This is a genomic window from Terribacillus sp. JSM ZJ617 (genome assembly GCF_044383785.1).
GTDB lineage: Bacteria > Bacillota > Bacilli > Bacillales > Amphibacillaceae > Terribacillus.
Map to the genome: position 1 here is coordinate 346030 of NZ_JBISEQ010000001.1, position 115343 is coordinate 461372.

Below are 115343 nucleotides of genomic sequence, written 5' to 3' on the forward strand. Positions count from 1 at the left end.
CCGAAACGAAGAGGAATCACCAGAGTGAAAGAGCTCCAGGAAGCAGGAATCAACGTCAGCTTTGGCCATGATGATATCTTTGACCCATGGTACCCGCTAGGAACAGGCAACATGCTGCAAGTCCTGCACATGGGCATCCACGTAACGCAGCTGATGGGCTACGACCAAATCGTCAATAGCATCGACATGATCACGGCTAACAGCGCAAGAACACTGCATATCGAAGACAAGTACGGCATTGAAGAAGGAAAGCCAGCCAACTTGATCGTGCTGGAAGCAGAGAATGAATACGAAGCGATTCGCAAGCAAGCTGCAGTGCTTTACTCTGTACGGAATGGTGAGGTTATTGCGGAGACGAAGCCGAGGGAAACAAAGCTGACATTTGGTGAGAAAGTAGAAAATGTCACATTCAAAAAATAAACCTTTCATGTTATGCAGATAATAAGAATAAGAGATTGGATTATTTCCAATCTCTTATTTTTTTAACCTGCTTGGCTTGCTTGCACCGCTGGCTCGCTCTGAATGTATTTCCCAAATACAAAACGAACGATTGGTCCTACGATAAGCAGCTGGAAAGGCAGCGCGAAGATAAAGTTTTTCAGTGCGATTGATCCATAGCTACTAAGCCAAGATACTCCGCTCAAACCATTTGCGGCATATGAAGAAACAAGTCCGAATACGGACATGCAAAGCACCATTCCAACTACCATACAGCAGGAAAGTGCCAAAATTGCAGGCAGTCGCTTTGTTTTATCAAAAGGCAGTGAAAATGCGATTCTATGTGCAAGTGGTCCAACAATAAAAGATTCCAATAGAAAAGCAATTACAAATCCCAAAGCGAATTGCATAAGCATTCCCTGTAGAGAAAGCACACCAATTAGATCATTAATAATCAAATTATACGTAGTCATCCCCACGACCATCCCCACACACATCATCAATCCAAAAATAATATTTTCTTTCTTGGTTGTAGGCAAAATAACTTCATCCCCTTTGTGTAAAAGCACTTGCTAAGTATATCGAGGGAAAGGGGTGTTACATAAGTGAACTTTTTGTGAACAAAAATAAGCTTAAACAATGAATTAATTACAATCCACAACCTTTTTACCAGTACAATTCGGTCGTATTTTGGAAAAACAAGGCAGAAGTCTTACAGATTTTTTTCTGGGAATCCTTTACTGTAGTAGTGATGAAGTTTTGTACGGTGTGACGCAAAGCAAGGAGGATGATTGGAATGTCTTTAGCTTCCATAGATAGTCAAATCCGCAGTATGAATAGTTCAATCAATGGGTTGCGTGGGCAAGTGCTCCAAAAGCAAGAAGAAGTACAGCGCCTTGAACGTGCGATTTCGGAAATCTCAGGTCTGCAAGGAGATTATGAAGAAAGCAGGAAGTATTGGCAGGATATCGATTTGACAGCGCAGACATGGAAGGGAGAGCTTGCAGATAAATTTGATGCTTTCCGTAATGGAGAGCTGTCGGCTAGCTTTAAAGATGTGGCTCAAAATGAGGTGCAGCGAGTTCTGGAAGCGTTAGAGCAGGCGAAGGGCATGCTTATTGCGGAGATCGATTCGTGTCAGATGCAGATGGCGACAAAACAAAATTCATTAGAACGACTTCGTGCAGATCGGAAGAAGGAGCTGCAGTCATGAGTGAAATCAGATTAAAAGCAGATCATGTTCAGCAGAAATTGACGAATCTCCAAAACTCCCTGACTGATTTCCAATCTGGAAAACTAGATAGAGGCAGCGGCCGGGAGATGTTTGATGTCCAGGCGAAAATCAATGATATCAATGTATCGCTGAATAGTCTTATAAAAGAATATCAGCAGATGGCTCTGCAGCATGTAGTGGCAAGCCAAGATGCTGTGGATTCCCTCGAGAAGTTCGAACAGACAGTGGCTAAAGCTATTGATGCTTTTACAATAGGATAGGAGTGATCACTGCATGGCGATTCATGTGAAACGTAATACAGGTATGATGGGTGGATTAGCTAGGGTTGCTTTATATGTAGATGGACAGCATACTGCAAAACTCGGCAATGATGAGGATACGACTATCAGCCTTGATGATGAGGCTGTAAAGCTGAAGGCCAAGCAGTGGTTCTTTGGCAGCAAGGAACTGGAGGTAGTTGACGAGGCTAATGTGGAGGTAAGAATCAATATGACTGCAATGCTTCTCCTCCTGGCTGCGATCGTCTGCTTATTCCTTGGTGTCATGATTGCGCCAATTTTTACTGCAGTGGCAGGCATTCTCTTTCTTGTCTGTATAATCTATAGTACGAAAAATTGGTTCCAATTAATAAAAGTTAAATAGAAAAATACGAATCTCTAAAGCTAGTGAGTACCTTTGAAGTACAAAATCACTGGCTTTTATTATATATCTTTCCTCCTGTATTCCATCAGTTCTTGTATTACCTATGGCATGTTTCTGTATTTTTCTTATTAGTAGCTTTGGCACATTTTGAGAGAAGGTCATTGATACAGGCACAATTCATAATAGAATGAAGAAAGATAAGTGGATATATATGGTTTTTCGGTGGCTTGCTGAAAACAAAGAAGCGAATCCTGAGGCAGAAAGGGCTGATAAAATGGCTTTTCTATGGTTCAAGACAGATACGGAAGCAAAAAGAGACGACTACCTCAAGTTGTATAACGAATTGGAAGAAGCAAAGGCAGAACATGACAAGCTGGTAAGCGAAGCGGAGTCTTATTTTTCTTCCTATAAAGGTAGTGTGCCGTGTATGGCAGAGGATGCTATTCCGAGTAATGACTTCATACCGGCACAGGAGCGGCTTGATAAAAAACTGACGGATTACTTGGATAACGAGAAGGAATATCGCAGTAAGCTCGTTACGGCGAGTGATCGGGCATATGAACGATATCTTCATTATAAGAGTAAGGCAATGGAAGAAGCGAAGGAGGACTAAGCTATGGCGAAGGATGTGATCATCAATCAAGCTGAATTGGAAACAGCCAAATCATCGGCAGCAAAGCTGAAGGAATCACTTGATAATACGTATGCACAAGGAGAAGCTCTGCTTTCTCTCGTGCAAGGATCCAACTGGGAAGGTAAGTCACGTGACAGCTTCCTTGCTTACTTGGAGCTGCTGCTTCAATATCATGCTGATCTTAAGGATGCCGCCTCTTTGCAGAAGAAAGCGCTGGATAATATAGAGAAATATCAATCTGATTTCCAAAATTATAATTTGGTGAAGGAAGTGAAGAGCCTATGACGCAGCCAGATAGGGATACCTTTCATGTGACCGAACTCTATTTACTCGCTGCGGCGTTTGATGCGGAGGCTTTATTTGGCCTGCCGGATAAGAAGATCTATCAGCTGCAGGGAGAAGAACCTTGGAGTCGGGCGCATAAACGCTTGATTCAGAAAGGCGTTTTTACAGAGGAAGGCAAGCTGACGAAATCAGGTGCTGTGATTATTAAAACGTTGTACGAATACTTCTTCAGCCAAAAATATGTGCGGATCAATAACCTTATGTTCGCGTTTCGGGAGAAGCAAGCGGAAGAAGTGACCATTCTTGTGGAGACAGCGGAGAAGGAGTACAAACTCTATGTGATGGCCAAGCCGCTTGTACTGAAATTACTTAGCGAGAAAGTACCGCTTCTGAATCGTGAACCTGCCGAAGAAGAAAAACATTTCCTGCGTCGGGAGCTGCCGGCTGAGGAAAGGGCAGCGATCAACGAGCTTGGTGTCACGAATGATATCGCAAATATAGAACTTTTCCATCCCCGGGTGAAGCCGCAGGTCGCAAGCAACCCGGACCATTATCAGCAATGGCTTGTCCTCTCTGAACATGACAAGCTGATTATGATTGATACGACCGAGAAGCAGTACTATCATGCAAGTCAATATTGGTTTATGAAGGTATTATTTGATGCATTGGACTTCCCATATCGACAGAAAGAGGGGGTAAGATAGATGGCTAGTGGTAATATCGCGGTTGATCCGATAGAGATTACCGATATTTATAAGCAGCTCATGGCTATCATGGAGGATTTACAATCGAACGCAGTTCCTGCAATCGAAAATATTAAAAACACGAAATTCTATCAAGAAGGAAAAGCGATGGAAGCAATCGAAGCTTATCCTGAAGCAAATGAAAAGTTCATGGAACTGCAGGATCACTACGCACGCATCTCCTCCTTGGTGATTGAAACGCTGAACACGATGATTGAGACAGATGAAGCAATTGCCCTGAAAATCATCGATGCATTGGAGGTGTAAAACGTGGATGTAAAATACCGAAGCAGCCAATGGGATAAGACGAAAGATAGTCTGCGTAACTTGATTGGCCTGGGTGTCTGGGGCAAAGGCATGATCGATACGATGAAAGACATCACAGACAACTTGGACGAAGCAAGCGAAAAGGTGGCAAAGTATGATTCCGACGGAGTTGTCTCGTTCTCTTATACAAGCGATAAAGATAAATACCAGCGATTGTTCGAGGACTTTAAAGTCCTGGAGGATTACAGTGGAAGTGTCGGCGATATAGTAGAAGATACAATCGATCAGCCCTTCTATGAAGATATTGATGTCTTTGTCCAGAAAGTGCGAGATTCTTCCATCTCCAACTACACGACCTCGAACCATATTGGTGCAACGGAGACAATACCTATCTCTTATTATGGTTCCTACCAGGAATACGAAACAGAGAAAACAGAAATCACCATCGATGATATACTGAGCGGAGACAACTATTATGCTGATCAAATCAAGGCTTCTTTTGAGGAATGGAAAGTACAGAACCCGGATGAAGACATCAGCTACGAAGATTATCGCACTGCTGCCGTCAACACAAGAGCCTTTGAATATGAGTCCATTGAGGACGGGCAGTTTACAAAAGAGTTTTGGGTAAATATTGCAGCCCTCGTCGTCATTGTTGGCGTAACCGTTGTATGTCCGCCAGCTGGCGCTGTACTAGGAGCGGCTTATGCGACAGTGGAGATGGGAAGTGCTATTTCTGGTCAGGACTGGGCTTCAGGGCGGGAGCTGGATACATCGGAACGATGGATACGGGGAATCTTAGCTCCTATCGATATCATTCCGGCTGGACGTGCTGTAACAAGTTTTAGTGGGGCAACAAGGTCGACAAGTGCAGTAATTGATATAGGACGAATGAAGAGTAAGTCTAGTGTTTCAGTTACTGCGCTAAATGCAGCGACTCCAAATAACGCTTCAAACATAGTGTATTTATCGGATAAAGTCAGCCAAGCAACTGCAACTAGATTAAAGAGTTCAAGGTATGTTTTGGAAGAACAACTTAGAGTGGAGAAGCTAGCCGCTGGCGGAGAAAATGCGGTTTACAGGAATGGCACTGGAGCAAATGCTGCAATTGATAAATCATTAAAAGATCAAGTTAATAATAGTAGCCGAATTGATCAATTCGACTTTAAAACTTGGGAAGAAATGCCTGCTAGAGGTCAACGAAGGGTAGCTCCTAATGGACAAAGAATCATGAACATCAGAGAGCTAAAGCAATTTAGAAAAGAGATGGCTAGTTTAGGGATAAATGTTGTTTTGGATAAAAAAGGGAACATCCTGCCAAGTTTTGCTGCAGCAGGCTTTATGGCTGAAACAGGCCAGATATATCTTAGAAGACAACCTACGTTATTAAGTGCTTTACACGAATCCTACCACGCGCAGCAGTGGAGGGAATTAGGTAAAGAGAATTACCTGAAACAATCCACTCTTGAAAGAGAAGAATATGTTTATAATGAAATTATGAAAAATCGGGATATGTTCTCAAAAGAAGAAATCCTATTTTCACAGAGGTATATCTTTAAACTGAGGCATGGTGATTGGCCGCCGAAAGACTGGGTAGGATTTGAAAATTAAGGAGCGAAAATATGAAAACGAAGTTAACTGCTCAACAAGTATTAGTAATAGCGAACAATTATAAGAGAGACTTCAATTTATCCGGAAGTATTGAAAATGATAACAATAGAACCATAAGGTCATATGACGGTTTCGATGGTGTTCAAGGTGTTGCATGGCTAGTTCTTGTAGGCATAACCCCAACGGGATTTGAGGCTGAAGATGAATATACTATTGTCATATCTGATGAACAGGCGAAAGTTGAATATATCATTGATCCAAATGGTCACTACTATGCACCTCACGATAAAGATAGCAATGAAATGTCAGATGAGGAATTTGATGCGATATGGGATGAGGATACGAATTAATTAAGCTATATATCAATGCACTTTTACGTATTCATCAAGATAATGGAAACGATGTCGAAAGCACTTATTAAATATAATAAGTGCTTTTTGGGGTACTTGAAGTTTAGGATGACTAACGTAAAATTTTCCGAAACCTTTATGAATTAACCTCGTATATAACCTAACACTTTTTTTAGAAACTATAGGAGAGATGAACTTGGAATACGCAATATCCACTCAAAAGACAATCATGCAGAAGGTGCTGCAGACGTTCTTGATGACGCTGCTGTTGGCGACGCTTGGAATCTATGCTGGCCATTTTGTGCCGCCTGTGCTTATTTTGCCATTAATCGTAATTGAATTAGGTATGATAATTGCTGCCTTCTGGCTTAGACGGAAGAAGGCTGTCAGCTATACGTTTATTTATATATTTGCCGTGATTTCAGGTATTACGACATACCCGGCAGTAGCTTATTATGCTTCCATTGGTGGAGCCAATATTGTCCTGTATGCTTTCGCGACAACGTTTGTCATCTTTGGCGTAATGGCGCTGGTAGGGGTTAAATCAAAAAAAGATTTTTCCTTCCTTGGCGGATTCTTGTTTGTGGCCTTGATTGCGCTGATTGTAACAGGTTTGATCGGAATTTTTGTCCCGTATAGTGATGCGACAATGCTCGTTTTCTCGGGTATCGGTTCTGTCGTGTTTTCACTCTATATCCTGTATGATTTTAATCAAATGGCGAGAGACCATGTTACAGAAGAGATGATTCCTCTAATGGCATTGAATCTGTATTTGGACTTTATCAACTTGTTCATGAACTTACTTCGATTCTTGGGGATCATGTCTAAGGACTAATAAAAAACCGGAGAGCTGAACAGCTCTCCGGTTTTGTTTTACTTCTTATTAACAGAAGCGTCATAAATCGTATCCACAGCATCCTTCAATGCTGCATCAAATTCTTCCTGAGACTGACCTGCGTTTAGCTCTGCTGCCAAAGCGCGGGAGAAGCTGGCGATTACGCCTTCGTTTTCTTTGAGCTTTTCGTTTGCTTCGTCGCGGGAGTAGCCGCCGGATAAAGCAACGACGCGGACAACGCGTGGATGCTCGGTGAGTTCTTTATATAGATTTGCTTTCGTTGGGATGGAAAGCTTGAGCATGACATTTTCTTCTTCGGACAAATCGTTTAGATGGCGGAAGATTTCATCCCGAAGGATTTTCTCGCATTTCTCTTTATCCTCGCTGTGAATATTCACTTCTGGTTCTATGATTGGAACGATACCAGCTGCGATGATACTTTTGCCGATTTCGAATTGCTGATCTACGACCGCTTTGATGCCGCTGACGTTAGGCTCTTTGATGACCGAACGCATTTTTGTTCCGAAAATATGTCGTTCGGATGCGCGGCCGAGTGTTTCGTTCAGGTTATCGATCGGTTTCATCAGCTGAACGCCGTCTTTTTCCTCTGCCAAACCTTTATCGACTTTCAAGAATGGCACAATCCCTTTTTCTTCCCAAAGGTAATCAGCTGTGTACTTGCCTTCGATTTCCCTATCCATCGTCTGTTCGAATAGGATAGCTCCTAGAATCTTGTCTTTGTTGAATGCAGGGGAAGTGATGATACGTGTGCGCATGTCGTGGACGAGCTTGAACATCTCGTCTTCGTTTGAATAAGCATCTTCGGATACGCCGTACTCTGCCAATGCTTTCGGTGTGCTGCCGCCGCTTTGATCCAATGCTGCGATGAAGCCTTTGCCGTTTTTGATGATGTCGAATTGCTTTTCGTTCATATCTGCCACTCCTTTAATTCGTTTTATAGCTGAAAAAATGCTCCATGTTCACTGTTCCCTTTTATCCAGTGTTTTAACATTAAATGTTTGATAAGGTTTCCATTTCGGGATTTCCAGGCTGTGGAAGCGTATATGCGGGAGTGAAAACGATGTTTCGCTGTTTATCGGGACCTTTGAGTATAACTTAAGTTGGATTGACGGCTGATTGGGCATGTTATAGGGTAAGTTTGACTATTTCAACGGACGGTATGGAAGGAAGGGCATTCATGAGCATTAGGACTCGGTTATTCATCATGCTGCTCTTATTCATCATTCTGCCTTATTTTCTCTTTGTGATTTTTATTTATGAGAATAGCAAATCGAGTATTGAGGAGCGGGATTTGGCAAGGAGCCGAGAGGAATTAAATGAGAGCGGAGCAGATTTGGAACAGTACGCAGATGAGATGGTCCGGCTCCCTTACAGCTTGTTCAATATGCCAGAGGTCCAACAGGTACTGGAGAATGGCATGCTGGCAGAGACGACAGAGCATGTGCGAGCTTTTGAAAATAGTGTGGAGACATATGCGGCGACACGACCGGATATCCGTCAGCTGCGGTTTTATTTTCAACAAGATCAGCAGTCTTTGACGGTTTACCAATCAAATGTCGGTGCTCCAAAGCCTGCTCCGGATTATCTGGAGCACTCACCTTTCAGGGAGATGAACGATTCGAAGGCAGCTTACATGCTGGAAACTCCTCATGTCCTCGAGAACGAAGACAAAGTAGCGATCGTTCCGGAATCGGACAATACAATCGTGCTGCCGATCCAGCATAGGATAACAGACGTACTGAGTGGAGAATTTCTAGGATTCCTGACGACTGATATAGAAGTATCATCTTTCTCGCGGCTGCTTGAGGCTGTTACAAGAGAAACAGGGACGCAGGTTTTGCTTGTAAATGGAAAGGAAGAGATCGTCTACAGCAAAGATTTTAAACAGATTGGCACAAATATGGACGAGTCTCAATTAGCAGCGGAGGGAGGAAATATCGTCCTTCGGGAGGAGCTGGGCAAGCCCTTGGCTGGCTGGCAGCTGATCAAGGTTACATCAAAGGATGAGCTGTTCCGTGATGCGAGGGAGACGGCCTGGACGAATGTCGTATTAGGCATCGGCGTTGTCCTATTGGGGACCATACTGGTTCTGGTCGTTTCCCGTGTGTTTACAAAACCGATTATTACTCTAAGTGAGAAGGTGCGATCCATAGAAGGCGGTCAGATGAACGTCCAGCTAAAAACAGAGCGTAAGGATGAAATTGGCCACCTGTCTGCACATATGCAGGAGATGCTGAATCGAATCGATTCTCATATCGCACGTGAATATAAGCTTGAGCTGGAGGCGAGGGAGAGTCAGCTTAGAATGCTCAAATCACAGGTGAATCCGCATTTCCTCTTTAATGCATTGCAATCCATCGGAGCTGTTGCCCTGCGGTCAGATGACCGGGAAGTGTACAAGCTGCTCGTATCCTTATCCAAAATGATGCGGTATGCTTTGCAGGCCGATCAGCTCGTACCGGTGCGGGAGGAGCTTGGTTATATTGACTCCTATATCGCATTGCAAAAAGAACGTTTTGGAGCAGATTTGCCAATCGCTATTCAAGTGGAGAAAAGCATACAGGAATATAGAATACCAAGCATGCTGCTGCAGCCGCTTGTTGAAAATTATTTTAAGCATAGCTATGAAACTATGCGGGACAAAAGCAGCTTTATCCTAAAGGGAACGGAAAGAGACGGATTGCTGGTGTTCAGCGCAGCTAGCTACGGTGCAACAGTGAGCGCCGATGAGATTCGTCTGCTGCGCGAGGGAGTTGCTGGCGGAACAGGGCTGCAAAATATCGCGGAGCGTATCCAGCTGCATCATGGCGATAAGGCAGCGTTTCAAATTGATAATATGAACGGAAAAGGGTTTGAGGTCACGATTTGTATTCCGGCACAGGAGCAGGGAGGTCAGTAGCATGAAGGCGTTACTCGTGGATGATGAAAGAAATGGGCGTGAGGTGCTGCGTGCGCTTGGTGAGTGGGAGCAGAATGGAATAACTGTTCTTTTGGAAGCAAGTGACGGGGAAGAGGCGCTAGAGCTTATTGAATCGGAGCAGCCGGAGATCATTTTCACTGATATCAAGATGCCGCGTATGAACGGCATTGAACTGATGGAGCAGTTGCATGCTGCTGACTACCGAGGGAAGTGCATTCTAGTAACTGGTTATGATGATTACCAGTTCATGCGAAAAGCTATTCAATTCAACAGCTTTGATTATTTGCTGAAGCCAATCGATCCGGAAGCTTTTACTAAGGTGCTGGAGAACGTGACGCAAGCCATTGTCGCTGAAAAGCAGTCTTTGGAGAGCGAAGCAGAGGTTCTCGTGGATGCTAGGAGGCTGATTTTGGAGCAGCAGATTTCGGCATTGTGTATGGGAGAGCTGAAGGATTTCTCCATCTTACAAAATGTTTTGCCGCAGGAAGAAAAGATCGATCTTACGTTGCTGTCTTTTTATCATATGCATCAGCCGGACCAAGTAATGGAAGCTCTGACGGGAGAACTGCATCGATATGCAATTGGTGATCTATTCCGTTTCCAGCAAGAGGATAACTTGTACGTTGTTTTGTCTGCGGCTGATCAGTGGCTGCAGATAGAGAATTGGCTGCGTCAGCATTTGGATATACCCGTACGGCTTGTACAAAAGACGCTGCGTTCTCTGGAAGAGATTTCTTCTGTATTCGAGCAGCTTACAGTAGAGTTGGCGGAGCATCGTTATCGCACCATCAGGAGACTCGAAGAACTGGAAAGTGAACAGCGTGGCCAAGACATCGTTGCTTATGTGCAGAGCTACTACATGGAGGATGTAAGCCTGGAGCGATTATCAAAGCTCTTCTTCCTGTCAAAGGAGCATATTTCACGTAAATTCAAGCAAGAGACCGGGATGACATTATCCCGGTACGTGACAGATTGCCGTATGAAGCAGGCGAAGCAATGGCTGGAGACAACCGACAAAACGATGTATGACATAGCCAGGCTGCTTGGCTATCAAGATGAAGTCTATTTCTCGAAGCTATTCAAAAAGGAAACAGGATTAACCCCGACTGCTTATAGAACTGAGCATAATGAGCAGGAGGAAAGATAATTATTATGAAAAAGAAACTGTTATACGGACTTTTTGCTATCCTTTTACTGCTGCTTTCCGCCAGCAATATGCCACCAGAAAAAGAGAAGAAGCAAGCAGAAGAAACAGTCAGCCTTACAATTCGTAATCCAAAAGTGGAGGTTGCCTCCGAGTTCGAGGACATGGTTGGCATGTATGAAAAGATGCATCCCCATGTTCATATCCAGGTAGAAACAGTGGGTGGTATTTCGGATGATTTCTCTGATTTGAAAACACAAATGGCAGTAGGGGAAGGTCCGGATATCTTCACCAATGTCGGCTATACTGCTACAAAAGAGTGGATGCGCTACTTGGAGGACTTGAGCGGGGAATCGTGGGTATCGGATGCTCGGGATGGCACACTCGATCCCATTACTGAAGATGGAAAGGTGTATGGCATGCCGATGAATATTGAAGGATTCGGCATTATTTATAATAAGGTGTTATTCGAGAAAGCGGGTATCAACGAGCTTCCTGATACGTATACAGAGCTTGAGAAAGCAGCGTCCCAGCTAAAAAAGGCAGGTGTGACACCTTTTGCCAATGGCTATTACGAGGAATGGAAGCTTGGGCATCATTTAACAAGTTTAGCTTTCTCAGAGCTACCTGATCCCGAAGCGTTTATGTCGGAACTGGCAGAAGGTAAGGCAAGCTTCACGGATAATGACAGCTTTCATAATATGCTGCGTTTTCTGGATCTGACACTTGCTTACGGAAAACCGCATGCGGCAACGACAGATTATTACGCTGAGATGGAAGCTTTCCAAAAAGGAGAGGCAGCCATGATTGTGCAGGGGAATTGGGTTCAGCCGCTACTGGCAAAACAAGCGCCGGATCTGGATGCAGGAATGTTTCCGATACCACTTGATGACGGAGGGGATGCGCAGCTGGTGACTGGTGTACCTAGTTATTGGGTCGTCAATAAGCAATCCGGGGCAGCTGAGAAAAGGGAGGCGAAGCGATTCCTGAAATGGATGGCAGAATCTGAAGAAGGGCATGCATATCAAACAGAACACCTTCGCTTCATTTCTGCATTCCGCACTGTTCAGCCGCCTGAAACCGGCTTGAGCGGAGATGCGTGGAGACAATATGATCAGCAGGAGCGCCGGAACTTTAATTGGTCCTCCTATTCGCCTTTTATGAAGGATGCCTTTGGCCGAATCCTGAAACAATACGTGAATGAAGAGATGTCGAAGCGGGATGCACTGCAGGACCTGGATCATGCATGGCGCCAAAATGCTTCCTCTCACTAGTGTAGAAGTCCCTTATCAGGAGGGACTTTTTGTATGGATATCAAATTTAGACAAAAATAAGATCAAGATAAGCCATCCCGGTTTTTGTTTTACTGTCCTATACTGAGCTCGTAAGTCAGGTTTGCCAAGGCTTGTCTTACACGGGATTAGCAATCATACATAGGAGGAATACGGGATGAAATTTCGGAAACGGGCGTTAAAAGCAAGTGTCGTTTCACTGAGTGCAGCGTTGGTGCTGGGAAGCAGTTTGACAGTGGCTTCGGCGAACAATGAGGGTGGAAATGTGAAGCCGTACAAAGAAACGTATGGTACCTCACAAATCACACGTCAGGACATGAAGGAAATGATCGGGCAGCACGGGGACGAACGGTATACTGTTCCTAGCTTTGATGCTTCTTCTATCAAAAATATCGAGTCGGCTACAAAGATCGATGAAAATGGTAATGAAATCAAAATGGATGTCTGGGATACATGGCCGCTCCAAAACCCGGACGGTACGGTTGCGGATTACAATGGATACCAAATTGTTTTCGGGTTAGCTGGTGATCCGAAAGATGCAAGTGATACATTCATTTACATGTTTTATAAAAAATCAGGCGATGATTCGGCTGATGCATGGAAGAATGCCGGTCGTGTATTTGATGACAATGATAAATTCAATGGTGATAAAATACTTGCTGGTCAGCAGGAGGAATGGTCTGGCTCTGCTGCCTTCATCGATGGCGAGATCCGCTTGTTCTATACAAACCGCGGCGGCTTTGATGAAAGCCAAGGCATCTTTGGTAAACAAACTTTGACAACTGCGCAGGTGAACGTGTCTGAAAAGGATACAAGCAGCTTGCAAGTTGATGGCGTGGAAGACTATAAGTCCATTTATGATGGCGGCAACGGAAAGACATATGAGAATGTGAATAAAGCATTTGAAGACCGTAATTTTGCAAACAACCACACATTGCGTGATCCGCATTACATTGAAGATAAAGGTAAGAAGTACTTAGTATTCGAAGCTAATACTGGTACAGAGTTCGGCTACTCTGGCGAAGAATCTCTTTATAATCGTGCATACTACGGCAATGGTATGAAGTTCTTCCGTGAAGAATTCAATCAGCTGCAAAACAGCGATAAGAAGTCCACAGCGGAACTGGCTAATGGTGCAATCGGTATTGTAGAGATCAATGATGATTACACATTGAAAAAAGAAATGAAGCCGCTCATCGTTTCCAACACGGTTACAGATGAGATCGAGCGTCCAAACATCTTCAAGAAAGATGGCAAGTTCTACTTGTTCACAAGTACGCGTGGTGCCAAAATGACAATCGATGGCATCGACGATGAGGACATCTATATGCTTGGTTATGTATCGAATAGCTTAACTGGCCCATATAAGCCAATGAACAAATCAGGTATCGTCCTGCATCAGGACTTGGATCCTAATGATTTGACTTGGACATATGCACATTATGTGATTCCGCAAAAGAAATCGGATGACTTCGTCGTAACGAGCTACATGACGAACCGCGGTTTCTTCCAGGATCATAAATCTACATTCGCGCCTTCGTTCCTTCTGGATATCGACGGTAAACGCTCTTCCGTTGTGGAAGATGGTATCCTGGAGCAAGGGCAAATCACGTACGAAGAGGAATAAATCAGAATCAGAAAAGGAAATGTCAGCAATATGGCATTTCCTTTTCCTTCATTTCAAATATAAGTGTGGTGACGATATGTTTAATGGATTTTCGAAAAAGAGGTGGACGATGCTTGGCGTGCTGATTTTACTCGTTGCTGCCGTGGTCGCAGCCTTTGTGCTAAGCAACGAGAAAAAAACTCAAAATCAAAGTCCAGGGAAGGCGCAAACTATCTCTTATCGTCCTGTCTTCCATTTCAGCTCACCTGATAAATGGAAGAATGATCCGCAGCAGCCGATTTATTATCAAGGCAAGTACCACTATTATTATCTCTACAATAAAGATTACCCCGAAGGCAACGGCACCGAATGGCGGCACGCGACATCAGAAGATTTAGTCCATTGGGAGGATCATGGAGTCGCGATTCCGAAATATACAACGGAAAACGGTGATCCGTGGACAGGATCTGTCGTCCACGATAAGCACAATACAGCCGGTTTTGGTGAGGATGCGCTAATTGCGATTATGACCCAGCCGACGGGAGAGACTGGGCAGCAGGAACAGTATCTCTGGTACAGCATAGATGGAGGAAATACTTTTAAGCAGGAGAGCGAGGAACCGGTTCTTACCAATCCGGGTACGCAGGATTTCCGTGATCCCAAAGTGATATGGGATGAGGAAAAAAATAGCTGGATCATGCTTTTGGCAGAAGGAGATAAAATTGGATTTTATAAATCTGCTGACTTGAAAGCCTGGACATACACTGGAGATTTTCAAACAGATGGAATTGGCGTACTCGAATGTCCGGATCTATTCCAGCTGCGCACACCGGATGGTAAGGTTAAGTATGTGCTAGGTATGAGTGCGAATGGAGAGGGGAAAGGTGAGCCGAAAACCTATGCCTACTGGACTGGAGAGTTTGACGGGGCAGCTTTTACACCAGATGAAGAAAATCCAAGATGGCTTGATTATGGTTTTGACTGGTACGGCGGGGTAACCTTTGAAGACGGCATATCAGAAGATAAGCAAGAGAAGCGGTATGCGCTCGCATGGATGAATAACTGGTCGTATGCCGATCAAACACCAGCGATGAAATATGATGGGTTCAATGGTACTGACTCCATTGTCAGGGAAATCACATTGCAGCAGGACCAGGATGGTTTTTATCTTGCTTCCCGGCCGATTGCTGCGCTGGATCAGCATTTTCAATCACCGGACACAGTTGAGAATATAAGTCTTCAAAATGAGACGCAAACCTTGGATGTTTCGGCGGAAACATACCAGTTGGATACTGATATTTCGTGGACAGAGAGTCCGAACGTCGGGCTGCAGTTGCGGGGATCAAATGATCACTCCCGTCATCTCGATGTAGGTATCGCAGTCGCTGGAGGCTATTCATATGTGAATAGAAGCTACATTCACAATCCTGATCAAACTGGAGACTATCAGGAAAGCAGGGCGCCATTTAATACAGATAAGAAGCACGTGCATGTCACAATTCTCGTAGATAAAACAAGTGTGGAAATGTTTGTTGATGATGGCCATGTGGTGCACAGTAATACAGTATTCCCTCATCCGCAGGATCAAGCGATAAGTTTGTATGCGGAAGATGGCAGTGCTAAGTTTGATAATATTTCTATAAAGAGGATAGATAAAACACAATAATTTACTTAAGGAAGGCCTTTTACGGGCCTTTTTTATATTGTGTGAAATGGCTTTTGATAGCTGATTTCTGATGTGAGGTTATTTTACATCTTGTGTAAGCAAATATTTTCGAGTTATAATGATTATTGTTTATTAAATATTTGTGATAATGTATGGAAAGCAGTACATACTACAGATGATTTGAAAGAATCGTTACATAAGGGGGATTTACATGGCGTCAAAAGAAAAAGAATTACAACAGCAGCAGTCTTCCAAAGGAAAATGGGGCGTCCTATTAGGGGCAGCATTCCTGATGGGGTCATCAGCAATCGGACCAGGGTTCCTGACTCAAACAGCTGTTTTCACTGATCAATTATTAGCCAGCTTCGGCTTTGTTATTCTTATGAGTATCATTTTGGATGTTGGTGTACAGATGAATATCTGGCGAATTATTGCCGTTTCCAGAATGCGCGGACAGGATATCGCGAATAAAGTATTGCCGGGGTTAGGATACTTCCTTGCTTTTGCAGTGGCATTGGGCGGTCTTGCATTTAATATCGGGAACGTCGGTGGTGCAGGACTTGGTTTGAACGTATTATTCGGAATCGATACAATTATTGGTGCAATCATTACTGGTATTATCGCTATTGGTATATTCCTTTCCAAAGAAGCAGGAGCGGCAATGGATCAGATTGCGCGTATTCTTGGGTTGATCATGATTTTGCTGACATTGTACGTTGCATTCCGCAGTGAACCGCCAGTCGGAGAAGCTGTTTTGCGAACATTTGCTCCAGAACAAATTGATGTGTTTGCAATCATTACACTCGTTGGTGGTACTGTTGGCGGTTATATCACATTTGCAGGCGGTCACCGTCTTTTGGATGCTGGTATTTCCGGTAAAGAAAGTCTGCGTCAAGTAACACAAAGTTCTATTTCAGGTGTTTTGATTGCGTCAATCATGCGTATCTTCCTGTTCCTTGCTGTGCTTGGAGTCGTGGTGACAGGCTTTAAGTTGGATGCAAGTAACCCCGCTGCCTCTGTTTTCCGGGAAGCTGCTGGTACACTTGGATATAAAATGTTCGGTCTGATTTTATGGGCTGCGGGTATTACATCTGTAATTGGCGCGGCTTATACATCCGTTTCATTCCTGAAGACATTGTCCAAATGGGTTGCGAAGAATGAGAAGCTAGTTACAATTTTGTTCATTGTAGTATCAACAATCATCTTCTCCTTCATCGGCGAACCAGTGACATTGTTAGTCATCGCGGGTGCCATTAACGGTCTTATTTTGCCTATCGGGCTTGGTGTTTTGTTAGTAGCGGCTTATAAGAAATCTATCGTCGGAGACTACAAACATCCGCTATGGCTTACGATCTTTGGGGGTATAGTGCTTTTAGCAACTACTTATTTGGCGGTTGTGACATTGATTAACCAAGCGCAGAAATTGTTCTAAATCGAGAAGGAGGTCCCAAAAATGAAGCTTACCTATCATCCGCTAGGAGATACGGGCATTCAGCTCGTTTTCGGACAGACGATCTCAGAGGAAACAAATCAGAAAATCCGGTTGTTCGCGGAGCTGCTTAAGGCGGAACAGATTGAGGGAATTATTGAATGGGTACCGGCTTATACGACTTTATCCATCTTTTATCGTCCCGATAAGGTCCGCTACCAGGCGCTTCTGGGAAAACTGGAGCGTCTATATGAGAATATTCAAGGAGGAGCGGCCGAGGCTGCTTCTCTTGTTTATGAAATTCCTACCTACTATGGCGGGGAGACAGGCCCTGATTTGAATTTCGTTGCGGATCATAACGGTCTGTCAGTAGAAGATGTCATCCGCATCCATTCGAGTCAGGATTATTTGATTTATATGATGGGATTTGTACCAGGCTTTCCGTACCTGGGCGGTATGTCAGAAGAAATTGCGACACCGCGCCGTTCGGATCCTCGACCGAAAATTGCAGCAGGCTCTGTCGGGATCGCTGGATCACAGACGGGCGTTTATCCACTGGAAACTCCGGGAGGCTGGCAGCTCATCGGTCAGACACCAGTGAAATTATATGATCCGGAAAGAGAGCAGCCGATTTTATTGACTTCCGGGTCTTATCTGCGGTTTGTCCCAATTTCGAAAGAAGAGTACGATTCAATTGCGGAAGCAGTTCGTCTTGGGGAATATAAGATTGTCAGTAAGGAAAAGTAAGGAGGGACTGGTATGAAGACGATTGATTTAAACAGTGATTTAGGAGAGAGTTTTGGCGCCTATACAATTGGTAATGACGAGGAAGTGTTGAAATACATATCATCTGCCAATATTGCATGCGGATTCCATGCAGGTGACCATAATGTCATGCTTGAAACGGTTAAGACAGCAGCCGATCTTGGTGTTGGAATTGGTGCTCATCCAGGATTTCCCGACTTAGCCGGTTTTGGCCGTCGGGAAATGAAGCTGTCTCCGAAGGAAATCTATAACCTTGTTGTTTACCAGGTAGGCGCAATTCAAGGAGCAGCCAAGGCCTGCGGTACATATGTTCAGCATGTGAAGCCGCACGGAGCGCTATATAATATGGCGTCGAAAGACTCCGCTATTGCAGAAGCAATTGCGACAGCAGTGCATGCGGTCGATTCGAAGTTAGTACTGTTCGGTTTGGCCGGAAGTGAACTAGTGCGTGCGGGAGAGAAGGCTGGACTGAACGTTGCGCAGGAGGTCTTTGCTGACAGGACGTATCAGGCAGATGGAACACTGACACCCCGTTCTCAAGCAAATGCTATGATTCATGACGTGACAGTTGCGGTTGATCGTGTCATTCGTATGATTCAAGAAGGTAAAGTAACTGCCGTTGATGGAACGGATATTAACATTCAAGCAGATACAATTTGTGTGCATGGAGATGAACCGGAAGCACTGCAATTCGTCCAGCAGCTTCGTGAAAGACTTCAAGCAGAACAAATCACGATTCAGAATTTCGGAGTCGAGCATCATGGGTAGAAAGCTGTTTCAAGTGATCAAGCCCGGACTGCTGACAACTTTTCAGGATCTCGGCCGTACTGGCTACCAGGAATATGGTGTAGTTGTATCAGGTGCGATGGATGATTTCTCGCTGCAAATTGCCAACCTGCTCGTTGGAAATAAACGTGACGAGGCAGGGCTTGAAGTAACAATGATGGGACCGGCACTCAAGGTGCTGGATAATGCTGTCATTGCGATAACTGGCGGAAATCTGTCGCCAAGAGTGAATGGGCAGCCTGCGCCGATGTGGAAGAGTTTTGCCGTGAAAGAGGGCCAGCTAATCGAATTCGGTCAGCCGTTGGAAGGGATTCGCTCTTATATCAGCGTGGCAGGCGGCTTTGACTTGCCAGCTGTAATGGGCAGCAACTCTACGTATCTGAAGGCAAAAATCGGCGGTCTGAACGGACGTGCTCTTGAGAAGGAAGACATTCTGTACGGTACTGAGAATCCTCATGCAGCAACGGGGCGCTCCCTTCATTACGATGAAATACCTAAGTACCAGAAGGAAGTCACTGCGAGAGTCATCCTAGGGCCGCATCAAGATGCTTTCACAGATGAGGCTATCAAAACATTCCTATCATCGAGCTATGAAATCACTCCTCAGTCAGACCGTATGGGGTATCGTCTGAAAGGTCCGGAACTGTCGCACAAAATAACTGCTGACATAATCTCGGAAGCTATCCCGCTTGGCGGTATTCAAGTGCCTGCCAACGGCCAGCCGATCATTCTGATGGCGGACCGGCAGACAACAGGAGGATATACAAGGATAGCGACAGTAATATCCGCGGATATTCCGTTGTTAGCGCAAGCAGCACCGGGAGCGCACGTTCGCTTCAAAGAAGTCGGAATGGATGAAGCACAGGATCTTTATTTCGAAAAACAAAAAATTGTGAGTGTACTTGAGAAGATAATTGTGTAAAAGAAGAAGATGTTCGCGGACATCTTCTTTTTTCTGTGAAAAATAATGCGGGGAAATATAAATAAACGCCAGGATTGATCAATGATAGCAATGCAGAAAATAAACAGAATGTATCAACTAATCTCTTTTTAATCCGATATATAAGTAATAATGTATTTTAAGGAGAAAATAATGACTATTAAAATAGCCAGTTATGGCTCTTGTATCACTAGAGATAATTTTAACTCCAAATTGAATAAAAACTATAAAGAGAGGTATGAATGCGTAGCAACATCTTTGCATGCATCTTTAATAAGCCTTTTTTCCCGGGAATTTTCTTATGACGAGACTAAAATTGATTATATTGATGAAGAAAACGTGCATAATGAGGCTGATAAACGTAAGACCATAGAAGAATTAAGCAAAAGTTTCTTTCATGATTTAAGAGTAAAGCAGCCGGATTATCTGATTATGGACTTCTATACAGATGTCTTTTTAGGGGTGTTCTTCACGCAAGATCGTTTTGTCACAAACAATGGTTATATTAGCAAGACTTCATTCTTTAATGAACTGCCCGAAAAGTTCCATTTGAAGATTGATAGAAGTCCATCTGACTATTTTGGTTTATTGTTGCCTTCAATAGCTAAATTCATGGATTTCTTAAAAAAGGAAGTACCAAATTGCGAAGTGATCATTAATAAAGGGCGATTCAGCAATCGTTTATTAGATTCAGAGGGTAAGGTTTCCTATCTGCCTTCTTTTCAACAATATAATGATATTTGGGATAAGCTTGATAACTATATGATTTCAAAGTATGACTTGAAATTTATAGAGCTGGATCATGAGCAGTATTATATTTCTCCGAAACCAACTATCGGTTGGGATGTATTTCAATTACACTATCATGATAATTATTATCATGATTTCCTAGAACAATTGAATACAGTTACTCAGATTGATAAAAATGCAGAGATTAATTGAGGTTTGCTGTAAGACAAGTATGTAAATCAAGAAGAAAGCGTGCGGCTGATAACAGCTGCACGCTTTCTTCTAGTAATTAATTCCGAATCAAATAATCAAATGCACCCAACGATGCTGTTGCACCAGATCCCATAGAAACAATGATTTGTTTATAAGCAGTATCTGCACAGTCTCCAGCAGCAAACAGTCCTGGGACATTCGTTTGACCGTGCTTGTCGACAATGATTTCTCCCATCGGCGTGCGCTCAACGACGTCAGCCAGGAATTCTGTGTTCGGTACAAGACCGATTTGGACGAAGACACCTTGCAGTGCAATGTGTTTTTCTTCGTTTGTGTCGCGTTCTACGTAAGTGATACCGTTGACGTTGTCGTCGCCAGTGATCTCCGTAGTTTGCGCGTTTGTAATAATAGTTACGTTCGGCAGGCTGTAAGCACGCTTTTGCAATACTTCGTCTGCTTTTAATGTATCGGCGAATTCAAGAACTGTAACATGGTTTACGATACCAGCCAAATCAATGGCTGCTTCAATGCCGGAGTTACCTCCTCCGATGACAGCTACATCCTTTCCTTCGAATAACGGGCCATCACAGTGTGCGCAGTAGGCAACACCTTTGTTCTTGAATTCCTGCTCGCCAGGAACGTTGACATTACGCCAGCGTGCACCTGTGGAGATGATGACGCTCTTACTTTTCAGTGTAGCGCCGTTTTCCAGCTCAAGCTCGAATAGATCGTTTTTCGCGATTTTCGTTGCTTTCTGCAGGTTCATCACATCGATGTTGTATTCTTTCACATGCTCTTCCAGGCTAGCGACTAGCTTCGGACCTTCAGTTTCCTTGACGGTAATGAAGTTCTCGATGCTCATCGTATCCAATACCTGACCGCCGAAGCGTTCTGCTACGATTCCAGTACGAATTCCTTTGCGGGCAGCATAGATAGCCGCGCTGGAGCCAGCTGGACCACCGCCGACAACAAGAACGTCATAAGGTTCTTTGTTATCGAACTCGGATGCATCCGCACCAGATCCCATTTTGGCTAGCATTTCTTCGAGCGTCATCCGGCCGCTTCCGAAGTTCTCCCCGTTCAGGTAAACAGTCGGAACTGCCATGATGTTCTTGCTTTCTACTTCTTCCTTGAATGCCGCACCATCGATCATCGTGCTTGTGATGTTCGGATTCAATACGCTCATCACATTAAGTGCTTGCACAACATCCGGGCAGTTATGACAAGTCAGGCTGATATAAGCCTCAAAGTGGAATTCACCTTTGATGTTCTTAATCTGATTGATCAGTTTCTCATCGACCTTCGGTGCACGACCGCTTACTTGCAGGAGAGCAAGGACAAGTGAAGTGAACTCATGACCAAGCGGGATACCGGCAAAAGCAATGCCGGTATCTTCGCCAACGCGGTTCACGGTGAAGCTCGGGGTGCGGTTTAGTTCTGCTTTTTCTACTGTGATCTTAGACGACATAGCTGCAAGCTCTTCAACTAGAGCAAGCATTTCCTTGGAAACGTCGTCTGCACCAGCGCTTACTTTGTATCTGTTGCGACAGGTACTAGCTGGGGAACGGTTGGCACGGCTGGTGTAGCTATGATGGGTGTCGGTACAGCACTTGGTATTCCAGTAGGATTAACTGGCGGTGCCATCGTGAGCGGGGCATTCTTCGGAGACAAGATGTCACCATTGTCCGATACAACAAATCTGGCACCTGCTGTCACTGGCGGTGAATTGTTCCGCCATATCAAGCATATGCTTTGGACAACTGTACCGTCTTATATTATTACTGCTGGTATTTTCACCTTCATCGGCATGCGTTATCATGGCGGTGGTTCAGGGACGGACGACGTGGATCAGCTTACATCTTATTTAGCAGATAACTTTAATTTAGGCGTCGTTCCTCTAATCCCGATTGTTGTACTGATTGCTTTGCTGATGCTGAAGAAGCCTGCAATTCCTGCAATTTTTGCAGGTGCTGCGGTTGGTGGCATCATTGCGGTTTTCTATCAGGGGTTCAGCTTTGTGGATACTTTATCTACGTTCTATAGCGGTTATGCAATTGACTCTGGTATTCCTGTTGTGGACGAACTGCTGCAACGCGGGGGATTGACGAGTATGCTTGAGCTGATTGCATTGTTCCTCTTTGCGCTCGGAGTAGGAGGCATGCTGGCTGATGCTGGTGTACTTGAAGCATTGATTGCTTCGTTTGCGATGAAAATTAAGCATACAGGAGTACTGACAGTGGTTACCGTCATCGTCAGTTATGTGATGCTGGCAGTTGGCGGTTCAGTCTACTTCTCCACGGTCATGGGCGGGACGCTGATGCGACCTATCTTTGATCGATTGAATTTGGAGCCAGAGAACCTATCCCGTATCCTGGAGGATACAGGTACGCAGGGAGCACCTCTTGTTCCTTGGACCGGCGGCGGTATTTATACTGCTGGGGCTCTTGGTATCGCAACAGTAACGTATCTGCCATTTTGCTTCCTTGCTTTTATCACACCGATATTCACGCTGTTCTACGGAATTACCGGTTTGACAATGAAGGAAAAGAAAAATGCAAAACAAAATAAGGATTCTAAATTAAAAGTGGCAGAAGCATAACAAGCAGTGAGCACTACCTTGACAGGGTAGTGCTCTTTTTAATGGTTGACTGGAGGAGTGTGCATCTTCGGGTTCTTCAAACTGATATGAAGACGCTTTGAGGGTGAAATAGATGCAAAGAAGACCTGATTCAAACCAATGATGTTTTGTTCAGCTAATTGTTTTCTAAGCCATTCTTCATCCAAATGGAAGTGCGTCAAAGTATCGCGGTGTATGTATCCTTCTGAAATGACAGGAAAGGCAATCGCTGATGTGTGCTGCCGGAGTTGAAGGTCTTCCCTGGTTACAGGCAGTTTGCTAGGCTTTTTTAAGACACTTAACGTGCCGTTTGGTTCGACTATTGCTGTCTCTACGTCACGTATATCGAAAACATCTTTCTGGCGCAGCATAAACAATATATTGTCTATGGAATATTGGATTTTCTGCATATTCTCATGAAGTAAAATGCCGTCTTGAATGACGATTGTAGGACCAAGTGTCAGCAGCTTGCCGATTTTACGATTAGATATTTTCCACTTCACGATTGCTTTTTGAAATAAGCCAATGGCGATTATAGCAACGGCTGTAGGCAAATGCTCAATTTCTGGATCGGCAATATCAGCACCAACGAGTGCTCCTAAGATGACGATGATGAGAAAGTCGAAGACCGGCATTTCACCAATTGCTCGTTTACCCATGTATAAGGTAACAACCAGCATTAACGGAATGATGGTAATAATCCGACCGATAACAATTAAATTATCATGGATAAAATCAGTCATAGTATGCCCCTTTCTACCATTCAGCCTTGCCAGTCAGATAAAATACCAAACAGATAGATTCAATTTAATGAAACGATAATGCTGCTGATTCGTAAAAGCCGGGGAGGTGTTTAGCATGCAAAAGCGAGAAGTATTGTTTGATATGGGGAAATTGCAAAAACAAGCGATGTACCTGACAATTGGATTGATGCTTACAGCGAGTTTTATATATTTTATGATTCATGGATTTGAATTTTATATAAGCTTACCTATGATTGCTGGCGCTTTCTTACTTACGTTGATTGGTATAGTGCTGCACGAGCTCCTGCATGGTATCGGCTTTATTGTATTTGGGAAAGTAAAGTCCCGCCAAGTTAAATACGGCTTTTCCTGGAGAGACGGCGCTGCCTATGCACACTGTATGGAACCTATAAAAGTGAGTGCATATCGTATGTCTTTGCTTTTACCTGTCGTTGTGACAGGGCTGCTCCCATTATTGATTTCGTATATCATCGGAAATGGAGTGCTTTTAACTGTTTCAGTGATCCTGACAGCTGGAGGTATAGGCGATTGGCTTATATTTCGCAGTCTGAGGAAGTATGAAGCAAGCCAGTTTGTGAAGGATCATCCAACAAAGGTCGGCTACTTCATTTATACAGATAACAGCTGATAAGGGGGAGAAAAACACATGGCAGATCTACTGCGTAATTGGCTTTTTAATGATGATTCTATACATAACGTTGTGCTGGCACTGATTTATCTTTGGATTTTAATCCATATTGCCAAGTGGGTAGTTGACATAATCAACCAGAAGAAAAGAACGTTTCGGAAACTCGTGCGCACCCTGCTTGTATATGCACTAATTGGAACGTTGCTACTCTGGCTTTTGGATGGGGATTTCTTCCTTGATTGGACGTTTACCAGCTGGTTTTGGCATGATATGACGCTGTGGATTCTTGTCGGTGTGTTTGTCGTATTATGTATGCTTTTCCTTATACGAAGTATGAAAAGACCGTCTTCTCTTAAGAAAGTTATCGGTATGATTGTACTGCTGCTTGTCGGGGAATTTATCGTTGGTTCCTTTGTGATGACTGTTTTCCATGCAGCTGGCCGTTCGGTAACAATGAGCCTTGATTCACCAACAATCGTAGCTGGTGATCTGGCCATCAATAAGATTCGAATGAGAATACCTAATGGAAGTGAAAACGGCATATCTCTCAGTGTATCTCGATTCCAAATCACAGCTGTGAATCTGAAGACTGGAGAGAAGGAATGGAGCCGGAAAGCAATTTGGCAGGAATATGTGCTCGGACAGACAGAGGAAGGTATCCTTGTTGTGGATATGAAAAATGAAGAGTTTTACTTCCTTGATGCAATATCTGGTGATATCCGGCTAGATGAAAATGAATGGACGCAAAAATATCCTGAGCTTGCCAATAATCTAAGCTATGAGCAGGCAGATTATTATATAGACGATACGGGCGGATTGTACTTGTATGCGCTGGATGGAAAATACTATCGTGTGGCTGATGGAAAACTCACAGAGAACCCTGCTTACGAGAAGGAAGTACAGAAAGGATTCTTTGGTGACGAAGAAAATGGAGAGACGGAACGAGCACAGCAGATTGTTCAGGAGCTGTACCCGGATTTGCTGGAAGCTCAGCCGATTCTTGGTTCAGCTAAAGATGCTAGTATGCTGCTTATGTACAAGGAAAAACGTAATCAAGAACAGGTAACTGTGGCGAGAGTCTCGACGGATGAGTCTGCTATTCGCTGGAAGGTACCGGTCGATTATCAAGAAGAGCCGGGTGTAAGTCCAGTTGATACATTCAAAAAGGGTGATGCAACTTATGTGCTGGCCGCTGGTAAACTATATAAGATTTCTGAGCCGGGTGGTGTGCTGGAGTATGTTTACCACTATCGTTGGAATAAACAGCTGGATTTAGAGACGGATGAAAAGTAAATGGTAAAAATTGAGATGCTGTTCAGGCATAAATTCTTTTGATTCCGGGTATGGAAGAGTACGGATAAAAGAAGCATTGCTTAGGAGGCATTTCATATGACTATACAACCAATTGATACGACTAATATTGCAAAAGGCATCGGGCCGAATGTTTCGCCGGAAGCCTTTACTAATGATAAACGTAAGGTATTCTTATTCGGCTCTCCGAGCTATACAAATATCGGAGACCAGGCAATTGCCTATAGCATTGAGAAATTCATCCAAAGCCGATTCCCTTATTACGAGTACATTGAAATAATGGATTATGCGACAGATGAGGGAATTGAGTTTGTTAAAGGTATCATCCATGAAGATGATATCGTCATGTTCACAGGCGGCGGAAACCTTGGCAGCCTGTACTTGGATATTGAAGAAGATCGCCGCAAGGTATTTGCTGCTTTCAAGGATTATAAATCCATCTCTATGCCGCAGTCAGTGTTCTTTGAGGACAATGAGCATGGGGAGCAGGAGAAAAAGAAAACCCAGGAAGCATATCATCAGAACAAAAACCTGGTCATTGCTGCCAGAGAATCGCAAACCTTGGATGTTGTAAGGAATACATTCGAGTCAGAAGTAATGTATACACCTGATATGGTAATGTCACTCGATGTTGTACCTCGTGAGCAGGAGCGGGAAGGGGTTATGTTCTTCCTGAGAGCTGATAAAGAAAAGGTGATGGAAGAAGACTTTGTTTCCGAGCTAATGGAATGGACAAAGAAATTTGGATCTGTTGATCGTACAGATACAGTTCTTGATGAAAACATCGTACCTAACATTGATTATGCAGACAGAGAAAAGCATTTTATCGAGATGCTTGATCTGATCAGCTCTAAAAAATTGATCATTACTGACCGCTTGCATGCGATGGTATTCTCCATCATCACGAAAACACCTTGTCTTGTCTTCGGAAACAGCTACGGCAAGGCGAAGCACTCCTACCGTGACTGGCTGGACTCTATCAATTTTGTTGAGTATACAGATTCCAAGGACGTGGAGTTGTTGGAAAAGATGGTAGAGAAGCTGATGAAGGCAGAACCAAATGAAGTAGATCTGCGCAAAGACTTCAAACCGTTAGTTGACTTCTTCCGCAGCTAAAAGGAGAGCTAGAATCTTAGGATTCTAGCTTTTTTATGTCTTTGCATAATCAATCTATAAATTTTATTAATATACGGTTGTATTTTTATATGAATCGTTGTATATTTATTAAACAATATACAACGAAGGATCATCCTTGAAGGAGTACAACTAGATGAACAGCTTACAAGATTCGCAGCAGCAAGCTGCTGTCAAAAAGAAACCAAAACATTTCAATGTCTACGTGATGATTTTCGCATTCATCATCGTGGCAGCAATTTTGACATATATCATTCCAGGCGGAGCGTATGACCGTGTGGATCAGGATGGCCGCAGTGTTATCCTCCCAGAAACATTCCATTACATCGATGGAGAAAATGTCGGTCTTCTCGGCATATTCAATAGCATTCACACTGGTATGGTGAATGGAGCTAATATTATTTTCTTCGTCCTGATTGTCGGAGGGGCATTTGGGATTTTCACTGCCACTGGAGCGCTTGATGCCTTTATTTATATGCTGTCCAGAAAGATGGCGAACAAAGAGAAGCTGCTTATCCCTGTATTGATGCTGTTCTTTGCAGCAGCTGGAGCATTAATGGGAATGTCAGATGAAACTATCGTGTATGTAGCTATTTTGGCCCCAATGGCTATAGCACTTGGATTCGATGCATTGACCGGATTTGCCATTGTTGTACTGGGCGCAGGTGTCGGTTTTACAGCAGCAGTCATGAACCCGTTCACAGTCGGAATTGCGCAAGGCATTTCTGAACTGCCAACCTTCTCCGGAATCGGTTTCCGGATTGTACTTTTCGTTATCCTATATCTTGCGGCTGTCTTCTATGTGATGCGCCATGCAAGCAAAGTGAAAAGGAACCCAGAGCTTGGTGAATACGGAAAGTTCGGCAGAAAAGCTGATACTTCCGCTCTTAACAAGACGCAGAAAATGACTACTCGTCACAAGCTTGTTCTATCAGCGTTCTTGATTAATTACGTCGTATTGATTATCGGTGTATTGAAATACGGCTGGTACATTACAGAGATCGCTGGGTTATTCCTGCTGTTCGGTGTGGTGATGGGTATCCTCGGAGGGATTTCTTTCTCTGGTATTGCTGATAACTTCATCCTTGGAGCGAAGGACCTGCTAGGCGGCGCATTGATCATCGGATTTGCGCAGGCAATTCTTGTCATCTTCAACACATCAGGTATGATGGACACGCTGCTGTATCACGCATCTCATGCGCTTGGAATGATTCCTGCTGCTTTATCTGCAGTTGGTATGCTATTCCTACAGATGGGTATCAATTTCTTCGTCCCTTCTGGAAGCGGACAAGCTGCTTTGACAATGCCGCTCATGGCACCATTGTCTGATATGATAGGTGTAACAAGACAGACAGCGGTATTAGCCTATCAGTTTGGAGACGGTATCTCCAACACTATCTTGCCGACTGGCAATATTATCGCTCTGCTTGCAATCGCAGGCATCGGTTATGGGAAATGGGTGAAGTGGTTCCTGCCATTCTTCCTTATCCAAATCGGCATTGCCATTATCGCGCTGATCATAGCCCAATTGATTCAATACGGACCGTTTTAATAGAAGGAGTAATAGATTATGGAATTAGAGAGATTAGTAGAGCAGGCGATTCAGGATCGCCGGCATATTCACCAATACCCGGAATTATCAGGGGAAGAGTACGAAACAGGCAGATACGTACGTAACAGACTGGAAAAACTAGGGATTGAGGTCCTGGATTTCCAGCCGCCGAGTGTCGTCGGGTTTGTGAAAGGCACAAAAGGAGAGAAGACGATTGCGCTTCGAGCGGATATGGATGCACTGCCAATGGTAGAAGAAGGGGATAAACCTTACATCTCCAAGCATCATGGGGTAGCTCATACGTGCGGACATGATGGCCATACAGCTATCCTGCTTGCTGTAGCAGAGTGGATCACACTGCATAAAGAGGAAGTGGAGCCGAATATCGTGCTCATCTTCCAATCCTCTGAAGAAGCATCTCCGAGCGGTGCTGATAAGCTGATCAAAGAAGGTGTATTGAAAGGCGTTGACAGCATCTACGGCATTCATGTTGATGCGGAATTGGAAAAGGGTCAATTTGGTACTCGTCCTGGAGCTATGATGGCATCTGTTGATGACTTCGAAATCAAGATCCAAGGCTCAGGCGGTCATGCATCAACACCGCATTTGACAGTGGATCCGGTTTATATCTCTACACATGTCATCCAAGCATTGCAAAGTATTGTCAGCCGTAAGCTCAACCCGATGGATGCAAGTGTCATCTCTGTGGGGAAAATCGAAGCCGGCAACACATATAACGTCATTCCGGACTCAGCTAAAATCATCGGGACGATGCGCTCCTTCTCTGCAGAAGCAGTACAGACGATCCAAGAACAGATTAGCAAGCTGACAAAAGGGATTTGTGAATCTTTTGGAGCTACAGCGGAAGTTGATTTCATCATCGGTACACCGCCACTGATCAATGACGAAAAAGAAGCAGCCTTTGCAAAAGAGCTGCTGCAAAAAACATTCAGTGCAGAACGCTATGAAGAACTGGAGCCAGTCATGGGTTCAGAAGACTTCTCCTACTACTTGCAGGAAATCCCGGGGGTATTCGTCAAGGTCGGTATGCAAGGAGAGAAGAGTCAATATCCGCACCACCATCCGAAGTTTGATATTGATGAAGATGTGTTTGGGGATGCGATAAAGGTGTTTCAACAGTTTGTATTAAATCAATAAGCAAGAGGAGCATATGGGGTGGCCCATATGCTCCTTTTTTATGCTAGTATTTCAGCTCGTTTCCAGGATGTCGCTGTTTGTTTCAGCACTTCATTTAACTCTTCTACATTAGTTCTGCCTTCTTGCTGCAGCCATTGTTTCCCAGCAGCTTCTCCGTCACGACCAAAGATGGCTACACTATCCTTCCAGGTTGCCCGGCCGCATAAGACACCATTGAAGCTGGAACCTGCTTCTTTTGCAAAACGTAATGTCTCTTGGAAGAGGGAGGCACTGACGCCTGCACTCAGGAAGATGAAAGGCAAATCAGTTGCTTCACTTTGCTCTTTGAAATAGCGCTGAGCTTCTTCGCGTGAGTACACAGGTGTTTCTTCCGAGTATCCTTCCACATAGGCCATGTTTACCGGTACTTCAACTTTCAGCACATCCACTTTATATTGTGGTTTCGAGAACTCTATCATCATATCATTCACTTTATGTGGCTTAACTTTTGCGTATTCTGGTCCCTTTACATCATCATTGTGTACGTCATAGGAGACGAGCTCCAGGAAGAAAAGAATATCCTCTGCCTGACATTCAGATCCGAGACGTTCCACGAAGATATGCTTCTTCTCATTAATGCTAGGATCCTCATCCACATCATAGTACAAAAGGAATTTCACCGCATCTGCGCCCTGAGCCTTGATTCGCTGAACAGACCAGTCATCGAGAATATCCGGCATGCGCCCAGGCTGTGTCGCGTCGTATCCTGTTTTTTCGTAAGCGAGAAGCAGGCCGGCATTTTTGTCGCGTTTCTGAGCTGCTGGCAAGCCATACTCAGGATCCAGCAGGATAGAAGTGGCGTATGGTGTGAGTTCCTCGGAAATCAGTTCTTTAAAAGATACGATTGTATTGTCTCCCTGATTTGTTGTGCTCTCCTGCTGCAGCATCTTTTTCAAGGAGCCTCGCTGATCAATAGCGAGGGCTCCGATGATACCATTTTCGTCTGATAGTCTTTCAAGTGCTTCTCGTTTAGCGGGTGTTAAATTTAGCATGTTAGCAGCTCCCTTAAGCAGATAGTTTAGTAGAAAACAGGGCAAGAATATCTTTTGGGTCGATTGCATGATGCAGCCGATCGATCGTTTCCTGATGTACGAGCATTTTAGAAACCTCTGACAAGTAATACAGATGGTTAGAGGCAGTTCCAGTTGGTATAAGCATGGCGATGACAATTTGAATTGGCTGCCCATCTAATGCTTTCCATTCAACTCCATCGGCTAGCTTGAAGATAATGATTGCTGGCTTCAGGACTTCACTCCGCTCGGTATGGGGGATTGCGATACCTTGTTCCATACCGGTTGTACTTTCTTTTTCTCGCTGGAGAAAGCCATCCACTATAGCGGCTTGGTCCGTAATGATGCCGTGCTGCTTAGCGGTAGCAGCTATTTGCTGAAATACTTCTTTTTGTGTTGCAGCTTTCACATCCACCTTGATTGTGTCGAGAGACATAATCTGACTGACATCCTGTACTGGGAAAGCTGTTTTCTCTGTCACAGCTGCTGTTTCAGCAATTGGTGTTTCCTTCGCTGCGTTTTTAGCAGCTGTACGCTTTTGATCCATACCGATCAAGAATCCACTTACAACTGCACCGGCGAGAATGGCCAGTATCCAAAGGAAAGGATGCGTAACGATGGGCAGGACGATAAATCCGCCGTGGGGAGCTGGCACCTGTACTTTAAATAGGTAAGTCAATATAGCTGCGATAGAGGAACCTATCATTAGAAACGGAATGACCTTCAGCGGTTTTTTCGCTGCGAATGGAATGGCCCCTTCTGTGATATGAGTTGAGCCGAGCAAGAAGTTTACCAGACCAGCACTGCGCTCGCTTGTGCTGTAAGCTTTGCCGGCAAATAGTGTTGCAAAGCCAGTAGCAATCGGCGGAACGATACATGCAGCAGAGACACCTGCCATAAAGAAGTAGTTGCCATCTGACAGCAGGGCAGTTCCTGTTACGTAAGCTGCTTTATTGACTGGACCGCCCATATCGAATGCGCACATGATTCCTACAATAAGTCCTAATACAATTGGATTTGAATTTTGGAAGCTTGCTAGAAAATCCATCATTGCTTGGTTGATCCAGCCCATTGGAGCTGAAATGAACCACATTGCAAAACCTGCGATGAAAATACCGAAGACTGGGAATAAGAAAATTGATTTCAAGCCGTCAAGCTGTTTTGGAAGAGCTTTGAACAGGTATCCAAGTCCGAGAATGATATAACCGGTCATGAAACCGCCGATAATACCGCCCAAGAAACCAGTACCATTGGTGAAAGCGATCATCCCGACGATGAAACCGATAATGAGACCAGGCCGTTTGGCTATCGATTCTGCAATATAAGCACACAGCACTGGTACCATCAGGTTCATGGCGATGCCGCCAATGGTGTTCATATAATAAGCGAACTCGTTGTACTGCGAACTTTCTGGATCGGCAGAGTGGATACCGAACATAAGTGAGATGGCAATCATGACACCGCCAGCAACAACTATCGGCAGCATATGAGAGACACCGTTCATGAGCGATACGTAGATACTGCGAATAATAGAATCTTTTTGCTGCGGTTCGGAACTGCCAGCAGAAGCAGCACGCTGTCCATCTTTATAGATAGGCGCTGTTTGATTGATGATGCTATCAAGCAGTTTATCTGGCTCTTTGATTCCTTTGCTGACAGCCACGTTCACCATCCGTTTACCGATAAAACGATCGCGATTTACATCTTTGTCGGCAGCGATGATTACACCATCAGCTGCATCGATTTCAGCCTGCGTCAATGCATCTTGTATACCGTCCTGTCCATGTGTTTCTACCTTTATGGAGATACCGCGTTTTCGTGCAGCTTCTTCCAAGGCCTCTTTTGCCATAAAGGTATGGGCAATACCGGTCGGACACCCGGTTGCAGCAATTATTCTATACGTCATGCTTTACACCCCATTTTCTTTTTAATTGGATTTGCCCTGCTAAGTAAGGGATATCACTAAGATCAGATAAACCTGATGTGAAAGCTGTGGAAGAGCCAGCAGCTGTTGCATAAACCAATGCTTCTTCTTCGGAATCTCCGAGCATTAATCTGCCGGTAAAAGCAGCCAGCATCGTATCTCCAGCACAGGCAGTGTTCACTATCTTGCCGGAAGGAGCGTTTACAGCCAGCTCCCGTGTGCTGTCACAATATAGTGCCCCCTGCGAACCGCATGATAGGAGGACACGCTGAGCGCCTCGTTCCAGCAGCTGTTCCGCAGCTTTTTGCAGTTCAGTCTGATTCGTATGATCGGAGATGCTGAACCAATTGGCTATTTCCTCATCGTTTGGTTTGATAAGATAAGGTTCATATGCCAGACAGTCCAGAAGTACCGGAGAACTGATATCGAGAACCAGCTTCACTCCTTGCTGTTGGGCAATCCGGGCAATGTCGACATGAATCTGATCGTCAACGCCGCGCGGAAGACTGCCTGAAACGAATAGCCAATCACCGTTTTTAAGATTCCTAACTTGTTCGAGCAGCAGCTCTTGTGCCTGCTGTGAAATGACTGGCCCTCTGTTTACTGCTTTGTATTCCAAGCTTTCTGCACGAACAAAGGTATTGATACGAGTAATGCCCTCCACTTTAATGAATGCGGTTTCAATTCCGGCAGCTTCAAGCTCTTTTTCAATGAAATCCCCGGTAAAACCACCTAGGAATCCGGTCGCCATATTGAAAATGCCTAACTTCTTCAACATAAATGAGATATTGATGGCTTTTCCGTTCGGCTGATACTCTTCAAATATGCTTCTGTTTACGACGAAAGGATCAAAAGAGGTAAACTCAGAGAAAAGATCGATCGCTGGATTCATCGTACATGTATAAATCATCCGTATCACTGCCTATCTGTGTTTTTCTTACAATTTCATTATGGCATGCATTTTTATGTAAATGTTTTCAACATCAGCTGATTTCGCTACAATATTAGTAAACGTTTACACGGGGGAATCGTCATGAATGGAACCTTTCTGACGCGGGTCAGCCAGCATACAGAGAAGATGAGTGAAGCGGAGCTGTATTTAATCCGCTATATACGGGAAAACCTCAACACAATTCCTAAGTTATCTATCGTGCGGTTAAGTGAAGAAGCGAATGTTTCCACGGCTACCATTGTTCGTACTATGAAAAAACTTGGGTATAACGGATTTACCGATTTTAAAATTCGGCTGAAGGATGAGAATGATCAGAACCCGAACTTTTCGATCATTGAGCAAGTGGATGAAGAAATAAAAGATGCCATTTTAAAAAATGAACAAGAGGTTATGCGTACAATTGAGATGCTTAATAGCGGCTTAATAGAAGACACTGTCCAGAAAATTCGCCACAGCAAGCGCGTTATATTATTTGCACGAGGGTTTTCGGAGCTGATTGCAAAGGAAATGGAAGTGAAGCTGCAGCTGCTGAATAAATATGCGGAGCTGCATGATGATCCAAATATCATCCGGACGAAAAGTAAGAGACTGGAAGAAGGGGATTTAGTCATTTTTGTTTCGTTGAACGGGTATACCGAAGAACTAGTGGATGCTGCAAAAAGCTGTCAGGAAAATGATACAAGTATGATTGCTTTGACTTGTAATAAAAACAGTCCGCTCGCATCATTGGCTGAATTGACATTGACAGGTTATAAGTCCGAAACATCTTATTTTCCGGATTATGAGGTAAGATCAAGACTTCCGCTTCAGGTGATATCGAGAATACTGCTGGATGCTTATGCCATTCGAGCAGGAAAGTCCTAGTTTACGGAAGGGGAGAGATATATGCCAACTTACAACAAGCTGGTGCGTGATCATATTCCAGCCATTATTCAGCAAGCAGGAAAAGTACCTAAAACTGCAGTCCTTGATCAAGATAGATATATAGAAGAATTGAAGCTTAAGCTGTTAGAGGAAGCTAATGAAATTTCGAAAGCAGAAGAACATAATGAAGTTGTTGAAGAGGCGGCTGATTTACTGGAGGTACTGCACGCTCTCCTTGATGCCAAGGGTATATCATTAGAAGATATCGAATACGCGCGTCGGCAAAAGAAAGAAGAACGCGGTGGCTTTGAGGACAGAATCTTTTTGATAGAGGTCAGTAATTAAATCGGAAGCAGAAGCTAAAATAGGTTAGCAATCAATAATTCGTTATATAGGAAAAGCCCTCGTTTTTGAGGGCTTTTCGATTATCTGAACACGTCCATGTTAAATCACTGTTGATGCAATGGCTGCTCGGGTTCCGTATGCTGCTAGGATAAGCTGCCCCTTCGACGGAGGTCGTTCCTAACTCGTCAACCAGGATAACGCCGTTATGCTCTGTATCACAACCGAGAGAGGAGATAAAGGAGTGAGATTGTGCCAATTCTGATGTAACAATACCACCTGAGCGTTCTATATCAGTTCTGTCTGTGAAAGTCACTTTTTCCAAATAGCCATCTTGGTCACGCAATTGCCTTTCCCGAAGGCAGTAATCCCAGATAAGCGATAGTATGGATTGCATAGTTAGTGGCTTTGGTGTATTCCATCATCTCACATTCCTTATTGTAGGAAACTGAATCACCTATTTTTTGTTGTTCAGAGCCTTCTTTATATCTAATATTGCTTGCAAGTGCATTCCTTCATGAAATATTGTTCTGACAAGTACTTGTTCGATAGTTTCCATTCCCATATCGATAGCCTGGTACTCCTCATCCATACGGTCAGCGTACCTTTCGAAAATCTGATCTGGCTGTGTTTGTAATAAGGAAATCAGATCAGTGAAAGCGGGGGTATTGTCTGTAAAATCTGCAGGAGTGGTGCCGTAGCTGAACCAATCTTTAAAATCATTAGGGATGGGGGCTTCTTCTTTGGTTAATGCTTGAATCCATAAATATTGATCCAGAAAAACATGTCCTAGATTCCATCTGACATTATTTCGGAAGCCTTGGGGAATAATGTCTGCCTCTTCATAGGTGAAGCTTTTAGCTAATTGAAGCAATTCCATGCGATACGTTCTCATTTGACCAAGCAGTATTTCCTGACGTTTCTCCACTCAATTCCCTCCTTTCTTTTAAAATTCTGTACGATTTGTCAATAACCTTTATCATAGTTCGCTGCTTAGAACGTTAGCGGTTTTTCGCAGTTCTTTCTCCAGGGCCTCGAAGTAGTCAGATAAAAATACCTGAAATCTCTCTGCAACTGGACTGAGGTATCTTCTAGTGGACCAAGCCAAGCCGATTGTTCGTTCACAAATAGGATCCTGCAGACGAATGACGGGTAAGTGGGATGTTTTATTGCCGATTAATGAAACAGAAGGAATGAAGGCTATCCCAAGCCCTTTGTTTACCAGCTCCCCAATGACGCCGGGTTCGTCTCCCTCAAAGGCAATATGTGGCTGAAAACCGGCTAGCTGACAATATTTATCGGTCAAATTTCGAATACCGTACCCTTCATTCATGCTGATGAAGGCTTCATTGCGCAGCTCATAAAGGGAGATATGACTTTTTGTCTCAAGCCAGTGACCGGGAGGAGCAATCAGCAGTATTTCTTCTGTCATGAGCGGCTGCCATTCGATATCCTCAGCTTGAATCGGAACGGAGGAGATACAGAAATCTAGCTCGCCGCTGCGCAGCTTTTCCGTCATCAAAGGCACAGACTGTACGTATTGTTTGAAGTGGACTTGGGACTCTTCCCTGAGGAATCCGCTGATCAAATCAGGTAAAATGCGTGGGATAGTAACGGAAAGCCGAATTGTATGATCAGCTTTCTGATTCGTTTCATTCAGTTCCCGGCGTGCTTCCTGCAGCTCATGAAGGACAGCATCAACGCGCCGGAGGAACATCCTGCCGTTTTCATTCAATTTGATTTGCCGGTTATAGCGTTCGAAAAGCTTTACACCTAAGTCCTCCTCCAACCGGCTGATTGCTTTGCTGAGTGAGGGCTGTGCGATATTCAATGCTTCTGCAGCATGTGTCATGTGCTCTAATTCAGCAACTTTTTTGAAATAGTGCAGCTGTAGTAATTCCACGTTCATCCTTCTTTCGGATAGTATAGAGGCTATTATTTATAATGATATATATATTATACATTATGTAACTGAGCCATTATGCTATTTAGATGTTCAATATTTCACAAAGATAAAGGTGAGGGAAATTATGAAAGGAATAAAATTAGGCTTCTTTGATATAAAGCGGATGTTTCAGCATAAGCACGGGCGTATTGCACTTATTTTCTTGCTGATTATTCCGGTCATTTACGCTGCGTTGTTCCTTGGCGGGTACTGGGATCCATATGGTCATGTCGAGGATTTACCGGTGGCTGTCGTCAACCAGGATGATGGAGCAAGCATGGATGGCGAAGAAATGCATGCCGGGGATGATTTCATTAAGGAATTAGAGAAAAGCAAGGCGATGGACTTTGCTTTCGTATCAGACCAGAAGGCAGAAGATGGATTGGAAGATGGCAAGTATTATATGAAAGTAACCATCCCGAAGGATTTTTCTGAGAAAGTGACAACATTGATGGATGATAAACCGCAGCAAGCGGAGCTTACGTATGAAGTGAATCCAGGGAAAAACTTTGTTGCTGCGCAAATCAGTTCTTCTGCGATGGAGGAAATGAAAACAAAATTGGCTAGCAGTATTACGAAATCGTATGCTGACAGTGTATTCACAAGCTTCCATGAAGTAGCTGACGGATTACAGGATGCAGGTGATGGAGCTGGCGATCTTCATAAAGGGATTACAGATGAGCAGAGCGGTATGAAAGATCTGCAAAATGGAATTGGTGATCTGAAGACGGGTGCGTCCGACTTAGCAAACGGCGCTGATCAACTGGCAGGTGCTGAAGGTAAACTTTCTGACGGCATTGGCAGTTTGAACACAGGTGCATCTGATTTGGCGAGTGGTTTAGGTCAATTGGATGAAGGAGCAGCCTCTCTGCAGACGAATACGGAAAAGGTTGCCGGCGGTTTAGCTGATTGGAAAGCACAAAGTGACAAGCTTTCGGATAATCAGGATGCATTCACATCTGGTTCTGAGGATTTGAGCAAGCTGGTAGCATCGTATATGAAAGAGCATCCAGAGCTTAAAGACGATAAGACGTTCCAGCAAATAGCAGCTGCATCTGATCAGCTTGCAGATTCCTCAGCTAAATTAGCAGACGGTCAGCAGCAGCTCGGTGAAGGAGCAGATAAGCTGGCTGGAAGCGAGCAGAAATTAGCGGATGGTATGGATACATTCAGTGAAAAACTCGGTTCAGCTGTAAGCGGAGCGGATAAATTAGCTAGCGGAGCAACAGATTTGAATAATGGCTTTGACGAGTATTCAGAAGGCTTTGGATCCTTGCAGAGTGGCGCAGCGCAGCTTGCTTCCGGTACAAATGATCTTTCAGATGGGGCAGCACAGCTTGACGATGGTATGAGTAAGCTGTCCGATGGATCCGATGAGCTTGCGACAAGCCTGCAGGATGCGGCTGATAAAACAAGTAACATCCAGTCTAGTGATGCGTTGACGACAATGTTCGCCGATCCGGTTAAGCTGACAGAGAAACAGCTATCGGATGTACCGAACTATGGTGTCGGCATTGCGCCGTACTTCTTGTCACTTGCTTTGTTTGTTGGTGGTTTGATGGCAGCCAACATCCTGCCACTTGGCAGAAGACAGGATATGCAAGTATCAGGTACAGTACAATTCTTCAGTAAACTGACACTGGTGTATGTCGTGGCGATTGTACAAGCGGTTATTCTTGATCTTATCTTCTTGTTCGGATTCCAAGTTGATGTGCAGAGTGTTCCGTTATTCTTCTTGTCCAGTATCATTGTGTCTATGACAGTTATGACGATCATTCTTACGCTCGTCACATTATTCGGCAATCTTGGGAAACTGCTTGCCATTGTGCTGCTGGTTCTTCAGCTGGCAACTTGTGGCGGAACGTTCCCGAGCGAATTGACTATGTCTGCATTGGCATCCGTTGGTCAATACTTGCCGATGGCACATTCCTTGCATAGCTTGCAGGAAGCAATCACGCTCGGTGACTGGTCGGTACTAGGCCATCAGCTTGTTGATCTATTGATTTATCTGGCAGTGGTCGGTGTCATTGGATGGATAGTATCTCATTTGCAGCACAGACCGAAAAAAGAGAATGAGCTGGAAGCAGCTTGATAAAGAGCTCGCCTTTATAGGCGGGCTCTTTTCTATTGACACCATATGATAGACTGTAGACAGCAAATGGAAGAAATCAATAGTAGAGGATAGAGATCATGCAGATTGATAAACCGAAAGTAGCGATGGAATTACCTGAGAAAAGAATTCACGATATCTTTTTTGAAGAGGAACCAGAATTGGAAATGTGCCAGGTGCAGCAAGCTGATTTTTCGAATGAATCAGTGTACAGGCTGCGATTGTCGAAGGTAGTAATCCGCAATAGCCGATTTAACAATACGGACTTTACCGGGATGGACTTGTTGGATGTCAGGTTCGAGAATTGTGATTTTTCCAATGTGAAAATGAGCAAGTCATCCATTCACCGGGTGGAATTCCAAGGCTGTAAGATGCTCGGAGCAGATATGACCGAGTCTAGTTTTGGTAATGTTTCTTTCCGTGATTCTTTGGTGAATCTTGTATCATTCGGCCAATCGAAGATGGAGAAAGTGATATTTTCCTCCTGTGGATTACAGGGAGCGGACTTTTATGCCAACCGAATGAAGAAGATAGAATTTACTGATTGTGATCTGAATGAAGTGAACTTTGAACAGACATCTCTCAAAGGAATTGATCTGAGCACAAGCAGTTTCCAGCAGTTGACCGTATCTATTGAAAATTTGAAAGGCTGTATCGTTTCTCCAAATCAAGCTATCCAATTAGCTTCATTGATAGGACTAGTAGTTAAGTGAAAAGCTTCCCGAGTGGGAAGCTTTTTTATTACGTGAGTTCCTTTAAGTCGTAGTCAACTTTGCATAGATGATAAAGAATAAGGTCATTTCTGCTACTATTACAATATAAGGAACTGGCACAAGCAGATTAAAAATGAAGAATAAGCCTAAAATACCTAAAAATAAACCTAGGTGATATATTTTCAATCGGTGATGCGCGTGTCTATATTGGTGAAACACAAAAGTAGTTGAAAAGAAATAAAGCAATACAGAACCAAAAATAAAAAATAAGTTGAAGAAGTACTCGACCTCATCCAAGACCATTAGTCTGATGGATGCTGCAATAGCACTTAATGACATTAGTATAAAGAGATGACCATAAATGATCGTTTGGCCGGCTGTTTGAATGTGTTTATCCACTTTCTTCTCCACATTATCAAAGTATTGCCACCACATTGCGATAATGAGCAGAAAGGCAATGACAGCTAGTCCAATAGAATTCCAATCTCCTTGGGTTGGCTGGATAACGGCCAACGTACTGACAAGGGATTCTCCAAAAAGGATGATAGTGAATAATCCAAATCGCTCTAATAAATGTGCCGTATTGGTGGGGACTTTCACTAAATATCTTCTTCCTAACATAGGAATGATGATATCAATTAAGATCCCCAAGTAGAGAACAACATAGCGGATCCATGAATCAAAGAAAAGGGAAAGTAACGAAACGATAATTCCTACCCAAAAGTATTTTCCAAGATACAGTGCTGCTTGCTTCCGGGCGCCCTCTTCTATTCGCTGAACAACGAGGTATTGGATAGCAGTAACAGCTCGTAAGCCAATATAGCCTATTAAAAAAGAAAGATAATATGGATCAAAATCGACGGATAAACTTGAGGTCATGACTAGTGCAAAAAACATTTGCAGAATTAAAAACAACCGTTGATGAAACAAGTCCTGTCCAAAACGATTGACAAACATCGTCTGTCCTACCCATGCCCACCAGATCGGCACAAAGATTAATACAAACTTAAATAAGTATTCAGCATGTATATGACCGTCTTCTACATGAAGCAACACGTGTGTTGCTACTGCAACTGATGCAACAAAAAGTAAATCATAAAATAGTTCTAACCACGTCACTTTCTTTTCAAACAACTTTTCCACACCCCCATAAAAATAATAAACTCTCTTCCTTTCCAGAATTCCCTGGCTGGAATGCGAATTGTTTAACTAAATTCTTTATCAATTATGATTCATATGTATTACAGATTGGATCTATATAGCATATATTAACAGATTAACCATGCAAAAAGCAGATAACTTGGTTAATCAGAAACCTTCAAAGTATACCGAAGTAACTGATGATCTGTTTACATTATGACCTTTTTTGGAATGAAATTTTGTGAAGTTTCCGTTTATAATGAAGGGGAGGTGACACCCAAATGAAATACAATCAAATCAAACCGAAAAAAATATATGAACAAGTAGCGGATGAGCTGCTTGCTTTAATAAAAAATGGTGACTTAAAGCCGGGCGAGAAGCTTGCCAGCGTAACGCAGCTGGCTGAGAATTTCAATGTGGGCCGTTCTGCGATAAGGGAAGCTCTTGCCACACTCCGTGCGATGGGGTTGGTAGAGATGAAGCAAGGCGAGGGTACATACGTGAAGGCGTTCGAGCCAGAGGGAATCGTTTATCCGCTTCAGCACGTGCTGCTCATGAGCGGGGAGGATCGGGCAGAGCTGATGGAGGTCCGTAATATATTGGAGACAGGTATTGCTGCATCGGCCGCACTGAACCGTTCTGAAGAAGACTTGGAACAAATGGAAAAAGCGCTCAAGGAAATGAAGGCATATACGGGAGACCCAGAAAAGGGGGAGAAAGCTGATCTCGCTTTTCATATGATCATTGCCCGAGCGGCGAACAATAAGCTGCTTCTCCGTCTGATGCATCATGTATCGGATTTAACAGCGGAATCGATGCGTGAAACAAGGCAGATTTGTTTATTTGGTGAAAATGCAGCCCCTGAGGAATTGAACAAGCAGCATGAAGCCATCCTGGATGCAATTCGTACGAAACAGCCAGAGCAAGCAAGGCTTGCCATGGTGGCACACTTGGAATATGTAGAAGGAGTACTGCGTAATTATATGGAATAGGACGAGCCGCCGACGAGGGTCGGCTTTTTCTGTCTATACAGGAGTTGGAAAATGTAAGCGGTTGTAGTATGATGAAGACAGAAATTATACAGGTCATCTGATGACCTTATCTGTAGGGGTGACGGTATGAAGGTTACACTATTTGCAACGTGTATTGTGGATATGTTCCAGTCCGATGTTGGGATAGCCACAGTTGAAGTACTGGAAAGACTCGGGTGTGAGGTTGTGTTTCCATCTGGACAGGTGTGCTGCGGGCAGCCGGCATATAATTCCGGGTATGTAGAAGATGCCAAAAAGGCTATGAAGAAGATGATTGCGACATTTGAAGACGCAGAGGTTATTGTCACACCGTCCGGATCATGTGCCACGATGTTCAAGGATTATCAGCATGTATTCCAGGATGATCCTGCGTGGCGTCCGCGTGCGGAACGGCTGGCGGCTAAGACGTATGAGCTGACTGAGTTTATTGTAGATGTCCTGAAAATAGAGGATGTTGGGGCGAAGCTGGAAGGGATTGCAACTTATCATCCATCCTGCCATATGACACGGCTGCTTGGCGTGAAGGATGCACCGATGAAGCTGCTGTCGCATGTAGAGGGCCTGGAAATGCAACCGCTTCCTAACGCGCATAATTGCTGTGGATTCGGCGGAACTTTTTCGGTGAAGATGGGGAATATCTCAGAGCAGATGGTCGATGAAAAAGTAGATTCGGTAACTGAAACGAAAGCTAGCTACCTGATTGGAGCAGATGGCGGCTGTCTAATGAATATTGGGGGACGAATGCAGCGCCGCGGCAAGCCGGTCAAAGTGATGCATATCGCGGAGGTACTAAACAGTCGTTAAGGGGGATGGCAGCATGGCGATGAAGATAGGGAACGAAAAGTTCAAAGATAATGTAAATAAGCAGATGGAAGACACGTTTATGCGTGGTGCAGTTGCCGGGGCTCAGGAACGCCTCAGGACAAGAAGACTGGATGCGGCGGAGGAGCTTGGCAATTGGGAAGAATGGCGGTCTCATGGGGAAGAGATACGTCAGCATACACTTGATCATCTCGACTATTATTTACAGGAGCTTTCAGAGAATCTGCAAAAGCGCGGCGGGCATGTATTTTTTGCTGCAACAGCAGAAGAGGCAAATGACTATGTGAAAGGTATCGTCAGGGAAAAACGAGCCAGGAAAATTTTGAAGGCTAAATCCATGGTCACAGAGGAAATCGGTTTGAATGGTGTGTTGGAACAGGAAGGCTGTGACGTCATTGAAACAGATCTCGGAGAATATATTCTGCAGCTGGACGACCATGATCCGCCTTCGCATATTGTGACACCTGCGCTTCATAAAAACAAAGAGCAGATCAAGGATGTGTTTACTGAGAAGCTGGACTATAAGCTTACTTCAAAACCGGAAGAACTAGCACTCCATGCCAGAGAGAAACTCCGCCAGGAATTCCTGCAAGCTGATATCGGCATCACAGGGTGTAATTTTGCCATCGCAGAATCTGGATCTGTCGGTCTGGTCACAAATGAAGGTAATGCGGGTATGGTTTCTGATTTACCAGATACACAGATTTGTGTGATGGGGATGGAGCGAATCGTTCCTACATTTGAAGAATTCGAAGTACTGGTTGGACTTCTGACAAGAAGTGCAGTCGGTCAGAAGCTGACGAGCTATATTACGGCATTGACTGGTCCGCGGACAGCAGAAGAGGTTGATGGCCCATCCGAGTTTCACCTGGTCATCGTGGATAACGGCCGTTCTGGTATTCTCGGAACCGAATTCCAATCTGTACTCCAGTGCATCCGCTGTGCGGCTTGTATCAACGTTTGTCCGGTATACCGCCACATTGGCGGCCACTCCTATAACTCCATTTACCCAGGGCCAATCGGGGCAGTGCTGACGCCGCTGCTGGGAGGTTATGACGATTTCAAGGAGCTGCCGTATGCATCGACGCTTTGCGCTGCTTGCACGGATGCTTGTCCGGTTAAAATACCATTGCATCAGCTGCTGCACCGTCATCGACAAGTGATTGTCGAGCGGGAAGGCCGCGCGCCGATTTCAGAGAAAATGGCAATGAAAGCTTTTGGAATCGGTGCTTCCTCGAATCCGTTGTATGCAGCTGGATCGAAGATGGCGAGCACTGTCATGAAGCCTTTTACGAAGGATGAGACGATTTCAAAAGGTCCTGGACCGCTGAAGGCATGGACTGAAATTCGAGATTTTCCCGCTCCGAACAAAGAACGATTCCGTGATTGGTTCAAGCAGCACGAAAAGGAGAATGGCAAGGTATGATACAGAACCGTGAAAGATTCCTTACGAATGTCGCCAGCCGCCTCAGCCGCACGGAAGTACTGACAGAAAGGCCCGTACGGAACTGGAAGTATCGCCCGCAGGATAAGACGCTGACTGATAAAACACAGGATGAGCTGGTAGATATACTCCGTGATCAATGCCGGCTTATCCATACCGAGCTGATTGAAACCGATTCGCGTTCCCTCTCGAAAGTACTGGCGGAAACAGTATCTGCATATGGAGGCGGCCCGCTGGCCATATGGCAGGACCCTCGTTACGATGCATTCGGTTTACGGGATCCGCTTCAGAAATGGCCGGCCCAAGGAATAGACGTACATGAATGGGATCCTTCTATTGGCCATGACAACATCGGAATTGTGGAAAAGGCCAATATCGGTATAACATTCAGCGATATCACTCTTGCTGAGTCAGGGACAGTCGTACTCTTCTCAGGTGAGGGGAAAGGCCGTACTGTCAGTCTGCTGCCGCATAAATATATTGCTCTTGTACCGAAAAGCACCATCGTACCCCGCATGACCCAGGCAGCTCAGCGTATCTCAAAGCAAGTACAGGAAGGGAAAGCTATTGCATCCTGTATTAACTTCATTACTGGACCAAGTAACTCGGCTGATATTGAGATGAACTTAGTTGTAGGGGTACATGGACCCGTGAAAGCAGCTTATATTGTTATTGAAGACAGGTGAAACAAAACACTGCTATGCGTAGCAGTGTTTTTTTGTTAAGAATTCAATTATAACTTTATTGATAGCGCTTTCTTTGTTACTATGAGCTTACTTATGTACTTAAACAACTGATGATCATAGGGGGAACAAAAAGCGATGACAATCATTTTTGATAAAGAGAAACGTATTTTTCATCTGCAGGGGAAATCTACTAGTTATGTGATGCAGCTGGAGCGGGATGGTTATTTGACACATCAGTATTGGGGTAGGAAGATTCGACAGTTTCGCAACAGCAATCGTCAGCAGTACATAGATCGTTCATTTTCTCCGAATCCGTATCATCGGGACAGGACTTTCACGTTGGATGCTCTGCCGCAGGAATACCCACAGTTTGGCAATTCGGATTTTCGCAAGCCAGCCTATCAGATCCAGCTGGAAAATGGATCAACTGTGACTGATTTGCGTTATAAATCACATCGTATCTTCAGTGGTAAGCCGAAGCTGGCAGGGCTTCCTGCAACATACGCTGGTCAGGAAGGAGCAGAAACGCTTGAAATTACAATGGAAGATGAATTACTTCATTTGGAAGTGATCTTGCTTTATACAATTTTCAGTCAGTATGATGTAGTCGCAAGATCTGTGCGATTCCGTAATAATGGCAAACAAAATTTAAAGCTCTTACAGGCTGCCAGTGCATGTATCGACTTCCGCCGTTCGGACTTTGACATGCTTACCATGCCGGGGGCATGGGGAAAGGAAAGACATCTTGAAAAGCGTGCTTTGCAGGCGGGTATACAGTCTACAGAAAGCACACGCGGAGCAAGCAGTCATCAGCAGCATCCGTTCATCGCCTTGATGGAGAAGCATGCAACAGAAGATCAAGGGGAAGTGTTTGGTTTTCATCTTGTCTATAGCGGTAATTTCCTAGCCCAGGCAGAAGTCGATCAGTTTGCGACAACTCGGGTGACAATGGGTATCAATCCGTTCGACTTCACGTGGCTGCTGGAACCCAATGAGACATTTCAAACACCAGAAGCAGTGCTTGTTTATGCAGCGGATGGTTTGGGAGGAATGTCGCAAACGCTGCATGGGTTCTATCAGCAGCATCTAGTAAGAGGAGAATACAGAGATAAAGAGCGGCCGATTCTGATTAATAACTGGGAAGCGACGTATTTTGATTTTGATGCTGATAAAATTGAGGCAATCGCTAAGGCTGGCAGTGAGCTAGGAATCGAGCTTTTCGTATTGGATGATGGCTGGTTCAAAAAACGGAATTCAGATTCCACATCATTGGGAGATTGGTTTGTCGATAAAACGAAGCTGCCGAATGGACTTGAAGATGTGGCGAAACGTGTAAACGATTTAGATATGCAATTTGGACTTTGGTTCGAGCCGGAAATGGTATCGGTGGACAGTGATTTGTACCGTGAGCATCCTGACTGGTGTCTGCATGTGCCGGATCGATATCGTACGGAAAGCCGTGATCAGCTCGTGCTCGATTTTTCAAGACAGGACGTTCGGGAGGAGATTATTAAGCGAGTAGCAGCCATCTTGGAAAGTGCCCCAATCACTTATGTGAAATGGGATATGAACCGTCATCTGTCTGAGGTTGGTTCTGCCTTGCTTCCTCCTGAGCGTCAGCGGGAAACGGCACATCGACATATTCTCGGAGTCTATGAAGTGATGGATAAGATCACTTCCCGTTTTCCGCAGATTCTGTTTGAAAGCTGCTCAGGCGGCGGCGGCCGCTATGACCCGGGAATTCTGTATTACATGCCACAAACATGGACAAGTGATAATACAGATGCTGTCTCAAGGCTTAAAATTCAGCATACTACAAGTTTGCTTTATCCCATTGCTTCGATGGGTGCCCATGTATCCGATGTTCCGAACCATCAAGTACACCGATTTACTTCATTGGAGATGCGGGGTGACGTCGCGATGGCAGGGAATCTGGGATACGAGCTGGACCTCACAAAGCTTAGTCCTGAGGAGAAGGAAGTCGTCAAGCAGCAGATTAACACCTATAAGGAGATTCGCAGACTTGTTCAGTTCGGTCGATTCTATCGGCTGAAAAGTCCTTTTGAAGGCAATGAAACTGCTTGGATGTTTGTTAACGAAGATAAAACAGAAGCTTTTGTCTGCTATTATCGTGTTCTGGCAGAGCCAGCAGCACCACTCGCTTCTTTACGGATGAAGGGATTGGATGAAGCTAAAAACTACAGAATCAATGGTACGGAAGAAATATATAGTGGTGATGAACTGGCGTACAGCGGTATTCGTGTACCTGCAGACCTTATTGGGGATTTTGTGAGTTACACTTGGCACCTAACAGCTGAATAACATTGAAAGTCGCATTTTTGATGCGACTTTTTTATTAGGCTGTATAGGAAAACAGGCTTGGCTATCGTATACTTTAGCTACTATTCCAAACTAGCCAATATGCGTCTTATTATGATTGAAAGGCTGTGAAGCACCCTTTTTCTAAAATGCATAAACAGCTAACGCAAGCTGGCCACAGCAAGGGATTATCCAATACCAGAAAAAAGAATTTTAAAAAAGTGATTGACTTTCAATCTGCAATCCCATAACATGGTAATCAAATCTTACAACTGCATACTTGTTTTATTCTTATCCAGAGAGACCGAGGGATCAGGCCCTATGACGTCTCGGCAACGGGTTTATTATTAAATACCGTGCCAATTCCTGCAAACGCTCATGAGCGTTTGGAAGATGAGAATGAGGAAGTTTCATACGTGGAGCCCTCTTTTTCTGGATAAGGAAAAGAGGGCTCTTTTGTGTTGATGGGAGGAAAATGATGATTACTTTCAAGGATGTTTCAAAGACATTTACAATCGGAAAACGGGAAGTGCATGCTGTTAGAAATGTGAATCTGACAATCGAGGAAGGAGAGATATTCGGCATTATCGGCTTTAGCGGAGCCGGTAAAAGTACCTTGCTCAGGCTTGTCAATGTACTGGAAAATCCGACAGCAGGTTCGGTGGAAGTGCAAGGTGTGGATTTAGCCAGTCTTCGTCCTAGTGAAGTTCGGAAAGTACGCCGCAGGATAGGGATGATCTTTCAAAATTTCAATCTGTTAACCTCGCGGACTGTTGCTGGTAATGTTGCTTATCCTTTGAAACTGGCAAAAATGCCGCGAGCTAAAATAAAAGAGAGAGTGAATGAACTTCTCCATTTCGTCGGACTGTCGGATAAAGCAAAGGATTATCCGGAACAGCTGTCAGGAGGACAAAAGCAGCGAGTTGGCATTGCCAGAGCATTAGCCACATCACCGGATATTCTGATTTGTGATGAAGCAACTTCGGCACTGGATCCTGATACAACAGGTGAAATTCTTCGTCTACTTAAAAAGGTGAACAAGGAATTCGGTATTACAATTCTGCTGATCACGCATGAGATGCATGTGATTCAAGCTATCTGTGACAAGGTTGCTGTTATGGAGGATGGAGAGGTTATAGAAACTGGCGGTGTATTCGATACATTCACAAGTCCTGTCCACCAGACGACAAAACGTTTTATCCGCTCCGTTCAGCAGGATCTCCCATCTCCATCGTTATTAGATGAGTGGCGGCAAAAAGGCGGGAAGCAGCTGTACAGAATCATTTTCAAAGGAGAGGTGGCAAGCGATCCAGTCTTATCCCGGGTAACAAGAAAGCACGATATTGACGTGAATATCGTCTATGGTTCCGTCCAAGAAATCCAGGCAAAATTCTACGGCAATTTGCTTGTCAGCTTTGACGGTGACGAAGGTAAAACAGCCGGTGCTGTAAGGGAATTGGAAGAGATCGTACAAATAGAGGAGGTGGATGTGGCATGGGCGTAGATTGGCAAACTTTTTGGCCGCGTATTGTCGAGGCGACTGGTCAGACGATTCTGATGGTGGCTGTCACATTGGTCATAGGTTCTATATTCGGCATCATTCTCGGACTTCTACTATTCATAACCCGTAAAGGAAACATTCTGGAAAATGCGTTCCTTTTTCAAATTATCAACTTCCTGATCAACATTATCCGCCCGATCCCCTTCATTATATTCCTAGTCGCGATCAGTCCGCTGACCAGAGAGGTGATTGGCACGACCATCGGTACATGGGCCGCGATCTTCCCGATGAGCATCGCAGCTGCATTCAGCATCGCACGAGTTGTAGAAAATAACTTCATCAGTATTGACCCGGGTGTCATCGAGGCAGCTAAGGCCATGGGAGCCAGTCCTCTTCAGATAATCTTTACCATCTTGATTCCGGAAGCTCTCGGTCCGCTCGTTCTCGGATTGACGTTCATTACCATCAGTTTGATTGATTTCTCGGCAATGGCAGGAACGGTCGGCGGCGGGGGTCTCGGACATGTAGCGATGACATATGGCTACCAGCGGTTTGATACGAGCGTCATGATTGTTACAGTCGTTATCTTAATTGTGCTTGTCCAGCTTGCCCAATGGGTCGGCAATACACTTTCAAGAAAAATTTTAAGGAGATGATCGACATGAAAAAAGCTCTACTTGGAATCGTTTCGTTAGCCTTTGTATTTATCCTTGCAGCGTGTGGGAGCAGCTCAGCAGATGGCAGCCAAACAGTGAAAATCGGTGTAACAGGTTCTGATGGGGATCAATGGCCAATTTTGAAGGAAAAGGCGAAGGAAGAGGGCATCAATATCGAACTTGTGGAATTCTCTGACTATACACTGCCAAACCAAGCGTTGGCCAACGGTGAAATCGACATGAACTCATTCCAGCATATCGCCTTCCTGAGTCAATATGCCAAAGAAAATGGCGATACTATTGTACCAATCGGTTCGACAGTCATTGCCCCAATTGGAGCTTATTCAGAGAAAATCGAAAGCCTTGATGAACTGAAGGAAGGCGATAAGATTGCTATCCCGGATGATCCATCTAACCAAGCTAGATCACTGCGGGCTTTGGAAGCAGCTGGCGTTATAAAATTAGCGGATGACTTTGGCCAGTTCGGAGATCCATCCAAAATTGTAGAGAATCCGAAGAACATTGAAATCGTACCTGTTGTTGCCCAGCAAACTCCACGTGTCTTGCCGGATGTAGCAGCATCTTTCATCAATAATGGCATAGCAGGTCAGGCAGGTCTCGATCCGAAGGAGGATCCAATCTATTTGGAAAATGCCAATGACGACAGCATTACACCTTTTGTAAATGTCTTCGCAGTTAATAAGAAAGACGAGGACAATGAAACATATCAGAAAATCGTTGAGCTGTATCAGGATGAAGCCGTGAAGGAAGCAGTAGAGAATGATACAAATGGTGGCTCTATCGTGGTGGATGTACCAAAAGAGGAACTGCAGGAGCATCTGAAAAGACTTCAGGAGGAGGAATGATTATGAGTAGATCTGTTACGGAAGCTAGCAGAATTTCACTGCATTTGGATACAAATAAAGAAAAGTATATCCAGACTAGTCAGGCCATCCATGCGAAGCCAGAGATCGGAAACCAGGAATTTTTCGCGAGCGAAACGCTCATTGCTTTGCTGGAAGAAGCGGGATTCCAAGTGGATAAAGGTGTAGCAGGGCATGAAACAGCTTTTTATGCACTGAAAGATAGCGGTAAGCCAGGTCCTCGTATTGCATTCCTTGCTGAGTATGATGCACTACCTGGTATCGGGCATGCTTGCGGACATAATATTATCGGTACCACTAGTACAGCAGCAGGCATTGCCTTGGCGGAAACATTGGATGAGGCAGGTGGTAGTGTAGCGGTTCTTGGAACCCCTGCCGAGGAAGGCGGTCCAAATGGCAGTGCCAAAGGAAGCTTCGTAAAACATGGGCTGCTGAAGGATATTGATGCTGCCTTGATCATTCATCCTTCTGGCAGAACAAGTGTAACGGGTGAGTTTCTTGCTGTCGATCCGCTTGATTTTCATTTCTACGGAAAACCAGCTCATGCTTCCGGTGCGCCAGATAAAGGAATCAATGCCTTGGATGCCGTTATCCAGCTTTTCAATGGAATAAATGCACTGCGCCAGCACCTTCCGCAGGACATACGCATTCATGGCATCATACCAAATGGTGGAGATGCACCGAATATCGTACCTGAGTATGCTTCAGCAAGGTTCTTCATCCGAGCAGAAACGTGGCAAAAAGCACAAGCTGTTTCCGATAAGGTAAAGAATATAGCCAAGGGAGCTGCATTGGCTACGGGGGCTAGTGTGAAAATTGAGAGATTCCAGAACGAGGTAAAGGACTTTGTTTTGAATCCAGTACTGGATGAAGTGCTCAAAGAAGAATTAGAAAAAGTCGGAGAGTATGTTCATTTGAAGAAAGATAAAGGTCGCGGATCGACTGATACAGGTAATATCAGCTATGAAGTGCCTACTGCACATCCGTATATCCAAATTGGGCCAGAAGATCTGATTGGTCATACAGCAGAATTCAGGGAAGCTGCCCGATCTGAAATTGGTGATGCAGCTGTTATAAAAGGGGCCAAAGCATTAGCGCATACGGCTTATCGGCTGCTGACAGATAAGGAACTGCTTCAGCAAGCTAAGACTGTCTTTGAAGATGCAAAGACAAGGAAGCAAAACAAATAAATGAACAACTTCTAAGCCTCTGCCACATGGCAGGGGCTTTTCTTTACGAAAAATCCCGTTTTTCCCTACGAAAAACTTTCCAAGTTGTCTTTGTAGCGGCATAACTGCCAATTGCAGCATAGCCATAAAAATAGCCCATGAAGATACCAGCTATCAGGTCATGTGGATGACTGTAGAAAATCGAGAGAACCAGCCCGATTAGAACGGCGATTGTAGGCACATACTGCTTTGGTAAGGGGAAAAATAGTTTTAGCATTTGGGTAAGGATAAGTGTTACCGGGATGCCGATAACGGAATCCCAGAAGTTTGTCTGGATGATTGGGAAGTCCATGATCATATTCCTTTTATGAGTATTGTCGGAAATAGCCGATAAATTATTCGCCATGGCTTCCGAAATATTTTGTTATACATATATTTACAGAACATTCCTAACAAAAACTCCTTGAATGTTACACAATTCAGTATTATACTAACCAGTATTGTGTCAGAAAATCTGACTAAAATCATATTATATTAATATTTTGTTATTTATCAGACTATTCGAATAGTTAGTGGAGGTTTTTTTGTGTCAAAGAAAGTGCCAGGTTCATTTACCGTCATTCTTGGTTTGATGCTCTTTGCTTTGTTCTTCGGAGCTGGGAATCTGATCTTCCCGCCGATGCTAGGGCAGCAAGCAGGTGAAAATATATGGATAGCCAATGCAGGGTTTCTTGTAACGGGTGTAGGTTTACCATTGATTGGAATCATCGCTTTTGTTTATTCGGGCGAGAGAGACCTAATGTCATTGTCCAGCAGGGTGCATCCTGTATTCGGAATGATTTATACGATCATTTTATATCTTGCGATCGGACCGTTCTTTGCGATACCGCGAGCAGGAAATGTATCGTATGAAATTGGTTTGAAACCATTCTTATCTGCCGATCCAGGTCCGCTTCCGTTGGTTTTGTTTACAGTGCTTTTCTTTGCTGTCACATGTTTGTTGTCGTTGAATCCGACTAAGATCATTGATGTTATCGGAAAATTCCTGACACCAATTAAACTTGCTTTTATTGGTTTGCTTGTTATCGTTGCTATTATTTTTCCAATCGGTAAATTCCATGCACCTCAAAGTGAGTATACGTCAAACGCTTTCTTCAAAGGTTTCCAGGAAGGCTATTTGACATTGGATGCGCTTGTTGCATGTGTGTTTGGGATCATCATCGTCAATGCGCTGAAGGATAGAGGTATAACGAATAAAGGCTCAGTTATGAAGGTTTGTTTATTGGCCACTGCACTAGCTGCTGTTGTACTGGCAGTGATTTATACGGCACTTTCCTTTATGGGTGCATCCAGTGTCAGTGAGCTTGGTTACTTAAGCAACGGTGCTGAAATTCTTGCAGATGTTTCTAATTATTATTTCGGTTCATGGGGTATCATCTTCCTTGGATTGATGATTACAGTTGCCTGTCTAACGACAAGTGTTGGGTTGATCACATCTTGCTCGACGTTTTTCCATGAATTAATGCCGCGTATTTCCTATAAGACATTTGCTATTGTGCTATCTGTTTTCAGTGCGATAGTGGCGAATATTGGACTTACAGAATTAATTTCAATTTCAGTCCCAGTTTTGATGGCAATTTATCCAATTACGATCAGTTTGGTGTTCCTTACATTCTTACATCCGCTATTCGGCGGAAAACGGGAAGTATATATCGGAAGCCTTGTACTGACATTCTGTGTAAGTATCTTTGATGGCTTCAATGAAGCTGGTTTGCAGATAACACCAGTCAATGACTTCTTCCAAGCGGTGCTGCCTTTCTATGAGGTAGGTCTTGGTTGGGTGGTACCTTCAATCATCGGTGGCTTGCTTGGATTGGTTGTATCAAAATTACGGAAATAATAGAAAAAGTCTTCTCCGAGGCAGGAGAAGACTTTTTTATGCAGATCTTTTTCGTAACATACCGCCAGCAATGAATAAGAGCACAGGAATGACGACCGTGGCCAGAGATAAAATCCCTGCGCTGGATAGTGTTAATGCGGCACCTTTAGGTCTTTTGGTTATAAGGGTGTAGCCAATCAGTACAATGATAGTAATGATGGCTATGTATATGGTAGGAATGGCGAAGAATACTTGCAGGGCAGACATTGTTTCAGAAGCCATCTCACCAGGGCTGATCGAAGGGGTTTCACCAGAATCAAGTGTTCTTTGGTACTTTGTATCGTTCTCAAGATATCGGGTCACTGCCTGTTCCATGGACTGATTTTGGGGCAGGGTGATCGTGAAGAGAAGACAAGCGATAAAGAGTAAAATCAATAAGATTAATGAAATCATCGTTAACGTTTTTGGTGTTTTCATATGATATCACCTCCTTTTACCAGTATAAGTTTAAAGAATCATTTTTTGAAATAGGACGGAAGGTGTAACTGTCATTTTCTTGTCAAAAATGAAGAAGAAGGTTTGAGGAAATTGTGTTATCATAAGCACGATTAATTGGAATCGAGGCGAAAAGATTTGTCGTGGGTATTTATTGTCTTATTGATTGTAGCTAGTTTGATTAAAGTTTTAGCGGCATCAGCACCGAGTGGTGTTGTGGACAAAGTTGGAAAGAGGTTCCAGCTGCATCCGAAACTATCCTATGATGCAACTGTCAAACGGGATGGCAAGGCTCTTTCAGAAGAAGAAGCGCAGCTTATCATCGATCAATTCAATCAGGCCAACTTCTTAGAAAAATACTATTACGCGCCTGCTCCTGAAGGCGTGCCGTATGAGATTGAAACGAAGCAAGGACGTTTTCTTGTGTATCCATATCCAGACAGAGTGGATGTATTCAAATACCAGAAGAAGAAGGTTTCATCCTACAGCCTGCGATCCAAAACAATGCAAGGGCAGGCTGCAAATTGATTCGGCTTTCTATATAATAGATAAAAAAACTGGAAGCGGGAGAGTGCGCAGGATGAGGATCCGGAAACTCGCCAGAAATTCTGTGCTGATTAGATCAGCTGCAGCTTTTTATCAAAAGGCGTGGCAAGTGAGCTATGCCGATATTGCTCCTCGATTTATTCGTCACAGTATGTATCCAGGGTATCAGGGACTTGTACAGCAGGACGAAAAGGGTCAAATGGTCGGGTTAGTGTATGGATATACTTCAAGGCCTGGGCAATATTATCATGATTTGCTGCGACCCGCACTACAGGAGGCTGGCAGGGCGGATTGGCTGGATGATTGCTTTGAATTAGTGGAGCTAGTGGTGGACCCCTCTGTACGCAGTTTAGGAATCGGAACCGCTCTGCTTGATCAGCTGCTAACTGCAGCTCCTAACAGGACCGCTGTCCTGACTACTCGTGAGAATAATACCGGAGCAATTCAGTTTTATGAACGTAATGGATGGGAACTGCTGAACGATTCGTTTTATCCGAACGAGAAGGCATACCGTATATACGGAAAAGAACTAAAATAAAACGATTCACCAAATGGTGGATCTTTTTCTTTCTGATCGATTAAACATTACTGGAAATCTACCGATGATTCAGATATGAATAGAAAGAGGGTGAGCCGATGTACCAAACAGATTTGAAGAATGCGGAGATATTTAACGAGCTGCTTGATGAGTTATACGACAATATTAAATTGGAACAGGTCCGTGCTGGTGAGCATATCCGTAGTAGAATAACTGAACAGGAGCCGTCCATTCGTGATGAAAAGCTGCTTGCAAAAAGTATGCTGTTCGATGCGCGTCTGGAAATGCTGAAAGGTAATTTGGACAAGGGAGAAAAGCTGCTTGAAGGTGCTGCTGATGCATTCGTGCTCACCGGTGAAAATCTTTATTATTACCATTTTTTCAAGGGACTGCTGCTGTACCGGAATAACAAGCTGCAGGAAGCAATTGTCCAATATGAACGTGCTGAATCGTTTTTGTCAGTGGAAATTAATCCCCGTGAAGTGTCAGATTTCTATTACAAATTGGCAAATACGTACTACTATATGAATATGACTGCATTCTCGGTCTTAAATGCTAATAAAGCAATCGAAGCAGCTTTTCAGTACAATCAGGAATTGCAGCTTGCCAAATGCCGAATGCTCCAAGGGTTGAATCATATGTATTTGGCAGACTTCCGTAAAGCGGAAGAGTTGTTCCTATCTGCTCTGCAGCATGATGCAACAGAATCCGAATTGCAGCTGCCCATGTATATCCATCACAATCTTGGAATACTGTATTTCAAGCAAAATCAGCTTGAGAAGGCAATGGGGCAATTTGAACAATCTATGCAGTACAAGCATCCCGAATATTATTTGAAGAGTTTATATTACGTGACAGAATCCAGTTTCCGGCTTGGCATGAAGGATCGTGCAATGGAGTATTTTACTGAGGGGTTTGCTTTAAGTAAGAAGCGGGATGAAGATGCGTATAAATGGATGTTCGCCATGCTCCATAAGCAATATGTCGATAAGGACAGTTTCGAATTAGTGTGGCGGGAAGGCATTGAGTATTTTCAATCTATTGAGGATGAGAATAGCGTCCGTCACTTTTCCGAACGACTGGCTAAATATTACACAGATAATCATGACTTTGAAAAAGCATCCAGATACTATCTTCTGGCTTTGAAATAGAGTAATGCTGAAAAAGGAGATTGCTTCGTGCAGTCTCCTTTTCCAGCATTAGGATAACTTCCAAGCAGGTATCAAACTATGAAATTGGAAGTAGTAGCTCATCGGGATGTGAATCAGGGTATAAATAGTTAAGGTTGCTGCATAAGTAATGAACCAATTATAGATAGGTGCTTGCAGGAACAGGTACAGCAGCAGCATACCTACTGGGAAAGGAACGAGCACAATCAGCCAAATCGGTGCACCTAGTGCTTCTGTCAATGCGCCAAGAGCAACGACGGATAAGCCGATTATCATTGCTTGCCAGATTGGCATACCGTGCCGGAATAAGATGCTGCCGATGTAATAGGAGAGTCCGGTAAGTATGATTGCTAGAATGAAATCCACGAAATACTTCAAGTATCAATCCCCCCTTATTCCTTCCAATTATACGATTATATGAATAGATGTAGTGTGAATATTATGTAAAAAACTGCCATATCGGCAGCTCTGCTTTAGCTTGCATATTCTGTTATTCCTTCTGCAATTGAATTAGCTACTTTATCTTGGTAACTTGAATCGTTTAGAAGTACAGCATCAGCAGGGTTCGAGATAAATCCTGTTTCAACGAGTACAGCTGGCATTGATGTATGGCGCAGTACATAGAAATCAGCACTATGTGTGCCTCTATTTTCATTATTCGTGTTAGCTGCTAGTGCAGTTTGTATGCTGGAAGCTAGCTGTTTCCCGCTGCTGCTCGCCCCATAGTAGTAGGATTCCAATCCTTTTGCTGACGAAGATGTAGCACTATTGGCATGGACGCTTACAAATAAATCTGCTTTCCAGTTATTCGAAAATGTCGCTCGTTCTGTTAAAGGTATAAAAACATCCTCACTGCGCGTCATTTTTACGTCATACCCATTAGCAAGCAATCTGTGCTGCAGTTTTTCGGATATAGTAAGGGCAACCCGTTTTTCCATCGTATCATTGCCGATTGCGCCGGGATCTTTACCGCCGTGACCGGGATCAATAACTATTTTTTGCACAGGCTGCCCGTTTGATGATTCAGAGGGAGCAGATGCGGATGCGGCTGTTTCTTTGTTCACTGCTGTTACATAATCCAAGCTGAGATAACCTGTTTGGCTCTGAATCGTAATCTGTCCCCAGCCATCTCCTCTGTCGATATACTGGAACTGTGTGCCTGCCGGGAATTTACCAATAATGGCGGCATCCGTAGAGGGGGCGGCCCTGATGTTCAGGTTTGCAGTCGTCTGTCCTGTATTGGAGACGCTGGCATCTGCTTGGGCTGGCAAGATCAAAAAAAGTGCAATGAGTATGAATAATAGAGGCAGTGCTACTTTGAAGCGGGTGTGCATAGTAATTCTCCTTTGCGATATAATAGAATCAGTATGGTCAGTGTTTACGAGTTTTATAACAATAGATACATAAAGTGAAAGATTATCATTATCAGAAAGGAGAAAAGGGAATTATGACAGAAAGAGAGAAAATGGTGGCTGGAGAGCTTTATCGTCCGTCCGATAAAGAATTGACAGATAGACGGATGGAAATTCGAGAATTGGTTCGGCAATATAATGATACGACAAGCTATGAACATGCCGAGAGAGCGAATTTATTGGAGCAAATACTCGGCTCTGCAAAAGGCAAATCCTACATTGAACCGACTTTTCGCTGTGATTACGGGTACAATATCCATCTTGGAGAGAACTTCTATGCGAATTTTGATTGTGTAATGCTGGATATTTGTGAAATTCGTATCGGTGATAATTGCATGCTTGCCCCAGGTGTACACATTTATACCGCAACGCATCCATTGCACCCGGTAGAACGTAATTCTGGATATGAATTGGGCAAGCCGGTGACAATTGGCGATAATGTCTGGATCGGCGGACGTGCTGTCATTAATCCTGGTGTTACAATCGGGGATAATGCGGTTATCGGTTCAGGTGCAGTCGTAACGAAAGATGTCCCTGCAAATACTGTGGTCGGGGGAAATCCAGCAAGAGTGATTAAAGATATAGAGATCTAGAGATTGGATTTACATGGCGTCGGGTTAGTTTGAATGATGATCTACTGAAATTATTACTGATAGTGGAGCGGTTTATATGCAGCGTGGCACATTTCAATTGATGAAAACAGTGAATAGATCTTTGATCCTCAATAAGATTCGCGTGGCAGCGCCAATATCTCGCGCAGATATTGCAAAGGAGACAGGCCTGACACCTCCGACAGTCAGTATCATCGTTAAAGAGCTGATTGAACAAGGTCTGGTGGAGGAAAGCAAGCTCGGATCCTCGAGCGGCGGACGAAAGCCTACCATGCTTCATATCCGGACAGATGAGTGGTTCGTCATCGGTGTCGATGCTGGTCCTGGAACAGTCGACTGCATTTTGACGAATCTGACAGGAGAGATATTGGGGATCGTCTCACATCCACTTCATGTGAATACGAATAGCGAATTTTTGCATCAAGTCGTAACAGCGATCCAGCAATTGCTTGATCAGCTTAGTGTGCAAACGGGGCAGATCATAGGTATTGGAGTAGCGATGCATGGAGTCGTCGATGTAGAAACTGGTATTTCTCGTGTAGCTCCTCTTTTAGGGTTGCATAACATTGCGATCAAGCAGGAGCTGGAAACTAGATTCAGCATTCCTGTGAAAGTGGATAATGACGCACGAGCGATGGCGCTCGGGGAATCATGGTTCGGTGGGTATGATATGCAGGATAGTATGGTAGCCGTTAATATCGGACGCGGAATTGGTGCGGGAATCATCATCGGTGGAAAGCTTTTCCACGGAGCGGCTGGCTTGGCTGGAGAGCTTGGGCATATGTCTATCGATCCGAATGGAGAGAAATGCGCTTGCGGAAACAATGGCTGCCTGCAAACACTTGCAAGTGGCCCGTCTATCGCGCGGCGAGCGAGTATGGCGAGTGGGGAAGCTGTCTATCAATCAGCAAGAGCTGGAGATGAAGAAGCTAAAACCACTCTGGAAAAGACTGGTCAGATACTGGGGATCGGTCTGATCAATTTAATTCATCTGTTGAATCCCGATCGGATCATTCTTGGTGGAGGCGTAATGGAGAGCGCAGAATTTCTCCTCCCCCCGCTGAAGGAAGAAATTGCGAGCCGAGCCCTGACGGACCAAGCGGCTCAGACTGAAATAATGGTAAGTAAACATGGAAAGCATGCGACAGCATTAGGGGCAGTAGCGCTGCAGCTGGTGGACCTGTTTGCACCGGTATAATAAAAAAGGAGCCAGCCAATCAATTGATTAGCTGGCTCCTTTCATAATTATTTGGTTGAAAAAGAGAATACAGTCTCTTTTCGGTACGGATCGCCAGGCTTCAAGATGAGATCTGAAAAACCAACATGATGCAAGCCAGCAGGGAAAGCCTGTGTTTCAAAACAAATCCCCAGGTATTTTTCAGATTTGCGTTCTCTAAGTTCCAATGAATCATCCAGGCCATTACCTGTATATACGACGAGGCCAGGCTGATTCGATTGGATGGTCATCAGTCTTCCGCTATCTGGATCATAGAGACCAGCTTTTGGTTTCTCATTGCTTGAAAACAAGAAGTAGTGATCGATACCTTTCCCGGCAATGCGAAGCTGTTCATGCTGCGCGCCGAATACTTCCTCTAACGGTTTGAATGACCGCAAGTCGAATGGCGAATCAGCTGTATCCAGCAGTCTGCCGGTTGAAATCAGTTCTTCATCCAACTCTGTGTACTGATCACTTGCGACCATTGCCTGCTGCTTCGCAATGGTTCTTTTCAGGTTTCCGTTGAGATTGAAGTACGTATGATTTGTCAGAGTTACAGGAGTTGCCTTGTCAGTGGCTGCTTCATAAAGGATAACTAATTTGTTGTCCTCTGTGAGTGTGTAGGTGACATTCACTGTTAGGCTCCCTGGGTAGCCGCCTTCACCATCCTTACTTGTGTGAGAAAGTCGAAGACCGTTTATTTCATTCTCTTCAAAAGGTTCTACCTTCCAAAGCACTTGGTGAAACCCTTCAGGACCGCCGTGCAAATGGTGGTTCCCTTCATTTGCTTCCAGTTTGTATGTTTGGCCATCCAATACGAATTCAGATTCTCTTATCCGTCCGGCTACCCGGCCGATCAAAGCACCGAAGTAGTTGGGATTATCTTTGTAATCTTGAAGGTCGCGATAGCCTAGTACGATATTCTCTAAATTTCCGTCTTTATCAGGTACTTCCAGGGACGTGATGATGCCTCCAAAGTTCAGAACCTCAAGATGCATTCCGTTATTATTGGTGACCGTGTACAATTCCCACCCATCCTGGAGGATAGTCTTTTCGATCATGAAGACACCACTTTCTGATTGAGTTTTGTGATGAAGCGCTGAAAGGCTTTGTCGTCCTTAAAGACTCCAGCATCCTCCAATACGCGGACGAATTTCTTGCCAAGTTCTTTTTGAACAACTTCTTTTGCATATTGTTCGTTATGAAGGAATCCATGTTCCGCACGCAATTCCCGAGCCCATTCTTCGTGCGGAGGGTCCACTGCATCGGCTTTTCCGGCTAGAAACTTATAAATTGTTTCTAGCTCTTTTTCCAAGCGCGGCGGCAATACAGCGAGGCCCATCACTTCAATCAATCCGATATTTTCTTTTTTGATGTGATGCACATCTGCATGCGGGTGAAAGATACCCAATGGATGAGTAGCTGTCGTCCGGTTATTGCGAAGTACAAGATCCATTTCATACAAATCATCACGCATTCTGGCAATCGGAGTTATTGTATTATGCGGCGTGTTGTCTGTATAAGATAGAATGGATGCATCTTTGTCATCGTAGTTGCGCCAAAAGGCCAGAATACTATCGGCTGCCTCTACCAATTTCCCCTGGTCGTTCGCCTGGAGCCGAATGACCGTCATCGGCCACCTAAGGACAGAAGCTCTTACGTCAGGATGCGAATGAATCGAAAAGGTATAGCGTTCTTCCGCATTGGTCATGGCAAAGGTATAGCGCCCTGCTTGATAATGATCATGGGAGAGAATAGAACCTCCTACAATCGGCAAATCGGCATTTGAGCCAATGAAATAATGAGGGAACTTCTCCACAAATTCAAGCAGTCTTCGGAATGCATCTGCATTGATTTTCATATCCCGATGTTCCTCTGATAATACGATGCTGTGTTCATCATAATAAACGTAAGGAGAATATTGGAAAAGCCACTTCTCTTCTCCTAGTGACAATTCAATTACGCGGTGGTTGGACCTTGCAGGATATCCAATTCTGCCGGAATAGCCTTCATTTTCTTTGCAGAGCACACAAAGAGGGTAGGAATTATCCTGCTTCATCATCCGTTCGCGCTTGATTTGTTCTGGATCTTTTTCAGGTTTGGACAAGTTGATGGTAATATCCATTTCGCCATATTCGGTCTGTACTTTATATGATATGTTTTTTTTGATCCGATTCATCTGGATATAGTTGCTGTTCTTGCTTAGATTATAAAAGTAATCCGTTGCCTGTTCCGGTGATTTCTTATAATAGCTGTCAAATGATGCCTGGACAGTGGAAGGGCGAGGTACAAAGCAATTCATCAACGATGCCGCAAGCATCTCTTTCTCATCCAAAATGTTATCGATGATATCTTCCTTCACGGCATAATCGACGATTCGATCGACTAAATCCGGTATCGAACCAGAGCTCGTCAAAATTTTATGTGCCGGGTATGTTGTCATCTTCAGCAAGTGCATTACTTGGTTTCGTACGTAGATGATATCCCGTTCCTTTATTAAATCTTCCTTGCAAGTCTGCTCTAGTAAAGCCTCGATATCTGAATAAATCATATGAACACATCCTTTATGCTAATTCCTTTGCACCGTCACCAATCGTAGCAGTATAGAAGGTTGCCTCATATCCGATTTTTTCTTTATAGTGCTGCTGGATACCTGCTTGGACTGCATCAATCTTATCTTTTTCCACTAATGCAATTGCGCAGCCGCCGAATCCAGCACCTGTCATGCGAGCGCCGAGAACACCATCCTGTGCCCAGGCAGCTTCAACAATCGTATCGAGTTCCTGTCCAGTCACTTCGTAATCATCCCGCAGTGAACGATGCGAATCATTCATCAATTCCCCGAAAGCAGCCAAGTCATGCCTTTGAAGCTTTTTCAACGCCTCGATCGTGCGGTTATTCTCATATACAGCATGACGTGCACGTTTGACGTGGACAGGATTGCTGATTAATGTGTGATGCTGTTCAAATGTTTCTGGAGAGAGCTCGCCGAGACTATTAATCTTGAGTTTTTGCTGTAAATCCTGCAGGGCAGCTTCACATTCTGATCGGCGTTCGTTATATTTTGAACCGGATAAAGTTCGCTGTTTATTCGTATTGGCAATCAAAATCACATGTTCAGACAAATCTACGGGTGCATGCTCGTAATCCAATGTGTTGCAGTCAAGCAGGATAGCGTGCCCTTGTTTACCCATCCCGACCGAAAATTGATCCATGATGCCGCTGTTTACACCGATATATTCATTCTCCACCCGTTGTCCAAGCTGTACAAGCGGAATACGTTCCATTCCAAGTCCATATATGCTATCAGCCAATACGCCAGTAACTAGCTCAATGGAAGCAGAAGAAGAGAGACCCGCTCCATTTGGTATATCTCCGTAATAAAGGATGTCCATGCCAGATGTTATTTTGTCGGTAGCTTGCTGTAAATAAAGCAATACACCCTTTGGATAATTGGCCCAATCATCGTCGGATTGAAAGGCAAGGTCATCTAACCTGCGTTCAATGATACCGGTTTCAGAAAAGTTCATGCTGTAAAATCTGATTAAGTTATCACTGCGTTTTGCTGCTAAAGCATAAGTCCCATAAGAGATTGCTGCTGGAAATACATGTCCGCCATTATAATCAGTGTGCTCACCGATTAAATTGATTCTGCCAGGTGCAAAGAATTGGCGTGGATTTTCAGTAGTTTGGAAGATTTCTTGAAATGAAGCTGTTAGATTCTGATTAAGCGTCATTACGATGCCTCCTAAATGTACTTTATTAATTTAATTAACTAAGTTACGGATAGTGTACTATAAGGAGGAATTGGAAGCAAGGGATACTTAAGCCTATTTTGAGAGTTAAATATTTAGTAAAAAGTTTACTAATGTATGTTTATCTGTCATAATCTAATCAGAAGAGGTGAGGGGTTTGGCAACAATAAAAGAAATCGCAAATGAAGTCGGATTTTCTGTTTCCACAGTCTCCAGGGTGCTGAATCACGACGAAAGCCTATCTGTGACAGAAGAAACAAAAGATAAAATATTTGCAGTGGCAGAACGGCTGAATTATCGAAAGAAAGAAGTCCATATACGGATTAAGCAAATAGCTTTTCTCTATTGGGTAACAGTTACAGAAGAGCTGGAGGATGTTTATTTCAAAACGATGCGTAAGGCGCTGGAACAATGTGCGAAAGAACGAAATGTTGAATTGACTTTATACAAAAAAGAGGATGGGATAGAAGCTGTTCCCGATACTATCCAAGGGTTTCTGGCGGTGGGGAGCTTCACGAAAGCGGAGCACGTAAAGCTGCAGAATTTAACTAAGAATGGTGTATTCATTGATTCATCTCCAAATCCGGATCATTACGATGCTGTACGTCCCGATTTGGAATGGATTACGAGGAAGCAGGTAGACCATTTGCTGGAGCAAGGGCACCGCGAAATAGGCTTCATTGGCGGAACATTTCAAAACCCGGATACGATGAGAGATGAGATGGATCCCAGAGAGAAGGCTTTCCGTACCTATATGGAGGAAAAGGGTATCCTGGATGATCGATCCGTTCTTTGCAGACGTGGTTTCAGCGTTGAAAATGGTTATGGCTTAATGAAAAAGGCGATTGATGAATTGGGTGTGCTGCCGAGTGCATTCGTTGCAGCTGCTGATCCGATTGCTGTAGGCATGCTCCAGGCATTGAATGAAGAAGGTATCGCTATTCCGGGGCAGGTAAGCGTTATCGGTATCAATAATATTAGTGTGGCAAAATATGTATCTCCTCCTTTGACGACTGTCCGTATTGATTTGAATGAAGTGTGCAAGTCAGCTATTGATTTGCTGCTGGAACAAATACTAGGTAAGCGGACATTATCTAAGACAGTACTAATTACTGGCGAGATTGTCGAAAGAAAGAGTACGATGACGAAAGCGACTGACTAATAAAGTCGTTTTTTGTTTGCGTAAATTATTTACCTAAATAGGTAAAATAATTGTTTACTTCGGATAGACAGAATGCTATGTTTAATATTGTAAACGCTTTCAATAAAAGGAGTGGGGTCGAGTGAAAAGGAAAAAGCTAGTCCTTGGCTTGGTATCTGGTTTAATGACGGGAGTTTTACTGGCTGGGTGTGGACCGCAAGAGAGCGGTGCGGATGGAAGTGAGTCCGAAAAAAGTGACAAATTAGTCATTTGGGAAGATAAAGAGAAAGCAATCGGTATTGAAGACGCTGTAGCCGAATTTGAAAAAGAACATGATGTGACGGTAGAAATCGTTGAGAAAAACTATGCCCAGCAATTAGAAGATTTACGGCTGGACGGCCCAGCTGGGTCAGGTCCTGATGTATTCACAATGCCGGGAGACCAAATGGGATCTGCTGTTGCGGAGGGTTTAGTGAAGGAATTGGCGGTTGATGAAACGTTGCAATCGGCTTACACAGAATCAGCCATGCAATCGCAAATCGTCGACGGTAAAGTGTATGGACTTCCGAAAGCTGTTGAAACGACGATGCTTTACTATAACAAAGCTCTAATAACCGAAGAGGAGCTGCCGGAGGACTTGGAGGGATGGTTCAACTATTCCAAAGAAGTTCGTCAAGGGGAGCAATATGGTTTCCTGGCACTGTTTGATCAGACCTATTATGCCAATAGCGTGCTGAGCGGCTATGGCGGCTACGTCTTCGGCAAGAACAGCGATGGTACGTTTAATCCGGAAGACATCGGATTAAACAATGAAGGAGCGGTAGAAGGCGCAAGTGAGATCAAGCGTTTCTACGATGAGAAGCTATTCCCATCGGGCTTAGTGGGTGAGCAAGGAATCAACGTTATCGAGTCGCTGTTTACTGAAGGGAAAGCGGCTGCCATCATATCAGGTCCATGGAATTTGGAACCATTTGAAACAGCTGGAGTCGACTATGGTATTGCTTCCTTGCCGAAGCTATCCAATGGAGAAAATATGCGCGCATTTATCGGAGTAAAAAGCTATAACGTAAGCACGTTCTCTAAGAATGCGGAGTTGGCAGAAGAGCTAGTGAAGTATTTAAGTAATGAGGAAGTATCAAAGGTTCGTTATGAAAAGACAAAAGAGGTTCCGGCAGTGAAGGCGCTGGCAGAGGATCAGGAAGTGATGGAAAGCGATGCTTCAAAGGCGATTGCAGAACAATCACAGTTCTCTGACCTCACACCTGGCATACCGGAAATGAATGAAGTGTGGAAACCAACGGATGCTGCTTTGCAGACGATTGCGACTGGGAAATCCGAGCCGCAGGAAGCTCTCGATCAGGCAGTAAAATCAATTAAAGGTCAAATTGAGGCAAATCACGGCGAGAAATGATGGATACGTGCCGGCACAATGCCGGCACGTATTTCCTATGTAAGAGGAGGAATAGGCATGCAGCATCGTAAAGTAGCATTGTTGCTCTCGATCATACCGGGTTTCGGTCAGTTTTATCATCGGCAATGGCTGAAAGGATTACTGTTTCTGCTGATAACGGTTTCTTTCTTTGTTGCATTTAAGGATATGTTGAATATGGGACTGTGGGGAATCGTTACGCTAGGGACTGAGATCCCAAGAGATAACTCGATTTTCTTATTGGCAGAAGGACTCATAGCGTTGATTGTCATCTTCCTAGGTATGATCGTCTATTATTTAAATCTGCGGGATGCTTATAAAACGGGCGTTATGCGAGATAACAAGCAGACGCTTTACACTCTTCGGCAGCAGTATCAGCATGTGCTGTTCAAGGGTTATCCGTATTTGATCAGCGGACCGGCATTTCTGCTGCTATTGTTCGCTGTCGTTTTCCCGATTCTTTTCAGCTTTGCGATCGCCTTTACGAATTATGATTTATATAATTCACCACCAGCTAAACTGGTCGAATGGGTCGGGTTCAGTACATTCAAGGAAATCTTCACTGTCGATATCTGGCGATCTACTTTCTTCGATGTGCTTGCATGGACGGTCGTTTGGACAATTGTCGCCTCTGCGCTGCAAGTGGCATTAGGAATCTTTCTCGCAGTTATCGTCAATCAAAAGGAGATACGTTTCAAGAAACTGTTTCGTACGATTCTCGTCTTACCATGGGCAGTTCCTGGCTTCGTCACCATATTGATTTTCGCGGGCTTGTTCAATGACAGTTTCGGAGCTGTTAACAACGATATCCTTGCCGCACTCGGTCTCGATGCCATTCCTTGGCTGACAGATCCGAATTGGGCGCGATTCGCACTGATCATGATGCAAGGGTGGCTTGGTTTTCCGTACATTTTTCTTGTGACAACTGGTGTGCTGCAATCGATACCCGAGGACTTGTATGAAGCGGCGACAATCGATGGGGCGTCGGCTTTTTCGAAGTTCCGCCATATTACGATGCCGATGATTCTATTGTCGATCTCACCTATCATCATAACGCAATTCACATTCAACTTTAATAACTTCAATATTATCTACCTGTTTAATGCGGGAGGTCCGGCGGTTCCGGATTCCACTGCCGGCGGTACAGATATTTTGGTTTCATGGATTTATAAACTGACCATGCAGTCCAGCCAATATGCTTTGGCAGCTGCCCTGACTATCATGTTATCTGTTGTTGTCGTATCCATTGCGTTATGGCAGTTCCGAAAATCAAGTACATTCAAGGAAGGAGCATGAGCATGCGGAATCGATCACGTTTGATTCGCCTTACACTTTCCTATGGTGTGCTGATTGTTATGTCGATAATGATTCTATATCCGCTCGCGTGGACAATTGGCGCAAGCTTCAACCCTGGAAACAGCTTGATCAGTACATCCATCATTCCGAAAAATCCGACGCTGGCACATTATAAAGAACTGTTCGAAGGCTCTGAATCCCTGCCGTATGTGCAGTGGTATTTGAATTCGGTTAAGATCAGCTTCTTCACGATGCTTGGTGCTATCATCAGTGTTTCGTTCACAGGCTATGCTTTTTCACGATTCCGTTTCAGAGGCAGGAAGAATACATTGACTGTCTTTCTGCTGCTGCAAATGATTCCGCAATTTTCAGCACTAATCGCCCTTTTTGTCCTGGCGCAGATGCTGGATATGGTCAACAGTCATTGGTTGCTGATCCTGCTGTACATCGGGGGGCTGATTCCGATGAATACGTATTTAATGAAGGGCTATATGGATTCCATTCCGATGGAGCTGGATGAAAGTGCGCGGATAGATGGCGCAAGCTTCACCCGGACATTTTGGCAAATCATCATGCCATTATCGAAGCCGATGCTGGCGGTTGTCGCCATGAATGGGTTCACGGTGCCATTAGGCGATTTTGTTTTGTCCTCTGTCATTTTGCGTACGACGGAAGCTTATACACTTCCAATTGGTCTGTTTAACTTAGTGAATGAAGTTATGGGAGCGAGCTATACGACGTTTGCAGCTGGAGCCATACTGATCAGTATTCCAATCGCCATCGTCTTCCTGCTGCTGCAGCGGAACTTTGTTTCGGGCCTGACGACAGGCGGAACGAAAGGATAACCAGAAAAGGGAGAGAAGGAAATGAATCAATCGAAGCGTGAGTTAAAAGCACCTTTTTTGCTGCATGGAGGAGACTACAACCCCGATCAGTGGCTGAAGTACCCCGATGTTCTGAAAGAAGACATTGAATTGATGCAATTGGCACATACGAACACTTTCTCGGTTGGCATTTTCGCTTGGAGTGCATTAGAGCCTGAAGAGGGTGTGTACAATTTTGAATGGCTGGATAAGATTTTCGATGACATACATTCCTTTGGCGGAAAAGTGATTTTAGCTACTCCAAGCGGTGCCCGCCCTGCATGGATGTCTCAAAAATATCCGGATGTACTGCGAGTGAATGCAGCAAGAGTAAAACAGCTGCATGGAGGCAGGCATAACCATTGCTTCACTTCCCCGACATATTTGGAGAAAACAGAGAAGATAAACCGAAAGCTGGCAGAGCGGTATGGAAAGCATCCGGCGTTACTGCTATGGCATATTTCCAATGAGTACAGCGGTGATTGCCATTGCGAACGTTGCCAGAGTGCTTTTCGTGAATGGCTGAAAGAGAAATATGACGGAAATTTAGAAGCCTTGAACGATGCATGGTGGGGACCGTTTTGGAGTCACACGTTTACTGATTGGGAGCAGGTAGAATCCCCTTCACCGAATGGAGAAGATGGCGTGCATGGACTGCGCCTGGATTGGCGGCGATTCTCAACTGATCAAACTGTCCGTTTCATGGAGAATGAGATGGTTCCGATACGTGAGATTACTCCGGACGTTCCAGTTACGACGAATTTTATGGCAGACACACCTGATTTGATCCCATTCCGCGGACTGGATTACAACCGTTTCGCAGAAAAGGTTGATGTAATTAGCTGGGATGCGTATCCGACTTGGCATAATGACTGGGAAACAACTGCAGAGCTAGCGATGAAGGTTGGATTCATTGATGACTTGTACCGGACACTAAAGGATCAGCCATTTTTACTGATGGAAAATACACCAAGTGCCGTCAACTGGCATCCTGTGAACAAAGCGAAGCGACCAGGCATGCATATCCTTGCTTCGATGCAGATGCTTGCTCATGGATCGGATAGTATCCTTTATTTCCAATGGCGCAAATCACGTGGTTCAACAGAAAAATTTCATGGGGCGGTCGTCGATCATGATCGTTCGCAGGATAATCGTGTATTCCGGGAAGTGGCAGAGCTAGGCAAAAAAATGGAAAAACTAGCCGGACTTAAAGGTACGCATCGTACTGCGGAAGTAGCGCTCTTGTATGATTGGGAAAATGACTGGGCGTTAGAAGATGCACAAGGATACGGATTGGATTCCAAGCAATATATTAAGACAATGCACGCACACTACCGGCCATTTTGGAAACGGGATATTCCTGTGGACGTTATTATGAAAAATCATGATTTCTCCAAGTATAAGCTTTTAGTCATCCCGATGCTGTATATGATGGATGACCAGACCGCAGAAAAACTCGAAGCATTTGTGAAGAATGGCGGCAAGCTGGTTATGACGTATATCAGCGGTGTGGTGAATGAGTACGACCTGGTGCATAAAGGAGCATGGCAGGAGAAGCTTACGGATGTATTCGGATTACGGCCAATTGAAACGGATACACTGTATCCGCGAGATCGCAATCAAGTCCTTTATAAAGGCAGGCATTATGAAGTAAAGGATTATGCGACAGTCCTTGAGCTTACCGGTGCGAATGGAATAAGTGATTATGAAGAAGATTTCTATGCAGGAACACCTGCTGTCACGGAGCATGCTTATGGAGAGGGCAATGCCTATTATATTGGTGCTAGATTAGAGGATGCATTCCAGGACGACTTTTATTCGGAAATATTGAAAACAGAGCAGATTCACGCATCAGTTGGTATTACGAAGCAAGAAGGAGTATCCATTCAAGTACGCTATAATGCTGATTCCTTGTTTATCTTTGTCATGAATTTCAGTGAAGAGACAAGTAACATACAACTGGATCAAGTGTATGAGGATGTACTGGAGGAAGGGGATGTAGAAGGAGAGATTCAGCTGGATTCCTATGAGGTGAAAGTGCTTCGTCTGAGCAAGTGATAATGGCAGAGCCTGATAGTTTACTTTCGGTTAGACGTTTGACTGCTAAGAGGATGTGGAAAGGTATTGTATCAATCAAGATACAAAGGAGACTTTTCTATGGAACCGAAAGATATGATGAATGGCTCAACTAGTACGCACCAGCAGGATCGCCAGCCGGGCATTGAAGCAAAAATGGATCCACTGCCGCATCAGCCGCTGGATTACAAAGGTGTAGGAAGATTGGAAGGAAAAGCAGCTCTTATAACAGGCGGTGATTCCGGTATCGGCCGTGCGGTTGCTATCCTTTACGCAAAAGAAGGTGCGGATGTCGCAATTAGCTACCTTGATGAAACGGAAGATGCTGAAGAGACGAAACGTCTTGTGGAAGCAGAAGGTAAGCGCTGCTTGCTGCTGCCAGGAGACATCAAGGATGAGGAGCATTGTATCAGCTTAGTCGAAAAGACAGTTGAGGAATTCGGCAAGATCAATATTCTAGTGAACAACGCAGCTATTCAGTATGTGCAGGAGGATGTGCTTGAGATATCCTCAGAACAATTTGAGGAAGTATTCCGTGTTAACTTCTTCTCCCAATTCTATTTGACGAAAGCAGCTGTGCGTCATATGAAAGCTGGAGACTCTATCATCAGTACGTCTTCCATCAATGCTTACCGAGGCAACCCGATGTTCATGGACTATTCAGCGACAAAAGGTGCTATCACAGCTTGGACGCGCAGTATCGCCCAAAGCCTTATCAAGAAAGGAATTCGTGCTAACTCTGTAGCACCTGGTCCAGTATGGACACCGCTCATCCCGGCTACTATCGGGGAAGATAAAATTGAGCAGTTCGGACAAGACAGCCTGATGGGACGTCCAGGGCAGCCTTCCGAGCATGCATGGCCGTATGTAATGCTTGCATCTGATGAAGCTTCTTATATGACTGGTCAAGCAATCCACATCAATGGAGGATCTTATACATCTTCCTGACAGCTAAAAACCCTGTCCGTCGGACGGGGTTTTTTGTTTGTCTTTTAGAAGGAAAGGGAAAAGATTCCTACTACTCAATAAGCAAAATCTTTTGGGAGGAGGGATGAACATGTATATTAAATTCCACGATGAGGATCACGAAATCAAGTATCAGAATTTGCGGGCTGGTATTGGGAATGCGGAAGTATTACAGCATAAAGGCTGCCTTGCCGTCTTATATCTGATGGCAGGTGACAGCAGGCTGTACAAGCTCTTCAAACCATACTTCAAGTTTGACAGCTGTCAATTCGATTATCGCCAGATGCTTGCTGATTATGAGCTGACGGGGGATTTAGAGAAACTTGCTTCACTTGGTGTGCATCTCTTTGACGGACAAGTGGAAGTAACGCCGATGATGCTGGATGGACTGCAGGAGGATCGAGCTTGGTTCCTGGCATGGAACGCTGTAATGATGCGGAAATTCGGAACGGTAACAGGCTACGAAGTACCTTCTAACAAGTTCTATGGCGGATTCATTCATGAAGATTTCAGCGTTTAAAAGAGTCTTCACTCAAATAGGAAACAAAACAAGGAACAAGCAATTTTACATCTCTAAAATGCTTGTTCCTTTATTTTGTTTTCTTTGATGTAGTCTGGTACTTCACTATTATTTTTAAACACAAAAAAATATCCAATGAACGAATTCATTGGATACATGCTGAACAATTTTGTAACTGATTAAGATATGGGGGTTAGTTGTTGTATAACCGATTGGGAGTGAAACGAAACCCAATTACGGAAGAAATTACAGATAGGGATTAGGTCCCTTTTTTTATGCCGTATTTTATGGTGATACTTTCTCTGTTTCGTTGAATACCGTTTTTTCTTTTATCAATATTTTCTTCGGTATTTTCAAAGACCTAAAAATTATTTGCACTTTTGTCTATTTGTAATACAATTAAACAAACGGAATTGATAACGCTTACTTGAGGAGGTACGCTATGGGACAATCAACAGGAATAGCCAAAGGTATTCTAGGGTTTCCGGTGGCACCATTTACCGAAGCTGGAAAGCTTGATGAACAAGCACTATTTGAAAATATCCACTTTCTAGTAGAAGAAGGTCTGGATGCTATTTATATCGCTTGTGGATCCGGTGAATTCCAATCTTTGGATAGGAAAGAGTATGAAGCGATGCTGGATACAGCGATGGAAGCAGTTGCTGGCAAGGTTCCGATTTATACAGGAGTCGGCGGTAATCTCCGTACTGCTGTTGAACTGGCTGCGATATCAGAGGAAAAAGGAGCTGACGGATTTTTGCTGCTTCCGCCTTATCTGATTCAAGGGGAGCAGGAAGGACTTTATCAGTATGCAAAAGAAATATTCGAGAGTGCACCAGACTTGGATGCGATTATCTATCAAAGGGATAATGCGGTCTACTCTGTCGAGACGGTTAGACGGCTGGCGGCTTTTCCCCAACTGAAGGGGTTTAAGGATGGCATCGGGAATATGGATTTGAATATTTGTCTGACGCAGGAATTTAAAGGGAGACTTGATTTCCTGAACGGTATGCCGATGGCGGAGGTCACAATGCCTGCTTATGTCCTGCTCGGGATAACAACTTATTCCTCAGCTATTTCAAATTATATCCCGCATATTTCCCGAATGTATTATGAGGCGCTGCTAGCTGGCGACCAGGATACGCTGGATGCATTATATGCAGATGTCATCCTGCCAATCAACAGTATAAGGAAACAACGCAAAGGCTACGCCGTTTCCTTGATCAAAGCAGGGATGGAGATCATCGGCTTGCAGACAAGAGGGTATGTACGTCCTCCGGTTGTACCAGTAACAAAAGAGCACTATAACGAAATGGAACAGATCCTTTCGAAGGCACTGGACAAATATCCGCGCAAAGAGAAAATCTCAGAGATAAAGGAGAGCTAATACATGGCTACAAATGTAACAACGAATGTATATCGTAACTTTATCAATGGAGAATGGCAGGAATCAGAATCAGCAGAACAGATCACGGTCATTAATCCAGCAGATACCAGCAAACCTGTTGGTCAGATCCAGAGCTCTACAACCGTCGATTTGGAATCGGCAGTTGAAGCAGCGGATACAGCACGGAAGGAATGGCGAAGCTTATCCGGTGCTGCCAGAGGAGAGTTCCTTTATCGGGCTGCAGCTATCCTGGAGGAACGTGCCGAAGAGATTGCCGAAACGGCCACAAAAGAGATGGGAAAAACATTGCCGGAAGCTCGCGGTGAAACGCAGCGCGGTATTGCCATCCTGAAGTATTATGCAGCGGAGGGGATGCGGAAAACAGGTGATGTTATTCCATCGACCGATCCTGGAGCCTTCATGTATACAACGCGAGTTCCTTTAGGAGTTGTCGGTGTCATTGCTCCGTGGAACTTCCCTGTTGCAATTCCTATTTGGAAAATGGCGCCTGCGCTTATTTACGGCAACACCATCGTGTTTAAGCCGGCTTCTGAAACTGCTATTACAGCAATCAAAATAATCGAGTGCTTTGAATCGGCAGGTTTTCCAAAAGGCGTCATCAATCTGGTTACTGGTGCGGGTTCTGTCATCGGGAAAGGGTTGGCCGAGCATCCGAAGGTAAATGGTATTACCTTCACTGGCTCCAATAATGTCGGAAAAGGCATTGGTTTGACGGCGTTGGAGAGAGGAGCAAAGTATCAGCTGGAGATGGGCGGGAAAAATCCGGTCATTGTAGCTGCTGATGCAGATATCGAACAGGCAGTGGATGCAACAATCAGCGGTGCATTCCGTTCCACGGGTCAAAAGTGTACTGCTACAAGCAGAGTCATTGTAGAAGAGCCGATATATGAAGCATTCCGGGATAGACTGATTGAAAAGACGAAGGAAATCACGATTGGCAACAGCCTCGAGCAGGACGTGTGGCTTGGTCCGATAGCAAGTAAAGCGCAGCTGGATAACTGCCTTCACTATATCCAAAAAGGTATGGAAGAAGGAGCTAAGCTTATCCTGGGTGGTGAGCAGCTGACAGATGGAGATTATAGTAAAGGCTTTTACGTCCAGCCGACTATCTTTGAGGATGTAACCAATGACATGGTGATTGCTCAAGAGGAGATTTTTGGCCCTGTCATCGCTTTGATCAAGGTGGATTCGGAGGAAAAAGCAATAGATGTGGCGAATGATGTAAAATTCGGGTTAAGTGCATCTATTTTCACGAAGAACATTGGACGATTCCTGCAGTTCGTGGAAGATATGGAAGCAGGGCTTGTCCGTGTCAATGCGGAAAGTGCCGGAGTAGAGCTGCAGGCTCCATTTGGCGGAATGAAGCAATCAAGCTCCCACTCGAGAGAGCAGGGAGAAGCTGCCAAGGAGTTCTTTACGAGCATCAAGACTGTATTTGTAAAAGGATAGAGGGCTATTTCGGCCCTTTTTCCTTCTTGAATATTGACAACGCTTACAATAGAGCGGAGGAATGAAGCATATGGATAAAGTCAGAGACAACCTGCAGAATTCACAGATGAAGAAATCGAAGGTCCGTTGGTTTATCGTCATGATGTTGTTTTTAGTCACATCCGTCAACTATGCTGACCGAGCAACGATCAGTATAGCGGGAGATGCATTGCAGTCAGACCTCGGATTGAATGCTGTCAGTATGGGTTATGTGTTTTCTGCATTCGGCTGGGCCTATGTAGTCGGGCAAATACCAGGCGGGATATTGCTGGATAAATTCGGTTCCAAGCTTGTTATCGGAATGAGCATTTTGTTCTGGTCAATTTTCACTTTGCTGCAAGGAGCAATCGGCTTTTTTGCCGCAGGAACTGCCATTATCGTCTTATTTGCTCTTCGTTTCCTTGTCGGTTTTGCTGAAGCGCCGTCATTTCCGGGAAACAGCCGAGTTGTCGCAGCTTGGTTCCCGAGTAATGAACGGGGAACAGCATCAGCTATCTTCAATTCAGCTCAGTATTTCGCACTTGTCATCTTTTCACCGCTGATGGGATGGCTGACTTACAGATTCGGCTGGGAGTCTGTCTTCTATGTAATGGGAGCAATCGGAATCGCTTTGGCATTTGTATGGCTGAAAGTGATCCGTAATCCGCGTGAGCATCCGCGGGCAAACCAAGCGGAAATCGATTATATCGAAGCTGGCGGTGGAGTCGTGGATATGGATCAGAAGAAGGAAAACACTGGGGAGAAGCAATCTCAGTGGCCATTCATTAAACAGCTGTTGAAAAAGCGGATGCTGATCGGTATTTATATCGCGCAGTATTGTATCACAACACTGACCTACTTCTTCCTGACTTGGTTCCCGGTTTATTTGGTTCAAGGGCGCGGCATGTCTATTCTAGAGGCGGGGTTCATAGCTTCTCTGCCAGCTATTTGCGGTTTCCTCGGGGGAATCCTTGGCGGGATGTTCTCCGACTTCCTTCTCCGGAAAAATCTTTCTTTGACGATTGCGCGTAAGACTCCGATTATCATCGGAATGCTGCTTTCCTGCACTATGATCATTTGTAACTATGTCGATGCAGAATGGCTTGTTGTAGTTATCATGTCACTCGCTTTCTTCGGGAAAGGCTTTGGTGCTTTAGGCTGGGCAGTCGTTTCGGATACCTCTCCGAAGCAGACAGCTGGTGTCAGCGGAGGGCTTTTCAATACATTCGGAAACATTGCTTCCATCACAACGCCGATCATCATTGGATACATCGTCAATGCAACAGGTTCCTTTAATGGTGCACTAATATTCGTAGGAGCCAATGCACTTGTTGCCATCCTAAGCTATCTATTCATCGTTGGAAAAATCGAACGCGTAGAATTGGAAGCACCAACAAAATAATCGGAAGGGGATTGTAATATGAACCAAGTATCAGAGAATATAAAAGCAGAAAAATCAAGTCACGTGCCAGCTGTTACAGAGATGCAAGTGATTCCGGTGGCTGGCCGGGATAGTATGCTGCTTAATTTGAGCGGTGCACACGGCCCATATTTCACACGTAACATCGTTATTCTCAAAGATAATACTGGTGCTGTTGGTGTTGGGGAGGTACCGGGCGGAGAGAAGATCAGACAGACGCTTGAACAAGCGAAAGCCTTTGTAATTGGGGAGTCAATCGCCTCTTATCAAGCAATCCTCAATCAAGTAAGACAGCAATTCGCTCATCAAGATGCAGGAGGCCGTGGTGAACAAACTTTTGATTTACGTACAACGATCCATGCAGTGACAGCGTTGGAGGCGGCACTCCTCGACTTGCTCGGCAAGTTCCTGCAAGTTCCAGCCGCTGCGCTTTTAGGCGAAGGACAGCAGCGCAGCGAAGTGGATGTGCTTGGGTATTTGTTCTACGTCGGCGATCGCGGACAGACAGATCTTGCGTACAAGAGTGAGCCTGATGCAAAATCGGATTGGTTCCGTTTACGTAATGAAGAAGCATTGACACCAGAAGCCATCGTACGTCTGGCAGAGGCAACATATGAAAGGTATGGTTTCCGAGATTTCAAGCTAAAGGGCGGAGTACTGGCTGGTGAAGAGGAAATACAAGCAATTGAGGCATTAGCCAAACGATTCCCGGATGCCCGGATAACACTTGATCCGAATGGAGCATGGTCCCTGGATGAGGCAATTCGCCTCTGTAAAGGCAAGCATGATATCCTGGCATATGCAGAGGATCCTTGCGGGGCTGAGAACGACTATTCCTCACGCGAGATTATGGCGGAATTCCGCAGAGCTACGGGACTGCCGACTGCCACGAATATGATTGCTACTGACTGGCGTCAGATGGGGCATGCCATCCAGTCGCAGGCAGTAGACATTCCGCTTGCCGATCCGCATTTCTGGACGATGCAGGGCTCTGTAAGGGTCGCGCAGATGTGCCATGAGTGGGGACTTACCTGGGGATCGCATTCCAATAATCATTTTGACATATCTTTGGCTATGTTCACACATGTAGCGGCAGCTGCACCTGGGAATATCACAGCTATCGATACACATTGGATCTGGCAGGATGGACAGCGATTGACAAAAGAGCCATATGAAATTATCGAAGGAAAGCTAGCGGTACCCGATAAGCCTGGTCTGGGAATCGAGATTGACATGGAGCAGGTAGAAGAAGCCCATAAGCTGTATAAATCGATGGGACTTGGTGCCCGGAATGACGCTGCAGCCATGCAATATTTGATCAGGGATTGGAAATTCGATAACAAGAAGCCTTGTCTTGTTCGATGATAGATTCGGAGCCGCATCTTTATGAGCGGCTCTTTTGTATGCGTTTGTATTTTAGTGCCATTCCCAGTATCATAGGTTTATCACATATAAAGGTGTTGGACATGATGGAGAGAGACCCATTGCAAATGAACGTGGAGCACGTCAACAGAAAAACATTATCCAAACAAGTCGTGGAACGGATTTTGCATCTGCTATCGAGCGGCCAGCTGAAGCCGGGGGACAAACTGCCCACCGAAGCGGAATTTATCACGATCCTCGGCGTGAGCCGTACTGTTTTGCGCGAAGCCTTGAGTGCATTGGAGACCCTCGGCATCATTACACGCAAAACACGGGAGGGCACTTATTTCAATCTGAAGGTTGGCTCGGCACCTTTTTCGGATATGCTGAATTTAGCAAGTGATAATATCCAAGCGATCATCGAGGCAAGGATCGTATTGGAACTCGGACTGATTACTATCGCAACGGAGAAGATTACCGACGAACAGCTGGAAGAACTATATGAAACGATCGTGGAAATCGAGGAATCACAGGACAATAACTACGGACAGGCAGATAAACGATTTCATCGGATCATTGCCTTAAGTGCGAATAACCTGATTCTCGATGGTATGATTCACTCGCTTCTCTTATATCATGCAAAAATCAATAACCATATCATTGTAAGGGAAAAAGGAAAGACAGTGGCACATCACAAGCGTATATATGAAGCATTGAAGGAAAGAGATGCATACAAAGCGCATACAGCAATGTATGAGCATCTGCGCTTTGTGCAGAAGAAGATTCTCGAAGGACAGCAGGAGAAAAAAGGTGAATAGAAAGAAGCAGCGGTTCCGCAGCCGCTGCTTCTTTTATTTATTCATTATCGGATTCTTCTTCATTCAATTCAAACAGATGATCTAAGTAGGGCTCCAGCTCGAATGTATCTTCCTCGGCATATGTTGTGAAAACGTCTTTTGTTAATGAACTCATGATTTGAATCCTCCTTGTTATTGGGTTTGTAGTAATAAGATACCCAATCTAGCAAACTGCTAATCATCCAATTTTTGGTCTGGAGGCAACTTTTTCTTGCTTGAAGTTCCGTTTGACGGAGAGAACCTGCATCACGATCATCAAAAGATTCACAGCTATCAATACAAATATGGAATAAGAAAAGCTTCCGGTCATATCATTGACAGCCCCTAGAATAACAGGGCCGAATGATCCGAGGATATAGCCGACTGCCTGCACCATGGCAGACCAGGAGGCTGCTGCCTGATGGGTTGTTGTCACATCGATCGGAAGCAGCAAATTCATAGCGAACAAACCGCCGGCCCCGAGGCCGATGAAACAAGCTGCCAGCCAAGGGAGGAAGGATAAGGAGATCATCCCAAAGCCGATCAATTCGAAAAGGGCGGCCGTTACAAGCCAGAAGAGACGGCTCGGAATCTTCTTCAGCAGATAAGGTATGGCTAGGTTAGCAGGTACTTGCAGAAGCATGAATATGACGAGCAAGTTGGCTGCATAGATTTTGCTGTACCCCATATTTTCTACAATAGGGGGGAGCCAAGCAGTCAACGAATAGAAAATAAACGACATACCACCGAAGGAAAAGGTAAGCAGCCAGGCATTCCACTGGTTCCAAGGCAGTTTCTCTGCGCCGCCGAATGTTTGGATTGCCCTATCCTTCTTTTTTTGAGGTAATACGACGAGGACCCATATTATGATTGCTGCAAGTGCTAATAATGACCAGGCAGCCAAAGAGATTTGCCAGGAATCAACAATATGCTGAATAGGTGCTGCACCCCCGGAAGCCATGCCGGCACCAACAGCTAAGGCAGCAGTATAAATGCTGATCATAAACGCGCTGCTATCAGGGAAGTATTTTTTGATGAAACCGGAAAGCAGGGGGCTTGCAGCTGCAATACCGATTCCTGCCAGGAATGCAGTTGACAGAAGGAAGAAGGAAGTATGAGTGAACAGGCGAATGATTGTACCGATGCCAATGACGGCTAAGGACCAGCCGATCACATATTCAAGCGAGAAGCGATTGGCCAACTTGGCGGCAACCGGTGAGAAGATCCCCATACATAAAACGGGTATGGAAGTGAGCAGACTTGCGCTGGATGCATTCATATGTAATTCCGATTGAATGATTTCAATAAGCGGTGAAATGGAGTTGATTGCCGGCCGTAAATTCAGTGCTGCTGCGAATAAAGCGATGCCTAACCAGATATACGTTGATTTCTTCATAAGCTGTACTCCTGTCAGTATGGAATTATCTTATTGTAAACCTTGTTAGAGGGTGCTGCAATGCACCCATGTTTAAATTACAGTAAGATAGTGGAAAAAAGAATGAAAAGAGGGAACTATCATGGGATTGAATCCAAAAATACAAGCATTTTTGAAAGAAGTGAATGCTCAGCCGATACCGCTTGAAACGGTCTCACCCGAACAGTTTCGCAACCAAGCAAGAATGCAGGATGATGGACCGAAACAAGAGGTAGCTAAAGTTGAAGACCGTCAAATCGAATTAAATGATCGGGTGCTGCCGATCCGTATCTATCGTTCTGAAAATAAGGTGCAGCCAGCATTGGTCTTTTATCATGGCGGCGGCTGGGTTGTCGGCAGCATTGAATCACATGATGCAACTTGCCGTGAGATTGCCAATCTGGCAGATTGTACAGTGATCTCGGTAGATTACCGGCTGGCACCGGAACATAAATTCCCGGCAGCCGTGGAAGATGCGTATGATTCCTACCAATGGATAACCGCCAATGCAGAAGGGTTAGGAATCGAACACAACAAAATAGCTGTCGGAGGGGATAGTGCAGGTGGAAATCTGGCAACAGTTGTATGTCTGCTGGCAGAGGAAAGAAGCGGACAAAAACCTGTATTCCAATTGCTTCTATACCCATCGACGGGATATATCGGAGAAGAGCCGGCTTCGTTACGTGAAAATGCGGAAGGCTTTTTATTGACCAAACGTTTAATGCATTGGTTCCGCAGTCATTATTACCGGACGGAAGCAGACCGTTTTAATCCATATGCATCGCCTGTTCACTCTGAGCTGCTCCATACATTGCCGCCTGCAGCTATTTTGACAGCTCAATATGATCCATTGCGGGATGAAGCACTGGCTTATGCTGAACAGCTAAAGCAGGAGGGTGTCGATGTTTTCGTGAAGAATTATGAAGGGCTGATCCATGGGTTTGCTGGTTTTACAGCTCAAGTAGAGGAAGCGCATCAAGCTGTCGCAGAAGGAGCTTCTCAGCTGAGACAAGCTCTGTATAAATGATCGAGTGCCGTTACCCTTCCTAGGAGAAGTCCTAAAAATCATACAAGCATTGTAATGGAAAAACCGTACTTAAATCTTCACAAAGAAGATTTAAGTACGGCGTTTGATTTAGGTAAACACTTATGTCCAAAGTCCCTGTATCTCTTACAATAACCAAATTCCGATGATGGTAGAAAGTAAAAGTCCGGTAACGACTGGGATAAAACATTGCCGCACTAATTCCATCACCGGCACCCGTGCAAATCCAGCGATCGCTACAATAGAAGACCAGGCGATCAGCGTGCCGCCACCAACCCAAACCGCTCCCATTTGTCCAATTGCAGCAAGCGTAGAGGCATCCATACCGACAGCAGGTGCTAGGGCGCCTGAAAGGGCCCCGACGAGAGGGAGCCCGGAAAAGCCTGACCCGTCCAGTCCAGTTACCATGCCGACTATCAGTAAACCAAATCCGGCGAAAATAGGATTTTCTGGAATATAGTGCTGACCAGCTTCTACTAAATCAAAGAGAAAGGAAGGAGCCTGCGCCGCATCTTCCAGACCGAATATCCTGGCAGATATTTCCCCGCTTCCTAAAAAGAAAAATCCTGCAATCGGAATAACCGGCCCCATTGCCCGGAAAGCAAAGGTGAAGCCGTCTACCAAGTGGTCACTCACATTATGCAAGGATTGTTTCCAATTGTAAGCGGCTGCTGCTGCAATCATTAGAAGGATAGCAGCACCTCCAATTAAAGCAGCACCTGCCCCGCCCTCAAGAGAAGCTGTATTGCTGAAGGCCGTATAGGCCATGTAGATAACAACAACAAGAAAGGCAGCAGGCACCAGAATTGCAAACAAGACACTGAACCTCGGGTTATTACCTGAATGAGCTTCACTGGACGCATCGTTCCCATTCCATCTTTCCAGATGCACAATGGAAGGGGCAGAGATTTTTTTTCGGATACGGAAGTATGCCAGCAGCAAGGCTGTGATACCGGTGATAAGCGATAATATAAGCGCTTTGTCCGCCACCGCAGCTGTCTCTACACCAGCGGCTGTTGCACTCAGCATTGGTGCGATTTTAATAATATAGTCAGCAGAAAGGGCCATACCTTGGCCGGAAATCGCCATTGCCACACCAGTAGCTAGTGGCGGCAGGCCGGCTTTGATTGCAACAGGGAGCAGAATTGCACCTACGAGCGGTACGGCAGGTGTAGGCCAAAAGAATAGGGAAATACAGTACGTAATGAATGCCAATACCCAAAAGGAAGTATGGCCGTTAGTCATAATATAGCCAAAAGGACGGATCATCCGTTCGTCAGCCCGTAATGCTTTTAAAGACTGCAGCAAAGCAGTCATAACGGTAATGATTAAGAAGATATTAAATAGTTCCGAGGCAGCTGTGAGACTTGCGCTGAAGGTTGCCTGCAGTCCCTCCACAAGCGTCCCCGTGTACGTCCAACCTACTAAGAAGGTCATCAATAATGCTGGAACCAGCACATTCTGCCGAACTAGCATCGTTAAAATAATCAAAAGTGTTCCTGCCAGATACATCCAATGGGCCATTGTCAGGTCCGTCAAGCGGGTTCCTCCTTCATCTCATCATGTGCCATAGCCTATGTAAGGCAGGAGGTACCGGTGACTATTGCTTCATTGGAGCGTGTAAATGAATGAGAGGATTCCCTATGGGTGCAATGTACGAGAGCTAAACGAAGTAAAGAGAAGAGGAAAATGAATTCGGTCAGCTTTCCTATGTGGAACGTCAAGTAGATTACCACCAGAACAGCTACTATTTCAATTATTGCAAAAGGAAGAGATTGAAATAGACCCTCATCACCATTTTCTTTTTTAACGTTTTTTGTAATAGGGATTGGTTTTATACGCTCTTTTATGCATCATAAAATAAATTATGATGACTATACCAACTTTTACATGGTATAGTCAGGTGAAAAACGATAAGAGGAAAATCATGAAAAAGACCATATTGATTGTAATCGTTATTCTGATGCTCATTCCTATTGCTATTTGGGGTTACATTTCATATAGAAAACACAGTGCCGAAGAAGCTGTTCATGAATATTTGCTTAATAAGAGTACTGAGGAAACTGATATTATTAGTATGGAACCTTTCATTGCGAATTTGAGAGGTAACGCGAATTATATGGTTGCTGTTAGGTTGAAAGATGATAGTAAAGTCTACTATTACTACAAAGACGGTGACGATGTAATATTTGAATCCTCAACTATTAGTCAACTGAATTAAACAGGCTGGGCTAATTTAAGCCTTGCCTTCTTTTGTTGTTAGTTAGTAATATATCCATAAAAAAATATTTTGAAAGCGTTGACAATAATCCGCTTACATGATAAATTGAGTGTGTAATACAAACAACCGAATACAACTATCCTTTAGGATTGTTACTGATAAGCAGGCAAAACCTAAATTATATTCCGAAGACAGAGGAAACTTTGTGCACGGGGTGTAGTTTGGGTTTTTTTGTGTACCAAACCTTAAGCTTATCAAAGAAAAAAGGATAAAGGCGGCATCCTTTATCCTCACTATAATATCCCCGAATGGAGGGTCTATCATGAATCATCGTAAAACAGCAGAAGAAATTTTGCAATTGGTAGGCGGAGAATCGAACGTACAAAATGTCATCCATTGTATGACACGCCTTCGCTTCAACTTGTACGATAACAGTAAAGCAGATCGTCAAGGATTGGAGCAGGTAGATGGTGTTCTTGGTTCCAATATCAGCGGCAGTCAGTTTCAGCTGATTATCGGCAATGAAGTACCTAAGGTTTATAAGGAAATTATAGCAAATAGCAATCTAAGTGAATCAAAGAGTACAGAGGGCGAAGAATCGAAACAAAAGAAAAATGTAATCAGCTCTATCTTCGACGTTATTTCCGGTGTATTCACACCGATTCTGCCAGCTATCGCTGGTGCCGGTATGATCAAGGGTATTGCGGCGCTGCTAGTGACATTCGGCTGGCTGCAAGAAGCCTCCCAGACGTATCAAATCCTGACTGTAATCGGAGACGGTGCATTCTACTTCCTGCCGATACTTCTGGCAATCAGTGCAGCACGTAAATTCGGGTCCAATCCGTATGTGGCAGCTGCGATAGGAGCAGCCATCCTGCATCCGACGCTGACTGCTTTGTTCGCAGAAGGAGGATCCATCTCCTTTGTAGGATTGCCAGTAACAGTCGCAACCTATTCATCTACGGTTATACCAATCTTGCTGGCTATCTGGATTGCGTCTTATGTGGAGAAATGGATAGACCGTGTAACACATGCTTCCTTAAAGCTGATCGTTGTCCCGACAGTAACTTTGTTAGTTGTAGTTCCAGTTACCTTGATTACAGTAGGGCCACTTGGAGCTATAGCCGGTAACTACTTGTCTGCGGGAACAAACTTCTTATTCCAGAATGCTGGAATAATCGCTATGATCCTGCTTGCAGGAACGTTCTCGCTTATCATCATTACTGGTATGCATTACGCACTTGTACCAATTATGCTGAATAATATTGCAGTAAATGGCTTTGATTACATGATCCCAGCCATGTTCCTTGCCAACTTTGGACAAGCTGGTGCTGCATTCGCGGTTGCAATGCGATCTAAAAACAAAAAATTCAAGTCGTTGTCCTTCACAACTGCTTTAACAGCAACTATGGGCGTTACAGAGCCTGCTATGTACGGGGTTAATATGCGATTGAAGAAACCATTCGTTGCAGCCTTGATCGGTGCTGCAGCCGGTGGATTACTATATGCGCTTACGGATGTAAAAGCCTATATCGTTGCCGGTATGGCAGGACTTCCAGGTCTTCCTACTTTCGTAGGACCAGAGTTCATCTTTGCCATTCTTGGTCTCGTCCTGGCATTCGTTGCAGCAGCTATCATGACATGGATCATGGGCTTTGAAGATGTTGCAGCACCTGCTGAGGAAACAACAACGACAGAAGAAAAAGCAGTAGATACAGCAGAAGAAACAGATTCTGAGAGAGCATCTGAAGTCATCGCTAGTCCGCTGGCAGGAGAGGTTCGCTCGCTTGCAGAAGTAAGTGATCCGACATTTGCGCAGGAAATCATGGGTAAAGGTACAGCAATCTTTCCGACAGTAGGTGAAGTAGTATCTCCTGTAGATGGTGAAGTAGTTACGTTATTCGCAACAAAACATGCTATTGGCTTAAGAAGTACAAATGGCTCTGAAGTTTTGATTCATGTCGGTATTGATACGGTGAAATTGAATGGGGAGCATTTCACAGCTCATATCGCCTCAGGTGATAAAGTCCAAAAAGGACAAAAGCTTGTATCCTTTGATATAGAAGCCATTCAAGCTGCAGGATATGACGTAATAACACCTATTATCATCACAAATACAGCTGAATATGAAGATATCACAGCACTTGCAGAAGGAACTATTACCAGCGGGGAAGCAATACTGGATTTGGCAGTTCCTGCAACGACATCAAAAGAAGCATCCTAAATCATAAAAGGAGAGATAGACTATGACAAATCAAACAGTATTTCCACAAGGATTCCTATGGAGCGGCGCAACGGCAGCTAACCAAATGGAAGGAGGCTTCCATGAAGGCAATAAGGGCTTGAATATCGCAGATGTACTTCCAGGCGGGAAAGAGCGTCTGCGCATCTTGGCAGAGCCAGGATTTGATTTTGAAATCGATACGGATAAATACTCGTATCCGAACCACGAAGCAATCGACTTTTATCATCGTTATAAAGAAGATATCGCACTATTTGCGGAAATGGGCTTCAAAGTATTCCGTATGTCCATTGCTTGGACTCGTATTTTCCCAAAAGGCGATGAGCTGGAGCCGAATGAGGAAGGGCTTGCTTTCTATGATCGTGTGTTCGACGAGCTGCTTAAGCACGGTATTGAACCGGTTGTTACTATCTCTCATTATGAAATGCCAGTTAACCTAGTGAAAGAATATGGCGGCTGGAAGAGCCGTGAGGTCATCACTTTCTTCGAGCGTTATGCAAAAGCTGTTCTGGATCGTTACAAAGATAAAGTGAAATATTGGATGACATTCAATGAAATCAATAGCGGACTTATCATGCCGATCATGAGCCTGGGTTTCTCCATCCAGCCAGGTGAGCATAAGTATCAATCAGTAGTCCAAGGTCTGCATCATCAATTTATTGCCAGTGCAAAAGCTGTCCAATACTGTCACGAAGTAAACCCAGAGGCACAGATTGGCTGCATGATTATTTATGCACCGGTATACGCATATGACAGTAAGCCGGAAAATATCTTCTATGCAGATCAGGAAGCTCGCTTGTTCAATAACTATTGCGGAGATGTGATGGTTCGCGGTGCATATCCAGCATTCGCTAAACGTTTCTTCAAGGAACAAGGTGTGGAGCTCCAGATTGAAGAAGGTGACTTGGAAACTATCGAAGCAGGAACAGTCGATTACATTGGTTTCAGCTACTACATGTCCCGCACAGAGAAAGCAGAAAAGAGCGATGAAGAGAAGGCACAGGGCAATATCATGTCTGGTGTGAAAAACCCGTTCTTAAAAGCAAGCGACTGGGGCTGGGAAATCGATCCATTGGGTCTGCGTATTGCATTGAATGATATGTATGATCGCTATCAAGTGCCATTGTTCATCGTGGAAAACGGACTTGGTGCGTATGATAAAGTCGAAGAAGATGGCAGCATCAACGATGATTATCGCATCGAATACCTTCGTGATCATATCAAAGCAATGGGTGAAGCCGTTGAAGATGGCGTGGATTTGATGGGTTATACAAGCTGGGGCTGTATTGACTTGGTAAGTGCCTCTACAGGGGAGTACTCTAAGCGTTATGGTTTCATCTACGTGGATAAACATGATGATGGGAGCGGTACATTGGAACGGAGCCGGAAGAAATCGTTCCATTGGTATAAAAACGTGATTGAAACAAATGGTGCACAACTGTAAGCAGATGAAACCTTATCCAGATGAACTGGATAAGGTTTTTTTCATTGAAAAAAGCATGCGCCGTGACGCATGCTTTTGCTTATTCCATCTTGAATTTCAGGAATAATTCATTATACTTAGCCAGGTTTTCTTTGCCGAGGTTCTCATATACTTCGAGACGATCTGTCAGTTCCGTCGGCGGGTAGAAGCGTTCATCATTGACCATTTCCTCCGGCATATATTGCAATGCTTCTTTGTTCGGAGTGGAGTAGCTTACATACTCGGTATTTTGTGCAGCGATCTTTGGATCGAGCATGAAGTTGATGAACTCATGTGCAGCGTCGATATTCTTGGCCGTCTTCGGAATGACCATGTTATCGAACCATAGATTGGAGCCTTCTTCTGGAACGACATAGTCGAGATCCTCATTTTCAGCCATGATCTCAGATGCATCGCCAGACCACGTTATTCCGATGGAAACCTCCCCGGATGCCATCAGCAGCTTGTTTTCATCCCCAAGCAATGCTCTGACATTCGGTTTCAGACTGACCAGCTTGTCATAAGCTTCTTGTAAATGTTCTGGGTCTGTATCATTGAGGGAGTAATGAAGGCTGTTAAGTCCCATTCCCATAATTTCACGCGCACCATCAATCAGTACGATTTTATTTTTTAAGGCCGGATCCCATAGATCTTCCCAGCTGTTAAAATCGATACCCTCAATCTGCTTGGTATTGTACACAATACCAACAGTTCCCCAGAAATATGGTACAGAATATTCGTTTCCAGGATCAAACGCCAGATCCATGAATCGGGGATCGATATTTTTCAGGTTCGGTATCTTGCTGTGATCGATCGGCAGCAGCAAATCCTCTTCCTTCATTTTTTCAATTGTATACTCGGAAGGTACAGCGACATCATAGCTTGTTCCGCCCTGCTGTATCTTTGTCATCATTGCTTCATTCGAATCGAATGTTTCATAGACGACAGTAATACCTGTTTCTTTTTCAAAAGCGTCAATTACTTCTGGATCTATATAGTCGCCCCAGTTATAAACGGTAAGCGTATTGCCGCCAGAGTAGCCTTGTGATGCATTCAAGCGAGAAATCGTAACAAGCAGAATAGCGCTCACAGCAATGATCACAACGGCTAAACGTATCAGCTGCTTCATTTGAGCACCTCCAGATCAGGTGATCTCTTGCCGCGTCGGGTAATGAAATAATAAATGACGACTATCAGCATTGTAACAAGGAAAATGATTGCTGAAAGTGCATTGATGGACAAGGAAATACCCTGTCTTGCCAGGGAATAAATCTCGACAGACAATGTGGTGAAGCCATTTCCTGTTACAAAGAACGTAACAGCAAAGTCATCGAGCGAGTAGGTAAGTGCCATGAAAAAGCCAGCGAATATACCTGGAGTGATATAAGGAATCACAACTTTAGTGATGACTTCCCAGCGTGATGCCCCCAAATCTCTTGCTGCATCAAGCAGGGAAGGACTCATTTCGGACAGCTTAGGCAGCACCATTAAAACGACAATCGGGATACTGAAAGCGATATGTGACAGCAGCACCGAATAAAAGCCAAGCTGAATACCCGCGATTGTAAACAGGATGAGGAAGGAGGCACCGATGATGACATCCGGGCTCACAATCAAAATATTGTTCAGTGACAACAAGGTATTCTTCGTTCGGCTGGAACGTATTTTATAAATCATCATCGCACCAAGCACACCGATGATTGTTGAAATCAAAGCGGAGAGGAGGGCAATGACGATGGTATTCAAAACAATGATCAACAGTCGAGTGTCTTGAAACAGCTCTTTGTACCAATCAAACGTAAAGCTCTCGAAATCATACATGTTGCCGCCGCTGTTGAACGAATAAAAGATCAGGTAAAAGATGGGCAAATACAATAGTGCAAACATGATGATCAGAAAAATTCGTGATAGGGGAGAAATTCTTTTATCCACGTGCTCTCCTCCTTTTCGTTCCGGTTGCAAACATGATGATGAACATGAATATGATCAGGAAGACAGCAATTGTCGATCCCATACCCCAATTCTGTGTAACTAGGAATTGCTGTTCAATCGCAGTACCGAGTGTAATCACCTGGCTGCCGGCGATAAGCCGAGTCAGCATGAACAATGACAGAGCTGGAATAAACGTAATCTGACAGCCTGCTTTCACACCATCAAGCGTTAAAGGAAAAACAATTCGGCGGAATGTCGTCCAGCGTGATGCCCCCAAATCATTCGCTGCATCTAAATAAGTAGGGTTCAGCTTATCCAAGGCATTGAAGATTGGGAGAATCATGAATGGAATGAAAATATAGACGGAAACGAATACAAAGCTGAAATCTGTAAACAGAAGCTGTTTTGAACCAATTCCGATCGTTTCCAGGAATTTATTGGCCATGCCGTATGTGCCAAAAATACCTAGGAATGCATATGCTTTCAATAATAGATTGATCCAGCTTGGGACAATGATCAATAAAAGCCATAATTGTTTATGCTTCAGCTTTGTAAGCAAATAAGCTGTCGGGTAAGCAAAGAGCAATGTGATAAGCGTAATTAAAAATGCATACCAGAAGGAGCTTAATGTCATCTCCAGATAAATAGGCGTAAAGAAGTTCCGATAGTTAGTCAGGGAGAAATTCCCGTTCAAATCCTGAAAGGAATAATACAGGACCAATAGAATCGGAGCGATAACGAAGAAAGCAATCCAGATGACATAAGGAATCGTATACAGGTTGCGAGTCGTCTTATTCTCCATCGTCGTACGCCTCAAGTCGTTTATCGAACTCTTCCTCCGTCTCATTCAGACGCATCACGTGAATGGCTTCCGGATCGAATGCAAGTCCGATTTCCTCTCCGACAACAGCTTTCTTCGTAGAATGAACCAGCCATTCGTTACCAGCATCATCGTAGCTGGATATTTCGTAATGAACTCCGCGGAATAGCTGGGAATCCACTTTTACGCGCAGGTTACCAGCCTCTGCGCTTGTTATATGCAAATCCTCGGGACGGATGACAATTTCAACAGGTTCATTCGGCTGCAAACCCTGGTCGACACAGGTGAAACGTTTGCCGGTGAACTCTACTTCATAATCCCGAATCATCCGGCCATCCACAATGTTGGATTCTCCGATAAAGTCAGCCACAAAACGGTTGATCGGCTCATCGTATATATCTGTTGGTGTGCCGCTTTGTTCGATTTTGCCATTGTTAAGGACAAATATCTCATCTGAGAGTGCCAGTGCCTCTTCCTGATCATGCGTTACAAAGATGAACGTGATACCTAGACGCTGCTGCATCTCACGCAATTCGTACTGCATTTCTGTACGTAATTTCAGGTCTAGCGCTGATAATGGCTCGTCCAGTAAAATTACTTCCGGTTCGTTCACAACGGCTCGTGCAATCGCAACACGCTGACGCTGCCCGCCGGACATTTCACTGATTTCCCGTTTTTCATAACCTGCCAGATTGACGAAGCGCAAAGCTTCTTTCACCTTTTCATCGATCTGCTTTTGAGGCATCTTTTTGATGCGCAGACCAAAGGCGACGTTTTCATATACATTTAGATGAGGGAATAGAGCATAATCCTGAAATACTGTGTTCACAGATCTTTTATTGGCCGGAATCTTATTCAGAGGTTTCCCATCGAATAGCATCTCACCGGAAGTCATTTCTGTGAACCCTGCAATCAGACGTAAAATCGTCGTTTTTCCGCACCCGGAAGGACCTAAAAGGGTATAGAATTTACCACGCTCGATTTCGAAGCTGACATTGTCCAAAACGGTGGTATCTTTATCGTACTGTTTCATTACATTGTTGAATTGAATGATCGGTTTGTTTGTCATTGTCATCTCCCTTGTTTCTTTTCCGTATTTTAATTCAAAAAAACTTGACGTACCATTATACGACATAAAAAGGCACGATGAATAGATTTTTTTCTGATGGAACATTTTCCTGTATGATACGTATATGTAGAATATCGAGTACGTATAGAGAGGGGAAAATTATGTCTGCAACGAGAACCATGAAGCTGATTACAGGTATTCTGGAAGCAATCTTAGCTATTCCTGTCCTTGGCGGAATTATCATTTTGTCCAATGGGTGGATGCCGCTAGTGATCATGCTAGTGCTTCATATCATTACACTTGTGCTCGCTGTTCGGGTTCAGGGACCGCTCGCTGGCAGCATCATCGGAATTACCGCATCCGCTCTTGGATGGATACCTTTCGTTGGATGGATCCTGCACGCAGCAGCAGCTGTAGTATTGCTGGTAGAGACTTTCTCCAGACAGCTTCAGCGGCGATAATAATAGCATAACCATAATCGAAAAAGACTGCCGTCTCTTAAGGCAGTCTTTTTGTGAAAGTTCGGAACACGCTTTACCTATTTTCTTCCATGCAAAAACGGCAACCCAACTGGATTGCCGTTTTTATTTATTAGTAAGGCAGTACAGGTGTGCGAGGAGATAGGAATGAAGCTCCGGGCTGATTACCCCAGATAGTACCGCCAACTTCTGGATCGACGTCAAATCCATCCTCAAAGTCATCATCACGACCGCGACCACGACCACGACCACCGTCACGATCGTCAAAGAATTGTGCGAAGTACTGACCAGTAACTCTTCTTCTTCCTAGAAAACTACCTTGCATATCTGCCGAATCATTTCTAGGCATTAAGTTCACCACCTTTCTAAAATAGAATATGAATTCAGATTCGAATAGTCACGGCACTTTAAGCAGAGAATTCGTCTAATCTACCATTAGCCTGTAAATGCGATGCCGTAAAAGCTTTCCGGACCTACTCGAACGGTTCCAAGCAAATTGGATGAAATGAACGCAGTATACGTTAGTTGTCCGTTAACAGGCGGTGAAACATTTACATCAGCTGCAACGAAGTTGAATGCTTGCGGTCCAAGTATCTCGAGATCCAAGTTAGATTCTGCTGAGAAAACAACCGGATCAGATATTTGAGTACCGCGGACGATGGTGACACTGACAGTTGTCAAAGCTGGCAGAAGGGGTAGCTGCAACGAGATAATGCCGCTCATCTGCACTCGGATCGGAGTTGTCGTTCCGGCAGTGATAAGTCCAATCTGACCGAAAGCCTGCGGTGTACCGACTGTGACAGGAATGGAAATAGAGTTCGAGGTGCTGGCATTTTGGGATGTTCTAGCATCTAGTACTGTAACCAAGATTATGTCCTCCCTTCATATAGAAGATACTGTAATATATGAACGTATCTTCATTCTGTAAAGGACAGCCATCTTGGTACAAGTTCACCGTTTCTATCAGTCTGGCAAAGAAAGGGCTTTTTTATAGAGTTTCTCTGTGTTTTTGCCCATGTTTACTAATGACCATTGCTGTCTCGCCCAAACTTCGGCTTGCTTTGACACTTGCTCCCTCAAAGAAGGATCAGCGAGCAAGCGTGCAAGCTGATGTGAAAGGCTATCGGGTTGGCCGGCTTCTGACAGAAGTCCGGTAACACCTTCTTCAACCATTTCTGGCAGTCCTCCCGCATTACTCACCACCACTGGTATACCGCTAAGCTGCGCCTCCATGACGGAATGAGGCTGGGTATCCTGCAGGCTTGGCAGGACGAAGATATCGGCAGCCTCCAAGAAATCCTTCACATTCGGCACAGAACCAAGCAAGCGGATGTCGGATAATAGATCCGCATCTTCCATCTGATCTGTAAAACGCTCGATTGCTTCCTCGAAACCATCGCCGAGAATCCAGCATTCCCAGTTTGTGTTGACCATCTTCAGCTGACGCAGTGCCTCAATAAGCACATGCACGCCTTTTAACTGTACGAGCCGGCCGACAAAAAGAATGACCGGCTTGGTGGCAGCTGGTATTCGTTCAAGCTGCTGTGGACGACTGTTAAAAGACCCAATGTCCATTCCATATGGGAACTGAACAAATCGATTCTCCGGAATCCGGTGCTGCCGGATCAGATCCTCCTTCGTAATATTCGCTTGCGTATGGATGAATTCACTAACATGACAGCCAATATGTTCGAGATGTTCATGATATTGGTATTCCAAGCTGCTATACAGTTCTTCGTTAGATTTTCTCGGGTAAATGCCTTGGAGTGCCAGGAAAATTTCCTTCGTCAAATAGCCATGGACACTTGTGACAAGGGGAATGTGATCCGGCTTGATTCTTTTCATAGCATTAGCGGCAATCACATCCTGTGCGTGGATGACATCATATTTGGAAATATCCAAAGCAAGAGCTGTCAATTCCAGGCTGTAACGCAAGACCTCCGTCGTATGAATCCAGGAACCAGCTTCAAGATTCGGGAAGGCAGCAGAGAGCTCAGATTCAATATGAGGGCGGATATCGGCAACCTGGAAGGGAGCTTCCTGACCGATGATTCGGTATTCTGATAGACTTTCCGTCTGTGCAAGGACATCAACATCATGTCCAATCCGTCTTAGTTCATTTGAAAGATTGTTCACGACTGTCCATAGGCCGCCGACATGCGGAAGCGGATAATAGGAAACAAGCAGTATTTTCATAATAGGCAGCCACCTTTAAGTTGTTTTGCGGTGATTTTCCATCAGCGGGAAGAAACGGACATCCGGAAGGGTATAGTCCGCTGGAGCCCGTTTGATCAGTAATTCGAATTGCTGTTTATCCATCATGTTCACTCCTTGTTGAACGATGCATATTTCTCCAGGTATTCATCCAGTATTGGGCGGTAATAATCTTCTATTGTCTTGATTTCATGCTTTATTTGAGGCTGGAATCTGGATGTGCCGGACTCTGCGTGTGAGCGGAAATGAATCAGCACTTGATCTATATAATGCATATGGAAACCTGTGAGGAGCATCCGGAACCACATATCATAATCATGGGTATATAAAAAGCCCGGATTGAAAAGGCCAGTCGTGTCAAAGACATCTTTTCGCGCGACGATCGTACATCCGTTAACCGGGTTTTCCGTACGGAAAGATTCGTAGACTTCCTTCTCATTATTGGCAGGAGAAAAACGTTTGCCGCACCAAGGGTAGAAAACTTGATTATCTTTATCTATTAAATGGTAGTTCGCAAAACTTACAAGTGCGTTGTTGGCAAGCATATAGTTCATCTGCACTTGTATCTTCTCTGGCAGGAATATATCATCGGAGCTGAGCCAGGCGATATATTCTCCAGTGCTTTTTTCAATACCGAGATTCAAGGCGGTAGCTGTACCACCGTTTTCCTTCCGTATATACGTAATATGTTCCATATACGGTTCGAGCTTATCCATTTCAGTTGTGGACCCATCATCAACCAGCAGTACCTCAATGTTCGGATATGTTTGATCCAAGGCGCTTTGAATAGCATGAGGGACGTATTTGTCATTATAAAATGGGATGATGATCGTTACTTTTGGCAGCAAGTCTGCTTCCTCCTCTAGTCGTCATAAAATCGCTGCTCCAGCATAAGCATGGTAAGGATGAACTTTGGCACGCCTAATGAAGGAGGCAGGACATGAAGGTGTTATTTGTGTTTTACGTACCGAGCGGCGGTGTTGAAACACTCAATAGACAACGGCGGGCAGCCCTGGAGCTTGTGGGTATCTCTTCACATTTTCTGTATTATGGGAAACGTCGAGACTTAGTAAATGACCATGGTGCGCCATTATATATTACGAATGAGGACACCGAACTCAAGCAAATATTTGATGCAAACGAGTTTGACGCAGCAATCGTAACCTCCGACTTTCTCAGCTTCCCGCGTTTTCGCAGGCTTGGCTTCAAGGGAAAACTGATTCTGGAGGTGCAGGGGTTCGGACCGAAGGAATTAGCTTATTCACAATTGAAAATGGCTGTACCGATTGTGAATAACTATGCCAATGCTTTGCTGCATCCCATGACAGATCATATAGCAGATATCTATCGGGAATTCTATCCGAATACGCCGACATTTGCTTTTGATAATTGCTTTGATGCAAGCGCCTTTACCTACTTGCCTGGAACTGCAGCAAAAAAGCCTATCATCGCTTGGATTGGCAGAATTGAAGACAATAAGAATTGGCGTGAATTTTTGAAAATCGGTCATAAGCTGCTTACAGAACTGCGGCCGGATTTGCAGCTTTATATGTTCCATGATCCTTCTTTAGCAGAACCTAATGAGAATATTGCTTTTGAACAAATGCTGGACAGCTTGCAGCTGAGGAGTCATGTCTCCATCCTGCCAGATGTCCCGCATCAAGATATGTCGTATTATTTTTCCTTAATTGCTGATTCCGGCGGCTTCCTATTGGCGACTTCCAAAGTCGAAGGAGCTGGATATGCTGTGCTGGAAGCAATCAGCTGCGGCTGTCCAGTCGTTACGACAGATTCAGATGGCGTCAGAAGAGCAGTCATTCATAATGAAACAGGCAAGTACTATCAAATCGGCGACATGGATTCCGCACTTCGGGAAGCAAAGGAAATGATGGAAAACACCGAGCTGCGTAATCGTATACGGGAAAACGCCATCCGCCATGTAAAGGAGCGTTTCCATTACTCTGCGTACGCAGCATCATTCAAACAGATGCTGCTTGCATTAGGTGTTCAGGATGATAGCAAAGGGTAATATTTTCTTTGTTCTTCGAGCATCTCGCGAAAAGATGGTACAGCATATGCCGGTGAAACCCTTGTGTTTACAATTGTCCGATCCAATACATGGCCGGCGTCTGGAATGATCTGGACGTCGTCTTTTTCGTATACACTCTTAAATAACAGCAGCAATTCAAGCTTGCTGATCGTATCTGAAGGACATAAATGAAAAAGACCGCTCGTCTTCTGCTGAATAAAGAAATGAGTCGCTTTTGCTAATTCAAGCGTTGTTACCCCATTCCAGAGAACACGTTCGTAACCTTTTATCTCGCCGCTTTGACTCATGAACCAATGAAAGAGGCCGATGCCGTCGTCTTTCAACTCAGGTCCGATGATGGAAGTGCGGATAGTGAGGTGAGGAGCAGTTGTTACTTCTCCGAGCTGCTTAGATTGGGCGTAAACAGAATTTCCATCCCGGAAATCAGTTTCTGTGTAACGTCCTTTATCGCCTGAAAATACACAATCTGTACTGATTTGAATCAGACGTCCTTGCTGCCTTTCCATAAAAGCCGCAAGCTGGTGGGGCAGTAAGCTATTGACGCGGAAAGCGAGCAAGGGATTCTGTTCAGCTGCTGCGTTCAAGATACCAGTACAGTTGATCACAATATCAGGGTTCTCAGAAGCTATTAGTTTCTCTAGGGAAATCGTATCCGTAACATCAAGATAAATACTCCTCTTATCCGTCTTGTCACGGGATGTGAAGCGGACCTCATATTCCGGCTGTCTGCGCAGGTACTCATACATCACATGTCCTGCCATACCTTTACCGCCGAGGATAAGTATCTTTGTCATCAGATAAAACCACCCTTGGATAGCATGGTCTTGATTTCCTCCATGGAAAGCAGGTTTTGGCTGGAGTTGTAGTTGGTGATTTCCACCTTTTTGTAGTCTTTGTACCGTTTCTTTATCGCTTCGGATTTGATATCCGGTAGAATGACGAAGTAGCGCTCATCATAAAGAATGGCAGAGTGGCTTTCATTTACTGTCAAAAGCAGCTCGTGAATTTTTTCACCGGGACGAATACCTAGTATTTCGAATTCTACATCGGTACTGCCGGATGATTCCATCAGGACTTTTGCCAAATCGGTAATTTTGATCGCTGGCATTTTCATAATGAATATCTCCCCGCCAACTGCTTCGGAAGTAGCCTTGAAAACAAGTTTGATGGCATCTTCGACAGTCAGGAAGAAGCGGGTCATATTGGGATCTGTTATCCCGATTTTTTCCTTTTGCTTTATAGCCTTTTTGAAAACGTGGATGACACTTCCGTTTGTACCGAGTACATTCCCGCCGCGGATGCAGACGAATGTTGTATTGGCGTGCAAAGTATTGGCATGCGTGATCAGCCGTTCTCCCATTGCTTTGGACAATCCATAGAAATTGGCTGGATCAGAGGCTTTGTCTGTGGAAATATAGATTACTTTATCAACGTTATGGTGAATAGCAGCCTCGATGACGTTCTGGGTTCCGATAACATTTGTTTTGAGTGCTTCCAGTGGTTGATCTTCACAAACGGGCACGTGTTTCAGTGCAGCCAGGTGGAATACATAATCTGCTCCGTCCGTAGCCTCGATTAATGCCTCCCGATCCCGGATATCGCCTATTTTGAAGTGAAGTTTAGGATTATTATTGAATTCCTGCTTCATTGTGAATTGATGGGATTCATTACGGGAGAAAATCCGTATTTCCTTCGGGTCATGGAGCAGCAGCTGTTTTACAAGCTCATACCCCCAAGAACCCGTGCCTCCTGTAATGAAAATTGTTTTATCCTTATACAATCTCCAAACCTCCTAAAAGAATTTTAATCACTTTATCCGAAACGTCGGAATCTGCATATCCTGCAGGGAATTCCCAATCTTTTGAACTGGCAGCCATGATCAAGGCGGACCGCTCGATAGCTGCTGCGTCAATGCCAGACACCATGTTGCTGCCGCATGCGACCGTTTCAGGACGTTCTGTCGTTTTGCGGACAGTGACAGTCGGGACGCGGAAAAGGCAGCATTCTTCCTGTACTGTGCCGCTATCAGTCAGGGCAAGGAAGGCGTACTTTTCTAATGTGACGAAGTCGAAAAAGCCGAAAGGTTCGTAGAATTCGACGAGCGGACTAAGTGTCAATTCGTCCGTTTTTGTGATTTTGGACTTTGTGCGCGGGTGGATGCTGCATATCATCCGCTTTTGAAGATTCTCGGCTGTTTCACTTAAACCAAGAAGGATCTCACGAAGCCGATCGGGATGATCGACATTTTCCGCCCGGTGGATAGTCGTCAGCAGATACTCTTTGTTCTTCAGCTTAAGCTCTTTCAATATCCTGCTCTTGCGAATGTCAGAATCATAGTGTTTCAATACTTCATAAATTGGATTGCCGGATACGATTACGCGTTTTGCTGGCAGACCTTCACGCAGCAAATTCTCCCTGCTTCCGGGAGTATACGGTAAATTGAGGCTGGAGATCGCATCAATGACCCGCCGGTTTTTCTCTTCCGGCACCTCTAAGTCAAAACAGCGATTGCCCGCCTCCATATGAACTACCGGTATGTGCATCCGCTCAGCAAGCAAAGCGCTTAGTGCACTATTGGTGTCTCCGAGAACTAGTACTTTGTCAGGTTTTTCATCGATCAGGATCGCTTCCATTTCTTTATACATGGTTGCGAGCTGTTCCCCTAGTGTCTGTTGGCTTTGCGACAAGATATAGTCTGGTTTTCGAATCTGCATTTCAGTGAAGAATACATCACTCAAGGTGGAGGTGTAGTTCTGTCCTGTGTGTATGAGAATATGCTTATCTGCGAGCAGATCCAGTTTTTTGATAATGAGAGACAGTCGGATTATTTCTGGTCGTGTTCCTAAAACAGTTAAAACCTTCACAAATAACCTCCTTTAAAACCGCTGTTTTCAAAGCGTATTTTCGTTGATTAGTATATGGATGGATTGACAGAAGGGATTGGATTGATGCACCAGGTTTCGCGAAAGAATGGCAAGAACCCGGTAGATTCATATACTGGCTGGGAAGAGGTGATGATGATAATGGCAAATCAATATCGAAGCGGAGGAACTAACTGGGGAGGATCTTTTCTGCATCACAGGAGTCTAACAAATTCTCTTGCAGCATCGACCGTAAGAGAGGAAAAGCAGCAGTCAGCGCAACCCGTGAATAGGGCAGCTGCTGCATCAGTGATGCCTCCCAAGCTTATTCCAGCCACACCAGTTCCGTTTGAACCTTACAGCAAGGTGTATAATTTCCCAATTACGGCCAATGAAAATGGCTCCAAAACAATATGGATCAATAATCACAGGGTCACGATTCCAGATTTGGATATCCTGGCTGCTGTACCAAAGGAATAGAAGCTTCCCGTTCATAATGGGGAGCTTTTTTGCCAGGCACATGCTTTTCGGTCCTCCATATACTGATAGGGCTGTATAGTGGGCGTCTGAAGCGCGGGAGGTAAACGATGAAAATACTATTAGCAACTTACTGGTCCATTCCGCATCTAGGCGGAGTGTGGAATTATATGTCGCAATTGAAGGCTCGTTTAGAAGAGATGGGACATACTGCTGACATTCTCGGCTATGGCGGAGAGAATTCATATGTCCATCTCGTTGGGAAAGATAAATTGATCCCGAGAGAACGCTGGGTTCCTTATGTCAGCAGTATTCTGCAGCGGAGTAAGTATCCGGAAATGTATCGAAATAATTATATTGAGTACATGGAAACCCAGCGGTACACATATGAACTTGCAGCGGCTGAATTTGGACTGCACGATTATGACATCATTCATACTCAGGATGTTCTTTCAACGGTAGCATTGGATCGAGTCAAGCCTGAAGGAGTGCCGCTTATCGCAACTTTGCATGGTTTGGTATCTCATGAGATGCGCCATATTTTGCAAAGTTCCCAAAAGTCATCTACTTCTCATTTGGCAGAGGCATACTTCGATCATATTGAGAAGCTGGGAGCACAAAGTGCAAGTATTACAATTGTTGCCAATGACTGGCTGCGCAACATCCTGGTGGAGGAATTCGCTGTCCCGAATGGGCAATTTGAGAAGCTGCATTATGGTTTTTCTATCGGTAGGTTTCTCGAGCAGCAGGCATTACCTACAACGATGCAGGTTCCTCCCGGGAAGAAACTCATTGTCTACACAGGTCGCTTGATTGAATTGAAAGGACTGAGCTATCTTGTCGATGCACTGGCTTCATTGAAGGATCGTCAGGATTGGGTTTGCTGGATGATCGGTGAAGGCAGGAACAAGCAGCAGCTGCAGAACAGGGTGATAAATGCCGGCCTGCAGGCACATGTAGTCTTCCTTGGTAAGCGGGAAGACGTACCAAGTATTTTGAAGCTTGCGGATATAGTGGTAAGTCCAAGTTTGATAGATAACCAGCCTTTAAGTGTGATAGAAGCACAGCTTAGCGGAAGAGCTGTCATCGTCAGTGATGCTGGGGGTCTGCCGGAAATGGTTAACCACGGCGTTACGGGATTAGTCATCCCCAAAGCTGATACTGCCGCATTACACAGCGCCATCCAAACGCTGCTTGACGATGAGCCTTATCGAAAAGTACTTGGTGAACAAGCGAAGGAGTGGGGAATGTCACATTGGTCCATGGAAGCGGGTGTGGATCATCTTATGGAAATCTATAAAAGATACGCTGCAAATAGTTGAAGGAGGGGGACAATGAAAGCGATCGTAACAGGCGGGGCGGGCTTTATTGGCAGTCATTTAGTCAATGCTTTGCTGGAGGAGCAAGCGGAAGTTGTAATCTTGGATGATCTTTCTGCAAGCGACTCCGGAAATGAAGCAGTTCCGCAAGATGTTAAACTGTATCAGTTTGATGTGAAAAGTGCGGATGCTTATCGTGCGGTAATTGAGGAAGAGCCGGATGTTGTCTTTCACCTTGCAGCTCAGGCAGATGTAACAAAGAGTATTCTTGCGCCGGTTTATGATGCTGATGTGAATATCGGCGGTACTATCAATATGCTGGAAGCAAGCAGGACAGCCGGTGTGAAGAAATTCATCTTTGCCTCTACCTCAGCAGTTTATGGAGATGTGAACAAGCTGCCCATCACAGAGGATGATCCAGTTAAACCGATCTCATTCTATGGGACTTCCAAATTGACGGCAGAATATTATATTCAGCTTTTCCACAGCATGTATCAGCTTCCATATACCATCCTTCGCTATGGAAATGTCTACGGTCCGGGGCAGAGGCCAAAAGGGGAAGGCGGGGTAGTAGCTGTTTTTACTGAAAAACTGAAACGAAAAGAACCTATCATGATTCACGGGGATGGCTCTCAATCGCGTGATTTCATCTTTGTCAAAGACATTGTCACAGCGAATCTTAAGGCAATGATGGCAGATCAAATAGGAATCTTCCATGCTAGCACTGGTACCAGCACGTCCATTCTCGATTTGGCAGCATGTTTCAAACAGCTGGGTGCCTCACTGGACATTACATTTACATCTGAAAGAGCAGGCGATATATCCCACAGCTGTCTATGTAACAAGAAAGCAGCGGTTGGATTGGGTTGGGATCCAGCTATTGGTATTTACGAAGGCATTAAAAGAACGTGGCAGCTGTCGTGATTTTCCTCGCAATGTTCAAGATGCCCTGCCAGTAAGAACAGTAAGCGAATATATGGTAGGGAGGGGAGATTGCGAAAGGAGAATGAAGCTTGGGAAACGACCAGATAAAAGGCGGCTATGATGCGGTATTCAGTCTTGGTGATTTATGTCTGGGCGCGATTCAGCTGAAAAAGAATGGTCTTCGTCCGTTTTCCGGCCCGCTCGATTGGATGGGTACTCCCCAATTACCCAAAGTGAGAGAGCTGTTTGAAAAGAGATTTGCAGATTTTATGCTCCGGGAGAATCTGCGCATTATCGGGAAGGCAACAGAACAAATGCTGCTTGTGCTGGACGAAAGAAACGTCATCTATTCCAATCATGATTTTGATACCATGCGTAACAGTTTGACCCAATTACGTATGTATCCGCAGGTAAAAGCGAAGCTTGACCGCAGGGCTAATCGACTTCTGGAGAGTCTCCATACAGCTCAGCGCATTTTATTTGTCAGGACGAACGCCTCTTTTGAAGAAACAGCGGAGCTGGAGCATGTACTCCGATCTATCATCAGCAATGACTTCCGTATTTTAGTTGTCAACCATGGATCGGTTTCGGGAATTATTGAAAAGCATTGGCCGCTTAACAATGTCTACAGCGTAGAGCTGCCAAATAACGAGATTTGGGAAGGAAATAATGCGCTGTGGACACAGTTGTTTGAGGATGTCTATCTTATTTGATAGGAGGTACACATGAGTAAACGGATTTTGATTACTGGAGCGAGCGGATTTACTGGGAAACATGCAGTGCAGCATTTCCTGGATAAAGGCTATGTTGTTCACGCTGTGATCCGGCTGACTAAGCTGGACCTAATGCAAGAAAACTTGCATATTCATTCTTTGGATTTAAGTGATAAAGCCGCTGTTCATGCATTGCTGGAGAAGACGAATCCGGATTATATCCTGCACCTTGCTGGGGAAAACAGTGTGCCAGAATCATGGAAAACACCTTTTAAAAGCTGGCAGGCAAATGTGGATTCGACGCTGCATCTCGTTGAAGCTGTACGGGATCTTGGATTATCGACGCGTGTGGTGATAGCTGGAAGTGTGCTGCAGGATGAACTAAGCGATGCAGCATCTCCGACTCATCCATACAGTCTTACGAAAACGATGCAGACGACTGTTGGTCTGGCATGGCACAATCTTTTTCAGGTCGATGTGATCATCGCCAAGCCCTCCAACATCATTGGACCTGGAGTTTCGAATGGCGTGTGTACATTATTTGCGAAGCAGTTAAGACAGCTGCAGACATCCGGGAAATCACAATTCCAGGTTGGTAATGCAGCTGTGACACGAGATTTTATCGATGTCAGAGATTTAGTCACGGCTTATGAGACGCTATTTCTGAAAGGAACAGCTGGAGAGACATATGAAATTACTTCTGGTAGATGGGTTTCTTTAGGTGAAATTCTGTCACTGTTCCGCCAAGTGAGCAGCTTTGACTTTACCATTCGGTCTGAAACAGAAGAAGCGATGGAAATGAAGCTGCCGATGATGTCGGAAAAAATCAGGGCACTCAAATGGGAGCCAACCCGGTCCTTGGAGATGTCTTTGGCGGATGTATGGGAATATACAGCTCAGCTATAGAATGTTCACAGATTCTTTACATGGAAATAGCTTCATATGAGTTGTATAGCAAACGCGCATGCCATATAGTGAACCCATAGGAGGTGTTTATATGGGCATTTTTGATTCCTTCAAAGAGCTTATCGGGAATAAGATAAGTGACATAGCACCAGAAGAGCTTGTGAACAAAGCAGGTGAGCTGCTGAACGGTGAGCAAGTAACCGAGCAAGCGCAGCAAGCTGTCGACCAAGTGACGGAAGCAGCGGGCGTCGATAGTCTGGCAGATCAGGCTGCTGAGCTGACAGAACAAGGGACAGCATTAGGTCAGGAAGCGGTAGATCAAGGAACAGCAGCTGCACAAGGCGTAACGGATCAGGCTAATGATGTCGTCGGAAATCTGACAGAGAAAGCACAGGGTTTCCTCTCGAATTTTACAGATAAACTGAAATAAAAAAAGACCCTTCCGATTTTGGGAGGGTCTTAGTTATTTTCCTTGGATACGACAGCTTCCAAAGGAATATCACCGCCGAATAAATCGAGCGCGCTGCCGATGGTATAGCACATTCGATCATCTGTCAGCTGGCGGAAAAGGTCGATATCGTCAAGGGAACGAATACCCCCGGCGTACGTAGCGGGAATGGGCATATGTGCAGCCAGATGGGAGACTAGCTCTTCTTGGATGCCATTCCGTTTTCCTTCCACATCAACGGCATGGATGAGAAATTCATCGCAAAATGCCGCTAGCATCTCCAAATTCTCTGCATTGACCTCGAAGCTGCTTCGCTTCGTCCAGCGATCCGTTGCGACAAACCATTTGCCATCATGGGACGTACAGCTTAAATCAATGACGAGTTGTTCTTTACCGACAGCTTCATTCATTTTACGCAGCCGATCCTCATCAAGCATGCCATCATGGAAAATATAAGATGTGACAATTACATGGCTGGCTCCAGCATCGAGATAGTCCGCTGCATTATCTGGTCGAATACCTCCGCCGATCTGCAGGCCGCCTGGATAAGCTTTTAATGCCTCTATCGCAGCCTTTTCATTTCCAGGACCAAGCATGATGACATGTCCGCCGGCAATTTGTTTCTCCTTGAAAAGATCCGCATAGTAGGCAGAATCATGCGCGGATACGAAATTTTCGATAACATGATCACTTTCATCTGTAATCGACGAGCCGACGATCTGTTTTACTTTACCATTATGTAAATCAATGCAAGGCCGGAACAACAAAGGAATCCCTTCTTTCTGTCTATTGCTACAAGTATAAAACAAACAAGCTGCCCAGGGAAAGGGCAGCCTGTCAATTCACGCGCGGTGTCTGGTGCGTAATGTCCAGATTTGATAGATCATAATGAAGGACATGAAAACAGTCAGTCCAGTCAGTCCGATCCAGCCGGCCATCAAGTATGGTTTCGTTGCTTGCTGGACAGCTTCACTTGTAAGATAATCACGGAAATAGTAGCAAGCAAAAACGGCAATGCTAATGAACAATAGCGCAGCAAGGACACCTTGCAGAAGCTTGCTTCTTGTTTTACCTGCCTCTGCTTGGTACTGATTGGCCCAGCCGTCTTTTTTATCATTGGATAATTTTTCGGTCCAGACTTGTGCGAATGTCATCAGATTGACCCATAAATATAACTCCGGACTTATCAGCAGGAAAGCAAGGATTACGTCTATGGGTCGATGCATCGGCGTTTTCAATGCCAGTATCGTGTTGAGTACCGAGGCGAGTGCAATCGGTATTACCCATACCCACGACCACAGGAATTGATCTGTTGCAATGGCTGCACCTAAAAGCAGGACGAAGAAAACACGCACAAGCAAATCCATCATTGTCTTGAGTTGTGAGCGCCATAAATGACCGGTATGCCTCGTTTTCATCATCAGATCACGATCAGTCAGCAAGTTCACAGTACCAGAGCTCCATTTTACCCGCTGATTGCGGAAAGTGTGGTAAGAGCGCATGGCATCAACAAAGCAGCGGGCATTCGGACTGATCAGTGTTTTCCAACCGTTTTTCTGAAGCTGCCACGTCAACAGCATATCTTCTACATCTGTATCATTCTGCCAAGGCCCATCCAGCTTGTTGCTTTGCATTACTTCATACAGTGCTTCTGGTCGGAAAAGCGTAGCCTGGCCACCAAGTACATACGTGCTTCCGCCGCGGTATTGCAGGCTGAGAAGCCAGCTTGCCATATCCTGTTTTTGCTGGTGTGTCCACCACCTGGACATGGGACCGCCATATTCACCGCTAGCGAGCTTCTCCTCATAATAAGGGTCATCCTTGGATAGCAAGCTCTTCTTTTTCGGCATTCGCATCGTATATTTAGCCATTACGCCGCCAATATTCCGGGAACTCATCAATCCATCCCATAAATGCTGCAAAGCACGCGGTGCTAGTCTGCTGTCAGCATCCATCCCAAGGATGCCTTTGACAGAGCGCTGATATGCAATCTCGAAATCGGTCCGTTCCATTTCATAAATATCCATGTTGTCTCCGTAGATTGCTTTCCAGACGGCATTAAGCGCTCCGACTTTTCTCTGTTTGTTGTTTTCTGTTACGATTATTTCAATAGATAATCCGAGTTCTTCGCCGGTTTCTTTCGCTACCTCTTCTGTCCGGTCAGTGCAATTGTCCGCTACTACAAAAACGTCAAGCTCGACACCGCTTGGCAGTACCTGCTCTTTTAAGCCCGTCAAACAGTCTTGAATCGATTTTTCTTCATTGTGAGCGGGAATGAACGCGACGATCCGCGGTCGCATATACGTACGCTTGATACGTGGCAATGCACGTGTTCCCATGCTGCCAGGAATTGTCATCATCTTACTTTCTTCCTCCTTTTTATAACGAGCAGGCTTATAGGAAGTTAACACGTGTTGTCATGATCATTAAAAATTGAAATAGCTCCTGCTTACAACCTGGTTCATAAGTCACATAATAGCATAGGAAAACCTTGTTGGAATGATGATTCGTTAGTCAAATAAAGGGAATATTCGTATGTAAAGCGTCAACTACTGCCGAATGATGTGGAATTGATTTACAGTTCTAATTCTCTATTATGGAAGGGAAAGATAGGTATATGGACATAAACATACAAGCTATTGAGCAGCACATGCAAGAAAATAAACGAATCGATACGCTTGTGTTCGGTATGGGATGCTTCTGGAGTCCGGAAGCGAATTTCGGTCAGCTGCCAGGTGTCCTCCGTACGAGAGTCGGATTCGCCGGAGGAACGAAAACGAACCCGACTTATAGGCAGATGGGTGATCACACCGAAACACTCGAAGTATCCTTCGATCCAGATACAATTTCACTAGAGCAGCTGCTGCGCAAATTCTGGAATGATCATAATCCGAACCGGCCAGCGTATAAAGAAAGGCAGTATATCAGTCTGCTGCTGTATCGGAATGCCGAACAGAAAACATTAATGGAAGCTGTAAAACGGCAGCTGGAAGGTGAACGAGAAGAACCTATATATACAGAAATAGCTCCTTTGCATGATTTTACCGAAGCAGAACCGCATCACCAGAAGTACTACTTGAAACGTTTTAAAAAGGCGACGGAGCAGCTGATGGTGAACTTTCCAAATGAAGCAGCATTCCATGCCTCCACAATCACAGCTCGTCTGAATGGATTTGTCAGGGAATACGGCTCGTTGGCATCTATCAAGGAAGAAATAGCGCATTGGAACATTTCTGAAGATGAAGCTATCGGACTTCAAAAGCTGCTGGATGAATTGAAATGGTAGACACTGCAGCTCATTTTCAGTTCGCGCATTTCTCGAATCAAGTCGATATCGAGCAAATAGGGCCGGCTTCTGCAGAGAGTTTGCAGAAGCTGCTCCAGCATGCGGAGAGTGTCATGGGTAAAAGCTCCTCTGTTCATGCTAGAGTAACTGTATGTACAGAAGATAGACATTATGACACCTTTCATTCGCTTTTGTCCGATTATGGATATGATCTATTTGCAGAGAAATACCTGTATCGTAAACAACTGGAAGACGAACAGCCGCTTTCTCCTAGTTATCGTTGGGAAGCTATCGGAATGGGTGAAACAGCTGAAAAAAGATTTCTGGGGATATGGAAGTCCAGTATGGAGCAGTCAGCTAATCGTGCCTCTTCACGTTCGATAGAAAATCAGCTGGATGACGTAAAAGCCCTTCTAGGGGAGAAATGGAAAGATAGCTGCCGGATCATTTATCAGGAGAATATACCAGTTGCCATGACAATTCCTCATCTGGAACCAGGAAGTGATGGAGAGGGTCGCATTTATTATGTCGGCACCTTACCGGCAGCTCGCGGCAGAGGTTTAGGACAAGTTGTCCACGCGGCCAGTCTTAGGATGCTGAAAGAAATGGGTGCAGTTGTTTATGAAGGCAGCACCCATGCAGAAAACCTGACCATGCAGCGGGTATTCCAGAGGAATAGCTGTAAAGTTATCAGGAAAATCGCAGCCTACTATAAAGGTTTATAGCACCGTAACGAGTTAAGTTTCGATATACTGATAAAGAGAATACATAGCAGACAACGAAAAAGGGGGAAGAGTATGTACAAGCTCGTAGCAATAGATATGGATGGAACGTTATTGAATGATCAGCATGAAGTGACAATGGAAGTACATGAGACACTTCAGGAAGCTAAAAAGCTTGGAGTTAAAATTGTTCTGTGTACAGGCAGACCAATTCATGGTGTGTATCGGTACCTGGAAGAATTGATCCTGAATGAAGACGGAGATTTTGTCATTGCCTTCAACGGTGCACTCGTTCAGAATGCCCACACGAATGAAGTGGTATCGCAATTATCTTTATCTTACGATGACTTTATAGACTTGCATCAGCTTAGTTTGAAACTCAATACGCCAATGCATTACTTTGATTCGAAAAACTTGTATACATCGAATCGGAATATCAGTAACTACACTGTCTTGGAATCATTCATGACGAAGATGCCGTTGCATTACCGGACTGTCGATGAAATTCCGCGCGATGTGCTCGTTCCAAAGGTGATGTTCATTGATGAGCCGGAGCGGTTAAGCGAGACGATTGCCAATGTACCGGACGAATGGAAAGCGAGATTTACGATGGTACAGAGCGCGCCGTATTTCTATGAAATACTCCATCCGGAAGCCAGCAAAGGCAGCGCAGTGAAAAATTTGGCCGAGCAGCTTGGAATCAAACGGGAAGAGGTAATGGCAATCGGGGATAATGGAAATGATTTATCCATGATCCAGTATGCCGGCTGCGGCGTGGCTATGGATAACGCTATTCCAGCTATAAAGGACGCTGCTGATTTTATTACGACTTCCAATAACGCACATGGCGTTGCAGAAGCGATTCGCAAGAAGATCTTAGAGGTGGGACAAGCATGATACGTCTCGAAAATGAAACACTGGTAGTCGAGATTGCTGATCTTGGAGCAGAAGTGAGAAGCGTACTGCATAAAGAAACGCAGCTTTCTTATATGTGGACCGGGGATTCCGCCTATTGGGGGCGCGTTTCTCCTGTTTTGTTCCCGATTGTCGGTCGATTGAAGGATGGACAGTACACAGCAGAAGGTAAGACATACGAACTTACCCAGCATGGTTTCCTGCGGGATGCCGTTTTTCAAGTAACAGACGCACAATCTGCTTCTGTTACATTCACAAAAGATTCCAATGGGGAATACCTAGATGTGTATCCCTATGAATTCCGAGTGGAGATTCGTTACCGCTTGGAGGCTGATCAGCTGCATGTGGACTGGAAAGTGAACAGTTTGGAAAAGGAAAAAGTGATGTACTTTTCTATAGGTGCGCATCCTGCTTTTCGTGTCCCGCTCACTTCGGGTGAATATGTTGCCGATTATAAGCTTCACTTGAAATCAGTACAAGACAAACAAGTCACGGCATATGAGCTGGCTGATGGATTAATCCGTGAAAAAGAGCAGCCTGCTGTATTGCCAGCTATGCCGATTCAGGCAGCACTTTTCGAGAATGATGCCATTGTTTACGATCACATCGAAGAAGTTCGTCTCCAATCCGACAGCGGAAATGGTGTGGCAGTATCTATGCCGGATTTTCCATATGTCGGAATATGGTCCAAGTATGATGCAGCATCAGGTACGATAGCTCCTTTTGTATGTATTGAGCCATGGTTCGGAATAGCTGATACAACGGATTCGGCAGGAGTTCTATCACAAAAGGCCGGGATACAGAAACTGGCGCCAGCAGCAGAGTTCAATAGTTCCTATCGAATGACATTCTTCTAAAAATAAAGACCGCTCCTTCTGGCAGCGGTCTTTTTGAGTGAAAAAGATGAATTAACGTAAACTAGCTATATTATTTGAAGGTAGGGTTGAAAAACAGCATGAGTTTCTTTACAGCATTGTTCGTATTATTATTAGCGGTTCTCCTTTCGACAGCAGTCAGCAAAATACTTCCTCTGCCGCTTGCACTGATCCAGATTATCTTAGGTTTAGTTGCATCTGTTCTTCCTCTTCATATATCACTGGAATTCGAGCCCGAATTATTCATGATCTGTGTAATTGCTCCACTCCTATTCAGTGAGGGTCAAAAAGCATCTCGAAAAGAGTTATGGCAGCTGCGGACGCCAATTATACTCCTTGCTTTTGGACTTGTATTTCTTACTGTCGGACTAGGCGGCTTTTTGATTCACTGGCTTATTCCGTCTATGCCGCTGGCCGTTGCCTTCGCCTTAGCCGCAACGATATCGCCGACAGATAATGTGGCGGTAAAATCAATTACGCGTGGATTGAAGCTGCCATCGAATGTGATGCCAATACTAGAAGGAGAGTCCTTGCTGAACGACGCAGCCGGTATCGTGTCTTTCAAAGTTGCGCTTGCTGCTGCGCTGACAGGTGTCTTTTCGTTCGGGGGAGCATCAGTGGAATTTTTATTCGTTTCATTAGGCGGCTTGGTCATCGGGGCAGTGGCTGGGTATGTGATTGTCACCATCCGGCTGCAGCTGATGAAATATGGCTTCCAGGATGATTCCATGCTTATCGTCCTGCAGGTCATGACGCCGTTCTTCCTATATGTACTGGCGGAAGAGGTGCATGTTTCAGGGATTTTGGCTGTGGTAGCCGCTAGTATCATTCACGGAATTGAACGAGATCGCTTGCAACAGACAACAACTAAGCTCCAAATCCTGTCCAATAATACGTGGACTATTGTCGAATATGTTTTGAATGGTCTTGTATTCGTATTGTTAGGTTTCTTATTGCCAGAAGTGTATCAGGGAATTCAAGATACGGACGAAATCGGGATGGCGCGCTTGTTCGGGGTTATTATCATCGTCTTTATCGCTTTGTTCGTTATCCGCTTCCTTTGGGTTTACAGCTTGTACAAGCCTTTTACGATACCGCCAAAAAGCCGGATGGAACGTTTTATATCCAGGAACTATCAATACAAACTGAATACAGAGGATACGGAAACTGTCGGACGTGGTTATTATGCGCTTATTATGGCTACCAGTGGAATCCATGGAACAATCACACTGGCAACTGCTTTGTCCATTCCTTTTTATTTGGACAATGGCTCACTGTTCCCAATGCGAAATACGGTATTGTTCGTCGCAACAGGAGTGATTCTGCTTAGTCTGATTTTTGCAGCTGCAGCGTTACCGACCTTGATTCCAAAGCCGTTTAAAAGTGATGATGGCCTGCTTTCCTTCAAAGAGGTATATCGACTTATTCTTAAGCAGACGATTAATCAGCTCCAAGCAGATGCAGTCAGGGAAACACAGCTGGCAGTTAACGTGGTTGTACGTGACTTGGAGGAGCAGCTTGTCGATCTCGAAAAAGGAATATTGCAAGATCCGAACAAGCAGACGATTGAATCTTTGATTAAAGTCGGAAGGGAAGCAGAGCAGAGACGCATCGAAGAGATGGCATCAAAAGAGGTTGTTTCAGAGGATGCTTATCAGTTATATCAGGTCATTATCACACAGCCGGAGCAATACCTCGTCAATACCACTTTCAGCAGGTTTAAACGGGCATTCCAGATTGCCAGGATCCGCCGTAAATTCCGCAAGCGCTGGAAAGAAAATTGGGAGATGCATGCCGAACAGATTCTTAGCATGAATCCGGATGTAGGCAATGAGATAAAACAATTGCGAGCCGCTGGTGCCCAAGCAGCTATTGATGCGATACGGAAACAGACTAATTCTGCCAACCGACATGAGTCTTTGATTGTGACACAGCTATACAATAAGAAACTAGTCGGACGCTATCGCTCCTTTGAAAGCGATGAAGCATTTCAAGAGCAGCTTCATAAGTTCCGGATGCGCGCAATCCGGATGGAGCGAGATGCAATTCATGAATATGTACAGGAAGAACGTATATCTATGGCGACAGCAGCTAAACTAAGAGAAGCAGTCACCTACGATGAAATGGTCGTTCTGAGTGTAGATTCACCCCACTAATTGGCAGCCTTGTCTTTGATAAGACGAGGCTGTGTACTTAGGTTAGTAGTTTGAATATTGTTAATAGAATTACTTTTAATTTAGTTCTACGTAATATGTAATTAATATGGCATAATAGGACACGTTGTGAAAAATATGTTTTACTTTGATGATTAACATCGTCGCAGTTTTGGCTATATACGTGAAAGGGGAACAACATGAGTTATATTATCGGCATCATCGGTTTATTCGTGTTTATGGGATTAGCTTGGATTGCTAGTTCGAATAAAAAAATGATTAAGATTCGCCCGATCATCATCATGATCATCCTGCAGCTTGTACTTGGATTCATTCTATTGAATACAGAAGTAGGTAACATCTTAGTAAAAGGTATCTCTGATGGATTTAATCTTTTACTTGGCTACGCTGCTGAAGGAATCAACTTCGTCTTCGGCGGATTAGTGAATGTAGAAGAATCGACATTCTTTATGAATGTGCTGCTGCCGATCGTCTTCATCTCGGCATTGATCGGTATCCTTCAGTACTGGAAGATCCTTCCCTTCATCATTAAATATATCGGTCTTGCACTTAGCAAAGTAAATGGTCTGGGAAAACTGGAATCCTATAACGCAGTTGCATCAGCGATTCTAGGTCAGTCAGAAGTATTCATTTCATTGAAAAAACAGCTTGCTTTGCTGCCGCGTCATCGTCTTTATACGCTTTGTGCATCTGCGATGTCAACTGTTTCCATGTCAATCGTCGGTTCATATATGACAATGCTGGACCCGCGATATGTCGTAACAGCACTTGTATTGAATCTGTTTGGCGGATTCATCATCGCATCTATCATCAATCCTTATGAGGTAGATCCTAAGGAAGATATGATTGAGGAAGAAAAAGGCGAGAAGCAATCCTTCTTCGAAATGCTCGGCGAATATATCATGGATGGTTTCAAAGTAGCTATAGTTGTTGCTGCGATGCTAATCGGTTTTGTTGCGTTGATTGCTATGATCAACAGCATCTTCTCGGGAATTTTCGGTATCAGCTTCCAGGACTTGCTTGGTTATGTATTCTCTCCATTCGCATTCCTTATGGGTGTGCCTTGGTCAGAAGCTGTTGATGCAGGAAGCATCATGGCTACGAAGATGGTATCCAATGAATTCGTAGCGATGCAGATTCTTTCTGGCGGAGACTTTGTCTTAAGTGATCGCGTTATTGCCATCGTTTCTGTATTCCTTGTTTCCTTTGCGAACTTCTCCTCTATCGGTATCATTGCCGGTGCGGTGAAAGGCTTGAATGAAAAACAAGGAAACGTTGTAGCGAAATTCGGATTGAAGCTGCTTTACGGTGCTACACTTGTCAGCTTCCTTTCTGCAACGATTGTTGGTCTATTAATGCCATAAATAAGAGGAACACCACATAATGTGGTGTTCCTTTTTTTGTTACTTGACGTAAATAGATATCTAAAATATACTTACTTACATAAAGTAAGTGATAAGGGGGATATTGTATGCACTACCAACAACCGCCGCAAACATATATCGGGCAAGTGAAATTACGTGTAGCAGATTTGACGCAATCTCTTGCTTATTATACAAAAATAATTGGCTTAAAAATTATCGAAGAAGGACCAGGGGAGGCAGCGCTAGGAACTGGAAGCAGCATCCTGCTTTATCTGGAGGAAGGTCAAAATCTTCAAAGAATGCCGGAGCGACATGCTGGTTTGTATCATTTTGCCCTGCTTCTGCCTACCAGAGCTGATTTAGCTGATATAGTGAATTTTTTTGTGCTGAATCGAGTTCCATTTGGGGCATCTGATCACGGAGTAAGTGAGGCTATTTATCTAAACGATCCTGATGGCAATGGAATTGAGATTTATGCGGATAAACCAGACACAGGCTGGAATTGGATCGATGGAGAGATCCAAATGACAACGGACCCGCTGGATGGGGATAACTTGCTGAAGGAAGCGTCTGAAGATGAGTGGAGTGGTCTTCCGGATGGAACTGTTATGGGGCATATCCATTTATATATGCGTCATCTAGGTGAAGCAGCTGCATTTTATAATAATGTACTTGGCTTCCAGACAGTTGTCTCTAGCTATCCTGGTGCATTATTCGTCTCAACAGGGAGCTATCATCATCATATTGGCCTTAATACGTGGCATGGTGCTAATGCACCTTCTGTTAATCCAAAAGAAGCAGGCATGGAATGGTTCACCATTGTCTTCCCGGATGAAGAGAAACTGCAGGAAGCGATTAAAAGAGCGGAGTCAGTTGGATTGCCGATAAAACAGGAAATGAATAGTTACACACTTATAGATCCGGTTGGGTCAAAAGTGAAATTGGTCGTCCATGGACAATGATTGACACACAACAGCAGCTGCTGTTGTGTGTCTTTTTATTTGTATGCCATAATAATAGGAATAAATGATAAAAGGAGTACACGGATGAAACAATTAATACAGAGTCTTAAGCAATTTCTTCCTGAAGAAGTGCAGGTTACAGCACAAGGCAGTGTGCTGCGTCTTCTCACAGCAGAAGGAGAGCCATGTGGCATTGTAGATATAGATGAAAAAGGGGATCTTATTGGGTTCGACTTGCAGATGATGCTGCCGGATAAAGGAGAAACCGATGCTCGTTTAATCGCACAGCAGTTTGCTGCAGTTTTTTATCCGGAAGCAGCAGAAGTGATTCAGGAAAACTTTTCTTCACAGAGTACGGTAATCCGTCTAGCTGAAACAGATTCCATTCACCATCTGCCGATACCAAGTGCAGGGTTGACAGTTGAAGTCCATGATTCGGGCTTTGTTACGGCAGCGCAACTATATCGGAATACATATACGCTCAAGGATAGTAATAAGTTGTTGGATGCAACGGAGGCAAAACAAAAACTACTCGCTGAAACACCTGTTGTGCTTGCTGTTGAAGGTGAAAATCCAGTGTATAAGCTCTTAGACCAGGCTATTGGTGTACATGCAGATGGTACAGTATTATTCACCGAGCTCCCGACTGTTCTCGCAGATATCGAGGAACCAGCCGATCATAAGGGTTGGGAAAGCTTAATGGGGATAACCAATGACTTTGTTAATTATTATGATAAAGATGGTATACAGCTTTGGGCGGAAAAAGAACTTGTTGATAATCATCCTATCGATGAAATTCCGGATCAAGTGGCTGTCCGAAAGACTGAAGATGTACTATTCTATTCTGGGGCTACGCCATGGAATAAGGATAGCAGATATACAGAAGAAGAGCTCAGGCAGCAAGCAGTTCAATTTCTTGCAGCTGTAACCGATCAGCCACTTGAGGAATGGAAGCAAACGGGAGAGCAGCTAGCCCCGGATGCTGCGATCGAGGATGAGCTTGAACCAGCATATGTGTTCCTTTTTACGTATACCAAATCAGGTATTCGTGTAGAAGGAGCAGAGGCCAGCATTCATGTCGGAATATATTCGGGGCTGATCAGGGAATGCATAATAGACAGCTTACCGGCTGCAATTACCGCTGAAAACCAGCTGGTGTTTGATGAGCACGCAAAGCAAAAGCTGAGTGAGTCTTTTCAGCTTGAACTAGCATGGGTTGCACTCCAAGAGGAAAATCAATATGAGCTGGTCTATGTGAGGACTGAAAAAGAATAATATTTCTTTGAAATAGGTTTCCCGAGGCATGATAACGGTTACTTAAAAGAGGCCTGACAAAACGCAGGCTATTTTACATAAAGGGTGATCACATGTTCAGTATCGGAGAAATTATTTTTATCTTGCTTTCTTGTGCCTTTTTCATGGCGCTGGTCGCAGTGGTATCCTACTATATGACGAAAGGACATGTCAGCACGGCGGATGAATACTTCCTGGCTGGGCGTGGATTGACCGGGGTGTTCATAGCTGGTTCCCTGCTGCTGACAAATCTATCGGCTGAGCAGCTGATTGGATTAAACGGACAGAGTTTCACAAATAATATGTCAGGTATGGCTTGGGAAGTGACAGCTGGACTTGCTGCTATCATCATGGCAATCTTCCTGCTGCCTAAGTTTCTTGGAATTGGTATTTCCACCATACCGGAATTTTTAAGCAAACGGTACGATGAAACTGTCCGGCGTTTGACTGTCATTTTGTTCCTGCTTGGATACATGTGTGTTACGATTCCTTCCATGCTTTATTCCGGCGGTGTATCCGTCCTCCAATTATTCGATTTACCGGAACTTCTCGATATTACATATACACAGGCATTGTGGATGACAGTCTGGTTCGTTGGTATCATCGGTGCAGTTTATGCGATTTTCGGCGGCTTGAGGGCTGTGGCAGTTTCCGATACGCTGAACGGTATCGGTTTGGTCATCATCGGATTTCTCGTCCCGATACTTGGCTTCATTCTGCTAGGTAACGGAAATATGGTGGACGGGATGAAGCACATCGTCCAGAATAGCCCGGAGAAGCTGAATGCTATAGGCAGCAGTACGGATAATGTTCCGTTCTTCTCCATTTTTACGGGAATCCTTTTTGCTAACCTATTTTATTGGGCATTAAACCAGTATGTTATCCAGCGTGCTTTAGGGGCAAAGAACCTGGCAGAAGGACAAAAAGGCGTTCTGTATACTGGATACCTAAAGCTGCTAGTCCCGATTTTCATGCTTATTCCTGGTGTCATCGCGTATCATTTGTATGGTGACTCCATCCAGAATGGAGACCTGAGCTACCCGACGCTTGTCAGTGATGTATTGCCAGTGTGGATGCTCGGATTTTTCCTTGCCGTATTATTCGGTGCCGTGCTGAGCAGCTTCAACTCTATCTTGAATAGTGTCGCTACCTTGTTGGTGCTTGATATCTACCAGCCAGTATTCGAACAAGATGCTTCTGATGAAAAATTGATCAAGGTCAGCAAGATCCTTGGTATTATCATTGCGCTCGTTTCCTTCTTTGTAGCACCATTTCTTATGTACGCACCGGATGGCTTATGGAACCTAATCAGACAGTTCACTGGATTCTTTAATATCCCTATCCTTGTTATCGTATTGATGGGGATGATCTTTAAACGCGTACCAGCTTCAGCCGCTAAAGTGGTCATAATATTCCACGTTGTTGCTTACTATATGATGGTATGGGGCTTCCGGCAAATATTCGATTGGGATCCTGGTATCAACTA

At 44.5% G+C, this 115343-nt stretch carries 111 protein-coding genes, 1 pseudogene and 1 riboswitch (2 of these 113 only partly in view); of the genes and pseudogenes, 79 read left to right on the forward strand and 33 right to left on the reverse strand.

Annotation, left to right across the window (positions count from 1 at the left end):
* A protein-coding gene (locus ACH6C1_RS01720) for a cytosine deaminase (RefSeq protein WP_374074064.1) crosses the window boundary here: on the forward strand, positions 1-420 show its final stretch. Its footprint begins 849 nt before the window's first position; 420 of the gene's 1269 nt are visible here — the last part of the coding sequence; its start codon lies beyond the left edge, outside the window; its stop codon occupies positions 418-420.
* Positions 421-482: 62 nt separating this feature from the next.
* Here ACH6C1_RS01720 and ACH6C1_RS01725 read toward each other — a convergent pair whose 3' ends face one another.
* Complete coding sequence (locus tag ACH6C1_RS01725; protein ID WP_374074066.1) at positions 483-977, reverse strand: DUF2798 domain-containing protein; 495 nt, start codon at positions 975-977, stop codon at positions 483-485.
* Positions 978-1234: 257 nt separating this feature from the next.
* On the opposite strand from ACH6C1_RS01725, the gene ACH6C1_RS01730 reads away from it, so the two are divergent.
* The 10 genes from ACH6C1_RS01730 to ACH6C1_RS01775 all read left to right on the forward strand — a co-directional run bounded on the left by ACH6C1_RS01730 (position 1235) and on the right by ACH6C1_RS01775 (position 7039).
* A complete protein-coding gene (locus ACH6C1_RS01730; RefSeq protein WP_176465630.1) occupies positions 1235-1651 on the forward strand; it encodes a YwqH-like family protein in 417 nt (138 codons plus the stop codon).
* Entirely contained in the window at positions 1648-1932 is a 285-nt protein-coding gene (locus tag ACH6C1_RS01735) for a YwqI/YxiC family protein (RefSeq protein ID WP_374074068.1), read from the forward strand. Before ACH6C1_RS01730 ends, ACH6C1_RS01735 begins: the two co-directional genes overlap by 4 nt.
* A 13-nt stretch (positions 1933-1945) precedes the next feature.
* Entirely contained in the window at positions 1946-2314 is a 369-nt protein-coding gene (locus ACH6C1_RS01740; RefSeq protein WP_374074070.1) for a hypothetical protein, read from the forward strand.
* Between the two features lie 211 nt (positions 2315-2525).
* Complete coding sequence (locus ACH6C1_RS01745; RefSeq protein WP_374074072.1) at positions 2526-2927, forward strand: chorismate synthase; 402 nt, start codon at positions 2526-2528, stop codon at positions 2925-2927.
* Positions 2928-2930: 3 nt separating this feature from the next.
* On the forward strand, positions 2931-3233 hold the full coding sequence (locus ACH6C1_RS01750) for a WXG100 family type VII secretion target (RefSeq protein ID WP_374074074.1): 303 nt from the start codon (positions 2931-2933) through the stop codon (positions 3231-3233).
* Positions 3230-3937 carry a DUF5081 family protein gene (locus ACH6C1_RS01755; protein ID WP_374074076.1) on the forward strand — a complete coding sequence of 236 codons (708 nt, stop codon included), beginning with the start codon at positions 3230-3232 and terminating at the stop codon, positions 3935-3937. Before ACH6C1_RS01750 ends, ACH6C1_RS01755 begins: the two co-directional genes overlap by 4 nt.
* Positions 3938-4243, forward strand: coding sequence for a hypothetical protein (locus ACH6C1_RS01760; RefSeq protein WP_374074079.1), 306 nt, complete (start codon positions 3938-3940; stop codon positions 4241-4243). It abuts the gene before it with no gap.
* 3 nt (positions 4244-4246) lie between these two features.
* Positions 4247-5854, forward strand: a complete 1608-nt coding sequence (locus ACH6C1_RS01765) for a zincin-like metallopeptidase toxin domain-containing protein (protein WP_374074081.1) — start codon at positions 4247-4249, stop codon at positions 5852-5854.
* An 11-nt stretch (positions 5855-5865) separates the two neighbouring features.
* On the forward strand, positions 5866-6204 hold the full coding sequence (locus tag ACH6C1_RS01770) for a hypothetical protein (protein ID WP_374074083.1): 339 nt from the start codon (positions 5866-5868) through the stop codon (positions 6202-6204).
* Between the two features lie 229 nt (positions 6205-6433).
* Positions 6434-7039, forward strand: a complete 606-nt coding sequence (locus ACH6C1_RS01775) for a Bax inhibitor-1/YccA family protein (protein WP_374075537.1) — start codon at positions 6434-6436, stop codon at positions 7037-7039.
* Between the two features lie 38 nt (positions 7040-7077).
* Here ACH6C1_RS01775 and ACH6C1_RS01780 read toward each other — a convergent pair whose 3' ends face one another.
* Positions 7078-7971, reverse strand: coding sequence for a fructose bisphosphate aldolase (locus ACH6C1_RS01780; protein WP_374074085.1), 894 nt, complete (start codon positions 7969-7971; stop codon positions 7078-7080).
* 266 nt (positions 7972-8237) lie between these two features.
* Here ACH6C1_RS01780 and ACH6C1_RS01785 point away from each other — a divergent pair, with 266 nt between their 5' ends.
* From ACH6C1_RS01785 to ACH6C1_RS01830, 10 genes are all read left to right on the forward strand, one after another.
* Positions 8238-9959 (forward strand): cache domain-containing sensor histidine kinase, encoded by a 1722-nt coding sequence (locus ACH6C1_RS01785; protein ID WP_374074087.1) that lies wholly within the window; start codon positions 8238-8240, stop codon positions 9957-9959.
* A 1-nt stretch (position 9960) separates the two neighbouring features.
* Positions 9961-11127, forward strand: a complete 1167-nt coding sequence (locus ACH6C1_RS01790; protein ID WP_374074089.1) for a response regulator — start codon at positions 9961-9963, stop codon at positions 11125-11127.
* A gap of 5 nt (positions 11128-11132) precedes the next feature.
* Positions 11133-12398: an ABC transporter substrate-binding protein gene (locus tag ACH6C1_RS01795; protein WP_374074091.1), complete on the forward strand. Its 1266-nt coding sequence runs from the start codon at positions 11133-11135 to the stop codon at positions 12396-12398.
* Between the two features lie 175 nt (positions 12399-12573).
* The gene (locus tag ACH6C1_RS01800) at positions 12574-14043 is read left to right on the forward strand and encodes a glycoside hydrolase family 68 protein (RefSeq protein ID WP_374074093.1); all 1470 of its coding nucleotides are present in this window, start codon (positions 12574-12576) and stop codon (positions 14041-14043) included.
* A gap of 76 nt (positions 14044-14119) precedes the next feature.
* Positions 14120-15688, forward strand: a complete 1569-nt coding sequence (locus ACH6C1_RS01805; protein ID WP_374074095.1) for a glycoside hydrolase family 32 protein — start codon at positions 14120-14122, stop codon at positions 15686-15688.
* 211 nt (positions 15689-15899) lie between these two features.
* A complete protein-coding gene (locus tag ACH6C1_RS01810) occupies positions 15900-17120 on the forward strand; it encodes an NRAMP family divalent metal transporter (protein WP_374074097.1) in 1221 nt (406 codons plus the stop codon).
* A 21-nt stretch (positions 17121-17141) separates the two neighbouring features.
* Positions 17142-17864 carry a 5-oxoprolinase subunit PxpB gene (gene pxpB / locus ACH6C1_RS01815; RefSeq protein WP_374074099.1) on the forward strand — a complete coding sequence of 241 codons (723 nt, stop codon included), beginning with the start codon at positions 17142-17144 and terminating at the stop codon, positions 17862-17864.
* A gap of 12 nt (positions 17865-17876) precedes the next feature.
* Positions 17877-18650 (forward strand): LamB/YcsF family protein, encoded by a 774-nt coding sequence (locus tag ACH6C1_RS01820; RefSeq protein WP_374074102.1) that lies wholly within the window; start codon positions 17877-17879, stop codon positions 18648-18650.
* The gene (locus tag ACH6C1_RS01825; RefSeq protein WP_374074104.1) at positions 18643-19590 is read left to right on the forward strand and encodes a 5-oxoprolinase subunit C family protein; all 948 of its coding nucleotides are present in this window, start codon (positions 18643-18645) and stop codon (positions 19588-19590) included. Before ACH6C1_RS01820 ends, ACH6C1_RS01825 begins: the two co-directional genes overlap by 8 nt.
* 171 nt (positions 19591-19761) lie before the next feature.
* Positions 19762-20550: a DUF6270 domain-containing protein gene (locus ACH6C1_RS01830; protein WP_374074106.1), complete on the forward strand. Its 789-nt coding sequence runs from the start codon at positions 19762-19764 to the stop codon at positions 20548-20550.
* A gap of 76 nt (positions 20551-20626) precedes the next feature.
* On the opposite strand, the pseudogene ahpF reads toward ACH6C1_RS01830, so the two are convergent.
* Positions 20627-22084: pseudogene (ahpF, locus tag ACH6C1_RS01835) on the reverse strand (alkyl hydroperoxide reductase subunit F); the annotation flags it as partial.
* A 54-nt stretch (positions 22085-22138) separates the two neighbouring features.
* Here ahpF and ACH6C1_RS01840 point away from each other — a divergent pair.
* Positions 22139-23149, forward strand: coding sequence for a Na+/H+ antiporter NhaC family protein (locus ACH6C1_RS01840; RefSeq protein ID WP_374074108.1), 1011 nt, complete (start codon positions 22139-22141; stop codon positions 23147-23149).
* A 38-nt stretch (positions 23150-23187) separates the two neighbouring features.
* Here the strand turns inward: ACH6C1_RS01840 and ACH6C1_RS01845 are convergent, their stop codons facing one another.
* Positions 23188-23910, reverse strand: coding sequence for a DUF421 domain-containing protein (locus ACH6C1_RS01845; RefSeq protein WP_374074110.1), 723 nt, complete (start codon positions 23908-23910; stop codon positions 23188-23190).
* Between the two features lie 115 nt (positions 23911-24025).
* Here ACH6C1_RS01845 and ACH6C1_RS01850 point away from each other — a divergent pair, with 115 nt between their 5' ends.
* The 5 genes from ACH6C1_RS01850 to ACH6C1_RS01870 all read left to right on the forward strand — a co-directional run bounded on the left by ACH6C1_RS01850 (position 24026) and on the right by ACH6C1_RS01870 (position 29714).
* Positions 24026-24559 (forward strand): DUF3267 domain-containing protein, encoded by a 534-nt coding sequence (locus tag ACH6C1_RS01850; RefSeq protein WP_374074112.1) that lies wholly within the window; start codon positions 24026-24028, stop codon positions 24557-24559.
* An 18-nt stretch (positions 24560-24577) separates the two neighbouring features.
* Positions 24578-25852 (forward strand): PA2928 family protein, encoded by a 1275-nt coding sequence (locus ACH6C1_RS01855; protein ID WP_374074114.1) that lies wholly within the window; start codon positions 24578-24580, stop codon positions 25850-25852.
* A 96-nt stretch (positions 25853-25948) separates the two neighbouring features.
* Positions 25949-26986, forward strand: coding sequence for a polysaccharide pyruvyl transferase family protein (locus ACH6C1_RS01860; protein WP_374074116.1), 1038 nt, complete (start codon positions 25949-25951; stop codon positions 26984-26986).
* Positions 26987-27140: 154 nt separating this feature from the next.
* Positions 27141-28556: a YfcC family protein gene (locus tag ACH6C1_RS01865; RefSeq protein WP_374074118.1), complete on the forward strand. Its 1416-nt coding sequence runs from the start codon at positions 27141-27143 to the stop codon at positions 28554-28556.
* Positions 28557-28574: 18 nt separating this feature from the next.
* The gene (locus tag ACH6C1_RS01870; protein WP_374074120.1) at positions 28575-29714 is read left to right on the forward strand and encodes a M20 metallopeptidase family protein; all 1140 of its coding nucleotides are present in this window, start codon (positions 28575-28577) and stop codon (positions 29712-29714) included.
* Between the two features lie 38 nt (positions 29715-29752).
* On the opposite strand, the gene lacD is transcribed toward ACH6C1_RS01870, so the two are convergent.
* The 3 genes from lacD to pfkB are packed head-to-tail and all read right to left on the reverse strand — an operon-like array spanning position 29753 to position 33597.
* A complete protein-coding gene (gene lacD / locus ACH6C1_RS01875; RefSeq protein ID WP_374074122.1) occupies positions 29753-30745 on the reverse strand; it encodes a tagatose-bisphosphate aldolase in 993 nt (330 codons plus the stop codon).
* A 13-nt stretch (positions 30746-30758) separates the two neighbouring features.
* Positions 30759-32669 carry a fructose-specific PTS transporter subunit EIIC gene (locus ACH6C1_RS01880; protein WP_374074125.1) on the reverse strand — a complete coding sequence of 637 codons (1911 nt, stop codon included), beginning with the start codon at positions 32667-32669 and terminating at the stop codon, positions 30759-30761.
* Positions 32659-33597 carry a 1-phosphofructokinase gene (gene pfkB, locus ACH6C1_RS01885; RefSeq protein ID WP_374074128.1) on the reverse strand — a complete coding sequence of 313 codons (939 nt, stop codon included), beginning with the start codon at positions 33595-33597 and terminating at the stop codon, positions 32659-32661. Before pfkB ends, ACH6C1_RS01880 begins: the two co-directional genes overlap by 11 nt.
* A 123-nt stretch (positions 33598-33720) precedes the next feature.
* Here pfkB and ACH6C1_RS01890 point away from each other — a divergent pair, with 123 nt between their 5' ends.
* A complete protein-coding gene (locus ACH6C1_RS01890; protein WP_374074130.1) occupies positions 33721-34503 on the forward strand; it encodes a MurR/RpiR family transcriptional regulator in 783 nt (260 codons plus the stop codon).
* Between the two features lie 21 nt (positions 34504-34524).
* Entirely contained in the window at positions 34525-34848 is a 324-nt protein-coding gene (locus ACH6C1_RS01895) for a nucleoside triphosphate pyrophosphohydrolase (protein ID WP_095221468.1), read from the forward strand.
* Positions 34849-34879: 31 nt separating this feature from the next.
* On the opposite strand, the gene ACH6C1_RS01900 is transcribed toward ACH6C1_RS01895, so the two are convergent.
* From ACH6C1_RS01900 to ACH6C1_RS01910, 3 genes are all read right to left on the reverse strand, one after another.
* Complete coding sequence (locus tag ACH6C1_RS01900) at positions 34880-35191, reverse strand: hypothetical protein (RefSeq protein WP_374074133.1); 312 nt, start codon at positions 35189-35191, stop codon at positions 34880-34882.
* A 111-nt stretch (positions 35192-35302) separates the two neighbouring features.
* Positions 35303-35773, reverse strand: coding sequence for a DinB family protein (locus ACH6C1_RS01905; RefSeq protein WP_374074135.1), 471 nt, complete (start codon positions 35771-35773; stop codon positions 35303-35305).
* A gap of 51 nt (positions 35774-35824) precedes the next feature.
* Positions 35825-36748 (reverse strand): LysR family transcriptional regulator, encoded by a 924-nt coding sequence (locus ACH6C1_RS01910; RefSeq protein WP_374074137.1) that lies wholly within the window; start codon positions 36746-36748, stop codon positions 35825-35827.
* Between the two features lie 127 nt (positions 36749-36875).
* Here ACH6C1_RS01910 and ACH6C1_RS01915 point away from each other — a divergent pair, with 127 nt between their 5' ends.
* Positions 36876-38882 carry a YhgE/Pip family protein gene (locus ACH6C1_RS01915; RefSeq protein WP_374074140.1) on the forward strand — a complete coding sequence of 669 codons (2007 nt, stop codon included), beginning with the start codon at positions 36876-36878 and terminating at the stop codon, positions 38880-38882.
* Between the two features lie 98 nt (positions 38883-38980).
* Positions 38981-39613 (forward strand): pentapeptide repeat-containing protein, encoded by a 633-nt coding sequence (locus ACH6C1_RS01920; protein WP_374074142.1) that lies wholly within the window; start codon positions 38981-38983, stop codon positions 39611-39613.
* Positions 39614-39655: 42 nt separating this feature from the next.
* On the opposite strand, the gene ACH6C1_RS01925 is transcribed toward ACH6C1_RS01920, so the two are convergent.
* Positions 39656-40747, reverse strand: coding sequence for a low temperature requirement protein A (locus ACH6C1_RS01925; protein ID WP_095221460.1), 1092 nt, complete (start codon positions 40745-40747; stop codon positions 39656-39658).
* Between the two features lie 287 nt (positions 40748-41034).
* On the opposite strand from ACH6C1_RS01925, the gene ACH6C1_RS01930 reads away from it, so the two are divergent.
* The 9 genes from ACH6C1_RS01930 (at position 41035) to ACH6C1_RS01970 (ending at position 51286) form a co-directional block, all read left to right on the forward strand.
* A complete protein-coding gene (locus ACH6C1_RS01930) occupies positions 41035-41745 on the forward strand; it encodes a FadR/GntR family transcriptional regulator (protein WP_374074145.1) in 711 nt (236 codons plus the stop codon).
* 126 nt (positions 41746-41871) lie between these two features.
* Positions 41872-42588 carry a (Fe-S)-binding protein gene (locus ACH6C1_RS01935; RefSeq protein WP_095221457.1) on the forward strand — a complete coding sequence of 239 codons (717 nt, stop codon included), beginning with the start codon at positions 41872-41874 and terminating at the stop codon, positions 42586-42588.
* A 13-nt stretch (positions 42589-42601) separates the two neighbouring features.
* Positions 42602-44032: a LutB/LldF family L-lactate oxidation iron-sulfur protein gene (locus ACH6C1_RS01940; RefSeq protein WP_374074147.1), complete on the forward strand. Its 1431-nt coding sequence runs from the start codon at positions 42602-42604 to the stop codon at positions 44030-44032.
* Positions 44029-44736 carry a LutC/YkgG family protein gene (locus ACH6C1_RS01945; RefSeq protein ID WP_374074149.1) on the forward strand — a complete coding sequence of 236 codons (708 nt, stop codon included), beginning with the start codon at positions 44029-44031 and terminating at the stop codon, positions 44734-44736. Before ACH6C1_RS01940 ends, ACH6C1_RS01945 begins: the two co-directional genes overlap by 4 nt.
* Positions 44737-44871: 135 nt before the next feature.
* On the forward strand, positions 44872-47058 hold the full coding sequence (locus ACH6C1_RS01950; protein WP_374074151.1) for an alpha-galactosidase: 2187 nt from the start codon (positions 44872-44874) through the stop codon (positions 47056-47058).
* Between the two features lie 285 nt (positions 47059-47343).
* A riboswitch (SAM riboswitch) is annotated at positions 47344-47455 on the forward strand.
* A 78-nt stretch (positions 47456-47533) separates the two neighbouring features.
* Positions 47534-48559, forward strand: a complete 1026-nt coding sequence (locus tag ACH6C1_RS01955; protein ID WP_374074154.1) for a methionine ABC transporter ATP-binding protein — start codon at positions 47534-47536, stop codon at positions 48557-48559.
* Positions 48550-49212 carry a methionine ABC transporter permease gene (locus ACH6C1_RS01960; protein WP_095221446.1) on the forward strand — a complete coding sequence of 221 codons (663 nt, stop codon included), beginning with the start codon at positions 48550-48552 and terminating at the stop codon, positions 49210-49212. The genes ACH6C1_RS01955 and ACH6C1_RS01960 overlap by 10 nt, the downstream gene beginning before the upstream one ends.
* A gap of 5 nt (positions 49213-49217) precedes the next feature.
* Positions 49218-50078 (forward strand): MetQ/NlpA family ABC transporter substrate-binding protein, encoded by an 861-nt coding sequence (locus tag ACH6C1_RS01965; RefSeq protein WP_374074158.1) that lies wholly within the window; start codon positions 49218-49220, stop codon positions 50076-50078.
* A 2-nt stretch (positions 50079-50080) separates the two neighbouring features.
* Complete coding sequence (locus ACH6C1_RS01970) at positions 50081-51286, forward strand: M20 family metallopeptidase (RefSeq protein WP_374074160.1); 1206 nt, start codon at positions 50081-50083, stop codon at positions 51284-51286.
* A gap of 43 nt (positions 51287-51329) precedes the next feature.
* On the opposite strand, the gene ACH6C1_RS01975 is transcribed toward ACH6C1_RS01970, so the two are convergent.
* Complete coding sequence (locus ACH6C1_RS01975; protein ID WP_095221442.1) at positions 51330-51617, reverse strand: hypothetical protein; 288 nt, start codon at positions 51615-51617, stop codon at positions 51330-51332.
* Positions 51618-51851: 234 nt separating this feature from the next.
* Between ACH6C1_RS01975 and brnQ the strand changes: the two genes are divergently transcribed.
* The gene (gene brnQ / locus ACH6C1_RS01980) at positions 51852-53165 is read left to right on the forward strand and encodes a branched-chain amino acid transport system II carrier protein (protein WP_374074162.1); all 1314 of its coding nucleotides are present in this window, start codon (positions 51852-51854) and stop codon (positions 53163-53165) included.
* Between the two features lie 36 nt (positions 53166-53201).
* On the opposite strand, the gene ACH6C1_RS01985 is transcribed toward brnQ, so the two are convergent.
* Positions 53202-53621, reverse strand: a complete 420-nt coding sequence (locus tag ACH6C1_RS01985; RefSeq protein WP_374074164.1) for a DUF4064 domain-containing protein — start codon at positions 53619-53621, stop codon at positions 53202-53204.
* A gap of 156 nt (positions 53622-53777) precedes the next feature.
* On the opposite strand from ACH6C1_RS01985, the gene ACH6C1_RS01990 reads away from it, so the two are divergent.
* The 3 genes from ACH6C1_RS01990 to ACH6C1_RS02000 all read left to right on the forward strand — a co-directional run bounded on the left by ACH6C1_RS01990 (position 53778) and on the right by ACH6C1_RS02000 (position 55874).
* Positions 53778-54167 carry a YfmQ family protein gene (locus ACH6C1_RS01990; protein ID WP_095221437.1) on the forward strand — a complete coding sequence of 130 codons (390 nt, stop codon included), beginning with the start codon at positions 53778-53780 and terminating at the stop codon, positions 54165-54167.
* A gap of 52 nt (positions 54168-54219) precedes the next feature.
* Positions 54220-54723: a GNAT family N-acetyltransferase gene (locus tag ACH6C1_RS01995; protein ID WP_374074167.1), complete on the forward strand. Its 504-nt coding sequence runs from the start codon at positions 54220-54222 to the stop codon at positions 54721-54723.
* Positions 54724-54821: 98 nt separating this feature from the next.
* Positions 54822-55874, forward strand: a complete 1053-nt coding sequence (locus ACH6C1_RS02000) for a tetratricopeptide repeat protein (protein ID WP_374074170.1) — start codon at positions 54822-54824, stop codon at positions 55872-55874.
* 48 nt (positions 55875-55922) lie between these two features.
* Here ACH6C1_RS02000 and ACH6C1_RS02005 read toward each other — a convergent pair whose 3' ends face one another.
* Both ACH6C1_RS02005 and ACH6C1_RS02010 read right to left on the reverse strand, forming a co-directional pair.
* The gene (locus ACH6C1_RS02005; RefSeq protein ID WP_374074172.1) at positions 55923-56270 is read right to left on the reverse strand and encodes a hypothetical protein; all 348 of its coding nucleotides are present in this window, start codon (positions 56268-56270) and stop codon (positions 55923-55925) included.
* A 95-nt stretch (positions 56271-56365) separates the two neighbouring features.
* Positions 56366-57226: an N-acetylmuramoyl-L-alanine amidase gene (locus ACH6C1_RS02010; RefSeq protein ID WP_374074174.1), complete on the reverse strand. Its 861-nt coding sequence runs from the start codon at positions 57224-57226 to the stop codon at positions 56366-56368.
* A 110-nt stretch (positions 57227-57336) separates the two neighbouring features.
* Here ACH6C1_RS02010 and maa point away from each other — a divergent pair, with 110 nt between their 5' ends.
* Together maa and ACH6C1_RS02020 are read left to right on the forward strand one after the other, a co-directional pair.
* Positions 57337-57897 (forward strand): maltose O-acetyltransferase, encoded by a 561-nt coding sequence (gene maa / locus ACH6C1_RS02015; RefSeq protein ID WP_374075540.1) that lies wholly within the window; start codon positions 57337-57339, stop codon positions 57895-57897.
* A 76-nt stretch (positions 57898-57973) separates the two neighbouring features.
* Positions 57974-59113: an ROK family transcriptional regulator gene (locus ACH6C1_RS02020; protein WP_374074176.1), complete on the forward strand. Its 1140-nt coding sequence runs from the start codon at positions 57974-57976 to the stop codon at positions 59111-59113.
* A 47-nt stretch (positions 59114-59160) separates the two neighbouring features.
* On the opposite strand, the gene ACH6C1_RS02025 is transcribed toward ACH6C1_RS02020, so the two are convergent.
* The 3 genes from ACH6C1_RS02025 to ACH6C1_RS02035 are packed head-to-tail and all read right to left on the reverse strand — an operon-like array spanning position 59161 to position 62868.
* Positions 59161-60192: an aldose epimerase family protein gene (locus tag ACH6C1_RS02025; RefSeq protein ID WP_374074178.1), complete on the reverse strand. Its 1032-nt coding sequence runs from the start codon at positions 60190-60192 to the stop codon at positions 59161-59163.
* Positions 60189-61682, reverse strand: a complete 1494-nt coding sequence (gene galT, locus ACH6C1_RS02030) for a UDP-glucose--hexose-1-phosphate uridylyltransferase (protein ID WP_374074180.1) — start codon at positions 61680-61682, stop codon at positions 60189-60191. The genes ACH6C1_RS02025 and galT overlap by 4 nt, the downstream gene beginning before the upstream one ends.
* 13 nt (positions 61683-61695) lie before the next feature.
* Positions 61696-62868 (reverse strand): galactokinase, encoded by a 1173-nt coding sequence (locus tag ACH6C1_RS02035; RefSeq protein WP_374074182.1) that lies wholly within the window; start codon positions 62866-62868, stop codon positions 61696-61698.
* 175 nt (positions 62869-63043) lie between these two features.
* Between ACH6C1_RS02035 and ACH6C1_RS02040 the strand changes: the two genes are divergently transcribed.
* From ACH6C1_RS02040 to ACH6C1_RS02095, 12 genes are all read left to right on the forward strand, one after another.
* On the forward strand, positions 63044-64048 hold the full coding sequence (locus tag ACH6C1_RS02040; RefSeq protein WP_374074184.1) for a LacI family DNA-binding transcriptional regulator: 1005 nt from the start codon (positions 63044-63046) through the stop codon (positions 64046-64048).
* A gap of 121 nt (positions 64049-64169) precedes the next feature.
* Complete coding sequence (ganS, locus tag ACH6C1_RS02045) at positions 64170-65438, forward strand: galactooligosaccharide ABC transporter substrate-binding protein GanS (protein ID WP_483887685.1); 1269 nt, start codon at positions 64170-64172, stop codon at positions 65436-65438.
* Between the two features lie 57 nt (positions 65439-65495).
* A complete protein-coding gene (ganP, locus tag ACH6C1_RS02050) occupies positions 65496-66752 on the forward strand; it encodes a carbohydrate ABC transporter permease (RefSeq protein WP_374074186.1) in 1257 nt (418 codons plus the stop codon).
* Complete coding sequence (gene ganQ / locus ACH6C1_RS02055; protein ID WP_374074188.1) at positions 66749-67597, forward strand: galactooligosaccharide ABC transporter permease GanQ; 849 nt, start codon at positions 66749-66751, stop codon at positions 67595-67597. The genes ganP and ganQ overlap by 4 nt, the downstream gene beginning before the upstream one ends.
* A gap of 21 nt (positions 67598-67618) precedes the next feature.
* A complete protein-coding gene (locus tag ACH6C1_RS02060) occupies positions 67619-69673 on the forward strand; it encodes a beta-galactosidase (protein ID WP_374074190.1) in 2055 nt (684 codons plus the stop codon).
* Between the two features lie 99 nt (positions 69674-69772).
* Positions 69773-70639, forward strand: coding sequence for an SDR family oxidoreductase (locus tag ACH6C1_RS02065; protein WP_095221403.1), 867 nt, complete (start codon positions 69773-69775; stop codon positions 70637-70639).
* Between the two features lie 109 nt (positions 70640-70748).
* Positions 70749-71177 carry a hypothetical protein gene (locus ACH6C1_RS02070; protein WP_374074193.1) on the forward strand — a complete coding sequence of 143 codons (429 nt, stop codon included), beginning with the start codon at positions 70749-70751 and terminating at the stop codon, positions 71175-71177.
* Between the two features lie 442 nt (positions 71178-71619).
* On the forward strand, positions 71620-72564 hold the full coding sequence (gene kdgD, locus ACH6C1_RS02075; RefSeq protein WP_374074195.1) for a 5-dehydro-4-deoxyglucarate dehydratase: 945 nt from the start codon (positions 71620-71622) through the stop codon (positions 72562-72564).
* Between the two features lie 3 nt (positions 72565-72567).
* Entirely contained in the window at positions 72568-74034 is a 1467-nt protein-coding gene (gene gucD / locus ACH6C1_RS02080) for an alpha-ketoglutaric semialdehyde dehydrogenase GucD (protein WP_374074198.1), read from the forward strand.
* A gap of 106 nt (positions 74035-74140) precedes the next feature.
* Positions 74141-75454, forward strand: a complete 1314-nt coding sequence (locus ACH6C1_RS02085; RefSeq protein WP_176465632.1) for an MFS transporter — start codon at positions 74141-74143, stop codon at positions 75452-75454.
* A gap of 18 nt (positions 75455-75472) precedes the next feature.
* The gene (gene gudD / locus ACH6C1_RS02090) at positions 75473-76837 is read left to right on the forward strand and encodes a glucarate dehydratase (protein ID WP_374074200.1); all 1365 of its coding nucleotides are present in this window, start codon (positions 75473-75475) and stop codon (positions 76835-76837) included.
* A gap of 104 nt (positions 76838-76941) precedes the next feature.
* Positions 76942-77652, forward strand: coding sequence for a FadR/GntR family transcriptional regulator (locus ACH6C1_RS02095; RefSeq protein WP_286160667.1), 711 nt, complete (start codon positions 76942-76944; stop codon positions 77650-77652).
* A gap of 217 nt (positions 77653-77869) precedes the next feature.
* Here the strand turns inward: ACH6C1_RS02095 and ACH6C1_RS02100 are convergent, their stop codons facing one another.
* Entirely contained in the window at positions 77870-79066 is a 1197-nt protein-coding gene (locus tag ACH6C1_RS02100) for an MFS transporter (RefSeq protein ID WP_374074202.1), read from the reverse strand.
* Positions 79067-79187: 121 nt separating this feature from the next.
* Here ACH6C1_RS02100 and ACH6C1_RS02105 point away from each other — a divergent pair, with 121 nt between their 5' ends.
* Positions 79188-80111 (forward strand): alpha/beta hydrolase, encoded by a 924-nt coding sequence (locus tag ACH6C1_RS02105; RefSeq protein ID WP_374074204.1) that lies wholly within the window; start codon positions 79188-79190, stop codon positions 80109-80111.
* Positions 80112-80255: 144 nt separating this feature from the next.
* On the opposite strand, the gene ACH6C1_RS02110 is transcribed toward ACH6C1_RS02105, so the two are convergent.
* Positions 80256-81668 carry a hypothetical protein gene (locus tag ACH6C1_RS02110; protein ID WP_374074207.1) on the reverse strand — a complete coding sequence of 471 codons (1413 nt, stop codon included), beginning with the start codon at positions 81666-81668 and terminating at the stop codon, positions 80256-80258.
* Between the two features lie 388 nt (positions 81669-82056).
* Here ACH6C1_RS02110 and ACH6C1_RS02115 point away from each other — a divergent pair, with 388 nt between their 5' ends.
* From ACH6C1_RS02115 to ACH6C1_RS02125, 3 genes are all read left to right on the forward strand, one after another.
* Positions 82057-82350 carry a DUF3139 domain-containing protein gene (locus tag ACH6C1_RS02115; protein ID WP_374074209.1) on the forward strand — a complete coding sequence of 98 codons (294 nt, stop codon included), beginning with the start codon at positions 82057-82059 and terminating at the stop codon, positions 82348-82350.
* Positions 82351-82672: 322 nt separating this feature from the next.
* A complete protein-coding gene (locus tag ACH6C1_RS02120) occupies positions 82673-84574 on the forward strand; it encodes a beta-glucoside-specific PTS transporter subunit IIABC (protein ID WP_374074211.1) in 1902 nt (633 codons plus the stop codon).
* A gap of 22 nt (positions 84575-84596) precedes the next feature.
* Positions 84597-86036 (forward strand): glycoside hydrolase family 1 protein, encoded by a 1440-nt coding sequence (locus ACH6C1_RS02125; RefSeq protein ID WP_374074213.1) that lies wholly within the window; start codon positions 84597-84599, stop codon positions 86034-86036.
* Positions 86037-86115: 79 nt separating this feature from the next.
* Here ACH6C1_RS02125 and ACH6C1_RS02130 read toward each other — a convergent pair whose 3' ends face one another.
* From ACH6C1_RS02130 to ACH6C1_RS02145, 4 genes are read right to left on the reverse strand one after another with little or no spacing between them, the layout of a single operon-like run.
* Positions 86116-87183 (reverse strand): ABC transporter substrate-binding protein, encoded by a 1068-nt coding sequence (locus ACH6C1_RS02130; protein WP_095221381.1) that lies wholly within the window; start codon positions 87181-87183, stop codon positions 86116-86118.
* A complete protein-coding gene (locus ACH6C1_RS02135; protein WP_374074216.1) occupies positions 87180-87986 on the reverse strand; it encodes an ABC transporter permease in 807 nt (268 codons plus the stop codon). Before ACH6C1_RS02135 ends, ACH6C1_RS02130 begins: the two co-directional genes overlap by 4 nt.
* The gene (locus ACH6C1_RS02140; RefSeq protein ID WP_374074218.1) at positions 87979-88788 is read right to left on the reverse strand and encodes an ABC transporter permease; all 810 of its coding nucleotides are present in this window, start codon (positions 88786-88788) and stop codon (positions 87979-87981) included. Before ACH6C1_RS02140 ends, ACH6C1_RS02135 begins: the two co-directional genes overlap by 8 nt.
* Positions 88778-89875 carry an ABC transporter ATP-binding protein gene (locus tag ACH6C1_RS02145; RefSeq protein WP_374074220.1) on the reverse strand — a complete coding sequence of 366 codons (1098 nt, stop codon included), beginning with the start codon at positions 89873-89875 and terminating at the stop codon, positions 88778-88780. Before ACH6C1_RS02145 ends, ACH6C1_RS02140 begins: the two co-directional genes overlap by 11 nt.
* A gap of 161 nt (positions 89876-90036) precedes the next feature.
* On the opposite strand from ACH6C1_RS02145, the gene ACH6C1_RS02150 reads away from it, so the two are divergent.
* On the forward strand, positions 90037-90336 hold the full coding sequence (locus ACH6C1_RS02150) for a hypothetical protein (protein WP_095221374.1): 300 nt from the start codon (positions 90037-90039) through the stop codon (positions 90334-90336).
* Positions 90337-90466: 130 nt separating this feature from the next.
* On the opposite strand, the gene ACH6C1_RS02155 is transcribed toward ACH6C1_RS02150, so the two are convergent.
* The 4 genes from ACH6C1_RS02155 to ACH6C1_RS02170 all read right to left on the reverse strand — a co-directional run bounded on the left by ACH6C1_RS02155 (position 90467) and on the right by ACH6C1_RS02170 (position 93416).
* A complete protein-coding gene (locus ACH6C1_RS02155; protein WP_374074222.1) occupies positions 90467-90703 on the reverse strand; it encodes a hypothetical protein in 237 nt (78 codons plus the stop codon).
* A gap of 86 nt (positions 90704-90789) precedes the next feature.
* The gene (locus tag ACH6C1_RS02160) at positions 90790-91221 is read right to left on the reverse strand and encodes a hypothetical protein (RefSeq protein ID WP_374074224.1); all 432 of its coding nucleotides are present in this window, start codon (positions 91219-91221) and stop codon (positions 90790-90792) included.
* Between the two features lie 96 nt (positions 91222-91317).
* Entirely contained in the window at positions 91318-92550 is a 1233-nt protein-coding gene (locus tag ACH6C1_RS02165) for a glycosyltransferase family 4 protein (protein ID WP_374074226.1), read from the reverse strand.
* Between the two features lie 128 nt (positions 92551-92678).
* Positions 92679-93416, reverse strand: a complete 738-nt coding sequence (locus ACH6C1_RS02170; RefSeq protein WP_374074228.1) for a glycosyltransferase family 2 protein — start codon at positions 93414-93416, stop codon at positions 92679-92681.
* Between the two features lie 92 nt (positions 93417-93508).
* Here ACH6C1_RS02170 and ACH6C1_RS02175 point away from each other — a divergent pair, with 92 nt between their 5' ends.
* A complete protein-coding gene (locus ACH6C1_RS02175) occupies positions 93509-94597 on the forward strand; it encodes a glycosyltransferase family 4 protein (RefSeq protein ID WP_374074230.1) in 1089 nt (362 codons plus the stop codon).
* On the opposite strand, the gene ACH6C1_RS02180 is transcribed toward ACH6C1_RS02175, so the two are convergent.
* Genes ACH6C1_RS02180 through wecB form a run of 3 tightly spaced genes read right to left on the reverse strand, consistent with a single transcriptional unit; the run spans position 94576 to position 97482 of the window.
* A complete protein-coding gene (locus tag ACH6C1_RS02180; protein ID WP_095221364.1) occupies positions 94576-95412 on the reverse strand; it encodes a dTDP-4-dehydrorhamnose reductase family protein in 837 nt (278 codons plus the stop codon). The two genes, ACH6C1_RS02175 and ACH6C1_RS02180, sit on opposite strands and share 22 nt — an antisense overlap.
* Complete coding sequence (locus ACH6C1_RS02185) at positions 95412-96398, reverse strand: polysaccharide biosynthesis protein (protein ID WP_095221362.1); 987 nt, start codon at positions 96396-96398, stop codon at positions 95412-95414. Before ACH6C1_RS02185 ends, ACH6C1_RS02180 begins: the two co-directional genes overlap by 1 nt.
* Positions 96391-97482, reverse strand: coding sequence for a non-hydrolyzing UDP-N-acetylglucosamine 2-epimerase (gene wecB, locus ACH6C1_RS02190; RefSeq protein WP_374074233.1), 1092 nt, complete (start codon positions 97480-97482; stop codon positions 96391-96393). The genes ACH6C1_RS02185 and wecB overlap by 8 nt, the downstream gene beginning before the upstream one ends.
* 81 nt (positions 97483-97563) lie before the next feature.
* On the opposite strand from wecB, the gene ACH6C1_RS02195 reads away from it, so the two are divergent.
* From ACH6C1_RS02195 to ACH6C1_RS02220, 6 genes are all read left to right on the forward strand, one after another.
* Positions 97564-97959 (forward strand): hypothetical protein, encoded by a 396-nt coding sequence (locus tag ACH6C1_RS02195; RefSeq protein WP_374074235.1) that lies wholly within the window; start codon positions 97564-97566, stop codon positions 97957-97959.
* Between the two features lie 107 nt (positions 97960-98066).
* Entirely contained in the window at positions 98067-99278 is a 1212-nt protein-coding gene (locus tag ACH6C1_RS02200; RefSeq protein ID WP_374074237.1) for a glycosyltransferase family 4 protein, read from the forward strand.
* Between the two features lie 12 nt (positions 99279-99290).
* The gene (locus ACH6C1_RS02205; protein WP_374074239.1) at positions 99291-100199 is read left to right on the forward strand and encodes an NAD-dependent epimerase/dehydratase family protein; all 909 of its coding nucleotides are present in this window, start codon (positions 99291-99293) and stop codon (positions 100197-100199) included.
* A gap of 89 nt (positions 100200-100288) precedes the next feature.
* Positions 100289-100912 (forward strand): DUF1796 family putative cysteine peptidase, encoded by a 624-nt coding sequence (locus ACH6C1_RS02210; RefSeq protein WP_095221353.1) that lies wholly within the window; start codon positions 100289-100291, stop codon positions 100910-100912.
* 12 nt (positions 100913-100924) lie between these two features.
* The gene (locus ACH6C1_RS02215) at positions 100925-101818 is read left to right on the forward strand and encodes an NAD-dependent epimerase/dehydratase family protein (protein ID WP_374074241.1); all 894 of its coding nucleotides are present in this window, start codon (positions 100925-100927) and stop codon (positions 101816-101818) included.
* Positions 101819-101909: 91 nt separating this feature from the next.
* Complete coding sequence (locus ACH6C1_RS02220; RefSeq protein WP_374074243.1) at positions 101910-102248, forward strand: hypothetical protein; 339 nt, start codon at positions 101910-101912, stop codon at positions 102246-102248.
* Between the two features lie 29 nt (positions 102249-102277).
* On the opposite strand, the gene hisA is transcribed toward ACH6C1_RS02220, so the two are convergent.
* Together hisA and ACH6C1_RS02230 are read right to left on the reverse strand one after the other, a co-directional pair.
* Positions 102278-103033: a phosphoribosylformimino-5-aminoimidazole carboxamide ribotide isomerase gene (hisA, locus tag ACH6C1_RS02225; protein ID WP_374074245.1), complete on the reverse strand. Its 756-nt coding sequence runs from the start codon at positions 103031-103033 to the stop codon at positions 102278-102280.
* Positions 103034-103108: 75 nt separating this feature from the next.
* Entirely contained in the window at positions 103109-104626 is a 1518-nt protein-coding gene (locus ACH6C1_RS02230; RefSeq protein ID WP_374074247.1) for a glycosyltransferase family 2 protein, read from the reverse strand.
* 257 nt (positions 104627-104883) lie between these two features.
* Here ACH6C1_RS02230 and msrA point away from each other — a divergent pair, with 257 nt between their 5' ends.
* From msrA to ACH6C1_RS02275, 9 genes are all read left to right on the forward strand, one after another.
* A complete protein-coding gene (gene msrA, locus ACH6C1_RS02235; protein WP_374074249.1) occupies positions 104884-105552 on the forward strand; it encodes a peptide-methionine (S)-S-oxide reductase MsrA in 669 nt (222 codons plus the stop codon).
* A complete protein-coding gene (locus tag ACH6C1_RS02240; protein WP_374074251.1) occupies positions 105546-106277 on the forward strand; it encodes a GNAT family N-acetyltransferase in 732 nt (243 codons plus the stop codon). The genes msrA and ACH6C1_RS02240 overlap by 7 nt, the downstream gene beginning before the upstream one ends.
* A 72-nt stretch (positions 106278-106349) precedes the next feature.
* Positions 106350-107171 carry a sugar-phosphatase gene (gene yidA / locus ACH6C1_RS02245; RefSeq protein WP_374074253.1) on the forward strand — a complete coding sequence of 274 codons (822 nt, stop codon included), beginning with the start codon at positions 106350-106352 and terminating at the stop codon, positions 107169-107171.
* Positions 107168-108046 (forward strand): aldose 1-epimerase family protein, encoded by an 879-nt coding sequence (locus ACH6C1_RS02250; protein WP_374074255.1) that lies wholly within the window; start codon positions 107168-107170, stop codon positions 108044-108046. Before yidA ends, ACH6C1_RS02250 begins: the two co-directional genes overlap by 4 nt.
* A 98-nt stretch (positions 108047-108144) precedes the next feature.
* A complete protein-coding gene (locus tag ACH6C1_RS02255) occupies positions 108145-110220 on the forward strand; it encodes a Na+/H+ antiporter (RefSeq protein ID WP_374074257.1) in 2076 nt (691 codons plus the stop codon).
* Between the two features lie 197 nt (positions 110221-110417).
* Positions 110418-111602 carry a NupC/NupG family nucleoside CNT transporter gene (locus tag ACH6C1_RS02260; protein WP_374074259.1) on the forward strand — a complete coding sequence of 395 codons (1185 nt, stop codon included), beginning with the start codon at positions 110418-110420 and terminating at the stop codon, positions 111600-111602.
* 107 nt (positions 111603-111709) lie between these two features.
* Positions 111710-112564, forward strand: a complete 855-nt coding sequence (locus tag ACH6C1_RS02265) for a VOC family protein (RefSeq protein WP_374074261.1) — start codon at positions 111710-111712, stop codon at positions 112562-112564.
* 84 nt (positions 112565-112648) lie between these two features.
* On the forward strand, positions 112649-113839 hold the full coding sequence (locus ACH6C1_RS02270; RefSeq protein ID WP_374074263.1) for a hypothetical protein: 1191 nt from the start codon (positions 112649-112651) through the stop codon (positions 113837-113839).
* 92 nt (positions 113840-113931) lie between these two features.
* A protein-coding gene (locus tag ACH6C1_RS02275) for a solute:sodium symporter family transporter (protein ID WP_374074265.1) crosses the window boundary here: on the forward strand, positions 113932-115343 show its 5' portion. Its footprint extends 379 nt past the window's final position; 1412 of the gene's 1791 nt are visible here — the first part of the coding sequence; the start codon lies at positions 113932-113934; its stop codon lies beyond the right edge, outside the window.

Bases quoted from the DNA above. Each gene is read 5' to 3' on its own strand.
- ACH6C1_RS01730 (WP_176465630.1), top strand. From the start codon at position 1,235: ATGTCTTTAGCTTCCATAGATAGTCAAATCCGCAGTATGAATAGTTCA.
- ACH6C1_RS01735 (WP_374074068.1), top strand. From the start codon at position 1,648: ATGAGTGAAATCAGATTAAAAGCAGATCATGTTCAGCAGAAATTGACG.
- ACH6C1_RS01740 (WP_374074070.1), top strand. From the start codon at position 1,946: ATGGCGATTCATGTGAAACGTAATACAGGTATGATGGGTGGATTAGCT.
- ACH6C1_RS01745 (WP_374074072.1), top strand. From the start codon at position 2,526: ATGGTTTTTCGGTGGCTTGCTGAAAACAAAGAAGCGAATCCTGAGGCA.
- ACH6C1_RS01750 (WP_374074074.1), top strand. From the start codon at position 2,931: ATGGCGAAGGATGTGATCATCAATCAAGCTGAATTGGAAACAGCCAAA.
- ACH6C1_RS01755 (WP_374074076.1), top strand. From the start codon at position 3,230: ATGACGCAGCCAGATAGGGATACCTTTCATGTGACCGAACTCTATTTA.
- ACH6C1_RS01760 (WP_374074079.1), top strand. From the start codon at position 3,938: ATGGCTAGTGGTAATATCGCGGTTGATCCGATAGAGATTACCGATATT.
- ACH6C1_RS01770 (WP_374074083.1), top strand. From the start codon at position 5,866: ATGAAAACGAAGTTAACTGCTCAACAAGTATTAGTAATAGCGAACAAT.
- ACH6C1_RS01775 (WP_374075537.1), top strand. From the start codon at position 6,434: ATGCAGAAGGTGCTGCAGACGTTCTTGATGACGCTGCTGTTGGCGACG.
- ACH6C1_RS01780 (WP_374074085.1), bottom strand. From the start codon at position 7,971: ATGAACGAAAAGCAATTCGACATCATCAAAAACGGCAAAGGCTTCATC.
- ACH6C1_RS01785 (WP_374074087.1), top strand. From the start codon at position 8,238: ATGAGCATTAGGACTCGGTTATTCATCATGCTGCTCTTATTCATCATT.
- ACH6C1_RS01790 (WP_374074089.1), top strand. From the start codon at position 9,961: ATGAAGGCGTTACTCGTGGATGATGAAAGAAATGGGCGTGAGGTGCTG.
- ACH6C1_RS01795 (WP_374074091.1), top strand. From the start codon at position 11,133: ATGAAAAAGAAACTGTTATACGGACTTTTTGCTATCCTTTTACTGCTG.
- ACH6C1_RS01800 (WP_374074093.1), top strand. From the start codon at position 12,574: ATGAAATTTCGGAAACGGGCGTTAAAAGCAAGTGTCGTTTCACTGAGT.
- ACH6C1_RS01805 (WP_374074095.1), top strand. From the start codon at position 14,120: ATGTTTAATGGATTTTCGAAAAAGAGGTGGACGATGCTTGGCGTGCTG.
- ACH6C1_RS01810 (WP_374074097.1), top strand. From the start codon at position 15,900: ATGGCGTCAAAAGAAAAAGAATTACAACAGCAGCAGTCTTCCAAAGGA.
- pxpB (WP_374074099.1), top strand. From the start codon at position 17,142: ATGAAGCTTACCTATCATCCGCTAGGAGATACGGGCATTCAGCTCGTT.
- ACH6C1_RS01820 (WP_374074102.1), top strand. From the start codon at position 17,877: ATGAAGACGATTGATTTAAACAGTGATTTAGGAGAGAGTTTTGGCGCC.
- ACH6C1_RS01825 (WP_374074104.1), top strand. From the start codon at position 18,643: ATGGGTAGAAAGCTGTTTCAAGTGATCAAGCCCGGACTGCTGACAACT.
- ACH6C1_RS01830 (WP_374074106.1), top strand. From the start codon at position 19,762: ATGACTATTAAAATAGCCAGTTATGGCTCTTGTATCACTAGAGATAAT.
- ACH6C1_RS01840 (WP_374074108.1), top strand. From the start codon at position 22,139: ATGATGGGTGTCGGTACAGCACTTGGTATTCCAGTAGGATTAACTGGC.
- ACH6C1_RS01845 (WP_374074110.1), bottom strand. From the start codon at position 23,910: ATGACTGATTTTATCCATGATAATTTAATTGTTATCGGTCGGATTATT.
- ACH6C1_RS01850 (WP_374074112.1), top strand. From the start codon at position 24,026: ATGCAAAAGCGAGAAGTATTGTTTGATATGGGGAAATTGCAAAAACAA.
- ACH6C1_RS01855 (WP_374074114.1), top strand. From the start codon at position 24,578: ATGGCAGATCTACTGCGTAATTGGCTTTTTAATGATGATTCTATACAT.
- ACH6C1_RS01860 (WP_374074116.1), top strand. From the start codon at position 25,949: ATGACTATACAACCAATTGATACGACTAATATTGCAAAAGGCATCGGG.
- ACH6C1_RS01865 (WP_374074118.1), top strand. From the start codon at position 27,141: ATGAACAGCTTACAAGATTCGCAGCAGCAAGCTGCTGTCAAAAAGAAA.
- ACH6C1_RS01870 (WP_374074120.1), top strand. From the start codon at position 28,575: ATGGAATTAGAGAGATTAGTAGAGCAGGCGATTCAGGATCGCCGGCAT.
- lacD (WP_374074122.1), bottom strand. From the start codon at position 30,745: ATGCTAAATTTAACACCCGCTAAACGAGAAGCACTTGAAAGACTATCA.
- ACH6C1_RS01880 (WP_374074125.1), bottom strand. From the start codon at position 32,669: ATGACGTATAGAATAATTGCTGCAACCGGGTGTCCGACCGGTATTGCC.
- pfkB (WP_374074128.1), bottom strand. From the start codon at position 33,597: ATGATTTATACATGTACGATGAATCCAGCGATCGATCTTTTCTCTGAG.
- ACH6C1_RS01890 (WP_374074130.1), top strand. From the start codon at position 33,721: ATGAATGGAACCTTTCTGACGCGGGTCAGCCAGCATACAGAGAAGATG.
- ACH6C1_RS01895 (WP_095221468.1), top strand. From the start codon at position 34,525: ATGCCAACTTACAACAAGCTGGTGCGTGATCATATTCCAGCCATTATT.
- ACH6C1_RS01915 (WP_374074140.1), top strand. From the start codon at position 36,876: ATGAAAGGAATAAAATTAGGCTTCTTTGATATAAAGCGGATGTTTCAG.
- ACH6C1_RS01920 (WP_374074142.1), top strand. From the start codon at position 38,981: ATGCAGATTGATAAACCGAAAGTAGCGATGGAATTACCTGAGAAAAGA.
- ACH6C1_RS01930 (WP_374074145.1), top strand. From the start codon at position 41,035: ATGAAATACAATCAAATCAAACCGAAAAAAATATATGAACAAGTAGCG.
- ACH6C1_RS01935 (WP_095221457.1), top strand. From the start codon at position 41,872: ATGAAGGTTACACTATTTGCAACGTGTATTGTGGATATGTTCCAGTCC.
- ACH6C1_RS01940 (WP_374074147.1), top strand. From the start codon at position 42,602: ATGGCGATGAAGATAGGGAACGAAAAGTTCAAAGATAATGTAAATAAG.
- ACH6C1_RS01945 (WP_374074149.1), top strand. From the start codon at position 44,029: ATGATACAGAACCGTGAAAGATTCCTTACGAATGTCGCCAGCCGCCTC.
- ACH6C1_RS01950 (WP_374074151.1), top strand. From the start codon at position 44,872: ATGACAATCATTTTTGATAAAGAGAAACGTATTTTTCATCTGCAGGGG.
- ACH6C1_RS01955 (WP_374074154.1), top strand. From the start codon at position 47,534: ATGATTACTTTCAAGGATGTTTCAAAGACATTTACAATCGGAAAACGG.
- ACH6C1_RS01960 (WP_095221446.1), top strand. From the start codon at position 48,550: ATGGGCGTAGATTGGCAAACTTTTTGGCCGCGTATTGTCGAGGCGACT.
- ACH6C1_RS01965 (WP_374074158.1), top strand. From the start codon at position 49,218: ATGAAAAAAGCTCTACTTGGAATCGTTTCGTTAGCCTTTGTATTTATC.
- ACH6C1_RS01970 (WP_374074160.1), top strand. From the start codon at position 50,081: ATGAGTAGATCTGTTACGGAAGCTAGCAGAATTTCACTGCATTTGGAT.
- ACH6C1_RS01975 (WP_095221442.1), bottom strand. From the start codon at position 51,617: ATGGACTTCCCAATCATCCAGACAAACTTCTGGGATTCCGTTATCGGC.
- ACH6C1_RS01985 (WP_374074164.1), bottom strand. From the start codon at position 53,621: ATGAAAACACCAAAAACGTTAACGATGATTTCATTAATCTTATTGATT.
- ACH6C1_RS01995 (WP_374074167.1), top strand. From the start codon at position 54,220: ATGAGGATCCGGAAACTCGCCAGAAATTCTGTGCTGATTAGATCAGCT.
- ACH6C1_RS02000 (WP_374074170.1), top strand. From the start codon at position 54,822: ATGTACCAAACAGATTTGAAGAATGCGGAGATATTTAACGAGCTGCTT.
- ACH6C1_RS02010 (WP_374074174.1), bottom strand. From the start codon at position 57,226: ATGCACACCCGCTTCAAAGTAGCACTGCCTCTATTATTCATACTCATT.
- ACH6C1_RS02020 (WP_374074176.1), top strand. From the start codon at position 57,974: ATGCAGCGTGGCACATTTCAATTGATGAAAACAGTGAATAGATCTTTG.
- ACH6C1_RS02025 (WP_374074178.1), bottom strand. From the start codon at position 60,192: ATGATCGAAAAGACTATCCTCCAGGATGGGTGGGAATTGTACACGGTC.
- galT (WP_374074180.1), bottom strand. From the start codon at position 61,682: ATGATTTATTCAGATATCGAGGCTTTACTAGAGCAGACTTGCAAGGAA.
- ACH6C1_RS02035 (WP_374074182.1), bottom strand. From the start codon at position 62,868: ATGACGCTTAATCAGAATCTAACAGCTTCATTTCAAGAAATCTTCCAA.
- ganP (WP_374074186.1), top strand. From the start codon at position 65,496: ATGCAGCATCGTAAAGTAGCATTGTTGCTCTCGATCATACCGGGTTTC.
- ganQ (WP_374074188.1), top strand. From the start codon at position 66,749: ATGAGCATGCGGAATCGATCACGTTTGATTCGCCTTACACTTTCCTAT.
- ACH6C1_RS02060 (WP_374074190.1), top strand. From the start codon at position 67,619: ATGAATCAATCGAAGCGTGAGTTAAAAGCACCTTTTTTGCTGCATGGA.
- ACH6C1_RS02065 (WP_095221403.1), top strand. From the start codon at position 69,773: ATGGAACCGAAAGATATGATGAATGGCTCAACTAGTACGCACCAGCAG.
- ACH6C1_RS02070 (WP_374074193.1), top strand. From the start codon at position 70,749: ATGTATATTAAATTCCACGATGAGGATCACGAAATCAAGTATCAGAAT.
- kdgD (WP_374074195.1), top strand. From the start codon at position 71,620: ATGGGACAATCAACAGGAATAGCCAAAGGTATTCTAGGGTTTCCGGTG.
- gucD (WP_374074198.1), top strand. From the start codon at position 72,568: ATGGCTACAAATGTAACAACGAATGTATATCGTAACTTTATCAATGGA.
- ACH6C1_RS02085 (WP_176465632.1), top strand. From the start codon at position 74,141: ATGAAGAAATCGAAGGTCCGTTGGTTTATCGTCATGATGTTGTTTTTA.
- gudD (WP_374074200.1), top strand. From the start codon at position 75,473: ATGAACCAAGTATCAGAGAATATAAAAGCAGAAAAATCAAGTCACGTG.
- ACH6C1_RS02095 (WP_286160667.1), top strand. From the start codon at position 76,942: ATGGAGAGAGACCCATTGCAAATGAACGTGGAGCACGTCAACAGAAAA.
- ACH6C1_RS02100 (WP_374074202.1), bottom strand. From the start codon at position 79,066: ATGAAGAAATCAACGTATATCTGGTTAGGCATCGCTTTATTCGCAGCA.
- ACH6C1_RS02105 (WP_374074204.1), top strand. From the start codon at position 79,188: ATGGGATTGAATCCAAAAATACAAGCATTTTTGAAAGAAGTGAATGCT.
- ACH6C1_RS02115 (WP_374074209.1), top strand. From the start codon at position 82,057: ATGAAAAAGACCATATTGATTGTAATCGTTATTCTGATGCTCATTCCT.
- ACH6C1_RS02120 (WP_374074211.1), top strand. From the start codon at position 82,673: ATGAATCATCGTAAAACAGCAGAAGAAATTTTGCAATTGGTAGGCGGA.
- ACH6C1_RS02125 (WP_374074213.1), top strand. From the start codon at position 84,597: ATGACAAATCAAACAGTATTTCCACAAGGATTCCTATGGAGCGGCGCA.
- ACH6C1_RS02130 (WP_095221381.1), bottom strand. From the start codon at position 87,183: ATGAAGCAGCTGATACGTTTAGCCGTTGTGATCATTGCTGTGAGCGCT.
- ACH6C1_RS02140 (WP_374074218.1), bottom strand. From the start codon at position 88,788: ATGGAGAATAAGACGACTCGCAACCTGTATACGATTCCTTATGTCATC.
- ACH6C1_RS02145 (WP_374074220.1), bottom strand. From the start codon at position 89,875: ATGACAAACAAACCGATCATTCAATTCAACAATGTAATGAAACAGTAC.
- ACH6C1_RS02150 (WP_095221374.1), top strand. From the start codon at position 90,037: ATGTCTGCAACGAGAACCATGAAGCTGATTACAGGTATTCTGGAAGCA.
- ACH6C1_RS02155 (WP_374074222.1), bottom strand. From the start codon at position 90,703: ATGCCTAGAAATGATTCGGCAGATATGCAAGGTAGTTTTCTAGGAAGA.
- ACH6C1_RS02165 (WP_374074226.1), bottom strand. From the start codon at position 92,550: ATGAAAATACTGCTTGTTTCCTATTATCCGCTTCCGCATGTCGGCGGC.
- ACH6C1_RS02175 (WP_374074230.1), top strand. From the start codon at position 93,509: ATGAAGGTGTTATTTGTGTTTTACGTACCGAGCGGCGGTGTTGAAACA.
- ACH6C1_RS02180 (WP_095221364.1), bottom strand. From the start codon at position 95,412: ATGACAAAGATACTTATCCTCGGCGGTAAAGGTATGGCAGGACATGTG.
- ACH6C1_RS02200 (WP_374074237.1), top strand. From the start codon at position 98,067: ATGAAAATACTATTAGCAACTTACTGGTCCATTCCGCATCTAGGCGGA.
- ACH6C1_RS02205 (WP_374074239.1), top strand. From the start codon at position 99,291: ATGAAAGCGATCGTAACAGGCGGGGCGGGCTTTATTGGCAGTCATTTA.
- ACH6C1_RS02215 (WP_374074241.1), top strand. From the start codon at position 100,925: ATGAGTAAACGGATTTTGATTACTGGAGCGAGCGGATTTACTGGGAAA.
- ACH6C1_RS02220 (WP_374074243.1), top strand. From the start codon at position 101,910: ATGGGCATTTTTGATTCCTTCAAAGAGCTTATCGGGAATAAGATAAGT.
- ACH6C1_RS02230 (WP_374074247.1), bottom strand. From the start codon at position 104,626: ATGATGACAATTCCTGGCAGCATGGGAACACGTGCATTGCCACGTATC.
- msrA (WP_374074249.1), top strand. From the start codon at position 104,884: ATGGACATAAACATACAAGCTATTGAGCAGCACATGCAAGAAAATAAA.
- ACH6C1_RS02240 (WP_374074251.1), top strand. From the start codon at position 105,546: ATGGTAGACACTGCAGCTCATTTTCAGTTCGCGCATTTCTCGAATCAA.
- yidA (WP_374074253.1), top strand. From the start codon at position 106,350: ATGTACAAGCTCGTAGCAATAGATATGGATGGAACGTTATTGAATGAT.
- ACH6C1_RS02250 (WP_374074255.1), top strand. From the start codon at position 107,168: ATGATACGTCTCGAAAATGAAACACTGGTAGTCGAGATTGCTGATCTT.
- ACH6C1_RS02255 (WP_374074257.1), top strand. From the start codon at position 108,145: ATGAGTTTCTTTACAGCATTGTTCGTATTATTATTAGCGGTTCTCCTT.
- ACH6C1_RS02260 (WP_374074259.1), top strand. From the start codon at position 110,418: ATGAGTTATATTATCGGCATCATCGGTTTATTCGTGTTTATGGGATTA.
- ACH6C1_RS02265 (WP_374074261.1), top strand. From the start codon at position 111,710: ATGCACTACCAACAACCGCCGCAAACATATATCGGGCAAGTGAAATTA.
- ACH6C1_RS02270 (WP_374074263.1), top strand. From the start codon at position 112,649: ATGAAACAATTAATACAGAGTCTTAAGCAATTTCTTCCTGAAGAAGTG.